The sequence below is a fragment of the Micromonospora zingiberis genome, from assembly GCF_004331455.1.
GTDB classification, from domain to species: domain Bacteria; phylum Actinomycetota; class Actinomycetes; order Mycobacteriales; family Micromonosporaceae; genus Micromonospora; species Micromonospora zingiberis.
This window is the reverse complement of sequence record NZ_SJJR01000001.1, coordinates 1-115,343: the sequence shown is the minus strand read 5'-3', so window position 1 is coordinate 115,343 and position 115,343 is coordinate 1. Positions and strand designations below refer to the sequence as shown.

The window sequence follows — 115,343 nt, the reverse complement described above, 5'->3', positions numbered from 1 at the left end:
AGTGGGCGGAGACCACCAGGATCGCCCGGGGCCGTGGCACCGAACGCCCGAACGCCCGCCAGGCGGCGGTGTACCGGTTGACCTCCAGGGCGTTCATCGGGCTGCCGTGGCCGAAGAACACGGCCGGCATCGTGGACACCGTTTCGTCGCTCATCGCGCGCCTCCTGATCCGGCGGTCGCCCGAGCGTATCCGCACCGCCCGGCCGCCCGCAGGGCGGCGTCGAACCCAGGACGCCGCAAGGCTCCGGGCAGTTCGGCCCGCGCCGCCGCCGTCGTCAGGCGGTCTCGCCGGGAGCGAGGTAGCGGTAGCCGGGGACGTTCGCACCGAACCAGCCGTTGACGCTGCTCAGGCCACGCTCGTTGAGCTGGGCGTCGTGGATCGGGAAGACCTCGGCGGCGCCGACCGTGGTGGCGAAGTCGATCGCCTCGGTGAGCTTGAGCCAGGACGCCTGCGCCGGTACCAGCAGGGTCCGCACCGGCTGACCGGGCGGGTGCAGCGAGTCGCCCGGGTGGTAGACCGAGTCGTCGACGAGGTAGCCGAGGTTCACGCAGTCGGGCTGCCCGCCGTGGATGGTGGCGTGCCGTCCGCCGACCGCGGTGACGTCGATACCGGCGGCGGTGAACCGTTGCCCGGGCCGGACCCGGGTCACCGGCAGCGGGGCCAGGTCCGGCAGCACCGCACCCTCCGGTACGAAGACCGGTACGCCCAGGCCGGCCAGCCGCAACACGTCGATGTGGTCGGCGTGTTCGTGGCTGACCAGTACGGCGTCCGCTCCGGCCAGCGCTCGCGGCTCGCTCCATGTGCCCGGGTCGACGACGAGCACTCGGCCGTGCTGTTCGAGGCGTACGCAGGAATGGGTGTACTTGGTTATCCGCACCTCGGGCAGGTTACGGCTGGGCCGGGCGACGGGTGGCCCCGGTACGCGGCGCGGGCCGGGGCAGCGGGCGGCGACGGGGCGGTGGCCGGTCCGTCGCCTCCTCGGCCACCGCGCACAGGTCGGTCATCGGATCGCGCGCCTGCGCGGCGCAGGCCGCCCGCCGCAGCAGGGCCCTCAGGCTGCTGGCCTCCTCAACGGTCAGCGCCGACATCAGGCGCGACTCGACGTGCCGCAGCGCCTCCCGTCGGTGCCGGGCCGCCTCCCGGCCGGCGTCGGTGAGCACGACCAGCCGGCTGCGCCGGTCGGCCGGGTCGGCGCGGCGGGAGACCAGACCGTCACGTTCCAGGTCGTCGATGAGGTACGTCAGCACGGTGCGGTCGATGCCCAACTCCTCGGCGATCGCGCCCTGGTTGCGGGCCGGCTCCCGGTCGGCGGCGACGAGCACCTGGTAGCCCCGTGGCCCACCGGGCAGGTCACCGATGGTGTGCTCGGCGCCACGCAGGTGGGCCCGGAAGAGGACGCCGAGCATCCACCCGAGGTCATCGTTGATCGGATCGGTGTGGGCGTCCTCGTTCATGCCCCCAGGTTAGCGCAGATCACAGATTTTATTGGGCAAAGATGTTCTGCTCGGCATAACATCTCGGGGTGTGGTGGCGGACGCCGCGCCACCGGGAAGGAAGACCGCGATGAGCGACTACGGACACGACCTGACCTTCGGGTCGTTCCTGACCCCCGGCAACGCCGACCCGGCCCAGCCGGTCAGTCTCGCCATGCTCTCCGAGCAGGTCGGGTTGGACCTGGTCACCTTCCAGGACCATCCCTACCAGCCCGCGTTCCTGGACACCTGGACGCTGATGAGTTTCGTCGCCGCCCGGACCACCCGGGTACACCTGGCCGCGAACGTGACGAACCTGCCGCTGCGCCCGCCGGCCGTACTGGCCCGCAGCGTCGCCAGCCTCGACCTGCTCAGCGGCGGCCGGATCGAACTCGGCCTGGGCGCGGGCGCGTTCTGGGACGCCATCGAGGCGATGGGCGGGCAACGCCTCTCCCCCGGCCAGGGCGTACGGGCGTTGGAGGAGGCCATCGAGATCATCCGCCAGCTCTGGGACGCCGAAGCCCGCGGCGGCGTCCGGGTCGACGGCGAGTTCCACCGCGCCGTCGGCGCCAAACGTGGCCCGGCGCCCGCCCACGACGTGCCCATCTGGCTCGGCGCCTACAAGCCGCGGATGCTGGCACTGACCGGACGCCGGGCCGACGGGTGGCTACCGTCGCTGCCCTACCTGCAACCCGGCGACCTGGCCAAGGGCAACGCCCTCATCGACGAGGCCGCCACCGAGGCCGGCCGGTCCCCCGCCGAGGTGCGCCGGCTGCTCAACATCAACGGACGGTTCACGACGACCGGGCGTGGCCAGCTGCACGGCCCGGCCGAGCAGTGGGCCGAGGAACTGGCCGACCTCGCCCTGACCGAGGGCGTCAGCACCTTCATCCTGGGCAGCGACGACCCCGACGACCTGCGCCGGTTCGCCGCCGAGGTGGCACCGGCCACCCGGGAACTGGTCGCCGCCGAACGCCGCCGCCGCTCCGGCCAGGGCGACACCGCCGGCTCCCTGGCCGGCACCGCCAGCCGCCCCGACCAGCCGGCCGCCCGGCCGACCGGCGTCGCCGCCGGGTCGTTCGCGGTGGTGCCGACCCCGGACGACGGCGCCCGACGCAGCGACGTACGGGTCTGGGACGAGTCGGCCCGGCCGACCGGCCCGGCACCGGATCCCGACCGCAGCTACACGGCGCACGAGCAGGCCGGCGCCCAGCACCTGATCGACGTGCACGACGCGCTGCGGGCCGAGTTGGCGCAGATCCACGACCTGATCGAGCAGGTCGCCGCCGGCCTGATCGACGTGGGTACCGCCCGGTCGCACATCAACACGATGACCATGCGGCAGAACAAGTGGACGCTGGGCACCTACTGCGAGTCGTACTGCCGGCTGGTGACCACCCACCACACCCTCGAGGACCGGTCACTCTTCCCACACCTGCGCCGGGCCGACCCCCGACTCAAGCCGGTCATCGACCGGCTCGAGGAGGAACACCACGCCATCCACGACGTGCTGGAGGGGGTGGACCGGGCGCTGGTCGCCTTCGTCGCCACCCCGGACGGCATGGCCGAGCTACGCGCCGCGGTCGACCTGCTCAGCGACACGCTGCTGTCGCACCTGTCCTACGAGGAACGTGAGCTGGTGGAGCCGATCGCCCGACTCGGCGCGCACTGAACACCGGCTGGCTGACGTGCACCCCGGGCGCGTCGAGTCGGCGAAGCGCAGACGATCAAGCCCGGCGGGGCGGCATCATTCGGGTCGTGGGGACAGCGCGGGGGCATCGGTTGGTGCCGCACACCGCCGACGTACGGATCGAGGCGTGGGCGCCGGACCGGGCGGGGTGCCTGGCCGAGGCGGTCCGGGCGATGGTCGAGTCCTTCGCCGACCTCGCCCGGGCCCGGCCCCGTGCCGACCGGGAGTTCCATCCGGCGCCGGCCACCGACGAGGACCTGCTGGTCACCGTCCTCGACGAGGTGATCTTCCGGATGGAGACGGCGGACGAGCTGCCGGTCACCACCGAGGTGGCGCAGGACGTCGGCGGGCTGCGGGTGCACTGGGCCGTCACCCGGACCGGCGAGGTGGAGCTGATCGGCGCGGTACCGAAGGCGGTCTCCCTGCACGAGCTGCGCTTCGGCGGCGGCCACGCGGGCTGGTCCTGCGCGGTGACCCTGGACGTGTGAGCCGCAGCCGCCGGTGCGGCCACTCAGCCCTTGACCACGCCGAGCGGCACCAGCCGGGCCACCTTCCGGCACAGTCCGGCCCCCTCGGCCGCCTCGACCACGGCCGAGATGTCCTTGTACGCCGCCGGCATCTCCTCGGCCAGCCCGCGCCGGGACGCGCCGCGTACCGCGATGTCCCGGGCCTGGAGCTGGGCGCGCGGGTCCCCGCCCCGGCCGACCGCGACGGCCTGCTTGCGACTGCGCACCCGCCCGGCCCCGTGGCACGCGGAGGCGAAGGCGGGCGACCCGACCACCCCGGTCAGCACGTACGAGGCGGTGCCCATCGAGCCCGGGATGAGCACCGGCTGCCCGACGCCACGCAACTCCGCCGGCAGGTCGGGATGGCCGGGCGGCAGGGCCCGGGTGGCACCCTTGCGGTGTACGCACAACAGCCGCACGCCACCGTCCAGCGTATGGTCTTCGATCTTGGCCAGGTTGTGCGAGACGTCGTAGACCAGGTCGAGCCGCCGGCCCGTCTGCCGCTCGAAGATCCGGCCGACCGCGTGGGCGAGCAGCTGCCGGTTGGCCCGCGCGTAGTTCGCCGCGGCGGCCATCGCACCCAGGTACGCCCGACCGGCCGCGGAGTCGACCGGAGCGCAGGCCAACTGCCGGTCCGGCACGTGGATGCCGTACCGGCCCATCACCTTCTCCATGGCCCGCACGTGATCGGTGCAGATCTGGTGGCCGAGCCCGCGCGAACCGCAGTGGATCATCACGCAGACCTGGTCGGGGCGCAACCCGAACGCCTCGGCCACCGGCTCGTCGTACACCTGCTCGACGGCCTGCACCTCCAGAAAGTGGTTGCCGGAGCCGAGGCTGCCGACCTGGTGGGCGCCGCGCTCGATCGCCCGGTCACTGACCTGCGCCGGATCCGCGTCCTGCACCGCGCCGTAGTCCTCGCACCGGTGCAGGTCCCGCTCGACGCCGAAGCCGCGCCGCACGGCGTACCCGGAGCCGCCGCGCAGCACCGCCTCCAGTTCGTCGCGGCTGGTAAGTTGCCAGACCGCGCCGCTGCCCATGCCGCGCGGAGTGGCCGCGCTCAGCGCGTCCATCACCGCCTCCAGGCGCGGGCGCAGCTCGGCACGGTCAAGGTCGGCGGCGAGCAGTCGGACCCCGCAGGAGATGTCGAAACCGACCCCGCCGGGCGAGACCACCCCACCGGCGGCGATGTCGGTGGCGGCCACCCCGCCGATCGGGAAGCCGTAGCCCCAGTGCACGTCGGGCATGGCGTACGAGGCGCCGACGATACCGGGCAGGGTGGCGACGTTGGCCACCTGCTCCAGCGACCGGTCGCCCGCCGGGTCGGGCAGCAGCGCCCGGGACGCGAAGACCACCCCCGGCACCCGCATCGGATCACGCCGGTCGATCCGGAAACGGTACGGCGACTCCTCGACCAGCTCCACGCGCGGCGGCTACCCACCCGCGCGCCGACTACACCTGGGCATCCGCCGCCGCCCGCTCGCCACCGCCGTTTCGGCGGTATGGCGGCATCCGCTCGCGCCGGATGCCGCCATACCGCCGAAACGGAGTCGATCAACACCGGGCCGGGACGGGTCGCTACGACAGGTAGCGCCCGCGGTAGCGGCGGATGAGCCGCCACTGCACCAGGACCGCGGCGAGGGTCAGCACCATCATCACCAGGGTCGCCGCCGCCGCGTAGCCGTAGCGCAGATACTCGAAGCCGGTCTGGTAGACGAACAACGACAGGTAGGTGGTGGAGTACGGCGGCGGGCCGCCGTCGGTCACCACGAACGCCGGTACGAAGGTGAAGTGCAGACTGGCGATGGCGTCCCGGACCGCCAACAACGCCAGCACCGGGGCCATCAACGGCAGGGTGACCCGGCGGAACACGTCCCAGCCGGTGGCGTCCTCGATCGCGGCCAACTCGTACACGTCGCGGGGCAGCGCCCGCCGGGCCGCCAGCAACACCACGAAGGTCTCCCCCATGGTGAACAGGCTCATCAGGATGATGCCGGCGCGGGCGCTGGTCGGATCGGTCAACCACTGCGGCGGCGTACGCCCCAGCACCGTCAACCCGTGCTCGCCACCGATGCGCAACAGCTGGTTGATCGGCCCGTACAACGGGTTGAATAGCCACAGCCAGAGCAGGCCGTAGGCGATCTCGGGAACCGCGGTGGGCAGCAGCACGGTGGTGCGGGCGGTGCCGACACCGACCGCCCGGCGGTGCAGCAGCAGCGCCAGGCCGAGCGCCAGCAACACCCGCAGCGGTACGGCCACCAGCGCGAACACCACCGAGTTGAGCAACGCGACCCGGAAGATCGGGTCCTCGGTCAGGCCGACGAAGTTGTCCAACCCGGCCCAACTCGGCGGACGCAGCAGGTCGTACTCGGTGAACGCCAGCGCGAGCGTGACCAGGGCGGGCAGCAGCACCAGCCCGACCAGCCCGACCAGGTAGGGCGCCAGCATCAGCGCCAACTGCCGCCGCGACCGGGTGTCAGGCCGAGTCACTGTACGGGCCTTCGTTCGCGACTGCGGGGCTCGCAAACCCGGCTCACTCCTCGCACTCACGGGACGAACCGGTGACCGGTGGCGGGGTGGAACAGGTGGGCGTCGGCCCAGCGCACTGCTACCCGTACCGCTGCGGCCCGGTCCGGTCGGCGGGCGGCCGGCACCCGGGCGACCACCGGATGCCCGGTGGCCAGGGTGAGGTACGCGTAGGCGTCCTCGCCGATCACCTCGACCCGGTCGACGGTCGCCGGTGCGCCGTCGACGGCGTCGAGGGTGACCGCCTCGGGCCGGAACCCGAGCTCCAGTGGCTCGTCCGGCAGCGCCGGGGCGTCCCCGGTCGGCCGCAGCACGCCGTCGGCGGGCAGCAGGTTCATCGCCGGTGACCCGACGAACCGGGCGACGAAGCTGCTTGCCGGCGTACGCCAGATCTCGTCCGGGGTGCCGACCTGCTCGACCCGGCCGTCCCGCAGCACGGCGATGCGGTCGGCGAGGACCAGCGCCTCGGTCTGGTCGTGGGTGACGTGCACCATGGTCGCGCCGATCCGGTCGTGCAGGGCGCGCAGTTCGCTGCGCATCTCGGCGCGCAGCGACAGGTCCAGGTTGGACAGCGGCTCGTCGAGCAGGAACACGTCCGGTTCGCGGACCAGTGCCCGGGCCAGGGCGACCCGCTGACGCTCACCACCGGAGAGCTGCCCGGGACGGCGGTCGAGCAGCCCGGCACAGCCGACCGTCTCGGCCGCCGCGTGGGCCCGCTGCCGGGCCTCCCGGCGCGGTGTGTCCCGTACCTCCAAGCCGAAGGCGATGTTCTCGGCCACGCTCAGGTGCGGGAACAGTGCGTACGACTGGAAGACCATCGAGACGTTGCGCAGGCCCGGACGCAGGTCGGTGACGTCGCGGCCGGCGATGAGCACCCGGCCGGCGGTGACCGGTTCCAGTCCCGCCACCACCCGCAGCACCGTCGACTTGCCCGCGCCGGAGGGGCCGAGCACCACCAACAGCTCGCCCCGGGCGACGGTCAGGTCCACCTCGTGCAGGACGGTGGTGTCCCGGTAGGCGGCGCTGACGCCGTCGAGGATCAGCCCGCTCACCCGTTCTCCCCACGGGCGAACATCGGCCGGCTCTTGGTGTCCAGCTCCCGGATCACGTCGTCGAGCTTGTCGCCGCGATGCATGGCGTTCTCCAGGATTCCGTAGCTCAGATCCTCGATCTCCGGCCAGGTGGAGACGGTGGGCAGCGCCCGGACGGTGGGGATGGCGTCGAGGAAGACCTGCGAGTTGCGCGGCGGCTGGTTCGGATCCAGGAACGCCGATGAGCGGGACACCTCGATGTGCGACGGCACGGTACGCCCGGTCGCCGCGATGATCCGCTGCCCCTCGGCGTCCATCGCGTACTCCATGAACCGCCAGGCGGCGTCCTTGTTCTTCGACCCGGTGGTCATGCAGTACGCGTCGGAGTGCAGCACCCCGACCGGCTGCCGGTAGATCGGCAGCGGGGCGACGTCCCACTCGAAGTCGGTGATGGTGCGGAAGTTGGTGGTGGCCCGGCGGGAGGTCATCAGCATGGCGAGCCGGCCGTTGAGGAAACGCGACTCGTCGTCCTCCGCCTCCACCTCGGCGTCGGTCGGCACCACCCCGTACGCCAGGCGCAGGTCGACCAGGTTGCGCAGCGCCTCCCGGGCCGCCGGGCTGTCCAGGGCCAGCCGGGTGGGCCGTTGCGGGTCGTCGACGATCTCGCCGCCGTTGGACCAGACCAGCGGGGCGAGCCGGATGATCGACGGCTCCACGCCGAGGCCGTGCACGGCCGGGAGCCGGGCCGCCCCCTCCGCCTCGGTGCCCTTGATCACCAGGCCACGGTCGTCACGGGTCATCAGGGTGGCGGTGCCGACCAGGTCGTTCCAGCTCCAGCCGGCCTGCGGTTCGGGCACCCCGTACTTCGTGAACAGCGTGCGGTTGTAGTAGACGGCCAGGCTGGAGACGTTCTGCGGCAGGCACAACTGCGCGCCGTCCCACTTGAACGCCTCCATCGCCACCGGGTAGTAGTCGGCCGGGTCGAGCAGCGACGAGCCGGCGATCCGCTCGTCCAGCGACTCGACCACGCCCTTGGCGGCGAACTGGCCGTAGAAGCGGTAGTTCATCAGGAACACGTCCGGCGGGGCACCCCCGGCGACCGAGGTGGCCAGCCGGGCCAGCAGGTCCCTGCGGTCGCTGGCCTCGATCAGCTGGACCCGCTCGCCGGGCCGGGCGTCCTGGTACGCCTCGATCAGCGTGCGGTACGCGGCGAGTTCCTCCGGCGCCCCGAACACCAGCAGCTTGACCGGTGTCGAGGTGGCTGATCCGGAGCCGGAGCCACAGCCGGTGACGGCGAGCGTGGCGCAGAGCGCGAGGGCGAGCAGGGCTTTGCGTTTCATGGTCATCCCTCGGATCGGTCGTCGTAACGCAGGAAGCGCCGTTGGGCCAGGGCGAAGACCACCAGCGCGGGAACCGTGGCGATCACCGCCCCGGCCAGGAAGACGGGAAAGTTGGTCGGGTCCAGCAACGACAGTGAGCGCAACGCCAGCGGCAGGGTGAACAGGTCACGGTCGTAGACGTAGATCAGCGGGTCGAGGAAGTTGGACCAGGTGAGCACGAAGGTGAGCGCGGTGAGCGCCCCGGTGACCGGGCGCACCAGCGGCAACGCGACCCGCCACCAGGTGCGCAGCGGAGACAGGTCGGCCAGCTGGCAGGCGTCGTACAGATCGGTCGGCACGGCGCGGAAGGCCAGGTAGTAGACCAGCACGTAGAGCGGGGAGCTGCCCAGCAACGCCGGGGCGATCAGCGGTACGAGGGTGTCGGTCAGGCCGAGGAACCGGAAGATCGCGAAGCGGGGCACCAGCAGCGCGGTCGCCGGCACCATCAACGCCACCAGGGAGGCCGCCACCACCACGGCGGCGGTTCGCCGGGTCAGCCGGGCCAGCGCGAATCCGGCCAGCGAGGCGACCAGCACGCTCAGCGGCACCGCCAGCACGGCGACCAGCACCGAGTTGAACGCGGCGCGCAGCAGGCCGCCGAGGTCGAGGGCGCGCTGGTAGCCGGTGGTGGAGAGCGGGTCGGGTACCAGTTGCGGCGTCGGTGACGGCGGCAGGCCGGGTTCGGTGAGGGAACCGGCGACGAGCAGCAGCAGCGGCGGTACGAAGACCAGGACGACGAAGGCCGCGCCGAGCGTACGCCACAGTCGGGCGGCCCGCTCGGGCAGCGGCGAGGGGCCGCGGGTGCGGCCCCTCGCCAGGATTCTGCCGATGATCTGCGTCCCCTACCTCAGGCTGAGCTTCCAGGCGCCCAGCCCGTGCGAGGCGGCGTAGAGCACCCGCTCGCCCGGCACGATGGTCAGCCCGGCGACCTCGACGTTGGGCATGCCGCCCGCCGCCTTGGTCCAGGAGGTCTTGCCCTTGGGCAGCAGCAGGACGCCGAAGTCGGTGGCGGCGTACAGGTCGCCGGTGACGTCGTCGCGGACCAGGTCGGTGATCGGCTGGTCGCCGAAGTCGTACGACCGGTCGGTCCAGGTCGCCGCGTTGCCGGTGGCCTTCACCTCGTACGCGTGCCCCGGGGTGGTCGGGGTGTTGGAGCCGTAGCCGCTGTAGGAGATCCACGCCTTGGCCGGGTCGGCCGGGTCGATGTGGATGCTGGTGACGAAGCGGTTCGGCGTCGCGGCGGTGTCGACCCGGGTCCAGGTCACCGCCGATGCCGGTTCCGCGTCGGCGTTCCGGCTGACGAAGACCCGTCCGGTGCTGGTCGCCGCCCACGCGGTGGAGGTGTCGGAGTCGACCCGCTGGACCACGGAGACCGCGCCGCCGGCCCGGTCGCCCCAACCGGCGCCGGTCAGGTTGGTGGTGCCCAGCGGCTCCCAGTCACCGCAGACCGCCTCGTAGGTGCCGTTCCACGAGTTGCAGATCCGGTCGGCCTCGGCCAGGCTGCGGCCCCCCAGGCCGAAGGTCTTGGTGCGGTAGACCGACAGGCCGGTACCGGCGAACATGGTCCCGCTGACCTTCGGGTCGCTGATCACCGGCGCGTAGAACAGGTTGCCCGGCTGCCCGAAGATCGGGTCGGCGGTCCAGATCCAACTGCCGATGTCGCCGTCGGCGAAGCTCACCTCCGGGGTGACGTCGTAGTAGGTGTGGAACCGGAACTCGGGGCGGCCCACGTCCCAGCCGGAGGCGCCGCCGTCACCGATCATGGTGTTCACCCAGCGCTCACGCTTGCCCTTGTTCTCCCAGGTGCCGTTGTCCTGGGTGCCGCCCTGCAACAGGTTCACGTCGTGCGGGCTGACCGACAGGCTGATGAACTGGAGGGTGTTCATCCCCTTGTTGATCCCCTCCAGCTTGGCCGGGATCTTCGACAGCATCTGCCGGCAGCGGTCCTTCTGAGCCTGGAGGGTCAGGTTGCGGGCCGGGTTGTCACACCACGACGACCGGTCCACGAACTGGCCGTTGGAGCGCATCACCCCACCGTCGTTGGCCTCGAAGAACTGGTACGGGTTACGCGGGTGGGTGACCAGGGCGTGCTGGTCGGGGTGCAGGCCGTTGGGGTGCAGCTCGTCGGTGCCGTCGTAGGTCATGTCGGTGCCGCTGACCCCGGCGTCGGTGGAGAGCACCACAGCGCGCTTGTTGGCCACGTTCTCGCCGTAGGAGTAGCTGCCACCGGTGTAGACGATGTCCGGGTGGCCCGGCGGGGTGTGCACGAAGACGTCGTACCAGCACTGGCCGGTGCACTGGTTGTAGGTGGCGAAGCCCGGATCGGCCGGGTTGGAACTGGTCAGGTCGGCGAACGCCGGTGCGCCGGCGGCCACGTCGTCACTGCGGAACAGCCGCGAGTACGGGGTGCCGGTGTTGCCCTCGTAGACGTACATCCGGGTCTTGCCGCCGGGCAGCGCGGTCACGTCGATCGCCGGGCGGGTGGTCGGCAACGCCGCGTTGAGCGACGGCTTGATCTGCGTCCAGGTGCTGCCGGCGTCCGTCGAACGCCACACCCCGCGCGCGTACGACGAGGCGTAGACGATGTTGGCGTTACGCGGGTCGAGCTTGACCTGGCGTACGCCGCGCGGCGAGCAGCTGGTGGTGTTGTTGTACTCGGCGATGGTGCCGGTGCACTCGGCGGCGTTGGCCGTGCCGTTGTGCAGGAAGGTCCAGCTCTTGCCGCCGTTCGTGGACTTGTACAGGCCCCACTTCGCCGCGTCGGGCACCGGTCGGGTGACCCCACCGCAGCAGGAACTCGACATGCCGCGCAGCGCCGTGGTGGTGGCCACGTACAGCGTCTTCGGGTCGCCCGGCTTGATGGTGATCTCACCGATGCCCTTGCCGGCGAGCACGTCCTTGCCGAGCGGGCCGGACCAGGTCAGGCCGCCGTTCGTGGACTTGTACAGGCCGACCCCGGCGACACAGCCGGAGGCGCAGGTGTTCGCCTCACCGGTGCCGACGTAGATGGTCAGCCCGGTACGGTCGTTGCGGTCGATGGTCACCGCCCCGGCCGCGTTGATGCCCAGCGGACCGCCCAGGTAGAACCACTTCGGCTCGGCGGCGAGGATGTTCAGGGTGCCCCAGACACCGCCGCCGGCCGGCGTGACGTACGCCCGGCAGAGCAGCTGGTTGCAGTCCGGGCTGATGTCGATCGAGGTGACCCGGCCACCCGCGACATACTCGTTGGGCACATAGTTGAACGCGTTGCGGTACTCGGTGAACGGGTAGAGGGCCTCGCTGGGGCCGATGTTGGTCCACTGCCGGCTGCCCTTGAACCGCTTGTCGGCGGCGGTGTACGCCGCCCTGGACCGGTCCATCTGGGCGATGGTGATCGCGTCGGCGGGATAGGCGCGCTCGAGGAACTCCTGCCCGGCGGCGCCACCGGGGCCGTCCGGGGCCATGCCACCATCGCCGGGTACGGCCTGGCGTAGCCGTTCCAGGTGAGCGCCGAGCGCGTTGGGCATCTCACCGTCGCCGACGGCGGCGGGAGACGGCACCTCGGCGCCGGCATAGTGGATTCCGACGAGACCGGTCGACACCATCAGGGTGCCGACCGCCAAGCCAACGAGCAGATGGCGACGTCTACGCTTCACCAGGGTCCCTCCGGCATGAAGGCGTCACCGCAGCGCGGCAAGCCGGATTGGCGACCGTCACTGGCAGCGTCCACGGTGGAATATCCCAGAGGGATCCACCCCAAGCAATAGCCCCGCCCACCCCACCCTCACCCCACGGCACTCCCCCACGCTCTGCGCTCCCACACGCACGGCACTCCCCCACGCGACCACCCCGCACGCGACGACAGCCCAGGCGCGGTGACCCTCGCGGCACCCCACACGCGGCGAGGCCCCCGCGCCGCGGCACTCCAGCGGCGATCATGCACTTTCGGTCTCGACAAAAGCCGCGAGCGTGCCATTTCGGCGACCAGAAGTGCAAGATCGACGGCGCGGGCAACGCGGGCGGCGGGCGGCGGGCGGCGGACGGCGGGCGGCGGGCGGCGGGCGGCGGGCGGCGGGCGGCGGGCGGCGGGCGGCGGGCGGCGGGCGGCGGGCGGCGGGCGGCGAATAGTGTTTGGGAGTTCGGTGGGGGTTGGGCGGCTAGGTCGGGGCGTGCGGGTGGGGAGGATCGGCGGGATGAGTGGGGCGGGCGTCAGGGAGCTGCGGGGAGACTGTGCCCGTTGCTTCGGTCTGTGCTGCGTCGCTCCCGCCTTCGCCGCGTCTGCCGACTTCGCGGTCGACAAACCCGCCGGACAGCCGTGCGGCAACCTGCGCACCGACTTCGGCTGCGGCATTCACGCCGAGCTACGGGCGCGTGGCTTCCCCGGTTGCACCGTCTTCGACTGCTTCGGCGCCGGCCAGCGGGTGGCGCAGGAGACCTTCGGCGGCCGGGACTGGCGTTCCGCGCCGGCGAGCGCCGGGCAGATGTTCGACGTCTTCGCGGTGATGCGTTCGCTGCACGAGCTGCTCTGGTACCTGACCGAGGCGCTCCGGTTGCACCCGCCGGCCGAGCTGGCTGAGCAACTGTCGGCCGCCCGGGCCGAGACCGACACGTTGGCCTCGGGCACCGCGCAGGAGTTGCTCACCCTCGACGTCGACGGGCACCGCGCGAAGCTGAACGTGCTGTTGTCGCGTACCGCCGAACTGGCCCGGACGCGCGGCGGCGCTGCCGGCCCCGACCACCGGGGCGGCGTGTTCGTCGGCCGCGACCTGCGCCGGGCCGGCCTACGCGGGGCGAACCTGCGCGGCGCGACGCTCATCGGGGCGGACCTGCGTGGCGTGGACCTGGCCCGAGCCGACCTGACCGGCGCCGACCTACGCGGGGCCGACCTGCGCGGCGCGGACCTGTCCGGCGCCCTGTTCCTGCACCAGTCGCAGGTCGATGCCGCCCGCGGCGACCGGCAGACCGGCCTGCCTACCGGGCTCAGCCGCCCAGCCCACTGGTCGGCGCTGCCGCTGACCCCACGCCCCACCGACCGGCGCCCGAAACGGCGCTGACTGGCGGGCCGGGCAGGGCCGGCGCCACGGCCGGGCAGGGGCGCAACGCCTGTCGCGGTGCCATTGCCCGACGCGCCCGCCGGCAAGGACCACTCCGATGCCCTCGGTGTCGTTGCCGGCAGCGATCGGCGCGCGTGGTGGGCCGGGCGTCAGACGGTGGCGGCCCGCGCCTCAGTCATCCCCTGGTTGGCCAGCGCGTCGGCCCGCTCGTTCTCCGGGTGCCCGTTGTGTCCCTTGACCCACAGCCAGGTGACCTGGTGTCGGGCGCAGGCCGCCTCCAGTTGCTGCCACAGGTCGGCGTTCTTCACCGGCTGCTTGGCGGCAGTCCGCCAACCGTTGCGCTTCCAGGACGCCAGCCAGCTGGTGATGCCGTTGCGCACGTACGTGCTGTCGGTGTGCAGCTCGACCGTGACCGGGCGGGTGAGGCTCTCCAGGGCCCTGATCGCGGCGGTCAGTTCCATCCGGTTGTTGGTGGTCGGGGTGGCCTCGCCGCCGCACAGTTCCCGCTCGTGGGTGCCGTAACGCAACACCACACCCCAGCCTCCGGGCCCCGGGTTGCCGCTGCACGCGCCGTCGGTCCAGATCTGCACGACCCGGCCGGTCGCCTCGTCCACCATGCCGCCAAACCTACCTAAGCTGCCCCCGCCCGCGCGGTGGCGGGCCCGCCGGATGGTCGGTTCCGACGACCGGCGGCGGCACCGTCCAGGCCGGTCGACGCGACGGCACGACACGATCGCGTACGCGGCTCACGGCATCGCCCACCGTGGCGGCGACCATCGGGAGCAGTCGGGTCGAGCGCATCACGGCCAGATCCTCCGCCGCCGTGGTGGCCCCGTCGAGGAAGCGCAGTACCCGTGACGCCGGATTGCGGTCGAAGAGTCGGCCGAAGAACTCCGGGCCGCCGACCAGGTCACGGTCCAGCGCCCGGAGCGCCACCGCGTCCATCCACCGGTGGCGGCGAGGGTACGCGGGCGAAGGCACCGGCGGCCTTCCGGCGGACAGTGCCTGGGCCACCTGCTCGGCCTGCCGGTACATGGCCGAGAAGGTGAACCCGGTGGACGGGCGGGTGGCACCGCCGGCCGTGCCCAGACGTACCACCCGGGGCGAGGGTCGGGCGACGAAAGGTCCGTCGGTCATCGGAATGACGCCGTTCTCGACCTCCCGAACGGTGAACCGGGCCTGGTCCAGACCGAGCAGGTCACAGTAGCCGGCCAGGGCGCGATCGTAGGCCGCCCCGGTGAGCAGGTCTGGTGAGAACTCGGTGTACTCGACCAGCGCGTACCGGCTGTTGACCGGCAGCACGTACCCGAAGGACACCCCGCGGGCCGGTTGCGGCGTGCGAAAGTCCATCAACACGGCCCGGGTCGGGTCGAACACCGGCCGGTCCGCTGCCAGCCACCAGCCGCGGAAATGCTGCAACCAGTTCGTCCGCCCGGGCCGATCCGGTGGTCGCGGCCGGGAGTCCAGCACCCAACCGGCCCGCAGCGCCGGCCCGCCCGCTCCGGTGCCCACCAGCACACCGTCGCCATGGTCGGACAAGCTGTCGGCACCGGCGGCAACGCGGATCACGCCCAGCCGCCGCTCGGCCTCGGCGACTCGGTCGTAGATCGGAGCGGAGCGGAGCATGGCGTACCGCAGCGGGGCGACGTCCAGAGTGCGCTGCGCTTCGGCGGTTACCACCTCGACCTGCGACCAGCTCGCGCTGAGCAACTCGTCCAGGTCGTTGCCCGGCTGGTCCCAGAACGCCCAGGTCCGGTCCTGGCCCCGCCGGTGCACCGGATCGACGACAGCGACGCGTAGGTCGTCCACGCCGTGGCGGGCCAGCGCAGCCAACACGAGCGAAGCAGCCCCACCCCCGCCGACCAGGGCAAGGTCGACGTCGACCGGCGCACAACCCACCCACCCACGCTCCCATACCCACCCGCCCAGGCTGAAGGAAGGGCACCTTCTTAACGTCTGAGGTAGAGGAAGGGCCCCCTTTTAACAGCCCGGGCCCAGCCGGTGCAGAGGCGCCGACGCCCGGCCGAGCCGGGTCGGGTTGGGGTGGGCCGGGTCGGGGTGGGCCGGGCCGGGGTGGGCCGGGCCGGGGTGGGCCGGGGTGGGCCGGGCCGGGGTGGGCCGGGGTGGGCCGGGCCGGGGAAGGCAGGGCGAGCACCTCGCCCACCAGGGCGTCGTGCACCGGGCCAGGCGGGCCGGGCCAGGCGGGGCTGTGCCGGATCGGGGGTGGTGGGGAGCCGGATCGGGGGTGGTGGAGACGGCGTTGGCCGGCACCCGGGTTCGGGTGCCGGCCAACGGTTTATTGCTCCCCCTGTGAAGGAATGTCAGCTGTTCCAGTGCTGGGTGACCAGGTCGGCGGCCTGCTGCTCCCACTGGGCGTAGTGATCCGGGTACGCCGACACCTGCACCGTCTGGGCGGCCTTGGTCAGCGGCATGTCCTGCCACCCGTCGACCTGCTTGAGGCCCTTGAGGAACGCGGTGGTGGAGTACTCGGGGTCGGTGATCTGCTCGACCGTGCCCCAACCGCTGGAGGGGCGCTGCTGGAACAGGCCCTGCGAGTCGTGGTCGTTACGGTCACCGAGGTGGCCGAGGTTCTCCAGCTTCGACTCCTGCAGGGAGGTGGCGATCGCGACCACGGCGGCACGCTCGTCCATACCGGCCTTCTTCGTCGCCGAGATGATCGCCTTCACACTCGCGACCTGCTCACCGTCGAGGTCGATACGGGACTGGGCACCCTGCACACCATGCGGAATCAACTTGCTCGTGTCCGGCTTGTCGGCCTGCACCCCCACCGGGGCCGTCTTCACCGGCGCGATATCGGCGTGGGCGGCGACCGGGCCGGCGAACACCCCACCGGCGAACGCGACACCAGCGATACCCAGAACAGTCTTACGCAGCAACGAAGTCATGACCAAAGCTCCATTCGGGGGTAGACGCCACCCGCCACAAGGGGACGGCAAGCAACGCAAACGCCGTCAGGCGCTAAAAGACAAAAGAGGGAAAGAGGTCCGGCTGACTCGCGGGGTGGGGGGCCTCGCGGCGCCGGGACCATGTGTAACGACCGGCCGGGCCAGGTCATTCCGAAATCCGCCCGCCGACCACACCGACCAGCACCGCCACCGAAGCGGGCGGTGGTCGTGACCAGGAGCCTCTGGGGGTGGGGTCTCTTGCTCGGTCGGTCGGAGGGTATAACGCCCCGGCCCCGGGACCGATTCCCGTCGCCGCGGCCGATCGACCCTCCAGAACCGGACATCCCACCGATCAACCCCCAGCCCGGCGGTGAACACCCACCGCCCGCCCAGGACCTACCGGGGGCATCCGCCCGGTCGCCGCCACGGTTACGCCGGAACGGCGGCATCCGGGGCAGCGAGAAACCGCCATTCCGGCGCAACGGAGTCGATCACCGCGAGGCGGCCCGGGCGGGACGCAAGCATGTCGCCAGCGTCTCCGACGGTGGACACGGGACGGCAACAAGGATTTCTCATTTTCACCGGATCGGGTCCCAAGCCCACCTAGTGTTGGGCACACCGGTGCTAGTCGCGGAGTTGGCCACCCGAACGACGTCCTACGCAGTCAGCGGACGAAAAGTGAGGGAAGACGCGTATGAAGGCAACCCAAGTTCTCGTACCAGTGGCGAGCGGTATCGCCCTCGGGGCGCTGCTGCTGCCGGGCACCGCGCTCGCCGACACCACAGTGTCACCGTCGACCACTCCGGTCGGGGGCACGGTCGTGCTCACCGCGACCAACTGCAACCCGAACTCCGGTGACGCGATCTTCCACGTCACCGGTCCCGATCGTGACCAGAATGTCCGGTCCACCACTGCTGCGGCCAGTGGCGGGTTGAGCGCGGAACTGTTCACCGCCGGCTTCACCCTGGGTACGTACACCGTGGCAGCCACCTGCGGCGACGGCACCCCCGACGGCAGCGCGACCTTCACGGTCACCCCGATCGGCGGTGCGCAGGCCGGCGGACGGGACGGCACCGGCGGCGGCGGAACCCTGGCGGTCGGGGCGACGCTGCTCGTCACCTCTCTCGGCGGCGCCGTCATCCTGGCCCGGCGCCGTCGCCACGCGGCCCAGGCCGCGACGCTCTGACCGACTCACACTCCATCCGGCCACGGGTGCCCGCGCCGCGCCACGGCACGGGCACCCGAGTCACGGCCCGGTGCCGGGTGCCCGCCCGGCAACGGCAACGGCAACGGCAACGGCAACGGGCATCTGAGCACCCCCTCACGAAGGCAAGCCGCCGGACGCGGGAACGGGAGGTACGTGGTGCGAGGGCTGGGTCGCCTCCTGGTCACGCTGCTGGCGGTGGCCGGGCTCGCGCTGGTCGGCGTCGGCCTGGCGAGGCTGCCAGCCCGGCCGCCACAGCCCGACGGCACCGGTCCGCCGCCGCAGTTGGTCACCGCGCCGAGCTTGCCGCCGCTGCTCCGCGCCGACCCCGTCGAGGTCCGGATTCCCCGCATCGGCGTACGCGCGCCGCTGGTCCCGGTCGCCGCTGATCGGGCGGGGGCGCTGGAGGTGCCACCGTTGGATCGGCCCGGGGTGGCTGGTTGGTACCGGCCAGGGGTCAGCCCGGGTGAATCCGGCAACGCGGTGCTCGTGGGCCACGTCGACGCTCCGGATGGGCCGGCGGTCTTCTTCGAGCTGGGACGGCTGCGTCCCGGCGACACCGTCCACATCGCTCGGGCCGACGCCACCGTGGTCCGGTTCGCCGTCGATGCTGTCGAGGCGTACCCCAAGGAGAGCTTCCCCACCGACCTGGTCTACGGTCCCGGCACGGCCGCCGGGTTGCGCCTGATCACCTGCGGTGGCCGGTTCGACCAGGGCAGCGGCGAGTATGTCGACAACGTGATCGTGTTCGCTACCCGTACGGCGTGAGGCCCTACGGCCGGTCGCGGGCGTTTGACCGTCGCAGTGCCGGGAAGACCGTGCGTCCACGGCAGATCCCGAGGAGCGACGGATGGCGGACGCAGGACGAGCCAGGAAGCACACCGGAGCACGCAAGGCTCCGGCGCCGCGCAAGGTGGCGGCGAAGAAGGTGGCCACGGCGTCGAAACGGGCCACCGGGGCCACGGCCGCGAAGTCGCCGGGCGGTAGGCCCACAGCGACGTCCCCGCGCGCCGCCCGCAAGAAGGCCGTCTCCGCCACGGCCACGCCGACCCGTCGGCCCACCGCGAAGGCGACGGCGGCGAAGAAGACCACCACCCCGAAGACGGGAAACGCCGCGAAGACGGCGCCGGCGGTCAAGAAGGCGGCGGCGGTGGCGAAGGCGTCCGGAGCGACGCGTACAGCCGCGAGGAAGGCGCCCGGAGCGACGCGTACGGCCGCGAAGAAGGCGCCCGGAGCCACGAAGACGGCGGCCAAGAAGACTCCCGGAACCACGCGTACGGCGGCGAAGCGGGCCCCGGTCGGTAAGGCCGCCGGCTCGACGGCGCCGGCGCAGAAGACGACCACGAGGAAGACGGCGACGCGCAAGACGACGGCCTCGCAGGCAGCGGCGTCACGGTCCCGGGCGGCCAGCACCACACCGGCGAAGAAGGCGACGACGATGGAGTCGTTCGGCAGCCGGCGGGGTGCGCGTACCGGATCGCGGTGAGCGCCCCGGCGTTCGTCGGGGAGGCGCGGGCCCGGTCCGGGGCGTGATCGGTGGTTCTGCCGTCCTACTCGCGGGACAGTCGCGTGAGGAATTCCCGCACCCGTTCCCGGGCCCGGTCGGTGATCTCCGGGCCGTGGGTGAAGGCGGCCACGTCGTACTCCAGTTCACCGAGCACGTGGGCGGTGAGTTGGGTCATCTCGAAGTCGGTGCAGAACAGCTTCACCGGCCACCGGACGCCGGACACGTTGAACAACGCGTCGCCGGTGATCAGCACCCGGGTCGGTTCGTGCAGCAGCGAGACGTGCCCCGGTGAGTGACCCGGGGTGTGCAGTACGCGCAGCCCGCCGCCGACGTCGTCGAGCAGGTCCCCGTCGGCCAGCGGCTGGGCCACCTCGAAGGCGGGGAAACGCCCCGAGGCCAGCCGGGTAAACAACCGGGCACCACGGATCGTCGGGTCGCGCGGCGGCGACTCGCCCGCCTCGGCGTACGGCACGTCGGCGGCGTGCAGGGCGAGCGTGGCGCCGGTACGGCGGGCCACCTCGGCCGCCCCACCGACATGATCGGGGTGGGCATGGGTGAGCACGATCCGGGTGACGTCGGCGGGGCGTTTGCCGATCGCGGCGAGCCCTCGCACGATCCGGGCCGGTGCCCGCTTCACCCCGCAGTCCACCAGGGTGACGCTGCCGTCGTCACTTTCCAGGGCGTACGAGTTGATGAAGGCCCGGCCGACGGTGGGGATGCGCCAGACGCCGGGAGCGAGGGCGATTACGGGTGACCGCGCCATCGGCGCAACTTACCATCCATCGCTCCCGATGCCCTGGGTGACGGGGTACCCCGGCGTGTCCGGCCCAGATGCGCGCGGCGAGGATGGCGGGATGGCCAGACAAGACAGCAGAGGGTCGGCGCGGGTCGACCCGATCGGGGCCTGCCCGTGCGGGCGGGGCCTGCCGTACCCGGACTGTTGCGGGCGGCTGCACAGCGGTGCGGCGCAGGCGCCGACGGCCGAGGCGCTGATGCGTTCCCGGTACGCCGCCTTCGCCGTCGGTGACTCGGACTACCTGCTGCGCACTTGGCACACCAGCACCCGGCCGGCGCGGCTGCCGCTCGATCCGGGCCAGCGGTGGACCGGGCTTGAGGTCGTCGCCACCGAGCAGGGTGGGCTGTTCGACAGCACGGGCACCGTCGAGTTCCGCGCCCACTACCGCGAGGGCACCCAGACCGGCACGATGACCGAGCGCAGCCGCTTCGTCCGCGCCGACGGCCGATGGGTCTACCTGGACGTCGACCAGCCCTGACGACCGCCCGCCTGCTACCCGCACGCCGGTCAGACCGCAGCACGCCACGCCACCACCCAAGCCGGCACGCCGGTCACGGCCCAGACCGCTGACGGTCACCACGCCCGGGCCGGACGCCGGTCACCGCCCAGGGCGCCACGCTCGTCACGCCGCCCTCCGGCCACGCGACGCTTCGGGCCGGCACGCCGGTGGCGGCGCCCAGGCCGCCACGCTCGTCACGCCGGCCCCCGGCGGCCGAGCGGGGATCACGCGACGCTCCGGGCGGGTGGCACGGGGTCGGTCACCGCTCGCGTCGGATGCGGTCGGCCCCCGCCCAGCATCAGCACCGCGATCAGCAGGTACGGCAGGGCGGCGACGGCGAAGGCCACCTCGTTGCCGGTAGCGGTGGCCACCACGCCGTACCCGATGTAGACGGCGATGGTGATCAGCTCGGTCGACATTCCGGCCAGCGAGGTGACGGTGGCCCGTTCCGTGCCGGTGATCCTGGCCTGCAACCGTGCGTCGGCCAGGACCGAGGCGAGTTGGAAACCGCAGAACGCCCCGGCGAGCAGCAGGAAGCCGGCCGGATGCCGCAACAACGCGCCACCGGCCAGGGCCAGTGCCGAACCGACCAGCAGGAGGGCGTACCCCCGGGTGTGCAGCCGCTCGCCGACCGGTGCGAGCAGGCCACCGGCCACCTGCCCGATCGCGAGGAGCAGGAGCAGCAGCGGCACCGTGGTCAGGGCGACGCCGGTGTCCCGGGCCAGCAGGGGGGTGTACTCCTCCAGTGCGCCCCAGGTCGCGGTCACCACCGCGACCAGCAGCACGCCGGCGCGTACCCGGCGGTCCCGCCGGGCCTCGGCGACCCCACTGCGCAGGCCCTGCCACCAGTTGGGCTCGTCGGCGGCCGGGTCCGGTGCTTCGCTGACCGTGCCGGCGGGCCGGCGGTGTTCGGGGAAGCGGGCGGCGACGGCGGCGGCGAGCAGGCACGCCGCGACACTGGCCAGGCCGATCGCGGGATAACCGCCGAGCCCGAGTACCGGCCCGGCCAGCAGGATCGACCCGAGTACGCCGATGGTGCCGGCGGTGCGGGCCCGGCCGATGGTGCGGGCGTAGCGGTGGGCGACGCCGAGATGGTCGAGTTCGTCGAAGACCAGTGCTTCGAGCGCACCAGAGGCGAGTGCACCGCCGGCTCCCCAGAGCACGAACCCGATGGCGAACGCCGGATAGGTCGGCACGAGCGTCCAGAGGGCAAAGCCGGCGGCGGTGCACAGCGGCGCGAGGCAGAGCATCAGGCGCCGCGAGGTGGCGTCGGCCCAGGCGCCGGAGGGCACCTCCAGGGCGATGCTGGCCACCGACCAGATCACGAACAGCGAGGAGATCTGCCCGACCGACAGGCCACTGTCGGCGAACAGCAGGGCGTACACCGGGTAGAGCAGGACCAGGTCGGTGAGGAACGCGTACGCGTAGAGGGTGGACGCCAGGCGGCGGCCACCTGCGGGGGTGGGAATCATGAGGCCTTCCGGGTGGGACGGGTTGACGGACGCCGGTGCTACGGCGACCGCAGGCGGCCCACGGCCTCGGGTGGGGCATCAATGTCGCCAGTTCATGGCGGCGATGGTAGCGGGCGGCGGGGCGCGACGCTGCCCGCATTTCGCGCGGTGACGGGACCGCCCGGACCCCGTCACCGCGCGGGTGTCAGCGGCGGGGTTCGTCGGTCCTCGGCAGGATCATCGTCGAGTCGCTGTCGTCGGAGCCGCGCTGCGCCGGCACCTCGGGTGCCGGTGCGGTGATCTGGGTGGCCTCCGGGTCGTCCTGGCGCGGCAGCGGGGTCGTCGGGTCGCTGTCGATGCCGGGGGCGTTGACCACCTGGGTGGCCTCCGGATCGTCGTACCCGGAGACGCCTGCCGGCCCGGTGTGCAGCGGCGCGGCCGAGGTGGTCGCGGCGGGGGCCGCCGCGCTGAAGCTCGGCTCGGCGGGGGCCGGTGCGGCAAAGCTCGGCTCGGTGCCGGCCGGTGCGGCAAAGCTCGGCTCGGTGGTGGCAGCGGGGCCGGCCGGCTCGGCGAAGCGCTGCTCGGCGCGGCGCTGCTCGGCGCGGCGCTGCTCGGCGCGGCGCTGCTCGGCGCGGCGCTGCTCGGCGTCGCGGCGGCCGGCGGAGTAGGCCCGGGCGTGCTCGGTGATGGTCCGCGACTCCTGCTCGGCGCGGGACAGCCAGGACTCCCAACGGCTCTGCATGGGCCGGACCAGTCCGCCACCGACACCGACGACCAGGATGCCGCCGACGGTGGCCAGCACGGCGATCAGCACCGGAGTGGTCACCGCGGTGGCGACCCCCACCTGGTTGAGCGCGGCGATGATGCCGAGACCGAGGATGAACGCCGAGGCGATGGTGGCCAGCAGCCGGCCGTACGACAGGCCGCCGAGTGCCCCGGAGATGATGTCCTTCACCGCGCTGGCGATCGCCGCCGCGACGACCACGATGACGATCGCGACGAAGGCGCGCGGCAGCCAGGCGATGACGCCGGCGATCAGGTCCGAGATCGGGTTCGGCCCCCAGATACCGAACGCCAGGTAGAGGGTGAGCAGCAGGACGCCGTAGTAGGCCAGCCGGGCGACGATGTCGCTGGCGTCGTACCGGGAGTGGGCCAGGGCCCGACGGATGCCGCCGCGCTCGACGGCGCGGTCGAAGCCGACGCGCTCCAGCAGCCGGTCCACGATCTTCAGGACCGCCTTGGCGATCAGCCAACCGGCCACCAGGATCGCCACGAAGGCGACGGCTCTGGGCAGGAAAAGAAGTATCGAACGGAGGGTCTCCCCCACCGCGTCACCGAAATTGTCTCGCATCGGATGGTCCTCCACAGGGACGGATGGTTCGTCCGGCCCGACCTACCCGGCTGGCCCACGGAGGAAACGCCACCGGCCGAGCCGTACCGGGCCCGGCGGGCCCGAAGCTGGGCCACGGGCGGGACGACACCCGCTGACGGCACGTTTGGCCAGGCACGGCGGCGGAAAGTGTGGCGAGATGAGATGGGCCCGTCACGCCGTACCCGCCGCCGCCGTCGCCGCCGTCGCCGCACTCGCCGCCCGGGATCTGCTGCAACGCGAACACGCGCTGCTGCGCAACTTCCCGCTCCTCGGCCGGGTCCGCTACCTGCTGGAATCGGTCGGGCCGGAGCTGCGGCAGTACATCGTGGCCGGCAACGACGAGGAACGACCATTTACCCGCGACCAGCGGCGGTGGGTGTACGCCTCGGCCAAGCAGCAGAACAACTACTTCGGGTTCGGCACCGACAACGACATCGAGTTCACCCCCGGCTACCCCATCATCAAGCACCGTACGTTCGGTCGGGCGGTGCCACCGTCCGCGCCGACCGTCGGGCACGAGGTGCGGTTGCCGTGCGCGAAGGTGCTCGGCGCGCCCCGGGGACGGGCCCGTGCGTTCCGGCCGGAATCGGTGGTGACCATCTCGGGGATGAGCTTCGGCTCGCTGTCCGGGCCGGCGGTCGAGGCGTTGAACCGTGGCGCGGCGCTCGCCGGTTGCCTGCACAACACCGGCGAGGGTGGGCTGTCGCCGTACCACCGGCACGGCGGTGAGTTGGTCTTCCAGCTCGGCACCGCGTACTTCGGTTGCCGCGACGATCGGGGCCGTTTCGACCTGGCCCGCCTGAAGGACCTGGTGGCCGAGGCGCCGGTGCGGGCGCTGGAGATCAAACTCAGCCAGGGCGCCAAGCCCAGCCTCGGCGGCCTGCTACCGGCGGCGAAGGTGTCGGCGGAGATCGCCGCGACCCGGGGCATCCCGGTCGGCCGGGACTGCGTGAGCCCGTCGCGGCACGCCGAGTTCTCCGACTGCGACAGCCTGCTCGACTGGGTGGAACTGCTGGCCGCCGAGACCGGCCTGCCGGTCGGCATCAAGTCCGCCGTCGGTGATCTCGACTTCTGGACCGAACTGACCGACCTGATGCGCGACACCGGTCGCGGCGTCGACTTCGTCACCGTCGACGGCGGCGAGGGTGGCACCGGCGCCGCGCCACTGATCTTCAGCGACTCGGTGTCGCTGCCGTTCCAACAGGGCTTCAGCCGGGTCTACTCGACCTTCGCCGAACGTGATCTGCACGAGCAGGTGGTCTTCGTCGGCTCCGGCAAGCTGGGCCTGCCCGACAACGCGACGGTCGCCTTCGCGCTCGGCTGCGACCTGGTGGCCGTCGGCCGGGAGGCGATGCTGGCGATCGGGTGCATCCAGGCTCAGAAGTGCCACGCCGACACCTGCCCGACCGGTGTGGCCACCCAGAACGCCTGGCTGGCCCGTGGCCTCGACCCGAGGTCGAAGGCGGTCCGGGCCGCGCACTACGTGAAGACCCTGCGGCGGGACCTGATGAAGGTCGCCGAGGCGTGCGGCGTCGAACATCCAGGGCTGATCGACGCCGACGCCGTCGAGATCCTCGGCGGCCGAACCACCTCCACCCCACTTCGCGAGGTGTACGGCTACCGCCCGGGGTGGGGACTGCCGTCGGCGGCCGACCGGGCGGCCATCGTGGACCTGATGTCCCTTGAGGCACCGCAGGGTGGCAGCGCCACCCCGTCGCCGACCGCTCGGCGCTGACCTCGCACCCCAGCGGGCCGGCCGTGGGGTGCCATGCTGGCGGGGTGACACCCACTCGCCTTGGTCGTCGTCGACACCGCCGCCCTCAGCGGCCCGGTCGCCCCGGCGGGCTCGCCCGGTCGGGCAGCGGCGGCGGCATCCGATGGCGCTGAGCGACGCGGAGTTGGCCGTCACCGCCGCCCAGCGCGGCGCGGCGGTGGTCCTTGCCCGCTACGGGACGACACTGGCCCGTACGGCGAAGGCGGCCGGTGACTTCGCCACCGTCGCCGACATCGAGGCGGAACAGGCCATCCTCAGGGTGCTCCGGGAGGTCCGCCCCGGCGACCAGGTGCTGGCCGAGGAGAGCGGGCGTACCGGTGCCGGCGACAACGGCCGTACCTGGCTGGTCGATCCGCTGTGCGGGACGCTGAACTACGCCGCACGTACGATGCTCGCCTCGGTGAACGTCGCCCTGCGCGTGGACGGGACGCCGACCGTCGCCGCCTGCGCGGACCCGTTCGCGGCCGAGGTGTTCTGGACCGACGGCAACCAGGCCCGGGTACGCCGCGACGGACGCGACGAGCCGATGGAGCCGTCGGCCGCCTCCGGGCTGGTCGAGGTCAACCTCGATCCGCCCCATCCCAACGCGCCGGTGTTCCGGGCGGTCCGGCTGCTCGCCGAGCCGGACTTCGTGGCGCGTTTCCGGCCCCGGGTGGTGTCGACCACGCTGGCCGTGGCCTGGGTGGCCGCCGGCCGGCGCGCCGGGTACGTCACCGACGGCCCGGTGGGCGACAGCGTCCACTTCGCCGCCGGCCTGGCCCTGTGCCGGGCCGCCGGCTGCGTGGTCACCGGGCTGGCCGGGCAACCGCCGCGCACCGGCGTGGGCGGCCTGCTCGTGGCGGCCGACGAGGAGACCCACGAGGCCCTGTCCGGTCTCGTCGCGCGACAGTTCGCGGCAGGTCACACCCGCTTTTAGTACACCTGTGCGAGGATGGCCGGGTGTTGGGCGAGGCCACCATCCTGCATGCCGACCTGGACGCGTTCTACGCCTCGGTCGAGCAACGTGACGACCCACGGCTGCGGGGCCGTGCGGTGATCGTCGGCGGTGGCGTGGTGCTGGCCGCCAGTTACCAGGCCAAGGCCCGGGGCGTACGCAGTGGCATGGGAGGCGGGCAGGCGCGCCGGCTGTGCCCGGAGGCGGTCGTCGTACCGCCCCGGATGGCGGCCTACAATGCGGCCAGCCGGGCGGTCTTCGAGATCTTCCGGCAGACCACACCCCTGGTCGAAGGACTCTCCATCGACGAGGCGTTCCTCGACGTCGGCGGCCTGCGCCGCCTGGTCGGGCCACCGGCCGACATCGCCGCCGAGTTACGCCAGGCCATCCGGCACCAGGTCGGACTGCCGATCACGGTCGGGGTGGCCCGGACGAAGTTCCTCGCCAAGGTGGCCAGTGGAGTGGCCAAGCCGGACGGCCTGCTGGTCGTGCCGCCGGCCGGGGAACTGGCTTTCCTGCACCCGCTGCCGGTCGAGCGACTGTGGGGAGTCGGGCCGGTCACCGCCGGGAAGCTCCGCCAGCATCGGATCCGTACCGTCGGTGAGGTGGCCCGCCTCGGCGAGGCGACGCTGGTCTCCCTGCTCGGTGGCGGCGCCGGGCGGCACCTGCACGCGCTGGCGCACAACCATGACCCGCGCCCGGTGCAGATGGGTCGACGCCGGGGCTCGATGGGCGCGCAACACGCTCTGGGGCGATCGGGGCAGTCCTCGGCCGAGTTGGAGGCGATCCTCGCGGGCCTGGTCGACCGGGTCACCCGGCGACTACGGTCAGCCGCCCGAACCGGGCGGACCATCACCCTGCGACTGCGCTTCGCCGACTACACCCGGGCCACCCGCTCCCGCACGCTGGCCAAGGCGACCGCCGACACCGGCACCGTGCTCGGCGCCGCCCGCGCACTGCTGCGGACGGCGCAGCCCGAGATCGAGCGGCGCGGCGTCACGCTGATCGGTGTCGCGGTCGGCAATCTGGGCGACGGGCACGTCCAACTCACGCTGCCCTGGCACCCCGACCCCTCCGCCGACCTGGACGCCGCCGTCGACGCGGTCCGCGAGCGCTTCGGCTCCACCGCCCTGACCCGTGCGGTGCTGCTCGGCCACGACACCGGCCCGGAGATGCCCCTGTTGCCCGACTGAGCCGGCCCTCGGTGACGAACACCTCAGGTGGTGCGGGTGGACCGCTCAGAGCCCACCCGCACCGGAGAGGTCCGCTGCTCACCAGCGGCCCGGTGAGCTTGGCCCGGTCAGCTCAGCGACCGGACGACGTGTCGGCGCTCCGATCCGCCACCAGAGCCAGCCGGTCTCCGCCACCTCGGGCGGTGCGCCGGGCCGCTGGTTGCGGGTACGCGACGGTGCGGACGCCCAACGACGGCGCAGGTCGCCAGAGGACGTCGAGGAGCGCACCGTCCGGCCGTGACACCCGGTGTCGCTCCCGATAGCCGAGGCGACGGTAGAGGCGACGGTCGGCGTCGTTGTGTGTCTCGGCGTACATCGGCAGGCCGAGGGTGTCCATCAGCCGGTGGCTGCCGGTGAGCACCGCTGCGGCCTGGGCGGCCCGGTCGGCGTCCGGCGGTGCCGCGAGGATCGCCAGGTGGTTGTGGGCCTCCTGCGGTCGTCGCGCGGCGAGGACCTGCTCCAGCCGGCGGAAGCGTACGACGTGCTCGCCGCAGGCGTCCTCGATGCGCTCCTCGTAGCGGGGCGGTGGTGGGGTCGGACGGTAGCGGTGGAACCAGACGGTCGCCGCCGCCCCGTCCTTGAGCAGGAACGCGTCGCCGAACAGTAGCGCGTGTTCGATCCAGATGCGGGCGGCGGCGGCCAGCACGGCGGGACGCCGCCGCTGGTCGGGCACGAGCCAGGCCCCGAGTGTGGTGGGGGCGACGGTGGCGGTCACGAGGTCGACGATCCAGTCGATGTCGCGCCATCGGGCGCGGTTGACCGGCGGGGAAAGGTGCATGGGAACTCCTGGTGAGGCGAAAGTCCGAGTGGCGCGGGGGCGCTGGTCCGGCGTCGCGCGCACGTACGCGGGCGGCGGGCGGACCGGTGACGCACGGCCGCGATCGCAGCCGTCAGGTGGTGCGCTGGCCGACCGTCACGGTTGCGGCGGCACGGCGCGTCGCGTCGACTCCGCCGGTCAGGCCGGCCTGCTCCGGGGACGTGGCGATCGGGACAGCCGCCGTCGGGCCCGCGCGGGACGGGTCAACTGGCTGCGCGCCGGTGGCGGCGCCCACGCCGTCGGACCCGACTCGGCGGCGCTGTGGTGCGAGGTCGGCGTCGGGTCGACCCGGCTCGTCGCCGGCCCCGGAGACACTGGTGCCTGCGTCACGGCGTACTCGGAGCGCTGGTCTGAGGAATCTCCACGGGCGGCCTTCGCCCCACCGGCGAGCCAACGCGCCGCAACCTGGTGAACAAACCGGACCCCGACGTGGTCGGTGAACTCCGGAGCGGCCTCGGCAAGGTCAGCGGGCCCGTCGGGCGCGTCCGGCTCGGCGGACGGCGGCGGACAGCATGGCGGCGTCTCGCCCGGCGGCGTCGGTGCCTCCGGCGGCAGCACCGGATTCGGTGCCGGGTCGGGCTCGGGCACGGCCGGACCGGGCGCGGGTGGCCGTGGCAGGGCGACGATCGGATCCAGGATGTCGAGCACCGGTTCGAGCGGGCCGAGGATCGGAGCGAGGTCCCGAAGGAGCGGGTCGAGCCCAGCCAGGATCGGGTCGAGCCCGGTCAGAACTGGGTCGAGCCCGGCCACGATGGAGTCGAGTCCGGTCACGATCGGGGCGAGCAGTGCCGGCAGCGCTCCGACCGGATCCGACCGGGTGCCCTTGCCGACGGCGGGCGGCGGGGTCGGCTCGACCGGCCGCGCGCCGTCGCGGCGCGATGGCGTCCCCGTCTCCTGCGCCGGCCGCTCATCCGGCGTCTGCGCCTCGGGCTCGCGCGGCGGCGTCTGCCCTGGCGGCTGCTGCGGCGGCAGTTGCGGCTGCTGCGGCGGCACGTGCGGCTCAGACCGGTGCGGCGGAGCCGCCGCCGGTGGCTGGGCCGGCGGATCAGGCTGGTGCGGCGGTGCCGGTGGCTGGTGCGGCGGCGGTGTCTGCGCCTCGGGCTCGCGTGGCGGCACCGGGGCTGGCGGATCGTGTGGCGGGTGTGTGGCCGCCGGTGGGCGGAGGGCGTCGCCGCTGCGGTCTCCGAGGGGTGCCACGCGGGCCAGCGGGACGACGATGTCACGGACCAGGTCGGCCAACTGGTCGATCGGTGTGTCCGACGTGGTCGCCTTCGGCGACTCGGCGGCGTGGGCGACGTCGACCGCCGCGATCTCGTGCGCCCCCCAGGCGCAGCCGGCCAGGACGGCCAGGAATCCGAGCCGCAGCAGGGTACGGCTCGGCCACCCTCGCCGTCGACGCGTCACCGAATTCTCCATGCCACGAGTCACCAGATGCGAACGCACCTTAACGTGCCGCAACGGTTCGACCGCAGAGCGTTCGGCGTGTCGGGGCGGGAAGCTCCCAGCTCAGTGCCCGCGGAACAGGACGGCCACGTCGTCGGCGAAGTGGTCCTGCACCGCCTCCCGTTTGATTTTGAGGGTGGGGGTGAGTTCCCCGTCGGCCTCGGTGAGGTCGCGGGGCAGGATCCGGAACGTCTTCACCTGCTCGGCGTGCGACACGGTCCGGTTGGCCTGGTCGACCGCGTCCTGGATCTCGGCCCGCAGCTGTGGGTCGTCGCGGAGCTTGGCCAGCGAGGCGCCGGGATGCCCGTGCTGGTTGCGCCACCGCTGCCAGGCCTGCGGATCGACGGTGACCAGCGCGGCGGCGTACGGGCGCCCGTCGGCGACGAGCATCACCTGACTGACCAGGGGATGTGCTCGGATGCGTTCCTCGATCGGCGCCGGTGCCAGGTTCTTGCCCGCCGCGGTGACCATGATCTCCTTCGTCCGGCCGGTGATCCGCAGGTAACCGTCGTCGTCGAGCCGACCAAGATCGCCGGTGCGGAACCAGCCGTCGTCGGTCAGCGCCTCGCGGGTGGCGTCCGGGTTGTTCCAGTAGCCGGGGAAGACCACCTGTCCACGAGCGAGGACCTCCCCGTTGTCGGCGATGCGGATCCGCACGCCGGGCAGGGGACGGCCGACCGTACCGATCCGCATCGCCGTGGGCAGGTTCGCCGTCAACGCCGGGGAGGTCTCGGTCAAGCCGTACCCCTCCAGCACCGTGATGCCCACGCCCCGGAAGAAATGGGCGAGCCGCTCCCCCAGCGGCGCCCCACCCACGATGGCCATCCGGCACCGGCCGCCGAGCGCGGCGCGCAGCCGGCGGTACACGGCCAGGTCGAACAGCAGGTGCGCCAGGCGCAGCAACGGGCCCGGTCCGCCCGGCCGGTCCAGGGCCTGGCTGTACCGCAGTGCCGTCCGCTCGCCGAGGGCGAACAGCACGCCCCGGTGGGTGTCCTCGGCGGTGCGCCGCGCCTGGTCGTGCATCTTCTCGAACATCCGCGGTACGGCCAGAATGAACGTGGGCCGGAACCGGCGCAGTTGGTCGAGCACCCCGGAGACGTCGGCGCTGTGCACCAGCGTGGCCCGGTTGCACACCATGCCGACCTGGATCAGCCGGGCGAAGGCGTGCGCCAGCGGCAGGAACAGCACCGTCGACGCCCCGGGATGCAGCAGCTGCGGCAGCACCACGGTCGCGTTGCCGATGTCGGCGGAGATGTTGCGATGGGTCAGCATGCAGCCTTTCGGCGGGCCGGTGGTGCCGCTGGTGTAGACGATGGTGGCCAGGTCGTCGCCGGTCACCGCGTAACGGCGGGTGTCGACCGCACCGGCGTCGACGGTCCGCCCCCGGGCGGCCAGCTCGATGAGGCTGCCGTTGTCGACGCGCCAGCTCTCCCGCAACGCGGGCAGTTCCGGCCGCAGTCCGTCGACCGTGGCGGCGTGGTCGGCCGTCTCCACCACGCAACCGACCGCGCCGGAGTCGGCGAGGATCCACCGGATCTGGTCGGTGCTGGAGGTGTCGTAGATCGGTACGGTGACCACGCCGATCGACCAGAGCGCGTAGTCGACGAGCGTCCACTCGTAGCGGGTGCGGCAGAGCAACCCGACCCGGTCGCCGTTGGCCAGCCCGGCGGCGAGGAAACCACGGGCCAACGCGAGCACGTCGTCGCGGAACTGTCGGCAGGTCACCGGCAGGGCGCCACCGCGGCCGGACCGCCGCACCGGCCAGGACCGGGGGTCCGGGTCCGGGCGGATGAACTGCACCGCGTCCGGATCTTCCGCCGCGTTGCGCCACACCTGCTCGGCCAGACTGCCGTCCTCGCCACGGACAACCGGCTCAACCGCTGTCTCCCGCACACCCGCCACCCACCATCGCGTCCCCGTCCCCACTTGACCCCAATAATCCCTCCCCAACTGCCCGCAAACCCCCGAAACCCCGCAACCTCGACCAAGCCGAGCGGCGGGGTTGGGCGGGGGTTCGGGGGGAAGGGTCAGGGGGTGGGGGTCAGGGCGGGGGCCTTGGTGGGAGGTTGGGTGGGGGCGCTCACGGTGGTGGTGGGGCTGCCGGGGGTGAGCGAGACGCGGACGTCGGAGTCGACCTCGATGCCCAGGGCGAGGAACTCGTTACGGGTGAGCGTCACCGTCACCGGCTGACCGCCGGTCGTGGCGACGTCCACCCGGATCTCGAAGCCGATCCGGGTCACCCGGGTGACCCGCGCGGCAGCGCCGGTGGTGCCGGTCAGGTCGGTGGAGAGTCGCAGGTCGTGCGGGCGCACCAGCTGGTCACCGAGCTGGGTGACAGGGCCGAGGAAGCGCATGACGAACTCGTTGGCCGGCTGGTCGTACAGGTCGTCGGGCGAGCCGATCTGCTCCACTCGACCCTCGTTGATCACCACGATCTCGTCGGCCACCTCCAGCGCCTCCTCCTGGTCGTGGGTGACGAAGACGGTGGTGACGTGCACCTCGTCGTGCAGCCGGCGCAGCCAGTCCCGCAACTCCTTGCGGACCTTGGCGTCCAGGGCGCCGAACGGCTCGTCCAGCAGCAGTACGGTCGGCTCGACGGCCAGCGCCCGGGCCAACGCCATCCGCTGGCGCTGCCCACCGGACAGCTGCGCGGGCAGCCGCTCGGCGAACTGTTCCAGGTGCACCAGCGCGAGCAGTTCGTCGACCCGGCTTCGGACCTCGTCCTTGGGGCGCTTGCGGATCTCCAGACCGAACGCGACGTTACGGCGTACGGTCAGGTGTTTGAAGGCGGCGTAGTGCTGGAACACGAAACCGACGTTGCGCTTCTGCGGTGGCAGGCGGGTGGCGTCCACCCCCTCGATCTCCACCTTCCCGGTGTCGGCGCGCTCCAGGCCCGCGATGATCCGCAGCAGCGTGGACTTGCCGCCGCCGGAGGGACCGAGCAGGGCCGTGAGCCGGCCGGACGGGATACTCACCGACACGTCGTCCAGCGCGACGAAGTCGCCGAAACGCTTGCCGACGTTGACAATTTCGATGCTCAACGGTCTTCCTTCGGCCTGAGGACGGACACGACGATGATGCAGGCGACGGCGACGAGGGCCAGCAGGAACGCGGTCGCGTACGAGCCGCCCTTATCGAAGTTCAGGTACTTCTCCTCGACGACGAGGGTGGCCGTACGGGTCTCGCCGAGCACGTTGCCGGAGACCACCTTGACCGCGCCGAACTCGCCGAGGGAGCGGGCCAGGCTGAGCACGACGCCGTAGATGACGCCCCACTTGATCGCCGGAAGGGTGATCCGGCGGAACGTCTGCACGGCGTTGGCGCCGAGGCTGCGGGCGGCCTGCTCCTGCTCGTCGCCGACCTCCTGAAGGACCGGTACGACCTCCCGGATGACCAGCGGCAACGCCACGAACACGGTGGCCAGCACCATGCCCGGCACCGCGAAGATGATCTGTAGGCCGGCCGATTCGAGCGTCGGACCGAACCAGCCCTCCCGACCGCCGTAGACCAGGACCAGGGCGAGGCCGACGACGATGGGCGAGACCGACAGCGGCATGTCGAGCAGGGCGTTGAGGGTCCGCTTGCCGGGGAAGTCGTAGCGGACCAGCAGGATCGAGATGCCGACGCCGAACACCGTGTTGATCACGACAGCGGCCACCGCGATCACCACGGACAGCCGCAGCGCGTGGGTCACGTCGGGATCGGTGAGGATGTCGTTCAGACTGGTCAGGCCGTCGGCGAAGGCGTTCCGGCCGACGAGGTACAGCGGCCACGCCACCAGGAAGAACAGGTACGCGGTGACCACGATCCGCAGCACGTACCGCCCGGGACGACGGCCGACCTGGGTGCGGGCGGCGATCAGATGTTCAGCCACGGCGCATCACCCTCCGCTGGATGACGTCGAGTACGACGATGACGGCCAACGAGATGGCCAGCAGCACCACCGCGACGGCCGCCGCGCTGTCGAGGTTGTCGTTCTCGATGCTGCTGAGGATGCGTACGGAGGCCACCTCGGTACGCATCGGCAGGTTGCCGGTGAGCAGGACCAGGGAGCCGTACTCGCCGACCGCGCGGGCGAACGACAACGCGGCGCCGGCCGCGATGGCCGGGGTGAGGCTCGGCAGGACGATCCGCCGGAAGGTGGTGTACCGGCTGGCCCCCAACGACGCGGCGGCCTCCTCCACCTCCGGGTCGAGTTCGGCCAGCACCGGCTGCACGGTCCGCACGATGAACGGCAGCGTGACGAAGAGGAAGGCGAGGAACACCGCGATCCGGGTGTTGGCGATGTTCACCCCGAGCGGGCTGCCCGGCCCGTACAGCGACAGCAGCACCAGGCCGGCGACGATCGTCGGCAACGCGAACGGTACGTCGATGAGGATCTCCAACGCCCGCTTGCCGAAGAAGTTGTCGCGCACCAGGACCCAGGCGATCAGGGTGCCCATCACGATGTTGACCAGGGTGACGAGCAGCGCGGTGCCCACGGTCAGCCGGATGGTGGCGGCGGTCTGCTCGTTGGTCACCGTCCGCCAGAAGCCGTCCCATCCGCCGCCGGCGGCCGTCACCGCGACGGCGGCCAGCGGGATCAGCACGAGCAGGCTGAACCACACCATCGCCACACCGAGGCCCAGCCCGGACACCCGGGTCAGCGGCAGGCCGCCCCGCACCGACCGGCGGTTGCCCGCCGGCCGGTCCGGAGCAAGGGTGGCCGAGGTCACTTCGCCTTCCCAGAGGCCCCGATGACCTTGGTGACGATGCCCTCGTTCTCATCGAAGAACTTCTTCGACAGCGCCGACCAGCTCTCGAAGTCCTGGTCGACGGTGAGCAGCTTCTGCGGCGCCGGGAACGGGTTGCTCGGGTCGAGCGCGCCCTCGATGCCGCTGGTGTCGACCCCGTCGATGATCGGACGGAAGCCGGTCAGGGCGAACTGCCGCTGCCCCTGCGGGCCGAGCACGAAGTCCAGCCACTGCTTCGCCTTCGGGTCGGCGTCCTTGAGGATCGCGCCCGGGTTCTGGATCAGGATGGTGGTGGCGGGCAGGACCCAGTCGAGTTCCTCGCCGTTCTGCCGGGCCAGGATGGTCTCGTTCTCGTAGGCGAGCAGCACGTCGCCGGTGCCACCGAGGAAGGTGGTGGTGGCGTCCCGGCCGCTGTTGGGCAGCGACACCACGTTGGCGAAGAGCTTGGTGAGGTACTCCTCGGCCTGGGCGTCGGTGCCGCCGTTGGCGGAGATGTGTCCCCAGGCGGCGAGGGCGTTCCAGCGGGCGGCACCCGAGGAGGCGGGGTTGGGGGTGACGATGCCGATGCCGGGCTTGATCAGGTCGTCCCAACCCTGGATGTTCTTGGGGTTGCCCTTGCGTACCGCCAGGACCACCACCGAGGACGACACGATCCCCTTGTTCGAGCCGTCGTCCCAGCCCTCGTCGACCAGGCCGGCGTCGACCAGGCGGGTCACGTCGCTGCTCACGGAGAAGTGCACGTAGTCGGCCTTCAGGCCGGAGACCACCGCGCGGCTCTGGTCGCCGGAGGCGCCGTACGAGGTCTTGAAGCGCACCCCCTTGCCCGCCTCGGTCTTGGTCCACTCCGCGGCGATGGCCTTGTTCGCCGCCTCGGGCACCGCGAAACCGACGATGTTCAACGTGCTGGAGTCGCTCGCGGCGGTGCCGCCGCCGCAGCCAGACAGGGCCAGGCCGGTGACCATGGCGAGAGCGATGGCCGTTCTGATCCGGTGCCTCATCGCAGTCGTGTCCTCCATCCAGTGCGCGCCCGCACTATATAAATCCGACCGATTAGATAGGGAATTTGCCCGATTTGAGTTGCCAGCGAAGAAACAGGGGGTGGGTCGCGGTCGCGGACCGGGCTCCGATGCCCGGCAGGCCGCACCTCGACGGCGACGATCCGCCGTCACGCTCGGCCCGTGCCGGCGCGGCAGCGTCGATCAGTCGCCCCGACCGCGCACCGAATATCCCACTAACTCGACAGGTTTTCAAGCCTTAATGCGCGCGGTCCCACGCGATGGCCCGATCGGTTGTCGACGGCACACCGTCAGGCCACGCGCGGCGGACGACCGGCGGCGCCGCGACCGGCCGGGCCACCCGGCGCGAGCAGGTCGGCCAGGCTGGCCTGGTCGACCACCCCCTCGATCGCCCGGTGCACCGACAGCCACACCTCCCCCAGCCCGGCGGCCACGCCGTGGTACGTCGCCACCTCGGCCGGCGCCCCACGGACCGTGGTCAGCGCCCCGCCGGTGGCCCGCAGCACGTCCCCCACGGTGATCTGCTCGGGTGCCCGGGTCAGCGCGTACCCCCCGTCGGCACCACGCAGGCTGTGCAGCAGGCCGGCACGCCGCAGGTCCAGCAGGATGCCCTGAAGGAAGGAGTACGGGATGTCCTGGCTCGCCGCCAGCGCCGCCGCCTTCACCACCTCCGGATGACGTTGCGCCACCGCCAGCATGGCCCGCACCGCGTAGTCAGATCGCGCGGAGACGTACACGAGCACACCCCGATGCTCCACATACTCCATCAAACATATAGGGATAATGGGCAAACTCGGATCGTACGTCAAGACATGCCGGCGAATCGGCGGCGGCCCGGGCCCGGCGCTGACGCCGTCAGGACGCCCGCATCGCCCGCACCGCATCCCCGGCGAACAGGCACGCCGCCCGGTGTCCGGCGGCCACCTCGGCGAGGACCGGATCGGTGGCGGCACACTCGGGCCGGGCCTGGGGGCAGCGGGTCCGGAACCGGCAACCCGTCGGCGGATCCACCGGGCTCGGTATGTCACCACTGAGGATGATCCGGCGGCGCTGCCGCTCCACCTGCGGATCCGCCACCGGAATCGCCGACAACAGCGCCGCCGTGTACGGATGCGCGGGCTGCCGCCAGACCTGCGCCGGCGTGCCACTCTCGACGATCCGGCCCAGATACATCACCGCCATCCGGTCACTCATGTGCTCGACGGCGGCGAGATCGTGGGCGATGAACACATAGGTCAACCGCAGGTCCCGTTGCAGACCCCGGAGCAGGTTCATGATCTGCGCCTGCACACTGAGGTCGAGCGAGGCGATCGGCTCGTCGAGGACGATCAGATCCGGCTCGCCGGCCAGCGCACGAGCGATACCCACCCGCTGCCGCTGGCCGCCGGACAACTCGTGCGGATGCCGGTCGGCGAGATCACGACGCAGACCGACCATGTCGAGCAACTCCTCGACGCGTCGACGGCGCGCGGCCGTACCGCCGGTGAGCCGGTGCACGATCAACGGCTCGGCGATGCTGGACCCGACGGTGAGACGCGGATCCAGCGACGCCTGCGGATCCTGGAACACCATGGCGACCCGGCGACGCAGGGCACGCAGCCGACGCCGCGACCAGCCGGTCACCTCCTGCCCGGCCACCCGAACCGTGCCGGAGGTGGGATCGACCAGTCGGAGCAGCGCCAGACCGGTGGTGGACTTGCCGCTGCCCGACTCCCCCACCAGCCCCAACGTCTCCCCCCGCCGCACCCGCAACGACACACCGTCCACCGCCCGGACCACCCCGGCCGGCGTCGGAAACCACACGCACAACTCGTCAAGCTCGGCCACCACCTCGCCGGCGGGCGGGGAGTCACCTGGCTGACGGTCCGGTCGCTCATGCTCACTCATGCCGGCCCTCCGCGCCGAGCCGGGGATTCGCTCGCTGCCGTTCACTCATGCCCGGCCCTCCCGTCGGCGTGCTGGGGGTAGAAGGTGCGGACGTGGTGGCGGGTGGAGACCGGGCGCAACGGTGGCAGTTCGTGCTCACACCGGGCATCGCCCCGGACCGGGCAGCGGGGCCAGAAGGCGCAGCCGGCGGGCAGCGCCAACGGGCTCGGCGGCGCCCCCGCGATCGTGACCAGGTCGCCACCGCCGGCCGCCGGATCTGGTCGGGCGGCGAGCAGTGCCGTCGTGTACGGGTGCGCCGGCTGGCCGAACACCGCGTCGACCGGCCCCTGTTCGAGGATTCGTCCCGCGTACATCACCGCCACCGTGTCCGCGATGCCGGCGACCACGCCCAGATCGTGGGTGATCCAGACGACCGCGGTGCCGAGTCGGCGTTGCAGGTCGGCGACCAACTCCACGATCTGCGCCTGGGTGGTGACGTCGAGCGCGGTCGTCGGCTCGTCGGCGATCAGCAGATCGGGTTCACAGGCCAACGCCATGGCGATCACCACCCGCTGGCGCATGCCGCCGGAGAACTGGTGCGGGTAGGCGTCCACCCGTTGCGCCGCCGACGGGATGCCGACGAGGTCGAGCAGTTCGACGGCGCGGGCCCGGGCGGCACGCCGGGTCAGCCCGAGGTGCTCCTCACCCGCCTCGGCGACCTGCCGGCCCACGGTCAACACGGGATTGAGCGAGGTCATCGGGTCCTGGAAGACGAAACCGACGTGCCGGCCGCGCATCCGCCGCCGCCGATCCGGCGACGACGCGGTGAAATCGGTGCCCAGCAGTCGTACCTGACCGGTCACCCGGGCGGCGCGGGGTGCCAGGCCGGTGGCGGCGAGCACGCTCATGCTCTTGCCGCTGCCCGACTCGCCGACCAGGGCGAGGGTCTCCCCCGCCCGGACCGACCAGTCGACCCCGGCCACCGCCCGAGCCGGGCCCCGCCGGGTGCCGATGGTGACGGTGAGGTCCGTTACGGCCAGTACGGCAGCATCGCTCATCCGGTGCTCCTCCTGGCCTCGTTGACGGTGAGTTGGCGGGGGTCGAGCACGTCCCGCAGCGCGTCGCCGACCAGGTTGAACGCCAGGACGGTGAGGAAGATCGCGGCGCCGGGGAACACACCCAGCCACCACGCGTCGGTGACGAAGCCACGACCGTCGAACAGCATCCGCCCCCAGGCCGGCGCCGGTGGCTGCACGCCGAGCCCGAGGAAGGACAGGGCCGCCTCGGACAGGATGGCGAAGGCCAGCGACAGCGAGGTCTGCACGATCAGCGGCGCCGCGATGTTCGGCAACACGTGCCGGCGCATGATCCGCAGGTCGGAGGCGCCGATGGAGACCGCCGCCCGGACGAAGACCTGCTCGCGTACCGAGAGCACGCCGGCTCGGGTGACCCGGGCGAAGATCGGCGTGTAGACCACCCCGATCGCGATCATCGCGGTGAGCAGGCCCGGCCCGAGCACCGCCACGATCGCCACCGCGAGCAGCAGCACCGGGAACGCGAACAACACGTCCATGCAGCGCATGAGCACGTTGTCGAGCCAGCCCCGGTAGTAGCCGGCGAACAGTCCGAGGGTCACGCCGACGACCAGGGCGATGCCGACGCTGACCAGGCCGACCTGGAGGGAGACCCGGGCCGCGACCATGACCCGGCTGAGCACGTCGCGGCCGAGTTCGTCGGTCCCGAAGGGATGCGCCCCGCTGGGTGGCTGGAGCATCCGGTCGACGTCCACGTCGTTTACGCCGTACGGCGCCAGCCACGACCCGGCCACACCCACCACGACCAGCAGCACCAGGACCGCACTGCCGGTCAGGGCCAGCGGGTCGTGGCGCAGCGCCGACAGGGCACGCCGCAGCGACCCCTCGCTCCTGCCGACGGTCTGCTCGCTCATCTGACCGTGATCCGTGGGTCGAGGCGGGCGTAGAGGATGTCCACCAGGAGGTTGACCAGCAGGAACAGGGCGGCGACCAGCAGCACCGCGCCCTGCAGCACCGGGTAGTCACGGGCCTGGACCGCGTCGTAGGTAAGCCGGCCGATGCCGGGCCAGGCGAACAGCACCTCGATCACGATCACCCCGCCGAGCAGGCTGGCCACCTGCACCGCGACCACGGTGACGACCGGGATCAGCGCGTTGCGCAGCACGTGCCGCAGCACCACCACGCGGGTACGCAGCCCCTTGGCCTCGGCGGTGCGGACGTAGTCCTCCGACAGCACCTCCAACATCGACGAGCGGATGAACCGGGTCAGGATCGAGGCGGTGACCAGGCCCACGGTCGCCGCCGGCAGGGCGACGTGGGACGCCCATCGGGCCGGGTCCTCGGTGAGCGCCACGTAACCCGACGGCGGCAGCCAGCCGAGCACCCCGGCGAAGAGCAGGATACCCATGATGCCCATCCAGAAGTCGGGCACCGAGACACCGAACTGGCTGAACACCCGCGCCGCGTGGTCGACGAACGACCCGCTGCGCATGGCCGAGAGGATGCCCAACGGCAGGGCGATCAGCAGCGCGAACAACACCGCGGTGAGCGCCAGCGACAGCGTCGCGGGCAGCCGCTCCAACACGATGGAGGTGACCGGCCGTCCGCTGCGGAAGCTCACCCCGAGGTCGCCGGTCAGCGCCCGCCGCAGATAGTCGAAGTACTGCACCACCAGCGGCTGGTCCAGCCCGGCACGGGCGCGCAGCGCCTCGTAGGTCTGCGGGTCGAACCGGGTGCCGAGGGCGACCCGGACCGGATCACCCGGGACCAGTTGGAGCAGCAGGAACACCACGAGGGTCACGCCGAGCAACACGATGCCGGACTGGAGCAGCCGACGAATGACGAAGCGGGCCACCTGCGGTCCCCTGCCGACTCACCGGGCCAGCGCCACGTCGCGGAAGCGGATCGCCCGGTCGGGGCGTACCTGGTAGCCGGTGACCTGCTTCGACCAGCCCTGTGCCACGTCCGGGTTGTAGAGGTAGATGTAACTGGCGTCGTCGACGATCTGCTTGGCCACCTGCTCGTACTGCTGCTTGCGCGCCGCCTGGTCGGTCTCGGTGCGGGCCCGGTCGAGCAGTTGGTCGACGGTGGGGTTGTGGTACTTGTGGAAGTTGAACGTCCCGCCGCTGTGGTGCTGGGCGTAGTAGAACTCGTCCGGGTCGATGTTGCCCAGCCAGCCGAGCATGAACGAGTCGAAGTTGCCGTTGCCCTGCTCGTCGAGCCACTGCGCGAAGTCCAACGTACGGATGTTGACGTTGACGCCGATGCCCGCGAGCTGCGACGCGATGACCTGCGCGGCGGTGACCGTCTCCGGATATTCACTCGTCACCATCAGGTCCATGGTGAGGTCGCTGACCCCGGCCTGGTCGAGCAGTTGCCGAGCCTGGTTCACATCGTGCCGGTACGGGGCGTACTCGTAGTAGAAGGCGCTGTTCTGCGGGATGGCGGTCTGGTTGACGGTGGCCAGCCCGAACTTGGCGGCCTTGGTGATCGCCTCCCGGTCCAACGCGAACGCGATTGCCCGGCGTACGTTGACGTCGTCGTACGGCTTGCGGGCCTGGTTGAGGGCCACGTACCAGTAGTCGGTCGACGGGAGCGACTCGACCGTGGGATCGTCGCCGTCGCGCAGGGCGGCGACCTGCTGGGGTGGCAGGTTGTCGGTCCACTGCACCTCGCCACCGCGCAGGTTCTGCAACGCCACGGTGGGGTCGCTGACGAAGCTGAACCGCACCCCGTCGAGCTTGGGCCGTTCACCCCAGTAGTTGTCGTTGCGCACCAGTTGGATGTTGTCGCCGGAGGTGTAGCTGCCCAGCGCGAAGGGGCCGCTGCCGATCGGCTTGGTGGTGATCTCGCCCGATTCGACGTTGGCCTTCTGCACGATCGCCACGCCCTTGAAGCCGCCGAGGTTGGCCAGCAGGTTCGGGGTGGGTGCGTTGAGGGTGATGACCACGGTGGTCGGGTCGGCCGCGGCAACCGACTTGACGGTGCCGAACTTGTACGCCGTGTTCAGCTTCTCGTCGATGATCCGTTGGTAGGAGTAGACGACGTCCTCGGCGGTCAGCGCCGACCCGTCGGAGAACTTGACCCCCTCGCGGAGGGTGAACGTCCAGGTCAGTTGGTCGTCGCTGGTGGTCCAGCCGGTGGCCAGCGACGGCTGCGGCGCCAGGTTCGCGTCCGGCTCGACGAGGGTGTCGAAGACGTTCTCCAGCACCTGGAAGCTGTGGTAGGCCGAGGTCTTGTGCGGGTCGAGCTGATCGGGCTCGCCGCCGATGGCGGCGTTGAGGACACCGCCCGCGCTCGCCCCGTCGGCCCCGTCGACGTCCACGCCCTCGCCGGTGGTGCATCCGGCGACGGCGACGAGCATCAGGGCGCAGGTGGCGCCGGCCAACCGGAATCTGGTGCTGGACAATGGTCCTCCCCTGGATTCTTCGGCTCCTCGCCCCACGCTAGCCGTAAACCGCCCAGCCGGCAGGGCACGGTGCTGTCCGTCGGCGCTACAGACAGCACCAGCAGTAGAGGCTTTCGCCCGCGTCGCGGGCCCGTCGGGCGAGGGCGGCGACCGCCTCGACCACCGGTTGCATCTGGTCGGCGGGCAGCGGACCGTCCCAGGCGAGTTCCTCCGTCCGCCCCCAACCGGCCGACAGCTCGGGCAGTTGGGCAGGGGTGATCGAGGCCAGCGTGTCCCTTGTGGTGTCATCGAGGGAGGTCAACCAGGGGCCCTCCTCGCCGGCGTTCCAGAGCAGCCGCTCGCCGACCAGGTCGTCCTGCCAGGGCACGCCACGCGCGAGCGCCACCAGTTGACCCAACGTCACGGCCGGGTCGATGCCCTTGAGGTCGATCGCGTCGATCCCGGGGCGTCCGTCGACGGTGACGACCGGGCCACCATCGAGATCCGCCATCAGTTGCACCGCCGTGGCGTCGTCCACGGCCCGGAAGTAGTCGTACAGCACACCCATGCCCGACATCCCAACAAAGGGGTACGACATCGCCCGCCCACCGCCAGCCGGCCGGCGTTCCGATCGTCTGGGCCGACGGCGGCTACGACTGCGCGCCAGCGCAGTTGTTGCTGGTCAACCGCATGGTGTACTCGGCATCGTCGTGGGTGATGCCGGACGGCTGCCCGTCGAACCAGGTCTCCACCTTCCGCCAGCCCACCCGCTGCTCGTAGTGCAGGTGCGGGGCGCCGGAGTTGCCGGTGCTGCCGATCCGGCCGATCTGCTCGCCCTGGACGACCTGGTCGCCGACGGCGACCATCGGCGGTTCGAGCAGGTGCAGGTACTGCGTCTCCCACCGCCCGCCGTGGTCGATCTTCACCCAGTAGCCGCCACCCCGACCCCGGGGCCCCTCGGGGTTGTCCGGCGTACGACCACCCAACGACCCGTTGATCCCGGCCACCGTGACCGTGCCCGCGTACGAGGCGAGCACCGGCTGCCCCCACTGGTCGCCCTTCAGTGGGAAGAAGTCCACGTCGTAGTCGCCGTGACCGGGGTAGGTGCCCACCTGCCAGGTTTCGCCGCATCCGACGGGCATCTGGAACAGCGGTCGTGGCCCGGGCGGCAACAACTGCGGCACCACCACGTAGGCGACGGCGGCGAGCACCCCCACCACGCCGATGGCGAGCAGCAGACGGGGTAGCCGGCGGCGGTTGCGCCGGTGGGATCGGGGGTGGCCGGTCGTCACGCCCCGAAGCATGTCAGATGTCGACGACGCCGACGCTCGGACGGTCAGTGGGCGCGGCCGACCGTCGGTCCCGCCTTGCTGACCGATCGGCGTACCACCCGCCCGGGTCACCTGGCCGACCCGCTCTCCGTACTCGGCGCCGCCGGGAATAGCCGCGGATCTTGGTACGGAACGGCCTCCGTGGGGGCCATTTCGTACCAAGATCCGGGAGACAGCGGCCGTCAGGTGATGAGGAGTTTGCGGCCGATGCCGGCGCGGAACTGGGTCATCGCGTCGGCGTACTTGTCGAGGGGGAATCTGTCGCTGATGAAGACTGCCGGGTCCAGGACGCCGGCGGCGAAGAGCTCGGCGGCGCGCTCGAAGCTGTGCAGGACGGCCATCGAGCCGGTGACCGTGATCTCCTTGTTGTAGATGCGGTACGGCTCGACCGGGACGCGGGTGGCGTACTCGGAGACGCCGAACTGGAGGAACGTGCCGGCGGCAGCGACCCGGGTCAGGCCGTCGGAGATGGCGGCCTGCACGCCGGTGCAGTCGATCACGACGTCCCAGCCGCGTGGGCGGTCCAACTCGTCGGCGTTGGCGGCGCTCGCCGAGCAGCCCAGTCGTACTGCGGTGGCGAGACGGTCGGGGTTCGGGTCGACCACGCTGACGGTTGCCGCGCCGCAGCGTTTGGCGAGTTCCAGCATCATCAGGCCCATGGTGCCGGCGCCGTAGATCAGGTAGTGGTCGGCCAGCCGGCGGGGCAGCACGTCGAAGCCGCGTACCGCGCAGGAGAGCGGTTCGATCAGCGCGGCGTCGGCCGGCGCGACGCCCTCGGGCAGCACCACGCAGTTGCGGACCGGGGCGAGCGCGTACTCGGCCGCCCCACCGGCAACGGTGACGCCGATGGCGTTCCACCGTTCGCAGAGGTTGCCTCGGGCCCGGCGGCACTGGTAGCACTCGCCGCAGTGCAGCGACGGGTCGACGGCGACCGGATCGCCGACGCGCAGCTCGGTGACGTCCCGCCCGAGCGCGACCACCGTGCCGGCGAACTCGTGCCCCGGCACGATCGGGTACGCGGGGGCGAACTCGCCGTCCATGATGTGCAGGTCGGTGCCGCAGATGCCGCAGCCGGCCACCTCGACGACCACGTCCCGGGGGCCGGGCGTCGGGTCGGGCGTCGACTCGACGCTGACCTGGCCTGGCGTGACGATGACTGCTGCCTTCACTTGACCGCCCCCATGGAGAGTCCTCGGACGAGTTGTTTCTGGGCGATCCAGCCGGCCAGTACGACCGGCAACGACACGATCGTCGCCGCCGCGCAGAGCCGGGCCAGGAACAGCCCTTCGGAGGTGATGAAACCGACCAGGAAGATCGGTGAGGTGCCGGCCCGGGTGGCGGTCAGGTTGACCGCCAGGAAGAACTCGTTCCAGCTGAAGATGAAGCAGATGAGTGCGGTCGCGGCCAGGCCGGGTGCGACGATCGGCAGCAGGATCCGCCGGATGGTGACCGGCAGGCTGGCGCCGTCCATCGCCGCCGCCTCGATCAGCGCGGTCGGCACCTCCAGCAGGAACGACCGCATCATCCAGACCGCGATCGGCAGGTTCATCGCCGTGTAGAGCACGATCAGGGTCCAGACGTTGTCCAGCATGCCGAGGTTCTGCACCAGCAGGTAGACCGGCAGCAGGGCGGCGACCACCGGCAGCATCTTGGTGCTGATGAAGAAGAACAGCACGTCGCGCCAGCGGGCCACCGGCCGGATGGACAGCGCGTACGCCGCCGGGGTGGCCAGCACGAGGACCAGCAGGGTGGAGATCACGCTGGCCATCAGCGAGTTGAGCAGGTACGGCATCAGGTCCCGGTCGAAGACCTGCCGGTAGCCGTCCAGGACCGGGGTGAAGAACCAGGACGGCGGGTTGCTGGCGGCGTCGACCTCCCGCTTGAAGCCGGTCAGCACCATCCACAGCACCGGCAGGAAGAACAGCAGGCCGGCGAGCCAGGCCAGCACGGTCCAGACGGCCCCGGTCAGGCCCGCGCCACGGCGGGCCGGATTGGCGGTACGGGTCATCGCGCGTCCTCCATCCGGAACAGGCTGGAGATCACCCGCAGCGCGAAGGTGGCGACCAGGATGGTGCCGATCACCACCACGACGCCGGCGGCGGCTGCCTCGCCGTACTCGAACTTGCGGAAGGTGGTCAGGTAGATCTCGTACGGCAGGTTGGTGGTGGCCCGGCCGGGGCCGCCCTGGGTGATGGTGAAGACCGCGTCGAAGGTCTGCACCAGGTAGATCGAGCCGAGCAGGGCGCCCAGTTCGAGGTAGGGACGCAGGTAGGGCAGGGTGATCCGGGTGAAGGTCTGCCACGGCCCGGCGCCGTCGACCCGGGCGGCTTCCAGGGTTTCCAGGGACTGGCCCTGCAACCCGGCCAGGATGATCAGCATCATGAACGGGGTCCACTGCCAGACCAGGGCGGCGACCACGGAGACCATCGGGTACTGCGACACCCAGTCGGTGTTGCCGCCGAAGATGCCGTTGATCAGGCCGTACGACGGGTTGTAGATGGCGTGCTTCCAGAGCAGCGCCACCGCCATCGGCATCACCAGGAACGGGGTGATCAGCAGTGTGCGCACGATGCCTCGGCCGGGGAACTTGCGGTCGAGCAGGAGCGCCAGGCCGAGGCCGAGCAGCACCGAGACGAGCACCGAGGAGGCGGTGAGCACCACCGTGTTGACCAGCGCGGCGCGGAGCCGGTCGTCGCTGAGCACGGTGGCGTAGTTGGCCAGGCCGGTGAACTCCCGGCTACCCGGCCGCAGCGCGTTCCAACTCTGCGTGGACAGGTAGACGGTGAACAGGAACGGCACCTGGGTCACCACGATGGCGAAGACCAGCGCGGGCAGCAGCGGCGCGCGGCGGGACCAGCGCTGTTTGCGGTCGGGGCGGGTGGGGCGGGCGGCGGGGCGCGGTGTCGCGTCCGCACCGGTGGTGATGGTCGTACTCATCGATCCACCTCGGGGCAGGGCCGGGGCCGGACGGGCCGGCCCCGGCTGGCGACTACCGGTGTTTACTGGCGACTTCCTCGGCCAACCGCTGGCCGTCGGCGAGCGCCTTGTCGACGCTGACCTGGCCGGCGATCGCGGCCGAGACCTCCTGGGAGACCTTGGTGCCGAGGTCGGCGAACTCGGGGATGCCGACGAACTGCACCCCGAGCGCGGGTCGCGGCTGCACGCCGGGGTTGACCGGGTCGGCCTCCTGGATGGACTTGAGGGTGATGTCGGCGAACGCGGCGGCGGACTCGCGGTACTCGGCGATCTCGTACGTCGACTGGCGTTTACCGGCCGGCACCCGGGACCAGCCCAGCGAGGAGCCGACCAGCTTCTCGTACTCCTTGCCGGTGGCCCAGGAGATGAACTGCCAGGCGGCGTCGGCGTTCTTGGTGGTCTTCGGCATGGCCAGGGCCCACACCCAGAGCCAGCCCGACGAGTCGGTCTTGTGGACCGGCGCGTACGCGTAGCCGACCTTGCCGGCCACGGTGCTGGAGTTGGCGTCCTCCAGCGTGCCGGCCGCGGAGGTGGCGTCGTACCACATGGCGGCCTTGCCCTGGCCGAAGGTGTTGAGGCACTCGGTGAAGCCGGACTGCGGGGCGCCCGGTTGGCCGTGTGCCCGCAGCAGGTCGACGTAGAACTTCGTCGCCTCGGTGAACTCGGGAGCGTTGACCTTCGGCGTCCAGTCCTGCTCGAACCAGGTGCCGCCGAAGGTGTTGACGACCGTGGTCAGCGGGGCGAACAGTTCACCCCAGCCGGGTAGTCCGCGCAGGCAGATGCCGGCGATGCCGGCCTGCTTGTCGTCGAGACGGGCGGCGAACTGGGCGACCTGCTGCCAGGTCGGGCGCTCCGGCATGGTCAGGCCGGCGGCGGCGAAGAGTTCCTTGTTGTACATCAGGAACGACGACTCGCCGTAGAACGGGGCGGCGTAGAGTTTGCCGTCCGCGCCGGAGAGCGAGGCGACCGCCGGGTCGAGCAGGTCACCCTTGTCGTATCCGGTGTCCGCGTCGGCGTACGAGCTGAGTTCGTGCAGCCAGTCGTTCTGCGCCCAGATGGGCGCCTCGTACGCGCCGATGGTGGCCACGTCGTACTGGCCGCCCTGGGTGGCGACGTCCTGGGTGACCCGGTCACGCAGTTCGTTCTCGGGCAGGATGGTGAACCGGACGGTGATGCCGGTTTCCTTGGTGAAGTTGTCGGCGGTGATCCGGGCCAGGTCCTCCATCTGCGGGTTGCCGACCATGAGCACGGTGATGGCGGTCCCGTCGCCGGACGAGCCGCCGCCGGCTCCGGAGCAGGCGGTCGAGGTCAGTACGACCGTGAGGGCCACGGCGAGTGCGCCGCGCCATCGCTGCGGAGATCGTGTTTTGGGCACAGCGAACCTCCATGGTGGTGTGGTGGTGGGAAATGAGGGCTCGGGCGGTGGCGCTCAGACGCGCAGCACCATCGGTCCGAGCAGTGAGTAACGGTGCGCCTCGGACGCCGGTAGCGCGCTGTCCGTGACGATGGTGTCGAGGTCCGCCACGTCGGCGAAGCGGCAGAAGCTGTGGCTGCCGAACTTGGTGTGCACGCCGGCGAAGACCACCCGCCGGGACACCGCCAGCACCTTGGCCTTGACCGCCGCGACGGCGGGGTCGGGCGTGGTCAGGCCGTGTTTGCGGGAGATGCCGTTGGCCCCGATGTAGGCCAGGTCGATGACGAAGCCGGCGAGCATGCCGGTGGCCCAGTGGTCGACGGTGGCCAGGGTCCGTCCGCGGACCCGGCCACCGAGCAGCAGCACGGTGATGCTGGGGTACGCGGCCAGCGCCGCCGCGGTGTGCAGGGAGGCGGTCACCATGGTCAGCGGCCGGTGGGTGGGCAACGCCTCGGCGATCAGTTGCGGGGTGTAGCCCTCGTCGATGAAGACCGACTCGGCGTCGCCGAGGTGTTCGACCGCGGCGGCGGCGATCCGCCGCTTCTCCACGACCATCCGGGTGGCCCGGGTTTCCAGGGTCGTCTCGAACCGGGCGGTCTCCACCGGGTAGGCGCCGCCGTGGGTGCGGCGGACCAGACCCTGCTGGGCCAGCAAAGCCAGGTCACGTCGGATGGTCTCCGGCGCGACCGCCAGCTCGGCGGCGAGTTTGCGCACGTCGACGTCGCCCTGGCGGCGGGCCGACGCGAGGATGTGGTGTCGGCGCTGGTTCGCGTCCACTGTGCACCTCCCGTCGGCCTGTGTGTCTTTTTGTAACACTGTTCACCGGCCGGTGACCCCGGTCACATGTCGGTCAATCCGGTGGTTTTGCTGCCCGCTTGCCGGCACCGAACGGGCGGGAGATAACGGGCATCAGGCACATGAGCCGCAATCTGTCTGCCCGAATCGGGCCCGACGCCGCCCGCTTTCCACCCGCCGCGCCCGGTCGGGCACCGTCACTCGGGCGCGGGACCGTTGTCGACCAGCCGGAACCAGGTGGTCGCCGGCGCGTCGCCGGCCTCCTCGAGGATCAGTCCCCAGGTCCGCGATTCCTGCAGGTACGCCGAGTGGCTGCTGATCGCGTACGTCGCCTCACCGTCGCGGACCACGGTGAACTGCTGGCGTGGTTCGTCCTGCGCGCAGGGGGCCGCCTCGACCCGCAGCGGCTGGCTGCCCGACGACCGGACCTCCCAACAGGTGTCGGTCAGGTCGGTGCCGGGCTCGGCGGTACGGATCTGGTACGTGTCGGGCCCGGACGGCGTGAACACGAACAGCTGGCGCCCCTCGTCCCCGTCGACCTCGGCCAGCCGGCCGTCGTCGAGCAGCGACAGCCCCGCCTCGAACGCCCCCGTACGCACGATGGTGACCTGCCGCTTGCCGGACAGCAGCCGATCGTTGTTCGGGGGGACCACGGGCGGGGAACTGGGCGGGACCGAGGGGCCGGCGGACGGATCGACCGACGGATCGGTGACGACGGGTGACTCGATGACCGGGCCGGGCGGGCCGACGGGGGTAGGCTGCGCGGGCTCGCCGAGGCGGGCCAGCGCGACACCCGTACCGAGCGCGACGACGGCGACGGCGGCGAGCGCGACCGAGCCCGTCCGCCGACGTCGGCGGCGGGTGTCGCCGCGTCGCCGGATGTCGGTGACGGCCGGGATCGGGCCGCCCTGCCCGCCCTGCCGTGCCAGCGCCCGCAGGGCGTCGTCGAGCTGGTGGTCAGAGCTCACGGCTGCGCCCTCCGTCCATGCTGACATGCTCCTGTTCGGTCAGGTGGGTGGCGAGCGCCCGGCGGCCCCGGGCCAGCCGCGTCTTGACCGTGTTCTCGTTGCTGCCGACCTCCGCCGCGATCTCGGTCACGCTGAGCCCGACCAGGTGGTGCAGCACCACGACCCGGCGTTGCTCGCTGGAGATGCGCCGCAGTGCCGCCACGACCGCGACATGGTCGACCGAGGTGGCCTCGACCGGCTGGTCGGATGCCTCCCGCCGATGGGCGCGCAGCCGGTTGACGGTCTTGCGCCACGCGCTGACCGCCACCCGGTAGGCGACCCGACGTACCCACGCCTCCGGGCTGTCGCACTCCCGCACCACGGCCCAGCGGTCCCAGGCCCGGGCGTACGCCTCCGCCACCGCGTCCTCGGCCTCGGCCCGGTTGCCGATCATCGCGTACAACTGACCCAGCACCCGCTGCACGGACGCGGAGTAGAAGGCGTCGAACTCCGCTGCGTCACGCATCGGTCAAAGTCTCCACCCGACCTGGTTGATCTGAGAAACCGGCCACGGCGGTGCGGCCCGACCAGGCGAGTTCGCCCGGTCGGGCCGCACCGGGGTCACTGCTGGCGCGGAGCCGGGCCAGTGTCGTTGAACCGGAAGCTGCTGAACGGTGCGGCGTCGCCCAGTTCCTCCAGGATCAGACCGGATCGGGCGGAATCGCGCAGGTACGCCCACCGGTTGCTGATCACGTACTCGCGGGGACCTCCGGCCGGGGCGGCGGCGATGACGAACCGTTGCGCCGGGTCGTCCGCCCGACAGGCGGCGCCCCGGACGAACAGCGGCTGGCCGTTGTTCGGGTTACGCACCTGCCAGCAGATCGGCGTGCCGGTGCCCCCGCCGTAGTACGCCTTGATCAGAAACTCCCCCGAGCCGAGCGGCGTGGGCACGAACACCTGCCGGCCCTGGTTGTCGTCCACCTCGGCCAGCCGCCCGCCGTCGAGCAGCGCCAGTCCCGACTCGAACGCACCGACCCGGACGATCGTGATCCGCCGCTTGCCGGAGAGCACCGGATCCGCGCTCGGCTTCGACGGCGGTGCGGCCGCGGCCGACCCACCGGACGCCCTCGCCTGGGCCTTCGCGGGCGGCACCACCGCTGACACCGGCTCAGGCCCGGCCGCAATCACCGGCCCCGGTTCGACCGCCGGTCCCGCCTCGATCTTCGTCGCATCGCCGTCGGACAGCGACGTCGGGCCGCAGGCCGTCACGGCGACGCCGGTCAGCACCAGGCCCACACCAGCGAGCCACCTACTCACCAACACAGTTCCTCCCGGCTGCTCGACTATGCGGCCAGCAGCCTTGCCGGCTGGTGGTCCCCGGTCGATCCAGCTTGATGACGCGGGAGGATGGCGCCGGGTTTCACTGGTCCGCCGGATTTTCGCGTGGACGGGCGCGCCACGGCCTGGCGGTTACCAGGCGCACCGTTGCGGTTACGGCGAGCAGCGCTGCCGTCCTGGGTCAACAACTGCGATCACTGCGCTCGAAGACCGGTTGCCGGATCGTCCGGTAGCCGAAGCTCCTCGCTGGGCGTCTCCACCACGCTGGTCGGGTCGTAGAGCGCATCGGCATGCCACATCAGGACGTCGATGGTGTGCCTGTCCAGCCTGCCCCCGGTCACGGAGGCTGCGGCACCCGTGCTCAACCAGGTCTTCGCCGCATAGAGCCCGTCCAGACCCGATGTCGACGGATCGGGGAACACCAGCGCATCGGCCAACAGCACCGCGTCCCGCGTCGGGATCAGGTAGGTACCCAGGTCGTTGGCCTCGCACGGCTGACTGGTCAACTTCGCGGACGCGTCGAGCGTGCAGGCACGCCGGTCCTTCCCCGGCTCGGGATGCTGTTCCCGGCCGAGGCACTCGAACGCCGCCCCCGGGCGCAGGCCCAGCCGGTCGCGCGCCTCCTCGACCTGTCCGCGGAGCAGCTCGTACGTCGATCGGGGCAGGCTCATGCAGCCGGGACCGCTGACGTAGAAGTTGACCGGCCAGTCCGCGTTGCTGACCGCGCGTAGCTGATGGTTGGCCATGAAGCGGCTGACCGAGACATCGGCGATCACCAACTGGGGCTGCGAGTGACCGCAGACCTCGTTGACCCGCCGGACAAAGTCGGCGAACCGGGTCCACCGGTCCGCGAAGTACAGCGCCGTCGGTGGCCCCTGCCGGCTACTGCCTGTGCAGGCGGTCTCGTCGATCCGGTCCAGGCTGGCGAGATGCCTCGCGCTGGCGCCGGATGCCGTCCTCACCGCCGTGAGCAGGTCGTTGACCAGCGATGTCGTGTACTGGTCGGTGGCCTCCACGTGTTGGTAGATGTCCAGCCGGAACCCGTCCCGATAACGCTCCTGAAGCCGGGCCACCGTGTCCTTGGCGTACTCCAGGTTGGGCGGGGCGAGTTGCAGGTATCCGTCTCGGTCCACGAACGGCTTGCCGGGCGCGCCCAGATCGGCCAGCAGATTCGGGGCGATGAAGGGTATGCCCGCGTCGAGCAACCGGTTGATGGCGCGCTGCGTGACGTCGCGGCTGTCACCGCCGCCAATGACGACCCGGCGTGGACCCAGTTCCCGCTCCCGCTCGACAATGATCTTGGCTACCTCGTCGGCATGCCTGACATCCTGCGTGGCATCGGCGATGACCACGTGCAGCGCGCCGCCCTCGTTCTCATCCTTGGGAGCCATCTGTTCCTGCATGAGCAGCAGCGCGCGGAGTTGGTCACGCTCGGACGGATAGTCGCGGCCGTCCGCGCACCGGGTCTTGTCGGTCGGCAGCGGGTCACAGGAGAGGGAACCCAGCCAGACCACAGTGAGGTCGTCGTCGCGCTGCGGCCGGTTCTTGGCCAGGATCTGACGTTGCAGTTCGACGGTGACCGGGTCTCCGCCGAAGGCAGCCGTGGCGAACACCCCGGGGTCGGCGGTGTCGAGCAGTCCGTAACAGCGGCCGTCCTCGGCGGACGCGCGCAGGAACGTGATCCCGTTCGATGTCGGCAGCGTGTAGCAGCGTTGCATGACGCCGGGCAGCCAGTCCTCGCGGGTCCACCCCAGGAAGCTCAGCGTGAGGGTGAGCGAAGCGAGCACGATGTGGTGCGTGACGGTGAGCGCCGGCCGCTTGATGGCCTGGCCGATCTTGCTGGAGACCAGCACGGGGAGGACCACACCGGCGACGGAGACGGCCAGGGCCCGAGCCTCGGTGCTGCCACTGAACGCACTGGCGAGAAAGACGGTGGCGGCGGCGAACACCACGGCCGTGCCGCCGAGCAGTGCGACCAGCCGCAGGTCGGGGCTGAGCACCGTGGCGATGGCGGCCAGGGCGATCGCCACCAGGATCGTCCACACGCTCACGTAGCCGGTGATCCCCGCATGGACGACCAGGATCAGCAGGGCCAGCACGGCGGCGAGCCGGGAGCGGGAGCGGGTGGTCAGGAACGAGGCGACCCGGGACGTCGACAACCAGTCCCCCGGCTCGGGCGGCGTGCGGGTGAGCAACGAACGCAACTTCCCGGAGAGCCAGACCAGACCCCAGAGCAGGACGGACGCCGCCAGGACCAGGACGATCGAGAGGAACCCGTCGGCCCCGGCGAACAACACCCGGACGACGATGAGTCCCGCCAGCACCACCGCCGCCAGGCGCACCACGATGTCGGTGGTGAGCAGCGACAACAGGAACCTGACCGGGCGCTCACGATATGACATCGACGCCTCGCAGAGGGTAGCGACGTGGACTGCCCTCGATGGTAAGGACCAGCGCCAACCAGAGCGCGCCCTGATCGACAGCCGGTTCGGCGCGGGCCGTACCGGCTATCGGATGAAGGGGTACCCGTCGTAGCCGGCGGCGTCTCGCAGGACCGGCACGTCCGGGGCGAAGACCGGTTCCGGTAGCCGGTCGAGAGCGAACCAGCCCAGTTCCGAGGCCTCGCCGTCCGGCTCGCCGACCCGGTGCCGTGGGTCGGCGAGGAACACCACCCCGAAGAAGTGCGTGAGCAGGCCGCTCGGGTACCGGTGCAGTTGGGTGGCCGGGTCGCTGTAGACGCCGAGCAGTCCGCGCAGGTTGACCTGCCAGCCGGTCTCCTCCTGACACTCCCGCAGGGTGGCCTGCTCCCAGGTCTCGCCGGGCTCCACTCCCCCGCCGGGCAGGCCCCAGGTGCCTTCCCCGTTGCGCCGCATCAGCAGGACGCGACCCGCCGTGTCCTGGATCACCGCCCCACACACGGCCCGTACGACGGCATTCTCCATGCCGTCGATTCTCTCGGCGGAGCGGTGTTCCGGTGGGCCCGCGACCGGTGCGGGCTGCGCCACCATCCGTAAAGCATCCTAGGCAGATAGGTCGTGCGATGGCGGAACGTGGCGGCGGTGCACGGGGTTGTGACCTGCGTTACCAATGACCGGACCGGGAATCAGTTCGCCGGGCACGGGTTGCAGCCAGGTGTGATCGTCGTACCGCAGCCTGCCCCGAATCCGCGCCACCCGGAGCCCATCCGATGACCGCCGTCGACCCCGCCGTGGCGCCACCGCAGCGGGTGATGCCGGGTGACCTGATGAGCCCTCGGCAGCGCCTGCGCCTCATTCTCGTGCTCGGCTCGCTGATCGCGGTGGGTCCGCTGACCATCGACATGTACCTGCCGGCGCTGCCGGCGATCGTCGACGACTTCGCCACCAGTTCGGCGGCGGTGCAGCTGACCCTGACCGGCACGCTGGTCGGCCTCGCCCTGGGCCAGCTGCTGATCGGCCCGCTCTCCGACGCCGTCGGCCGCCGGACACCGCTGATCGCGGGCACCGCGCTGCACGTGGTGGCCTCGGTCGGCTGCGCCCTCGCCCCGAGCATCGCGGTGCTCGGGGCGTTGCGGGTCGTCCAGGGACTGGGCGCGGCGGCCGCCGCCGTGATCGCGATGGCGGTGGTACGGGACCTGTTCAGCGGCTCGTCCTTCGCCCGGTTGCTCTCCCGGCTGCTGCTGGTGATGGGCGCCGCGCCGGTGCTGGCGCCGACGATCGGCAGCGAACTGCTGCGCTGGACGCAGTGGCGGGGGGTCTTCGTGGCGCTGGTGGTCTTCGGGGTGCTGCTGATGCTCGTCGCCATCTTCGGGCTGCGGGAGACCCTGCCACCCGAGCGCCGTCAGCGCGGCGGCGTGGTGCCCACCGTCCGGCTCTACGGCACGCTGCTGCGGGACCGCCCCTTCGTCGGGCTGGTGCTGGTCGCCGCCCTGGCCATGGCGGCGATCTTCGCGTACGTCGGCGGCTCCTCCTTCGTCCTGCAGGGGCAGTACGGGCTCGACGAGCAGCGGTTCGGGTTCGCGTTCGGCGCCGGTGCGATCGGCCTGATCGCCGCGACCCAGGCCAACGTACGGCTGCTGCGCCGCTATACACCGCAGCGGATCCTGACGGCCGCGTTGTTCGTGGGATCCGCCGCCGCCCTGGTGCTGCTCGGCGTCGCGGCCACCGGGCTGGGTGGCCTGCCGGCCCTGCTCGCATCCCTGTGGGTGGTGCTCGCCGCCACCGGCCTGGCCATGCCGAATGCTCCGGCGGTGGCGCTGAGCCGGCACGGAGAGGCCGCCGGCACGGCCTCCGCCCTGCTCGGCGCGGTGCAGTTCGGCATCGGCGCGGTGGCCGCGCCCCTGGTCGGCGTGCTGGGCACCGGCGCGGTGGCGATGGCCGTGGTGATCGCCGGTGGCCTGGTCGCGGCACTGGTCGTACTGCTGGTCGTGGTGCGTCCCACCCGGCTGTCCACCGTCGAGGTGGAACCAGACGCGGTAGCCGTCGCCACCCATTAGGTTCCATCTCGCGGATCTTGGTACGAAGCGGCCCCCGTGAAGGCCGTTCCGTACCAAGATCTCGGCTAGGACCGGGACCAGCCGAGGCGACACCGCCGACGTTCCTGGACACCGCTCCGACGGAATAATTGTCGGAGTCCTGCTCTACCGTCCGGCGGCGTGAACGCAGTCCAGACGTACCGCTATCTCGCCTCCTCGACGCTCGGTCAGGGCTCGCTCGCCCTGCAGACCAGCGGCGGGCCCGCGCCGAATCCCCGCTTCTTCACCGGCTTCCTCACCACCCCACAGGCGGCGGCGGTCGGCCTGCTGGCCGTGGCCGAGGTCGCCCGCACCCGTTACCACCGGCCGGTCAGCCCGGCCAGCCTCGACCCGGTGGTCACCGGCAGCCGGGACCGGCTGCGCTTCGAGTCCTTCTCCGGCTGCTGCGGGGTGTACGCGCGGCTCGACGCGCTGCCGGACGGGCTCGACGGTGACGTGGTCGAGCACGGCACCACCAACGTCGACGTCAACACCCCGCTACGCGAGGCGCTGTCTCGGGTCGGCGGCCTGGACCCGCTGCACCTGTCGGTCGGCCCCGACGACCTGACAGTGTCCACAATGGATGGCGAGGTGGTGGAGAAGAAGGTGCCGCTGCCGGTGCGGTGGCTGCGTGGCTTCGCCGAGGTGCAGGTGCTGGCCGCGCGCTTCGAGCCGCGGGCGCAGGTGCCGGCGGCCGAGGCGGCGGCGTTCCTGCGCCGGCTGCCCACCGGCAACGACCGGTCGGTGCTCTGGGTGGTGCCGGCGGGCCGGTCGCTGCGGTTGACCTCGCGGCCGGTTCCGGGTGCGGTCTGCCTGGCCGGGGCGGGCCGACTGGCCGCGCTGCGCCCGATGCTGCGCTTCGCGAAGACCCTGCGGGTGTACGGGCCGACGGTCACCGCCGGTACCGCCGCCGTGCCGAGCGTGTGGGAGCTCGACACCGGCGCACTGCGGCTGTCGCTCACCCTCTCCCCCGAGCCGTACCGGGGCTTCTCCGGTGAGGGCGCCGCGCTCACCGCGCTGGCCGGCGACGACGTGGTCGACGACGCCGACCTGATCTCGGCGTTGTTGTCCTGGGACCCGACGGTCGACGTGGACCGGTTGGCCACCCAGGCGGGCGTCGACGCGGGTCGGGTCCGGGGTGCCCTGGCACAGCTGGGCACCGCGGGTCGGGTCGGCTACGACGTGGCCGAGGCGGCGTACTTCCACCGGGTCATGCCGTACGACGCGGGCCGGGCCGAGCGGGACAACCCCCGACTGGTCGGGGCGCGGGCGTTGATCGAGGCCGGGGCGGTGCAGCACGACGGCAGTGCGGTGACGGTACGCAGCGACGGCCAGGTGTACCGGGTGCGCGAACTCGCCGACGGGGCGCTCACCTGCACCTGCCACTGGTGGGCCAAGCATCGCGGGCAGCGGGGGCCGTGCCGGCACGCCCTGGCCGCCCGGATGTTGACCAGCAACCAGGTCGAGGAGCGGGTGTGACGCGCGTCGAATTCCTGCCGGGCACCGCGCGCCGGCAGCAGGAACTGGCCGTCGGCGGCACCAGCGACCTGTTCGATCTGGTGTCGAAGGGCCACGCCGACGTGATCGCGGCGGCCCTGGTCGGCCTGTCGGAGCAGCGTCGGCGGGAGATCGCCGGGGAGCTGACCGTCTGGTTCAAGCGACGCGACCGGGACACCTGGTGGAACGACGGCACCGGCACCGCCTTGGCGGTCCTGGTCGTCGGCTGCCTACCCACCGCAGCCCAGGCGGCGGCGATCCTCGGCCGCGACTCGATCGCCCTGGCCGGCCGTCGTGCGGCGGAACTGGTCCGCGGGGTCGCCCAGGAGCGGGGGGTGGACTGGCTCGTCGACCTGGCCTACCGGATGGCGGCCCGGTTCAGCCAGCAGTCCTGGACCGACCGGTGGCAGTTCGTCGCGGCGCTGCTGCGGGCCGAAGGTGCCGCACCCCCCACCGACGACCGGTCGGTGCAGCTGTGGCTGAACGCGCTCCAGATTCCCGACCGATACCACCGGGGCCGGCCGGTGCCGGTGGTGGAGCTGCTGCGCGGCGACCCGTTCCTGCCGGTCATGCTGCCCCGGCTGTTCGAGGTGGACGGCATCGGCAGCCAGATGATGTTCGCGGTCGTCTACCGGAACTGGGAGAACCGGGAACGGCACGCGCTGCTGACCGCGCTGGTCCGGCTCACCGGAGAGCAACTGGTCGACCGGGCGTTGCTCATCGACGGCGCGATCGGTCGGCTGCTGCGCGGGGACCGGCCCGGCGCGCTGCGCGCCTTCACCACCCTGCTCGACCTGCTCCAGCCCTCCGCCGCCGAGGTCACCGCCCGCCGCGGCGACTACCTGCGGCTGCTCACCGACGCCCCGGCGCCGGTGGCCACGCTGGCCCAGAAGGCGCTGCGGGAGCTGCCCGACCTGCCGGTGGAGTCGCTCCTCGACACGTCGCGGCAGGTGCTCGGCCGCCCGGAGAAGACCCTGGTCCGGGCCCAACTGGCCTGGCTGGACCGGCTGGCCCGGCAGCATCGGGACCGGGCCGCCGAGATCGCCGAGGTGATCGCGGTGGCCGCCGAGCATCCCGCCATCGAGGTACGGGACCGGGCCGGGGTGCTGGCCGCCCGGCACGGGCTCGACCAGCCCCGACCCGCTCCGGCGGTCGTCGAGCCACGCGGTGACGACCTGCCCGCGCCCACCCCGCCCGCGCCGGCCCTGCCGCCCATCACCGACGTGGACGAGCTCACCGAGGAGGTGGCCGCGCTGCTCGGCAACCCGTCGCCGGGCGTGGGGCTGGAACGCATCCTCGACGGGGTGGTCCGGCTGGCCGCCCGCGACGGCTCCGGGGTCGCCGACGCCCTGGGGCCGGTCGTCGAACGGCGGCACTGGTCCTGGAGCGACGACGACGCTGACGACCCGCGCTGCCTGTGCGGCCTGGTGGTCGGCGTGTTCCGGACCGCCGCCGAGCGGCATCCTCGCCGGCTCAGCCGCTGGGAGGCGCTGCTGGCCACCGTACGCCGGTTCGATCCGGCCCGCCCCGGGCCGGAGCCGGTGAGCGACGATCCCCGGGTGCCGGGACCGCACCGGCTGATGCGCGCCCGGCTCGCCGAAATCGGACTGCGCCTCGGTGACCCGGGGCTACCCGGCCTGCTCGCCACGCCCACCTCGACCAACGGCTCCCTCGACCCGTTCGTCCTGGTCGACCGGGTGGCCGCGCTCGGCGACCAGCGGCCGTGGACGTGGGACCTGCACCAGGCGCTGCTGCGGCTGCCCACCGGCGGCGACGAGGCGGCCGCCGGCAAGGCCGCGGCGCTGGGCACACCGACCGGCGACCGGATCGCCGCCTGGCTGCGCGAGGGCGGGCTGCCGCAGCCGGTCATGCGGGCGAGCCTGATCGGCCGACGCTCGCGGCGGTCGGACTTCGACTGGGAGTACCTCCAGATGCCCGCACAGCGGATCCTGGTCGAGTTGCGTCCGCCCGACGGCTATCAGGACCGGTTCGGCCTGCTGACCGCCGACCCGGCACCACTGGCGGTGGACTACTGCGACTGCGCGCGGATCTGGCCCTCGCTGCTGCCCGGGCACCGGGGCGTGACGGCGGCGTACCTGTTACCGATGGTGGCCAGCACCGCGGACCGGGACGGGAGCGACGGCACGGCGGTGCTGCCGCTGCTGGCCGAGGCCACCGGCCCGGGTGGGATCGCCCTCGACCTGGCCGTCGCGTACGGCCTGGGTGCCCGGCACGCCGCCGACCGGATCGCCACCCTGGATGCCCTGCTCAGCCTCGCCGCCAGCGGACAGTTCGACCCGGCGGGCACCGGCGAGCAACTCGGGCAGCTTGCTGCCGGGCAGTTGGTGAAGCTGTCCCGGGTGGTCGAGCCGCTGCGCGACGCCGCGCAGGCCGGTGCGCCGCTGACCGTGTGGCGGCTGCTGGCCGCCGCGCTGCCGGCCCTGCTCGGCGCGCCGGCCACCTTGCGTGGGCTGCCCGACCTGCTGACCCTGGCCACCGGGACGGCCACCGCCAGCGGCGTCCGGATCGAGGTGCCCGGTCTGGCCGAGGTCGCCGGGCGCGGCGGGTCGAGTCGCCTGGTCACCGAGGCCCGCCGGCTACACGGGGCGCTGCGCACCGGGTGACACCGACGGTGGGCGTACCCGGTCGCGGCCGGGCCCGCCCACCGTTCCGGTCGCGTGGCCGGGCACCCCCGGTCCCATGGGAAGTTTCGTTGTCATGCTTACGACAGCTGCACGGTTGGCCGGGCGCCGGTGATCAGAGTGGAATGTTCAGGTCGGCGCCGGGATGTTGGGGGGCGGTCGTGGGTCAGCGCGATCCTGGGGTGCGGGTCTTCCTGTCGTACGCCCACGAAAGCCCGGAGTTCGGCGAGACCGTACGGGACCTCTGGCTCCTGTTGCGACGGTTGGGAGTGGACGCCCGGCTTGACCTGCCGGCCGCCGAGCAGCCGGTGGACTGGTCGCTGTGGATGATGGAGCAGGTCCGCGAGGCGGACTTCGTGCTGGTCATCGCGTCGCCGCAGTACCGGTTGCGGGCTGAGGGGCGGGCCGCGCCCGACGTGGGCCGGGGGGTGCAGTTCGAGGCGGCGTTGATCCGCGACGCGTTCTACGAGGATCAGGCCGCCGGCCGGCTGCGTTTCCTGCCGGTGGTGTTACCCGGAGCCTCGGTCGAGGACATTCCCGCCTTTCTCGGGCGGGCCGCGACGACCCGCTACGTCCTCCCCGAGGTTTCGGAGCAGGGTGTGGATCGACTGTTCCGGGTGCTCACCGGGCAGCCGTGGGAGGTGGAGCCGCCGCTGGGTGACCTGGCGCCGCGCGGGTCGCGGAGCACCGAGCCCAGCCGGCGGGTCGGGCTCGCCTCGGCTCACCAGCTCGTCCTGGACGTCACCCTCGCCGGGGCCGTGGTCACCTGCCGGGCCTCCCTGTCGGGCAGCGCCCTGTCAGAGGAGACCGGCGGCTTGCCGGTCGGTGTCGGGTCGGTCTGGGACGGGCTGAGCAAGGGGAATCCGCTCGCCGTCGCGGATCGGCTCGCCCAGGTGGGCAGCCAGTTGTGGACGCTGCTGCTGGGGGCGTCGGCGGCGCGGATCGAGCAACTGGTGGATCGGTGGCAGTTGGGCTCGACCCTGGACGTCGTCGTGGTGGTGGACGAGGCGGCGTCGGCGCTGCCGTACGAGTTGCTGCGGTTCGCCGACGGCCGACTGCTGGGCACACTCGCGGGCGTACGAATGCGCCGCCGGTTGCGTGGTTGCGACCACGACGCGGTCGCGCCGCAGGCCGGCCCGTTGAAGCTGCTGGTCGCGGTGGCGGCGCCGGACGAGTCGCGTACGCCGGCGCCGGCGCTGGCCGTCGAGGCGGAGATGCAGGCCGTGCTGGACGCGGTGTCCCCGGTGTCGGAGACCGAAGCGGGCCAGGTCAGGGTGCTGGAGGTGGCCGGCGCACGGCAGATCGGCGAGGCGTTGCGCGACGACCAGTACCACGTGCTGCACCTGTCCGCGCACGGCTCGGCGACCGGGGTGATGTTGGAGGACGAGGACGGCGCCCCGGTCGAGGTCGGCGCGGCCGACCTGGTGCAGGCGTTGCGGACCGGGCAGCGACCGCTGCCGTTGATCGTGTTGTCGTCGTGCCGCAGCGGCGCGGGTGGTTCGGCGAACCTGGCCAGCATGCTGGTACGGGCCGGCGCCGACCGGGTGCTGGCCATGCAGGCGTCGGTCACCGACCGGTACGCCACCGAACTGGCCCGGCTGTTCTACCAGGCGCTCGCCGCCGGAGCGACGGTGACGCCGGGCCAGGCGCTGGCCGATGCCCGACGCCAGTTGGAGGAACAGCGCCGGGCCGCCCGGCAGCCGGGCCCACCGGAGTACGGGGTTCCGATGCTCCTCGGCGTCGGGGACGACACGGCGCTGCGGGATGCGGACCGGCCGGCGCTGCCGTTGACCCGGCGGACCGTGATGCCGGCCGGTGGCACCGTGCGGCAGCTGCGGATCGGCGAGTTGATCGGCCGGCGCGCGGTGATGCGCGAGGCCATCGGGGTGCTGGGCGGCGACGCGAAGTGGGTGAGCCGGACCGGGGCGGTGTCCGGCGTGGTGTTGACCGGCATCGGCGGCATCGGCAAGACCGCGGCGGCCGGGCGGATCCAGTCCCGGTTGGCGGCCGAGCGCTGGGTGCCCGTCGTGCACGTCGGCGCGTGGAGCCCCCAGGCGCTGGCCAGCGCCGTCGGGCAGGCCCTGCCTGCGCTGCGCGGGGCGTTGGCGGCGGCCGGCGACGACGTCGGGATGCTGGGGGTGATCGGCGAGCTGCTGCGCCAGTGGCCGGTGCTGCTGCTCTTCGACGACTTCGAGCAGAACCTGACCGAGGACGGGCAGCAGTTCACCGACGCCAGCTTCGCCGACGTGTTCCCTGCCCTGTGCGCGGCAGCGCAACGCGGCCGGATCCTGGTGACCTGCCGGTACCCCGTCCCCGGCGGGGCGGCGCTGCTGCATCACATCGCGATCCCGCCGCTTACCGCCTCGGAACTGCGACGCATGATGCTGCGCTTCGACGGGTTCACCGAACTGGACCCGGACGAACGTCGTACGCTCGCCGCCACCATCGGCGGCCATCCCCGGCTGGTCGAGTTCGTCGACGCGCTACGGCGCCGCCACGGACGGGCGGTGTTGCAGACCGCCACCCTCAAGCTGCACGCTCTGGCCAGGGCGGAGGGCGTCGACGTCACCCGCCCCCGCCCACTGGACGACGCGGTCGCCCAAGCGATCGTGCTGGGCAGTCGGGACATCCTGCTGGACACCCTGCTGGCCGGCCTGACCGAACTCGAACGAGACCTGTTGCTGCAAGCCGCCGTCTCGCGTACCGAGATGACCGTCGCCGACCTGCTCACCGCCTACCGCCACGACGGCGCCAACAGCCCGGTCCGCGACGCCGACGGCGAGGCGGCCGTCGAACGGTTGATCGACAGTACGCTGCTGAGCCGCACCGCCGACGGTGACCTGATCGTGCTCGCCTGGGTCGCCGAGGCCCTCGCCCGTCACCAGGGACCGACCGGCCCGAACCGCCACCGCCGCGCGATCGCGATGCGTTTCCGTCGACTGGAGGCCAACCGGGGCGCGTTCACCGACCTCGTCGAGATAGCCCGCCATTATGCCGAGCTCAACGAGAACACCGAGATGATCAGCTTCGCGTTGGCCGCCGCAGAAATGATCGCCCGTCAGCTTGGTGAGCTGTCGGTCGCGACGTTCCTCGGCGACGTCATCGGATGGGCGCCAACCGACGACCGCAGATTCTTACCCCTGGCCGACCGGGAAGCCGCAGCGCTGATGGCAACGGGGAGCCTCGACGCCGCCTACCACCGCACCCTCAAGCTGCTGGCCGTCACGCAAAAGTTCGCTGACGCCGACCCCAGCAACGCTCAAGCCCAACGCGACCTCAGTATCACCCACAACAGGCTCGGTGACCTCGCCCAAGCACGCGGCGACCTCACCACCGCAGCAACCGCCTACCAAGCGGATCTCACCATCGCCCAGCGCCTCGCCGACGCCGACCCCACCAACGCCCAAGCCCAACGCGACCTCAGCATCTCCCACAACAGGCTCGGCGACCTCGCCCACGCACGCGGCGACCTCACCACCGCAGCAACCGCCTACCACGCCAGCCTCACCATCGCCCAACGCCTCGCCGACGCCGACCCCACCAACGCCCAAGCCCAACGCGACCTCAGCATCTCCCACAACAAAACCGGCGACCTCGCCCAAACACGCGGCGACCTCACCACCGCAGCAACCGCCTACCACACCGCCCTCACCATCCGCCAACGCCTCGCCGACGCCGACCCCACCAACGCCCAAGCCCAACGCGACCTCAGCATCTCCCACGGCAGGCTTGGCGACCTCGCCCAAGCACGCGGCGACCTCACCACCGCAGCAAACGCCTACCAAGCGGACCTCACCATCGCCCAGCGCCTCGCCGACGCTGACCTCACCAACGCAGAGGCCCAACGCGACCTCAGCATCTCCCACAACAGGCTCGGCGACCTCGCCCGCGCACGCGGCGACCTCACCACCGCAGCAACCGCCTACCACGCCAGCCTCACCATCGCCCAACGCCTCGCCGACGCCGACCCCACCAACGCCCAAGCCCAACGCGACCTCAGCATCTCCCACAACAGGCTCGGCGACCTCGCCCGCGCACGCGGCGACCTCACCACCGCAGCAACCGCCTACCACACCGCCCTCACCATCGCCCAACGCCTCGCCGACGCCGACCCCACCAACGCCCAAGCCCAACGCGACCTCAGCATCTCCCACAACAGGCTCGGCGACCTCGCCCACGCACGCGGCGACCTCACCACCGCAGCAAACGCCTACCACACCGCCCTCACCATCGCCCAACGCCTCGCCGACGCCGACCCCACCAACGCCCAAGCCCAACGCGACCTCAGCATCTCCCACAACAAAACCGGCGACCTCGCCCACGCACGCGGCGACCTCACCACCGCAGCAAACGCCTACCACGCCAGCCTCACCATCGCCCAACGCCTCGCCGACGCCGACCCCACCAACGCCCAAGCCCAACGCGACCTCAGCATCTCCCACAACAAAACCGGCGACCTCGCCCAAACACGCGGCGACCTCACCACCGCAGCAACCGCCTACCACACCGCCCTCACCATCACCCAACACCTCGCCGACAACGACCCCACCAACGCCCAAGCCCAACGCGACCTGGCGTTCGTTCAAGAAAGACTTCGGAGCCTTGGCGGCGATGAGCAGTGACAGCGGTCCGCGCCGGTTGGCGGATCGGCTTGAATGGGAGGCATGTACGTGACCAGGGACGGGCGGAGTTGGCGGATCGGTACGGCCGGCGACGTGGCGTGGCTCGCTGGGCAGACCAGCCAGGGCTTCTCGGTCACCACGGCGATTCCGCCCTTGTTCGACGCCTATGCCACCTTCCACCCGGCCGGCGACGCCGACCTCAGGGCCCAGGAACACGCCGTGGTCGAGGAACTCGTCCGGCACACCCCTGATCAGCCGTGGTGGCTGGGCTATCTCGACACGGGCGCCCACGACATCGTCTTCCCCGACGCCGCGCGGGTGTCCCTCTACTGGGAGTGGTCGTACGTGCTGGTGGAGGCGGGTCCGCAAGCGGCGCTCACCTGGCGGACGGGTCACATGCGGGGCGAGGGTACGCTGCCGGACCTGTTCTTTCCCGCCGATCGCTCGTGGCTCGTCTCCGCCCTCTGGGACGACACCTGGTCCTGCGTCGGCGGCAGCAGCGGCCTGATCGGCGCGCTGGAGCATGATCCGCTCGTCGCCGCCCGACGGGTCGGACCCGACGAGGACGCCCTGCCGCCCGGCCTCACCCGCGACTGAGGATCGATAATCCTTCGCCCGCAGGGCGGTGCTGTGTCAGCATCGCGCGCATGTCTGAGCTGACTGTGCGGGCCATGACCGAAGCCGAGTTCGATCGGTGGCAGGTAGGTGTGGTGCGGGCCTTTGCCGACGAGCAGGTGGCGGCCAACAACTGGGCCGCCGAGACGGCCCTGGAACTGGCTCGGCAGGGTAACGAGGCCCTGTTGCCGGCCGGCTTCACCACGGCGGGCATGCTGTTCCTGAAGGGTGAACTGCGGGACGGAACCCCGGTCGGGGTGTTGTGGATCGGGCTCACCCATCCGCGTGGCGCCCCGGACTGTGCGTTCCTCTACGACATCGAGATCGAACCGGCCCACCGGGGGGCGGGGTACGGGCGGGCGCTGCTGGCCGCCGGGGAGGATGTCGTTCGCCGGCACGGTGTGGCGGCCATCGAACTGAACGTCTTCGGCGACAACGCCCGCGCCGTCGGGCTCTACGCGAGGTCTGGTTACCGGGTGGTCACCCAGCAGATGCGCAAGTCCCTGGCGGGTGCGCAACGGTGAGCCGTTGGCCGCGCGTGTCGCGGCGGCACCATTCTGCCTCGGCGGTGGTGGTTTGACTGCGGTCGCAGTGGGCAGGACCAGCCCCATGCTGGTTGACCTGGTGGGACGTCTGGACGACACGCTGACGCTCGCGATCCAGGGCTACGGGTGGTTGCCCAACCGCCTGCGCCGTAGCCCGACGGACGTGGTGCGTACCCGTCTTCTTGGTCAGACCGCCGTGGCGTTGCGGGGGCCCGACGCGGTGCGGTTCTTCTACGACGAGCGCCACATTCGGCGGCACGGTGCCATTCCCGAACCGCTGCGCGGGACGCTGTTCGGCAAGGGTGCCGTGCACAGCCTCGACGGCGAGCAGCACCGGGTGCGCAAGGCGATGTTCACCGCGCTGCTGATGGGCGGCGGCTTCGACGGCCTGGTGACGCGGGCCGAGGCGGCGTGGGACGCGGCGGCCCGATCCTGGTCAGGGCGACCGGTCGTGTTGTTCGACGAGACCGCGCCGGTGTTAACCAGCGCCGTCTGCGACTGGGCCGGTGTGCCGGTGGAGCCGCAGGACACTTCGGCGCTCGCGGCCGACCTGATCGCGATGGTGGACGGCTTCGCCACGGCGGGGCCTCGGCACTGGCACGCCCGGCGGGCCCGGGGACGCCGGGAGCGGTGGCTCGCCGGGCTCGTCGACCAGGTCCGGCAGGGCGAGCTCACCGTGTCGCCGGGCTCGGCGCTGGCGGCGGTGGTCGAGCATCGGGACAGCGACGGTGAACTGCTGGATCCGCGGACCGCCGCCGTGGAGCTGCTCAACATCATCCGGCCGACGGTCGCGGTGACCTGGTTCGTGACCTTCGCCGGCCACGCCCTGCACCGCTGGCCCGAGCACCGGGACCGGCTCCGCGCGGGCGACGCCGCGTTCGCCGAGGCGTTCGCCAACGAGGTGCGTCGGTTCTACCCGTTCGCACCTTTCGTCGGTGGGCGGGCCGCCACCGATCTGACGTGGCAGGGCACCGCGATCCCCGCCGGGGCGATCGTCCTGCTCGATCTGTACGGCCAGAACCACGACTCCCGGCTCTGGGCCGACCCGTACCGGTTCGACCCGGATCGCTTCGTCGGGCGGGACATCGGCCCCTTCGACCTCGTACCGCAGGGCGGTGGTGATCCGCGCACCGGGCACCGCTGCCCCGGTGAACAGATCACCGTCGCGCTGCTGAGGGCCCTGGCGGTACGGCTCGCCCGTCTCGACTACGCGGTGCCGGCACAGGACATGGACATCCCGCTGCACCGCATTCCGACCCGCCCCACCAGCGGCCTCCTGATCGCCGTGCCGTCCGCCAGCCGCAGCACCGCCCAGCTCAGCACCCGCTGACCAGTCGGCGGGAACCATCCGGCCCGCCCGGACGACCAACCCTCCGGCTGGACGGTGCTCGCGAGCCGCCACCCCGGGGGCAGGGCCCGGCCGCACCGGCTCGCGTCACCGTCCAGCACCGACCACCTCCCGGCCGCTGCGCCACCAGCGGCGGGGCGGGATCAGCCGACCGAGGCGGGGAACCTCTCCCAGACCCGGTGGTGGGTCATCAGTTGTTGCAGGTCGGCGAAGACATCGCCGCCGGTGTCACCGGTGACGACGCCGGGTGTTCCGTCGACTCCCGCCTGTTCCAGCGCGGTGATGCCGGGGCCCCAGGCACCGATCGCCTTGGCGTGCCGCCAACATTCCTCGATCAGCAACTCCACCCGGGGGTCGACGGTGGCGGCGGTCGCCGCGCCGGCCTTGGCGTCACGGGCGGGCAGCGCGTCGGGGGCGGGTGGCGCGTCGGGGGCGGGTGGCGGCGCCGCGGCGAGCAGGAGCGCGTCGAGTTCGACCGACCGGCCGGTGGCGAAGGTGCGCTGCACCGGCAGGTCTGCGATCTTGCCGCCGTGCGGGGCGATCAGCAGCGGCACCATGTCGGCGGCGAAGACGGCCCGGCGCACCTGGTGGACGGTGTCGAGGTCGCTGTCGGAGGCCACCACGATGCCGACCAGCCGGCCGTCGACCGGCCACCGCCGACCGACCTGCGACAACGCGGGACTGGGTGTGACCTCGGCCAGCGGGATGGTCGGCTCCGGCGCGGGCAACCCCAGACCGGTGGCGACCTGGGCGCAGAGCACCGGGTCGATGTTGGCCAGGCACCGGAGCTGACGTTCCTTGATCGCCTGGTGGTAGCACCGGCCCAACTCGAAGGTGTAGGCGCGGATGATGTGTTCCTGCTCGACCGGCGACATGCTCAGCCAGAACAGCCGGGCCTGGCTGAAGTGGTCGTCGAAGGACGCCGGGCTCTGCCGGACCTTGGGTGCCGAAGCCACCTGGACCGGCACGTCGACGAAGGGGTGGTCGTCGTCGCCGGCCGGGAAGGGATTGCCGCCGTCGAGGGAGTTCGGTCGGTAGGGCGCCACGCCGGCATGGACGGCGTGCTGGTGGAAGCCGTCGCGCAACATGTCGTTGACCGCCGCGTGCGGCCGGTTGATCGGGATCTGCGGGTAGTTCGGTCCGCCGAGCCGGGTCAACTGCGTGTCGACGTACGAGAAGAGTCGGCCCTGCAACAGCGGGTCGTTGGTCACGTCGATGCCGGGCGGCAGGTGACCGAGGTGGAAGGCGACCTGTTCGGTCTCGGCGAAGAAGTTCGTCGGGGTGCGGTGGAGGACCAGCCTGCCGACGGGCTGTACCGGGGCCAGTTCCTCCGGCACGATCTTCGTCGGGTCGAGCAGGTCGATGCCGGCGAACGTCTCCTCCGGGGTGTCCGGAAAGACCTGGAGGCCGAGTTCCCACTCGGGGAACGCGCCGGCCTCGATGGCGTCGTAGAGGTCGCGGCGGTGGAAGTCCGGGTCGATGCCGTTGAGCAGTTGCGCCTCCTCCCAGACCAGGGAGTGCACGCCCAGTTTCGGCTTCCAGTGGAACTTCGCCAGCACCGTCTCCCCGGCCGTGTTGACCAGGCGGAAGGTGTGTACGCCGAAGCCCTCCATGGTCCGGTACGAACGCGGGATGCCCCGGTCGGACATGTTCCACATGGTGTGGTGTTGCGCCTCGGTGTGCAGCGAGACGAAGTCCCAGAAGGTGTCGTGGGCGCTCTGCGCCTGCGGGATCTCCCGGTCGGGGTGCGGCTTGGCCGCGTGGATGATGTCCGGGAACTTGATGGCGTCCTGGATGAAGAACACCGGCATGTTGTTGGCGACCAGGTCGAAGGTGCCCTCGTCGGTGTAGAACTTGGTGGCGAAGCCGCGGGTGTCGCGTACCGTGTCGGCCGAACCGCGCGAGCCGAGCACGGTGGAGAACCGGACGAAGACCTCGGTTTCGCGGCCCTTGCCCAGGAACGCGGCCCGGGTGATGTTCTCGGCGGCGCCGTACCCGGTGAACACCCCGTGCGCGCCGGCACCCCGGGCGTGCACGACCCGCTCGGGGATCCGCTCGTGGTCGAAGTGGGTGATCTTCTCGCGCAGGTGGTGATCCTGGAGCAGGACCGGTCCGCGCGGCCCGGCCTTGAGCGAGTGGTCGGTGTCGCGCAGCCGGGCCCCCTGGGAGGTGGTCAGGTAGGCGCCCTGCTGACCCTTCGCGGTGGCCGGCGCGCCGGTACGGGCACCGGTCGGGGTACGGGTCTGCGGGGAACCCTGCTCGGGCTTCGGCGGCAGCGGACCGTGTGGGGTGGTCGGCTCCTCGACCGTCGGCGAGGCGCTGCCCGGCGCGCCGGGCACGTCGGGGCTCAGCACGTCGGCCACCTTCTCCGCCGCCGACTCCACGACGTCCTTGACCGCCTTGGCGGGATTACGGGATTCCATCTCTACCGGTACCTTCCTGGAGCACAACGAGCAGACTCCAAGGGCGGTACCCGGGTCAGGGAGCGCAAAACGGGCCGAACTACGCTCGAAGCCGCCTCCTCGGTCACATCTGGATGACCGGCCGCTTCCGGGCGCGGAAGATCAGCGAGACGGGCTCAACTGATCAAAGTAGGTCTTCATCGCCGGGTAGTAGTCGTCGAACGAGGGCATCGCCGTGTCCTGGTGGGCGGCCACCAGCCGATCCAGGTAGTACTCCCAGCCGGGCCCGATCTCGCCGATGCCCTCGACCGTGTCCAAGTGCTGGACGAAGCGCAGTTCCGTGCGGGCACCCCGCTGGGTGAGCAGCAACTCCAACCGCCAGGCGCCAGACTCGTCCAGGGCGGAGAGAGCGAGCCGACGGGGTGGTTCGCACGCGTCGATCCGCATCTCGGACCACGGCTCCCCCTCCTCGAAGGCCAACTGCACCCGGACGCGCTGACCGGGCGCGGCCCGGCCCGTCCAGCGGCCGTACCACCGGGCGGTGCGATCCGGTTCGGTCAGGCTGGCCCATACGTCGTCGATCGGGGCACGGAATTCACGGGTGACGACCAGGTCCGGCCCGCTGTCGGTGCCGAAGAGGCGCCCGGATGGTGTGGGTATCAAGCTGTCCGCTCCTGAGAGGAGTTCGGCGAGCCACCGGTGCGGCGCTCGCGGCGGGTACGGTGAACCTCGGTTTCCAGCGCGTCGAACCGGCGCTCCCACAGCTCGGCCCGGCTGAACTGCGACAGCCACCGGAGCAGGTCACGGAACCGGGCCGGCGCCAGTTCATAGCGGCGCTCGCGACCGACCACGGCGTCGCGCACCAGCCCGCTCTCGCGGAGTACGCGCAGGTGGCGACTGACCGCGGGCCGGCTGATCTCGAAGTGCTCGGCGATCCGGCCGGCCGGGAGCGGGCGCTCCCGCAGCAGCTCCAGGATGCGCCGACGCACCGGATCCGCGATGGCTGCGGCTACCTCGTCCACCGCCAAAGCGTAACCGATGAGTTACATGTCTTCAAGAATCCGCTCTCCCCTGGACCCCCACGGCCACGCCGACGACGATCCCGTCCGGCGACGGGATGGCTCAGGTGGTGATGACGACCTTCGCCCGCGCGTGCTCGCCTTCGAGGTACCCGATGGCCTGGGGCACCTCGTGCAGCGGGTAGGTCCGGTCGATGACCGGGGTGAGGCGGCCGGCTTCGGCGTGCGCGCGGAGGGTGTCGAGGTGCCGGCGACTGGGTGCGGTGGTGAGGATGACGATGCGGTGCCGGACGAAGGGCGCCAGCGACCGGCCGCGGGCGAGGAGCCGCACCGGGCCGACGAGGCTGCCGCCGCGGTAGACACCACCGCCGGAGAGCACCAGCGTCCCGGTCGGGGTCAGCGCCCGCCGCAGCGCGGTGAGTGAGCGGTTGCCGACCAGGTCGAACACCAGGTCGTGGCGGCGCCCGTCGCGGGTGAAGTCGTCCCGGGTGTAGTCGACGACGTGGTCGGCGCCGAGAGAGCGGACCAGGTCGACGTTGCGGGTGCGGCACACCCCGGTCACGGTCGCGCCGAGGGCCTTGGCGAGTTGGACGGCCAGGGTGCCGACTCCCCCGGACGCGCCGTTGATGAGGACCCGCTGGCCGGGCTCGACCTGACCGGCGTCGGACAGCCCCATCAGCGCGGTGACCCCGGCCAGCGGCAGGGCGGCGGCCTGCTGTGGCGTGAGGTTCGCCGGGGCGGGCGCGACCAGGGTCTCGGGTACGCACACGTACTCGGCGAAGGCGCCGTTGGCGTCACCGAGGTCGCCGAAGACGGCGTCGCCGGGACGGACCTGGCGGACTCCGGCGCCGACGGCGGTCACCCGGCCGGCGAAGTCACGGCCGCGGATGCGGGCCCGGGGCCGTGACCACCCCAGGCTCAGCCGCGCCAGTCGCGGGTCGCCGCGCATGACGTGCCAGTCGTACGCGTTGAGCGCGGCCGCCTCGACCCGCACGAGCACCTCGTCGGCGGCGGGTACCGGCACGTCGACGTCGGCGAGGTCGAGCGTCTCCGGCGAGCCGTAGCGGTCCTGGACGATGGCTTTCATCTGCCCTCCCCTCACGGGTGTACGGCGTACACCTCGGTTATGAACGACGGTAGGTGTACGCCGTACACCTGTCAAGACGGATATGGTTTCAACCGCCACCGACGGACGAGGATCAAGATGGCTGAGCAGGCTGAGACGTTGCGCCGGGCGCCGCTGAGCAGGGATCGGATCCTGCGCGCGGCCGTCGCGCTCGCCGACGCGGCCGGGATCGAGTCGCTCAGCATGCGCAACCTCGCCCAGGAGTTGGGCGTGGTGCCGATGGCCCTCTACAAGCACGTGGCCAACAAGGACGAACTGCTCGACGCCATGATCGACCTGGTGGTCGGCGAGATCGACCCACCGACACCCGGCGCCGACTGGAAGCAGGACCTCCGGAGACGGGTTCTGTCGGCACGACAGGCACTGCGACGCCACCCCTGGGCGCCGCTCGCGATCGAGACGCGGAACATGGCGACCCCGGCGCTGCTCGCCTACCTCGACTCGGTGGTCGGGACGCTGCGGGCCGGCGGGTTCTCCGCCAACCTGGCCCACCACGTGATGCACGCTATGGGCAGCCGGATCCTCGGCTTCAGCCAGGAACTGTTCGACACCGCCCGGGACGCCGGCCGGTCCGGCAGGACCACGCCGGCCCCACCGACCGCCGCCCTGCCGCCGGAGGTCGCGGCCCGGTTTCCGCACCTCGCCGAGATCGCCACGGCCGCGTCCCACGACGACGCGTCGGTCGTGGGGCAGGGCTGCGACGACCAGTTCGAGTTCGAGTTCGCGCTGGACCTGCTGCTCGACGGCATCGAACGGTTGCAGCAGCAGGCGTGGACCTCGGCGCGGCGCACCCGGTAGCCGGTCCGGAACAAGGCGTCACGCGGGCGCCACCGGGGCACCTCAGCTATTGGCGCGCCGGGGGTCGAGGCGCATACTGAGGTCGCTTCGACGTGGGGTTCGGAATTGCGCCGTCACACCACTGGCGAAACATCCTCGACGGATTATTGCGCATACGCGCCAGTCAATTCGGTGCCGTTGCGCGAATGCTACAAATATGAGTCTTCGGCTGCCTGCTCAGGTATGAAGAGGGTCGTCATGCTCGTTCTTGACACGGATTCGCTGTCACCCCGGGAGCGCGCCGAAGCGTTCCAGGCCACGGTCAGCGGCAACTGTTCGGCAAGCATGGCGTCCTTCGAGGACCCGGCCTCGATCCGGGCCCGGATGACGACGTACGGGTTCGGGCGCGCGAAGGTGTTCAACATCGAGGCGTCCGGCACCACGCTGCGGCGTACCCCGCGCATCGCCCGAGCCAGCGACGAGTCCTCCATCGTCCTGGCGTTGCCGATGCGTACCGACAACCACCTGAGCTGGGCCCGGGAGGACCGGATGTTCGGGCCCCGCGACCTCATGCTGGTCGACCTGTCCGTCCCCTACGTCTACGGCTGGACCGGCACCGGGGCCTCGTACGCCCTGCACGTCGAGGTGGACCACCTGGGCCTTCCTCGCGACACCATCCACCGCGCGGCCCGGGAGTTGCGCGCCAGCCCGCTCTACGACCTGGTCCGTGACCATGTCGCCCGGGTGACCAGCCAGGCGGGACAGTTGGTCGACAGTGGTGCCGCGCCGGAGATCGGCGCCGCCTCCGCCGAGTTGATGCGGGCGCTGGTGACCTCCGCCGCCGCCGACGGCAGCCGCCTGCGCGAGGCCATGCACTCCTCGACCCAGGCCCGGGTGCAGGCCTACATCCGTCAGCACCTGCGCGACCCGGAGCTGACACCGGCCCGCATCGCGGCGGCCAACGCCATGTCACTGCGTGCCCTGTACAAGCTCTACGAGACGCTGGGCCAGAGCCTGGAACAGTCGATCATCGAGCAGCGGCTACAGGGTGCCCGGGCCGACCTGACGGCCGCCCGGCCGCGCTACACCTCGATCGCCGCGACGGCCCGCGCCTGGGGATTTTCCAACCCGAGCTTCTTCTCCAGCAAGTTCCGGGAACTCTTCGGCGTCACACCACGACAGATGGCGTCCACGCGGCCCCTGACCACGCTCGCCGAACCCCACCGCTGACCGGTGCCGGGCCGGCCCCCGCGCCCATCGGTTCGCGCCTGCGGAGCGGGCGTCGCCAACACTGCACGCTGGCGTCAGAACGGTGCGCTCTCAGCACACTTTCGCCGGTTCCTGGATGCGAGATTTTTCCTGGCTTCGGCGGGCAACCCGGCCCGACGCCGCAGCCGCCGTCATCCAGGTACCCGTACGGCAGGAGCAGCCAATGCCACACGTCACCGTTTTCGACGGCACCGACATCTTCTACAAGGACTGGGGTGCCGGCCGGCCGGTCGTCCTCAGCCACGGTTGGCCCCTCAACTCCGACAGCTGGGAGGCCCAGGCGTTGTTCCTGGCCAACAACGGCTACCGGGTCGTCGCCCACGACCGGCGTGGCCACGGTCGTTCCAGCCAGACCTGGCAGGGCAACGAGATGGACACCTACGCCGACGACCTGGCCGCCGTCCTGGACCACCTCGACCTGCGGGAGGCCACCCTGGTCGGATTCTCCACCGGCGGCGGCGAGGTGGCCCGCTACGTGGGCCGGCACGGCAGCGGCCGGGTCGCCCAGGTCGTCCTGGTCAGCGCGGTGCCGCCGTTCATGCTCAGGACCGACGACAATCCCGACGGCGTACCGATCGAGGTGTTCGACGGGATCCGCGCCGGCTCGCTCGCCGACCGGTCGCAGACCTACCGGGACCTCGCGGACGGCCCGTTCTTCGGCCACAACCGTCCCGGTTCGACCGTCTCGGCAGGCATCCGGGACACGTTCTGGCTCCAGGGCATGGCCGCCGGCCACCGCAACGCCTACGAGTGCATCGCCGCCTTCTCCGCCACCGACTTCCGCCCCGACCTGGACGCCATCGACGTACCGACCCTCGTTATCCACGGCGACGACGACCAGGTGGTGCCGTTCGAGGTCGGCGGTAAGGCGTCCGCCGCCCGGATCAAGGGCGCCCGGCTGATCGTCTACCCGGGTGCCCCGCACGGCATCACCGATACCCACAAGCAGCAGCTCGGTGACGACCTGCTCGCCTTCCTGGAGGAGTACCAGCCATGAAACCGATCGTCCTGGTGCACGGCTTCTGGGTCACGCCCCGCAGCTGGGAACACTGGATCACCCACTACGAGAGCAAGGGCCACCAGGTGGTGGCGCCCGCCTACCCGGGCTTCGAGGTCGAGGTGGAGGCGCTCAACGCCGACCCCACGCCGATCGCCACGTCGACCGTACCCACGATCATCTCGCACCTGGAGGACGTGATCCGGGCCCTACCGGAACCCCCGATCATCATGGGGCACTCGGCCGGCGGTGCGTTCACCCAGATCCTGCTCGACCGGGGCTACGGCGCGGCCGGCGTGGCGCTGAACTCGGCGCCGACCGAGGGCGTACGGGTCGTGCCGCTGTCCCAGGTGAAGTCGACGTTCCCGGTGCTCAAGAGCCCCGCCAACCGGCACAAGGCGGTCGGTCTCACCTTCGAGCAGTGGCGGTACGCCTTCACCAACACCTTCACCGAGGACGAGGCCCGCGCGCTCTACGAGCGCTACCACATCCCCGCCCCCGGCGGGATCGTGTGGGGCGGCGTGCTGGCCAACTTCCAGCCCGGCCACCAGGACACCTGGGTCGACTACCACAACGACGACCGGGCCCCGCTGCTGTTCGTCTCCGGCGGCGAGGACCACATCATGCCCCCGGCCGTGCAGGAGTCGAACGCCAAGCACTACAAGTCCAACACGGTCACCGAACGCCGTGAGTACCCGGGTTACGCCCACCTGCTGCCCGCCCAGAAGGGCTGGGAGCAGATCGCGGACGAGGTGCTCGACTGGGCCGTACAGCACGCCCGATGACAGCTGTCCAGATCACCCACGTCGGCGGCCCGACCACCCTGATCGAGGTGGAGGGCTGGCGGATCCTCACCGATCCGACGTTCGACGCCCCCGGCCGGACCTACGGGTTCGGCTGGGGCACCACCTCGCGCAAGCTCGCCGGCCCGGCCCTGCCGGCAGCCGCCCTGGGCACCATCGACGCGGTGTTGCTCACCCACGACCACCACGCCGACAACCTCGACGACGCCGGTCGCGGCCTGCTGCCGACCGTGGGCCGGGTGGTCACCACGATGGCCGGCGCCCGGCGGCTCGGCGCGGGCGCCACCGGCCTGGCGCGGTGGCAGCGTACCGAACTCAGCGCGCCGGACCGGCCGACGATCGAGATCACCGCGACCCCGTGCCGGCACGGACCACCGCTGAGCCGGCCGGTCGCCGGGGAGGTCACCGGCTTCGCGCTGCGCTGGGCCGGGCAGCGGTACGGAGCACTGTGGATCACCGGCGACACGGTGCTGTACGACGGCGTCCGGCAGGTCGCCGACCGGTTCGACGTCGGCACGATGGTGCTGCACCTGGGCGCGGTGCAGTTCGGCCAGACCGGTCCGCTGCGCTACACGATGACCGCCGCCGACGGTGCCGAACTGTGCCGGCTGATCGACGCCCGCACCGTCGTGCCCGTGCACTACGAGGGCTGGAGCCACTTCACCGAGGGTCGACGGGAGGTCGAGACGGCCTTCGCCACCGCGCCGCGCACGGTCCAGCAGAGCCTGCACTGGCTCACCCCCGGCACGGCCACGCCGGTCACGGTATGACAGGTCGACGCCGAGCCCGGTGTACCACCGGACTCGGCGTCGACCGCGACGACTCAGCGCTTGGCCTGCTGCTTGGCCATCTGGGCCGGCTCACCCTTGCCGACCCGGCGCAGCGCGTCACGCAGCTGGTCCTCGGTCATCTTCGAGTTGCCCTCGATGCCCGCATTGTGGGCCTGCTGCCGCAGCTCGTGCAGCATCTCTCGGTCACCCATGTCGACCTCCCCGTACCGTCGGTGGCGGCGATTTGCCCGCCCCGCAGCTGTCGCATTCCCGGCCGGGCCGGGCGCAAACGGCCCGCCGGTCGAGGTTCGCCGCGTGAGCGACCCCGCGATCGACTAGGCTGCGCCGCCCGGCTCCGGTGTGGGTACGGTCGGCCGGCGGTGCCGATGAAGTTGCCACAGCAACCATCCGAGCGAGACCAGTGCGATGACCGCGTACGCCAGTGGCGAGCCGGCGGCGTCCCAGCTGGCGTGTAGGGCGACCACGGCGAGCAGCGTCACGGCGAACGCCAGCCACCGGCCGGCACTGGGCCCGGCGGCCAGGGCGAACAGGGCTCCGGCGGCCACCCCGGTCCAGCTGGGGTGCACGACGGCCGCGGTCAGGCCCCGGGCCAGCAGGATCTGCTCGACCGTGCCGAGGTTGCCGGACGAGGCGAGCAGGGCCGTGAAGGCGTAGCCCATGGTTTCCAGCGCCGCGAAGCCGGCGCCGGAGGCTACCCCGATCACCAGGCCGTCGCCCGGCGATCGGGGCCGCCGCCGCCACAGCAGCAGGATCAACGCAGGTACGACCAGCTTCGCCGTTTCCTCGGTCAGGCCGATGAGCACCGCCGGTAGCGCGCCGAGCCGACGCAGCGTGTCGTACTCGATCGCCGCGGCGGCGATCACGCCGATCAGCCCGCCGAGCAGGGCCGCCACGGTCACCACCGAGCCGGGCACCTGCCACTGGCCGGATCGGCCCTGCACGAAGGTGAGGAAGGCGGCCGGCACGACGGCGGCGCCGAGCACGATCAGCACCGGCACGAGGAGGACGTTGCGGGTGCCGATCAGCGCCACGAGCACCAGCAGGACGAGGGCGACGCCGACGAGCAGCACCGCCAGCCACGCCCACCGCCGTCCCCCGACCGCCACCTGAGCGAGTATCCCAACGAGGCCCGGACCATGAGGCCGTTTCTGCGCTGTCGAGCGTGCCCTGGCCGGCGCGCTTGCGCCCTCCGGTCGACTCGACGGGCGGGCCGCGCCGCCGCGACACGCGCGTGGTGCGGGCGTTGACAGTGCCGATCGTGACGTGGTGTGCTCGGTCCGTAAGCGGTAATGAAAACGATGGTCGTTATCTGTTGAGGAGAAGCATGTCTCTCACCGTGTCGCCGAGCCTGCTGCGCGCCGCCGAGTCCGGGTCCGTCGATGACGAGGCGTTCGCGGCCTGCGTACGCGAATCCCTGCCGTACGCCTGGCAGACCGTCAGCCGGGTGACGGCCGAGCTGGCCGCCACCGGCGCCGAGTTCGCCGACAACGAGATCCCGCCGCCGAGCGAGGCGGAGCGGGGCCAGTTGCTGCGTGCGCTGGCCAGCGATGCGATCCGGTCCAGCCTGGAACGCCACTTCGGGGTGAAGCTGGCCTTCCAGAACTGTCACCGGGTGGCGGCGTTCCGGCCGTCCGCCGTCGATTCCGACACGTACCGCCGGTTCGTCTCCGTCCGGGGGCAGTTGCTCAACCAGTCCCCCGAGTTGCGGGACTGCTGAGCCGGGCCGGGCCGGGCGGGACAGTCGCTCCCGCCCGGCCCGCGCGGCGGCCCGGTTCGGGCGGGTTGCGCCACGCGACAGCCGGGCGGCGGCTAGCATCGGCTACATGGAAACGATAATCGTTAGCGTCAAGGCGAGGTGGGTGCGATGAAGGTGGCCTTCGTCGGCAAGGGCGGCAGCGGCAAGACCACCCTCGCCGCGCTGTTCGTCCGCCACCTCGCGGCCTCCGGCCGACCCGTGTTGGCCATCGACGCCGACATCAACCAGCACCTCGCGGTCGCCCTCGGCGGACCGGCGCACACCACGATCACCCCGCTGAGCGAGCAGCTACCCGCGATCAAGGAGTACCTGCGCGGCGACAATCCGCGGATCGGTTCCGCCGCCGAGATGGTCAAGACGACCCCACCCGGGCGGGGCTCCCGACTGCTGCGGGTGGCCGAGAACAACCCGGTGTACGCGGCCTGCGTGCGCGACATCGCCGGGATCCGGCTGGCGGTGACCGGTGAATTCAGCACGGAGGACCTCGGCGTGGCCTGTTACCACGCCAAGGTCGGCGCGGTCGAGCTGCTGCTCAACCACATGCTCGACGGGCCGGGCGAGTACGTGGTGGTGGACATGACCGCCGGGGCCGACTCGTTCGCCTCGGGGCTGTTCACCCGCTTCGACCGCACCTTCCTGGTCTGCGAACCGACCACCCGCAGCGTCGGGGTCTACCACCAGTACGCCGGCTACGCCCGCGACTACGACGTGGCCCTCTCGGTGGTCGGCAACAAGGTCGAGGACCCCACCGACGTGGAGTTCCTGCGCGAGCACGTCGGCGCGGACCTGTTGACCTGGTTCGGCCGCTCGACCTACGTACGCCGGGCCGAGCGCGGCACGGTCGGTCCGCTGTCCGAACTGGAGGAGAGCAACCGGGCCGTGCTGGGCCGGCTGACCGAGGCCGTCGACGGCACCGACCAGGACCGGGCGGCGTTCACCCGGTTGGCGCACGAGTTCCACCGACGCAACGCCGAGGCCTGGGCCAACGCGCGCACCGGGATCGACCTCACCACCCAGATCGACCCGGAATTCCAGCTCGACACCGACGCCGTGCCGATCGCGGCGACCGCCTGAGAGCCGCGTCGGCGATGGGCTGACCCATCGCCGACGCCGGGGCGGTCAGCCCTGCTGTGCCACGATCTGGAGGAGGTTGCCGCAGGTGTCGTCGAAGACGGCGGTCGTCACGCCCCCCATCTCCAGCGGTTCCTGGGTGAAGGTCACTCCCCGCCCGGTGAGCCGCTCGTACTCGGCGGGCACGTCCGGCACGGTGAACATGGTGAACGGGATCCCGTCCGCGACGAGCGCCTTCTTGAAGGCCGCCGCCGCCGGGTGCTGGTCGGGTTCGAGGACCAGTTCCACGCCCTCCGGGTCCTCCGGCGACACCACGGTCAGCCACCTGTGCTCACCGAGCGGTATCTCGGTTTTCTTGATGAAGCCGAGCACGCCGGTGTAGAAGGCCAGGGCCTTGTCCTGGTCGTCGACGAGGATGCTCATGTGTCCGATTCGCACGGTCCCACCCGCCATCTCTGGTAGATCTGCTGGAGCGGAGACGTGTCAAGGTCGATGAAGGTGTACCGGCCCTCGCGCCGCAGCACCACCAGCCCGGCCCCGGCCAACACGGTGAGGTGCTGGGAGATGGCCTGCCGCGTCGAGGTGAATCCCTGGTGCGTCAGGCGGACGCACAGCTCGAACAGTGTCTGGCCGGTGCGGTCCTGCAACTCGTCGAGGATGGCCCGTCGAGTGGGATCCGCCAGCGCCTTGTACACGTCGCCCACCACCGAACAATAGGCAAGCAGATGCTTGCACGTCAAGCTCGTCCGGGGCACCACCGGCGCCGGCAACGTTCCGGGTAGGTAAACCCTTGTCCCAGGCGGGCGGCAGGTCTGGCGCCGGCCAGCACATCTTGCGACGCTTACGCTCGTGTACGACTACGACGTGTTGGTGCTGGGCTCCGGACCCAGCGGTCAGAAGGCCGCCATCGCCGCCGCCAAGCTCGGCCGCCGGGTCGGCCTCGTGGAACGGCCCGACATGATCGGCGGGGTGTGCATCAACACCGGCACCGTCCCGTCCAAGACGCTCCGCGAGGCCGTGCTCTACCTCACCGGGCTGAGCCAACGGGACCTCTACGGCAGCAGCTACCGGGTCAAGGACGAGATCACCGTCAGCGACCTGGCCGCCCGCACCCAACACGTGATCAACCGGCAGACCGACGTGATCCGCAACCAGCTCGCCCGCAACCGGATCGCGATGATCACCGGCACCGGGCGGTTCGCCGACGCCCACTCGGTCTGGGTCGACGGCGGATCCGGCCGCGAGTCAAAGGTCACCTTCGCGAAGGCCATCATCGCCGCCGGCACCCGCCCGGCCCGCCCGGACAGCGTCGACTTCGACGACCGGACCATCGTGGACTCCGACGGAGTGATCAACCTACAGGCCGTGCCGCGCAGCATGGTGGTGGTCGGCGCCGGGGTGATCGGCATGGAGTACGCCTCCATGTTCGCCGCGCTCGGCACGAAGGTGACGGTGGTCGAGCGCCGCGAGAAGATGCTCGACTTCTGCGACGAGGAGATCATCGAGTCGCTCCGGTACCACCTGCGCGACCTGTCGGTCACGTTCCGCTTCGGCGAGGAGGTCGCCGCGGTGGAGAAGCACCAGACCGCCGCGCTGTGCATCCTCAAGAGCGGCAAGAAGATCGTCGCGGACACGGTCATGTACTCCGCCGGACGGCAGGGCCAGACCGACGACCTGGCGCTGGAGGCGGCCGGGTTGACCGCCGACCGGCGGGGCCGGATCGAGGTCGACGCGAACTACCGCACCAGCGTGGAGAACATCTACGCCGTCGGTGACGTGATCGGCTTCCCGGCGCTGGCGTCGACGTCGATGGAGCAGGGCCGGCTGGCCGCGCAGCACGCCTGCGGCGAGCCGGTGCGCGCGATGCACGGGCTGCAGCCGATCGGGATCTACACGATTCCGGAGATCAGCTTCGTCGGCAAGACCGAGGAGGAGTTGACCGACAGCGCCACCCCGTTCGAGGTGGGCATCGCACGCTACCGCGAGCTGGCCCGGGGTCAGATCGTCGGCGACTCGTACGGGATGTTGAAGCTGCTCGTCTCGCCGGACGACGGGCGCCTGCTCGGCGTACACGTCTTCGGCACCGGCGCCACCGAGATCGTCCACATCGGGCAGGCGGTGATGGGCTGCGGCGGCACGGTCGACTACCTGGTCGACGCGGTCTTCAACTACCCGACACTGGCCGAGGCGTACAAGGTGGCCGCGCTGGACGCCGCCAACAAGATCCGCAACATCACCCGCATCGACGGTTGAGGCGGTGACGTCGGGGCCGGGCAGGGCGGCCCCGACGTCACCGCCGTTGGTCAGCCGGCCGCCGCGACGGACCGACGACGCGGGCCCAGGTGCCGGGCGTACGCGCCGGTGGTGAAGAAGGCCGGCAGGTCCTCACCCAACGCGGTCTCCTCGACGATGCGCGCCGCCTGTTCGGCGCGTTGCCGCTCGGCGTCCCCACGCCCCTCGGTCAACGCCGCCAGTTCCTCGGCGAGCATGGCCCGCACCCGGTCCGAGGTGACGCTGCCCCCGTCAGCCAGCGGCGTGCCGTGGTGCAGCCACTGCCACACCTGGCAGCGGGCGATCTCGGCGGTCGCGGCGTCCTCCATCAGGTTCCACAGCGCCACCGCGCCGGCACCGCCGAGCCAGGCGTCGATGTAGTGCAGCGCCACCGCGATGTTGGACCGTACGCCGGCCTCGGTGACCTGGCCCGGCGTCTTGTCCACCGAGAGCAGGTCGGCGGCGGTCACCTCCACCTCGTCGCGTCGACGGTCGAGCTGGTTCGGGCGCTCACCGAGCACCGCGTCGAACACCTCCCGACAGGTCGGCACCAGGCCGGGGTGGGCCACCCAGGAGCCGTCGAACCCGTCGCCGGCCTCCCGCTGCTTGTCCGCCCGCACCCGGGCCAGCGCGGTCTCGTTGACCTCCGGGTCCCGGCTGGGCACGAGGGCGGCCATCCCGCCGATGGCGTGCGCGCCGCGCCGGTGACAGGTCCGCACCAGCAGCTCGGTGTACGCGCGCATGAACGGCACGGTCATGGTGACCGCGGCCCGGTCCGGCAGGACGAAGTCCGGCCACTGCCCGAAGTTCTTGATGATGCTGAAGATGTAGTCCCACCGGCCGGCGTTCAACCCGGCCGAGTGTTCCCGTAGCTCGTAGAGGATCTCCTCCATCTCGAAGGCGGCGGTGATCGTCTCGATCAGCGTGGTCGCCCGGATGGTGCCCTGCGGCAGCCGCAGGTAGTGCTGGGCGAAGACGAAGATGTCGTTCCACAGCCGCGCCTCGCGGTGGCACTCCAGTTTCGGCAGGTAGAAGTACGGTCCGGCACCGGCGGCGAGTTGCCGGCGGGCACAGTGGAACAGGTAGAGCCCGAAGTCGACCAGGCTGGCCGAGATCGGCCGCCCGTCCACCACGATGCCCTTCTCCACCAGGTGCCAGCCGCGCGGGCGGACCACGATGGTGGCCAACTCCTCGCCGAGGGCGTACCGCTTGCCACGCGGGTCGGTGAAGTCGATCCGCCGGTCCAGGGCGTCCATCAGGTTGAGCTGACCGCCGATGACGTTGTCCCAGGTCGGGGCGGTGGCGTCCTCGAAGTCGGCGAGCCACACCTGGGCGCCGGAGTTCAGCGCGTTGATGGTCATCTTGCGGTCCGGCGGGCCGGTGATCTCGACCCGCCGGTCGGTCAGCCCGGGTGCCGGCGGCGCCACCTGCCAGGTGGGGTCGGCGCGCACGCCGACGGTCTCGGGCAGGAAGTCGGGCAGCTGGCCGGTGGCGAACCGGTCCCGCCGCGCCCGGCGGGTGTCCAGCAGGGCCACCCGCCGGGCGGCGAACTCGCTGTCCAGGGTGACCAGGAACTCCAGCGCCTCGGGGGTGAGCACCTCGTCGAAGCGCTCGGCCAGCGGGCCGATGATCTCGTACCTCATGAGAACTGCTCCTCCTCGGTGGAGCCGCGCAGCGCGGTGGTCTCGGCGGCGGGGTTGAGCACGGTGCTGATCAGGTCGAAGTAGCCGGTGCCCACCTCCCGCTGGTGCTTGACCGCGGTGTAGCCGGCCGCCTCGGCGGCGAACTCCCGCTCCTGGAGCGAGACGTAGGCCGGCATGCCGTCGGTGGCGTAGCCCCGGGCCAGGTCGAACATCGAGTAGTTCAGGGCGTGGAAGCCGGCCAGGGTGATGAACTGGAACTTGTAGCCCATGTGGCCGAGTTCCCGCTGGAACTTGGCGATGGTGGCGTCGTCGAGGTGCTTTCGCCAGTTGAACGACGGCGAGCAGTTGTAGGCCAGCCGTTGGTCCGGGTACTCGTCCTTGATCGCCTCGGCGAAGCGGCGGGCCACCTCCAGGTCGGGGGTGCTGGTCTCCATCCAGAGCAGGTCGGCGTGCGGGGCGTACGCCAGCCCTCGGGCGATGCACGGCTCGACGCCGTTGCGCACCCGGTAGAAGCCCTCGGCGGTGCGCTCACCGGTGACGAAGGGGCGGTCGCGCTCGTCCACGTCGGTGGTGAGCAGCGTGGCGGCCTGGGCGTCGGTGCGGGCCACCACCACCGTCGGCACCCCGGCCACGTCGGCGGCCAGCCGGGCCGCCTCCAGGGTGCGGATGTGCTGGCCGGTCGGGATGAGCACCTTTCCGCCCAGGTGGCCGCACTTCTTCTCGGCGGCGAGTTGGTCCTCCCAGTGCACCCCGGCGGCGCCGGCCGCGATCATTCCGCTCATCAGCTCGTACGCGTTGAGCACGCCACCGAAGCCGGCCTCGGCGTCGGCGACGATCGGGGCCAGCCAGTCGATTCCCGAGGTGTCCCCCTCGGCGGTGGTGATCTGGGCGGCGCGCAGCAGCGCGTTGTTGATCCGGCGGACCACGGCCGGCACCGAGTTGGCCGGGTAGAGGCTCTGGTCCGGGTAGGTGTGCCCGGCCAGGTTGGCGTCGGCGGCCACCTGCCAGCCGGACAGGTAGATCGCCTTGAGGCCGGCCCGGACCATCTGCACGGCCTGGTTGCCGGTGAGGGCACCGAGGGCGTGGATGTAGTCCTCGCTGTTCAACAGCCGCCACAGCCGGTTCGCCCCGTGCCGGGCCAGGGTGTGCTCCTCCTGGATCGCGCCGCGCAACCGCACCACGTCCTCGGCGCGGTAGCTCCGGCGCACTCCCCGCCAGCGGGGGTTGGTGTCCCATTCGTGCTGCAACTGCTCGACCGGAGTAGGCATCGTTTCTCATCCCTTCACAATTCGTGGCCACACCGTGGCCGCTGCGCGCCGCTGCCGGGCCGCCGGTGTGTAGCCCACGGTCACACGGTGCGCCGATCGGGTCGAGAGACGGAAAATGCCAATTCTTGAAAACCTGACGAGCCATTTTGCGAAGTTGTTAAAGCCCTTATTGGCAGCAGTGCTAATGTGGTTCGACAAAACCGCCGGGACGGGAGGTGGGAGCGATTACCAAGACGTTCGCCGGGGCGCGGCTGCGCCGGCTGCGCGAGGAACGCGCGCTCAGCCAGACCGAACTCGCCCGGCACCTGAACATCTCCGCGAGCTACCTCAACCAGATCGAGCACGACACCCGACCGCTGACCGTGCCGGTGCTGCTGCGCATCACCGAACTCTTCGGCGTCGACCCCACGGTGTTCGCCGCCCACGACACCCCGCGCCTGGTCACCGGGCTACGCGAGGCGCTGCCCCACCGGGCCGGCCTCGCCGAGCTGACCGAGTTGGCCACCCGGCTGCCCGAGGTGGCCGCCGCCGTCATCGACCTGCACCGCCGCTACCAGCAGGCCGACGAGCAACTCGCCGAGTTGGTCGGCGACCGGGAACGGCTCGGCCGCAGCCCGCACGACCAGGTCACCGAATTCTTCTACCGGCGGCAGAACTACGTACCGGAGATGGACGAGGAGGCCGAACGGCTGGCCGCCGCCATGGGGCTACGACGCGGTGAGGTCCGTGGCCGGCTGCGCGACCGGCTGGCGCAGCGACACGGGGTACGCATCCTGCGCGAGGACGACGGGGCGCTCGGCGGCGACCTGCACCGCTACCGGCCACAGACCCGCACCCTGCACCTGTCCACCTCGCTGCGCGGCGGGCAGGAGGCGATGCGGATGGCCGCGCAGATCGCCCTGCTGGAGTTCGCCGACGTCATCGACGAGATCGTGGAGTCGGAGAGCTTCGACGACGTGCAGACCCAGATCCTGACCCGGGTCGGGCTGGCCAACTACTTCGCCGCCGCGCTGATCCTGCCGTACGAACAGTTCCTGACCGCCGCCGAGCAGCGCCGCTACGACATCGAACTGCTCACCCAGCACTACGCGATCGGCTGGGAGACGGTCTGTCACCGGCTCAGCACGTTGCAGCGGCCCCGGGCGCGCGGGGTGCCGTTCTCCTTCGTCCGGGTCGACCGGGCCGGCAACATGTCGAAACGGCAGTCCGCCACCGGCTTCCCGTTCTCCCGCACCGGCGGCACCTGCCCGCTGTGGAACGTGTACGAGGCGTTCAGCTCCCCCGGTCGGGTGGTCACCCAGGTCGCGGCGATGCCGGACGGGCAACGCTATCTGTGGATCGCCCGCACCATCACCCGACACCACGGCGGATACGGCCAGCCCGGCAAGGTGTACGCGATCGGGTTGGGCTGCGAGACCCGGCACGCCAGCCGGCTGGTCTACTCCACCGGGGTCGACCTGCACGCCGCCGAGGCCGCCACGCCGATCGGGCCGGGCTGCAAGACCTGCGAGCGGATGACCTGCCCACAACGCGCCGCCCCACCGATCAGCCGGCAGTTGGACCTCGACGAGAACCGCAGCACCTTCATCCCCTATCCGCTGCGCGGCTGACCCCGTCACCCGGCGAGGAACGTGTTCACCGCGTCGAGGTACGCCTCCGGCGCGGTGACGTGCACCAGATGACCGGCGGTGATGGTGACGAGTCGGGCGTCGGCCAACCGGTCGGCGGGCCAGGGAATTCCGCTACCGGCAGAGCGGCGGCTGATCACCCCGTGCGGCCACCTGATCGCGGAGGGCGATGACGCCGGCTGGCCGGACCGGAGGTGCCGATAGGCTTGCCACCCCTTTACGCGCAGGGCGGGTGCATGGCTGTTCGTCCGTACCAGATTCGCCGGTCACTGCGGGCCGTCGTCGGCCCGCTCCTCGTCGCCGCGCTGCTGGCCGGCTGCTCGGTGGCCCGTCCCGCCGAGAGCATCCGGCTTGGGGTGCTCCAGATGAACCTGTGCAACAGCGGCATGGCGAAGGGTTGCTTCACCGGCCGGGCGGTCGACCGGGCCGCCGAGGTGATCCGCGCCGAACGGCCCGACATCGTGACCCTCAACGAGATCTGCGCCGGCGACATCGACGTGCTGGAACGGGCGATGACGCGGGTGCACGACGGCATCGTGGTGGCGGCCTTCCAGCCGGCCCGGAACGGCCGCACCGGCGAGCCGTACCGCTGTGTCAACGGCGAGCAGTACGGCGTCGGGGTGGTGGCGCACGTCCCCGCGCCGTACCGGGGTCACACCGTGCACAACGGCTTCTACCCGGCGCAGGACCCGGCCGATCCGGAGCAGCGGGCCTGGCTCTGCGTCGAGGCTCTCGGTGTCTCCTTCACCTGCACCACGCACCTGGCGTACACCAGCGCCGACCTCGCCCTGGCCCAGTGCGCGCACCTGCTCGACGCGGCCATCCCGGCGTTGCACTCCCGGTCCCGCTACCAGCCCACCCTGGTCAGCGGCGACCTCAACCTGCGCCACGGCGGCTCACCCGACGTGCGCTCCTGCGTGCCCGCGGGCTACCGGCACCGGCACGACGGCGGCGTGCAGCAGCTGATCGCCACGCCCGACGTCACCATCGAGTCCACCCGGTCGATCGGGATGAACCAGACCACCGACCACGCCGCGTTCCTCGTCACCCTGGTCACCGAACGGCAGCCGGACCCGGCGGCCTGACCAGGCTCCTCAGTCCCACCAGAACGCCCAGGTGGGGGCGTCGACGAGCCGGTCGGCGTAGGCGGCCAGGGTGCACGGGCGCTGCCCCTGCCAGATGTTGTCCGGACAGAGGGCGAAGTGTTCGGCGGCGACCGGCAGCGCCTCGGCGACGTCGGCGGGTGGCGCGGCGACGCTGAGATACAACTCGGCGAAGCCGACCCCGATCACCCGGGCACCGAACCGCTCCTCCCAGCTACCCAGCACCGCGCACAACTCGGCGGGGCCGGTGTAGTTGATCGCGCCCTGCCAGCCGATGGCGGCCAACGCGTCACTGCCCCGCCGCGCCGGCACCAGACCGAGCCGCATGCCGGGCTGGGCCTGGGACAGTTGCTCGGCCCAGTGGTCGGCATGCTGCGGCGCCGCGACCCGGGTCGGCACCGTCGGGGCCAGTCCCGGCCAGACCCGGCCGTACGGGGCGGTGACCGCCTCCCGCTGGGCCGGCTCCAGCATGTCGTCGTCGTCCGTGCCGGTGTAGCGGGCCCACCCGCCGGCGAGCAGCCGCTCGGCGTCGTGCGGGGCGGGTGGGGCCGGCATCGGCCAGAACTCGCCGGTGTCCCAGGGGCGGGCGGCGTCCCCGTCGAGGCCGTCCAGAAGCAGCGGCCACAGCCCGGACTGCGGATGCGCCGCGTGCAGCCGGGTCCACAGCCCGGCCGGTGCCGGGTCGTCGCTGACCCACAACACCGGCCGCTCGCCGGCACCCTCGTCACCGCGCACCGTCCGCCCGGCCGGCAGCGGCACGCCCAGCGTCCGCGCCCCCTCGCCCCCGAACAGTTCCAGCAGTTCCGCAGGCATCTCATCCAACCGCGACGTCACAAACACGAGCATATCGACCCACCCCCACCCTCCCCCGCATCCGGGGTTGATCAAGAGGTTTGCGTCACGGGGGCAGGGGTTTGGTGACGAAAACTTCTTGATCAACGGCGCTCGGCGCGACGGGGAGTCCTGCCTGTTGGTCGCTGGGGTCGTCTACAGTGTCGGGCCAGCATGCCGGCGATCCGGGGGGAGGGGGGACGGTGCGTCGGGTACGGGGGTTGGAGTATCACGACTGGTTGCTGCTTCCGCTCGTCGTGGTCTGCTTCGGTGGCGCGATCTGGATGTCCGTCATCGCGGTCGACTCGTACCGGGCGGAGCACGGCGGTCTGGCCGGCGACGTGACCATCGAGGACTGCGTCTTCGCCGACACCGACGACGGTCCGGAATGGACCTGCTCGGGCCCGTTCGTCTCGGCCGATGGCGCCGTCCGCATCGACGCGGTGACGCTGCACGACCGCTTCCGGGCACCCCTCGAAGACGGTACGACCGTGGCGGGCACGGTCAGCGGTCCCTCGGCGGACACCCTGTACACCGACGACCAACTCTGGTGGTGGTTGGCCGGGGTCGCCGTCGCCTTCCTCGGCATCGGGATTCACTTTCTCCGACCCATCCTGCGCGGTGGGACCGACGTGGTGACGCCGCCCACGGTTGATCCCGCCCACGCCGCGGTCGCCGACCAGTCCCGCAGCCTCCCTGCGGAGTGGGACGACGTACCCCCGCCGTCCGCCCGGGAGGTGACCGCCGCCGGGGCGCCGACGGCAGCCGGACCCAAGCGGGCGAACCTCGTCATCTGGAAGGTCCTGGCCGGCTGGCTGCTGCTCGGGTCGACCATCGCCGGCACGCTGTGGTACCTGGCGGAGTGGGAACGGCAGCAGGACGCCCCGCTGACCGCCAGCGCGTTGGGCACGGTCACCGCGACGCGGCTCGGCGCGGACGACCGGATCGAGGTCGCCTACCACGACGACGCGGGGGACGAATGGCGAGTGCGGTGGAGGCCACGAGACGCCGACAGCTATCGCGAGGGCGGCCAGGTGCCGCTGCGCTACGACCCGACCCGGCCGGACGAGGTCATGCCGGAGTACCCCGAGTTCTTCGAGTTCGAGCCACCACAGCGGATCGTGTTTGCCCACATCGCGCTGCTGCCCGGCTTCGTGCTGGCGTGGGCGTGGACGTGGCGGCTCGGTCGCTGGACGCTCGGCACGTTGCGCCGGGGCCGGCCCGCACAGGCCAGCGTCAGGGTGGCGGAGTTGCACTGGGGCACCGAGCCGACGTCATACTGGCTTGAGCTACGCAGCGAGGACCGGACCTGGTACCAGCGGGTCGTCTGGGATAGCCGACTGGTGCACTGGCTGCACCGCAACCCGTGGAGTGCCGAGCGGCTGCCGTCATCCGTCGAACTGCGCCGGTGCCCAGGATTTCGGCGGATGTATCTGGTCGACGTGGCCGGGGTGGGACGCCTCTGGCCGGCGAGCACCGCCCGCAGCCGGCCGCCCATCAACTACGAGCTGAGTCCGGTCGAGCTCAGCTCGCTGGGCTTCACCGAGCCGGCGAGCCGGCACCTGAAGATGCTGCTGGCGCTGGCCGCCCTGGCCGGGGGCGGCTGGCTGCTGGCCGGCCCGCCTGGTGCGGCCTACCTGCTGGCGCTCATCGGCGGCTACCAGCTGTGGGGTGGCGGCGCGCCGTGGCGGGGTTTCTACGCCGTACGACCGTGACCCGACCGGAGCACCGCCGACGGCAACGTCCAACGCCGGTCGCCGGGGTGGCCAACACGTACACGCTGGTCAACCAGCAGACCGGCAAGTGCCTGGACGTCACCAGACCTGGCGGCTCTGGGGCCGCTGACCGGTATCCGCGCCCGCACACCGGGCGGCCTCGACCATCGCGCTGGTCGAGGCCGCCCGGCCAGGCCCGGCCCGGTAGACAGGGCCAGGCCGGTACGAAGGCCGGGCCGGTAGGCGAGGTCAGGCCCGGAAGGTGGGGTCAGGCGGGTAGGCGCCAGACCTGGTTGGCGCCACCGAAGCAGTCCCAGATCTGGAGTCGGGTGCCGTCGGCGGAGCTGTTGCCGGTGGCGTCGAGGCACCGGTTCGACGCGGGGTTGCGCAGCGTGCCGTTGGATTGGGCCTGCCAGACCTGGGCACCGGTGCCGTTGCAGTCCCAGAGTTGGATCGGGGTGCCGTTGGCGGTGCCGGCGCTGGTGACGTCCAGGCACTTGCCGAGGGCACGCAGCGTGCCGTCGCTGGCGACCGTCCACCGCTGTGCGTTGGTGCCGTTGCAGGTGTAGAGCTGGATGGCGGTGCCGTTGGCGGTGCTCGCGGCGGCGACGTCCACGCACTTGCCGGCGATGCCGGTGATCTGGCCGGTGCGGCCGGTCGGCGGCGGGGTGCCACCCATGACGGTGTCGTAGATCGCGCTGACCAGCGAGGTGGCGCCGCTGGTGTCCTGGGTGAGTTCCCAGTTCATCATCCCGCCGGCGTTGGCCATCGCCCACTGGGTCTTGCGCTTGACCGTGGGGATGCCGTTGTAGCACTGCTGGGCGCCACCGGCGGTGGTGCAGTCCCGGTTGGCGTTCGCCGGGTCCATGCCGACCAACTGGGAATAGGTGTAGTAGCCGGGCCGACTGTAGAAGGGCACGCCGAGGATCGCCTTGCTGGCCGGTAGGCCACGGGCCTTCCAGCCGTTGACCGCGTTGATCGACCAGTCGTAGTTGGCGTGTGGGCTGCCGCCGTCGTACGCCATGATGTTGAGGAAGTCGACGTAGTTGAAGACCGCGGTCGGTACGCCGTCGCGGTAGTAGCCCTCGGCCACCACGGCGGCGGTGAGCAGCTTGCCCTGCGGGCGCAGTGCGTTGCTGAGCTGTTGCATGAGCAGGCTGAAGTTGTTGGCCGAGGCGCCCGGGTCCGGGTACTCCCAGTCCATGTCGACGCCGTCGAGGCCGTACTGGTTGACGAAGCTGACCACGCTGTTGACGAAGGTGGTGCGGGTGCTGGCGTTCGCGGCCAGGGCCTCGAAGGCGGAGTCGTCGCCGTCGTTCCAGCCGCCGATGGCGATGGAGACCTTCACGTTGTTGGCCCGGCCGAGTGACACCAGCGAGGAGAGTTTGCTCGGGTTCTCCACCGCGCGCAGGGTGCCGTTGCTGTTGGGCAGCACGAAGGCGTAGTTGATGTGGGTGAGCTTGTTGTACTGGACCGAGTTGACGTTGCCGGTCCAGGAGGGCATGTAGCCGACGCTCTTGAAGTTGTTCGGCAGGACCACGGCTTGCGCCGCGGTCGGGGTGACGGCGAGGGTGGCGCCGGCGGTGACCAGGGCGAGCAGGCCGGCGGCCAGGGCCGAGCGGGGCCGGGGACGTGGTGAGGACATCGAGGGCCTTCCCGTTGGGAGGTGGCGACAGCCGTGCCGTCCGGGCCGGCGCCGATGACAGCGCCGAGCCGGACGTACGGATGGACAGGGTCGGTTTCCTCGAGGCAGCCAAATCTTAAAGAGTGTTAACGGTAGCGGTCAATGATGCTTCTCGATGCCGGTCAGCCGATGGTGACCGAGTAGTTACCGGTCTGCACCTGGCCGCTGCCGGTGAAGATCTCCGGTCCGGCCTGGACGCTGGTGAGGTACTTCGAACTGCTCATCCAGCCACGGGAGACCACGTCGTTGGTGAAGTCGCGGATGTTGAGCGTGGCGTTGGTGGTGTTGCTGGTCCGCACGTACGAGTAGACGTTCCAGGTGCCCACGTAGCCGCGCCACACCTCCCAGGTGGTGCCGGCGATGGTGACGGTGCCCTGGCGGCTGCCGGCCGGGGAGGCGTTGGACCGGTACAACCAGATCATCAGTTCGTCGGTGGGTTGGTCCCCGGAGCCCGGGTTGGCCATCGGGTGGAACCACATGTCGTACGCGACGTTCATGTTGCCGCTGCCGGTGACGCTGAACTGCCACGAGGTGTTGACGTTGCGGTTCGCCGACACCTGCACCGGCAGGCCGGTGTTCGGCCGCCGCCAGCCCCAGTGCCAGCCGAGGATCGCCGCCGCGAAGGACTTCACGCTGCTGGGGTCGCCACTCCAGGTGTAGCTGGTCCCCCACCGGATCTGGTCGCCGGAACCACCATTGGTCCAGATGCACTGGCTGCCGGTGGCGCCGGTCGCGCCCCACTGGTTGTTGGGAATCCAGTACTTGCCGATGTCGATCAGGTCGCTGCTGTTGCACAGCCGTGCGCTCGGCGGATAGTCGCCGATCGGCGGCGGGGTGGTCGGCGTGGGCGAGGGATTGGCCGAGCCGGTGCAGCTCACCCCGTTGACCGTGAACGAGGTCGGCGCCGGGTTGCTGCCGCTCCACGACCCGCTGAAGCCGAAGCTCACCGTGCCGTTGGTGCCGATCGCGCCGTTGTACGCCACATTGGTCGCGGTCACCTGGGCGGCGGCCTGGGTCACGGTGGCGTTCCAGGCCTGCGTCACCCGCTGGCCCGAGCCGTACGACCAGGTCAGCCGCCAGGACGACACCGGGTCGCCGAGGTTGGTGATGGTCACGTCGGCGTTGAAGCCGCCCTGCCACTGGGCGGAGACCGCGTACCGCACGGCGCAGCCGACCGCGGCGGCATGGGCGACGGCCACCCCGACGGTGGCGGTGACGACGGCGACGGCCGCGGTGGCGGCCAGTAGCGCGAGGCGATGACGTTTCGCCATGGATCTCTCCTTCGGTAGCGGACCGCCGACCGAAGCAACTCGGCATGTTTGCGTTCACATCGACCCGGTGACCGTCCCACCTGGAATGGCCCCGTACCGATTGCGGCAGCCGGCGGCGGCGTGTGCGACGGTCGGACCGACGCCGAAGCGCAGGTCAGTGACGGTCGCGGCCCATCTCGCCCGGCGACTGTGCCCGAGGCCGCCCGGCGGACAAGGCGCCGGCTCAGCCACCATGCCCATAATCGATGGATGTCATTGTGAAGGTACGACAGCCCTGAACCGCAGTCAACGACGGCGCTCAGGACGCGCCTCCCCGCAGGTCATCGTGATCGAGTACACCGAGAACGGCTTCGCCAAGGCGTGCCGGTCGCACGGCAGTCGACTGTCGATCGTCCTGCGTGACCTCGGTGTCACGGCTCCGGGTTCCCGCTCGTACGTCCGCAGGGCCTGCTGACCGCCGGTCAACGCCTAGCATCGATACGCATGACCGATGCCGCCACCTTCCGCAATCCCGTCGTCGCCGGCTTTCACCCCGATCCGAGTGTGTGCCGGGTCGGCGAGGACTACTACCTGGTCTGTTCCAGCTTCGAGTACTTCCCCGGCGTACCCATCTTCCACAGCCGTGACCTGGTCAACTGGCGGCAGATCGGCAACGTGCTCGACCGGACCAGCCAGCTCGAACTGCCGGCGGACACGGACGCCTCCGGTGGCATCTACGCGCCGACCATCCGTCACCACGACGGTCGGTTCTGGATGATCACCACCAACGTCACCATCGGCCGCCACCTGCTCGTCACCGCCACCGACCCGGCTGGCCCGTGGTCCGATCCGGTCTACTTCGACCTGCCGCACATCGACCCGTCGCTGACCTGGGACGACAACGGGGACTGCTGGCTGACCCTCTCGGGGGTCGAGTCGTACCGGATCGATCCGGACGCCGGCACGGTGCTGGAGGGGCCGGTGCCGATGTGGTCGGGCACCGGCGGGCAGTACCCGGAGGCCCCGCACCTGTACCGGATCGGCGACTGGTGGTACCTGCTGGTCTCCGAGGGCGGTACGCACACGGGGCACGCCGTCTCCGTCGCCCGCTCCCGCAGCATCCGGGGCCCGTTCGAACCTGGCCCGGTCAACCCGTTCCTCACCCACCGCAGCACCAATCGGCCGGTGCAGGCCACCGGTCACGCCGACCTGGTGCAGGCCACCGACGGCAGTTGGTGGCTGGTGCTGCTCGGCATCCGGGCCAAGGGCCAGTGGCCGCCGTACCACGTGCTCGGCCGGGAGACGTTCCTGGTACCGGTGCGCTGGGTGGACGGCTGGCCGGTGGTCGACCCGGTCGAGGAGGTGATGGCGGCGCCCGCCGGCAGCCCGCCCGCCCTGGCCGCGCCGTCTGCCGATGCCGGGCCGTCCGCCGGGGCCGCACCCTCCGCCGGGGCCGTGCCGGCCGGTTTGGCCGCGCCGTCCCCCGGGGTTGGGCCGGCCGGGCCGGGTGGGTACCGGGACGACTTCGACGCCGCCGGGCTCGCGCCGGAATGGATGTCGCTGCGGGACCGGCCGCCGGCCAGCTGGTCGCTGACCGACCGGCCGGGTTGGCTCACCCTGCACGCCGCCGGGAGCACCCTCGACCGGGCCGGCGCGACAATGGTCGTCCGGCGGCAGCAGCACCACGACTGCCGGGCCAGCGTCCACGTCGACCCCGGTGCCGGCCGGGCCGGTCTGACGGTACGCATCGACGAGGCCCACCACTACGACATCGAGGTCTGTGGCGGCACTGTGCAGGTCGTCGGCCGGGTGGGACCGTTCCGCCAGGTCTTCGGCGAGCTGACCGTACCGACCGGCCCGGTCACCCTGGCCATCGCCACCCGTACCGTCGACCTGCTCCCACCGACGGTGACCGCCGCCGACCAGGTCACGGCCCCCGGAGCCCCCTTCGGCGTACGCCCCGCCGCCTGCGACACGGTCAGCCTTGAGGTGCTGGCCGACACCGGCCCGGTCGTACTCGCCGAACTCGACGGCCGGTACCTGTCCACCGAAGTCGCCGCCGGGTTCACCGGCCGGGTGTTCGGGCTCTACGTCACCGAGGGCAGCGCGTCCTTCGACTGGTTCGACTACCGCCCGACGCCGCGCTGACCCTCCACCCGCGAGCGCCCGCCCCTTGGCGGGGCCGGGTGCTCGCGGTGCATGCAGCAGGTCAGGGCCGCAACGCGGGTCGGGCGACGAACGCCCGCCACGCCGGCGGGGTGAAGGCCAGCACCGGCCCCGGCCGGATCCTTCGAATCCCGTACGCCGACGACGCCGGACAGGTTGTCGGCCACCTCGACGCAGTCGCCGCCGTTGCCGCCGCTCCTGCTGCTCTTGCGCCACCGCGCCCCGGTCAGGTCCATGATGCCGCGGCTTCTCTGACGAACGCCCGCCAAGCCTGCGGAGTGAAGGCCAGCACCGGCCCGGCCGGATCCTTCGAATCCCGTACGCCGACGACGCCGGACAGGTTGTCGGCCACCTCGACGCAGTTCCCGCCGTTGCCGCCGCTCCTGCTGCTCTTGCGCCACCGCGCCCCGGTCAGGTCCATGATGCCGCCGCTTCTCTCAGGAGATCCAGACTCCGGCCCCGGGGAAGCGCCTCGCCACGGATGCGTTCCCACCGTCGCTCAAGGTTAACAAGGTCAGACGGCTGGTCGAGGATCTGCGCGGGAGCCGGACCGTCCACATGCGCCGCCCTCGCACCACCGGGCAGGTCGGCGATGACGAACGGCCCGTCCAGCCCCGGATAGCTTGGCGCGGCCCCCGCCGGACGGATCTTCTCGTCTATCTGGCGACGCTCTGGGCCGAGGCGGTCGTGCAACTCGCCGCACGCGACGGTGACATCCGTCCGTCCCACGCCCCGGCTCCCCTGCTGGACAGATTCGTCAACTGGGTTCCTCGGCACCCCATGGAGTGAGCACGCCGGACCACGACCTCGACGCGCTGGCGGTGGTGCGGCGCGTTGGTCAACTCCGTTCCGGCGAAGTGGCGGGGTTGGAGCGATCGGGTTACCGCCATACCGCCGTAACCGCGCGGCGCCACGCCGGGCCAGGCCGGATACGACGTCGGCCGTGCGGGGAACCCGCACGGCCGACGAGCGTGTGAGGTCAGCCGACGGTGCAGGACCTGATCTGCGGGCGGGCGCTGGAGTTGCCGTTCATCATCGTGGTGAAGCCGAACGTGTTGCCGCTGCCGTTGGAGCGCATCGTCATCACGTTGCCACTGCTGTCCCAGGTGGGGTTGCCACTCCAGGTGGCGGAGATGCGCTGCGGCGAGGTGATGACGACGACCACCGACCACGTGCTGGCGCCGCTGACGGTCACCGAGGTGTTGTAGCGGTCACCCCAGACCTGGCCGGGCGTGATCGCGGCGGTGCAGCCGCCGGGCGCCGGGGTCGTGGGCGTCGGAGTGGGGTCACCGCCACCCGGGTTGCCGCTGTTCAAGGCGGTGAGTACGGCGTTGTAGGCGGCCTTCTTGTTGCCGTTGCCGTCGAAGAGCAGCGGGCTCTCGTTGGAGCGCCACGAGTCGGAGTCGCGGATGCCCCACACGGTGATGCCCTTGCAGCGCGATACGGCGAGGCAGTCGTTGACCACGTTGCGGTAGGCGTCGCTCGGCGCGTTGCGGATGTCCAGCTCGGTGATGTGCACGTCGACGCCGAGCGCCGCGAAGCTGGACAGCGTGGTGCGGTAGTTGGACGGGTAGTTCGAGCCGCCGGTGAAGTGCGACTGCAAACCCACACAGTCGATCGGCACACCACGGTTCTTGAAGTCCTGGACCATCCGGTAGACGGCCTGGGTCTTGGCGTCGGTCCAGTTGTCGATGTTGTAGTCGTTGTAGCACAGCTGGGCGTTCGGGTCCGCCTGGCGGGCGGCCCGGAACGCGGCCTCGATCCAGTCGTTGCCGGTGCGCTGGAGGTTGGAGTCGCGGCGGGCACCGCTGGAGCCGTCCTGGAACGCCTCGTTGACCACGTCCCACCACGCGATCTGACCCCGGTAGTGGGTGGCGACCTGGGTCACGTGGTTGAGCATCGCGTTGCGCAGGGTGGTGCCGGACATGTTCTGCATCCAGCCGGGCTGCTGCGAATGCCAGGCCAGGGTGTGGCCCCGGACCTGCATGCCGCGGCTGCGCGCGTGCTGGACGAGCCGGTCGCCGTTGCCGAAGTTGAACTGGCCCTGGTTCGGCTGGAGCGCGTCGATCTTCATTTCGTTCTCGGCGGTGACCTGGTTGAACTCGCGGTTCAGGATGGTCGTGTACGCCGAGTCGTTGAGCCGGTTCACCGCGACGGCGGTGCCGAAGTACCGTCCGCCCTGCTCAGCCGCGGAAGCACCGAGGGTGCTCGCGGCGCTGGCGTTGCCGGGCAGCACCACCGCACCGGCCACTGCCAGCAGGCCGACGGCCGACAGGACCAGAGCGGCCCGAAGTCGTCTCGGCCGTCCGGCTGCTCGGGAAGGATCCTTGGTCATCTGATGCTCCTTCCGGGTCCGGTCCCCCAATTTCGGGCAGCATGAATCCGGACGCGCGGGATAGGGATGATGCCCACGACTCCCTGACAAAGGGATCGCATCGGCCTTACTGGCCCCGAAGTATTTCAGCGTTGTTTCATGAGCGTCAATGACTTCCGGAAGTTTATCGGAACTTCCGGCCGCCACATCGCCGGACCAGAGCGGCACCGCAGCCGGATCAGATCGGGACAGCAGCACGCGGCGACGGCAGCGTCAGCCGATTGGGGCAGGGGCGGGTCAGCCCGGCGCCTGGGGAGCCGGAATCCGTCGCCGCGTCAGCGGCGATCGGAGCCGGCGGAAGATCAGTCGTTGTGCCCTTCGGGCGTGCCGTCCGGGGCGAAGGCGCCGTCGGCTCCCCCGGTGTCGAGGTGCACGTGCTGGTGACCCTGCCCGGCATCGATGTTGATCTGATCGAGTTGGGTGGCGGCCACCGACCACATGGTCACGGCGAGGGCCGCCTGTCGGGCGACCAGCGCCAACTGCTCACCGGTTCCCGTGGCCGCAGCGGGCAGGGCAAGGGCGTCGACGGCGAGGGCGGCCTGGGCCACCGCGCTGCGCAGACCGCCTCGGGCGACGTTCGTCGCGGTCGTACCGGAGGGCGGATCGGCGAACTGCTCGGTCAACTTCCGCATGGTCTGCTGCCACTGACGGACCTGCGCCGCCTCGGGTGGACGTCCCGCGTCCGACGCCTGCCGGATAGCCGCGAGAATCGGCGAAAGCTCGCCCCCGGTCCGATGTGCCAGGTCGGTGAGTTCGATGATCTGCTGCACGTCGCGCTCGGCTTCGGCCTCCTGCAACTGCGCGATGCCCGCCTCGGCCTGGCTCGGCCGTCCCACGGAGTATCCGATCAGCCCGCCGAGCAGACCCGCGCTCAGCGCTACCGCAGCGGCACCGAGGAGCAGCCGGGTGGTGGGACGCGATGTCCGTGCCGGCGGAGCGAGCAGATAGGAGGGCCTTCCGGTCTTTCGGGACATGGCACTCCTCACCTCAATGGCCGCCTGGCTGGGAGACTAACGCTTTCCGCCACAACCGTCGATACTTACGACGCACGGTGGGGCGCTTTCGTCCACTTAGACGAAAGCGCCCCACCGTCGGGCCTGCGGCTCGGCGTACCCGCGGATCAGCCCTGGGCCGCTGGCGAATCTTCCGACCGGGCGGCGACCAGCAACGCCACCAGGTCGTCGAGGCTGTCCAGGGTACGGCCGCCGTCGTTCAGCTCGACCTCGACGCCGTACTCCAGCTCGATCGCGTCGACCAGGCGCAGCAACCCGAGTGAGTCGACGCCGAGGGAGATCATGGAGCCGCCGGCCAGCACGTCGGACGCCGACACCTCCCCCGCCGTGGCCTCGCTCACCAGGGCCGCGACCCGGGTACGCAGTTCGGTGCCATCCACTGTCAGGACTCCTTCTCGGACTGTCGGATGATCTCGGCGATCTCGGCGATGGTCGGGGTCTCGAAGAAGGCGTCGAGCGGCACCTCGACCCCGAGTCGCTGCTGGATGCGGCCGCTGATCCGGGTGATGGTCAACGAGTGCCCGCCCAGGTCGAACAGGTCCTCGTGCACACCGACGTCGGGGATCCGCAGCACCTCCTGCCAGATCAGCCGCAGTTGCGCCAGCAGCGGGTCGTCGTCGGCCGGTGCGGTGTCGGCGGTGTCTGCCACCGCCGCGTCGGCGGGGCCGGTCGTCCGGGGAGCCGGGGCGGGCAGCGCGTTCCGGTCGACCTTGCCGTTCGGGCTCAGCGGCAACCGGTCGAGCGGCACGTAGTCGGCGGGCAGGGCCGCCTGCGGCAGGCTCGCCGCCAGATGCCGGCGCAGGTCGGCCGGCTCCACGGCGGTGTCCGGCCGGGGCACCAGGTAGGCGACGAGGCGCGGCTCGTCGCCGTCCGACCAGAGCACGGTGACCGCCTCGGCCACCCCCGGATGGTCGAGCAGCCGGGCGTCGATCTCCCCCAGCTCGATCCGGTGTCCCCGGATCTTCACCTGGTGGTCGGTGCGGCCGAGGAACTCGATCCGCCCGTCCGGCAGCCAGCGGCAGCGGTCGCCGGTGCGGTACAGCCGCCCGCCGACCAACCCGGACGGGTCCGGCACGAACCGCTGCGCGGTGAGATCGTCCCGCCGCAGATAGCCGACGGCCAGTCCGGCGCCGGCCAGGTGGAGTTCACCGGGCAGCCCGATCGGTGCCGGATGTCCCGCCTCGTCCAGGACGTACGCGCGCACGTTCGGCAACGGCCGGCCGATGGTGACCTCGGCCGGGTCGGCGGGGAGGTCCGCCATCGTGGCGTACACGGTGGCTTCGGTCGGCCCGTACCCGTTGATCAGCCGGGCGGTGCGGGCCCGCAGCTCCCGGGCCAGGGTGACCGGCAGCGCCTCGCCGCCGGCGACCGCTACCAGCGGTGGCGCGGCGGCCTCGCCCGACCCGCCGAGGCCGGCCTCCAGCAGCACCCGCCAGCCGGACGGGGTGGCCTGGGCGTGGGTCACGCCGGCGGCGCCGACCAGCGCCAGCACACCCGCGCCGTCCAGGGCGCTGACCGTCGAGGCGACCACCACCCGGCCCCCGGTGACCAGCGGCAGGAAGACCTCCACCGTGGAGATGTCGAACGACAGCGAGGTCAGGTGCAGCCACCGGTGCGTCGGGTCGCTGCCCAACAGGTCCCGTACGCCGAACAGCATGTTGGCCAGGGCCGCGTGGCGCACCGCCACGCCCTTGGGACGGCCGGTGGAGCCGGAGGTGTACAGCACGTAGGCCAGCGCGTCGGCGTCCGCTGCCTCGGCCGGCGCCGCCGGCACCGGGCCGTCGAGCAGGACGACGGTGTCGAGGGCGAGGGTGGGCCGGTCCGATGCGGTCGCGGTGCCGGTCACCACCAGCGCCGGGGCGGCGTCGGCGAGCACCGTCTCCTGCCGGGCGGGCGGGTGAGCCGGGTCGATCGGCAGGTAGGCGGCGCCGCTGCGCAGCACCGCCAGCAGGGTCACCACCGCCTGCCAGGAGCGGTCGAGGGTGACCGCCACGAGCGCACCGGGGCCGATGTCGCGCTGCCGCAACGACGCGGCGAGCCGCCGGGTGGCCTCGTCCAGTTGGCGGTAGCTCAACGTCAGGTCACCGTCGACCACGGCCGGCGCGTCCGGGTCCGCGGCGACCCGGGCGGCGAACAGCGCCGGCACCGTGGCCTCGGCGGGGTAGCTGCGGGCGGTGTCGTTGAAGGCGCGGGTGACCTGGTCGAGTTCGTCGTCGGGCAGCAGCGGCAGTTGGGCCACCAGCCGATCGGGATCGGTGAGCGCGGCGGCGAGCAGGGTACGCAGGTGGGCGCCGATGCGTCGTACCGCGTCGGTGTCGATGGCCGTGGGGCTGTGCTGAAGGCTGACCGTGATGCCGGTGGGCGCGTCCACGATCTGTACGTGCAGCGCGTTACGGGCGGCACCGCTGAACAGGGTCCACTCCACCTGACTGGTCACCCCGGGGAAGACCGGCTCGGCGCCGCGTCGCCGGTAGCCGATGCTGACCGGGGTCAGTGCCGGTGCGGGCCGCAGGCCGGTCACGGCGTGGGCCAGCGGCACGGCCCGGTGCCGGTACATCTCGCGCAGCCGGGCCCGCAGGGCGAGGGCGTGCTCGCGGAAGGTTCCCTCGGTCGCGTCGGCGGCGACCGGCAGCTCGTTGACGAAGAGTCCGACCTGGTCGGCCTCGTCGGGGGTACGGGTGGACAGCGCCACCCCGACCGGGATGCCCCGGTTGCCGTAGCGGGCGAGCAGGGCGTGCAGCGCCGCGAAGAGCAGCTCGAAGCGGCTCACCCCAAGCGATCCGGCCACCCGGTCGACGTCGTCGACCAGGTCGGCGGGCAGGTCGGCGGCGACCGCGACGCCGGGCTCCGCGCTGCTGGGCAACCGGCGCAGTCCGGGCAGGACCACGTCACCCGGGCCGGACCAGTGCCGGGCCCAGTAGGCGCGGGCGGCGGGCAGGTCGACCGCGACCCGCTGCTGTTCGGCCGCGGCGAGGCCGGCGTAACCGTCGGCGCGGGGCGGCGGGTCGGTCGGTGCGCCCTGCCGGGCGGCGTCGTACGCGGTGGCCAGGTCCCGGGCGAGCACGTCCTTGGAGGTGCCGTCGAAGGCCAGGTGGTGTGCGGTGACCAGCAGCAGATGACCGCCGTCGGCGCCGGTGAGCAGGGTGAACCGGGCCAGCGGTCCGGTGCCGAGGTCGAACGGGCGGGCGATCTCCTCGGCGATCCGGGCGTCGGTCAGTTCCCCGAAGCCGACCGAGGTGCGGGTGTCCGCTGGCGCCAGGCGCGGGGTGCCGTCGTGGTCACCGGCGATCCGGGCGGTCAGGATCGGATGCCGTTCGGTCAGCGCCGCGCAGGCCGCGACGAGGGCCCGCCGGTCGAGTTCGGCGCCGAACCGTACGCCCAGCGCCATGTGATACGCCGTGCCGGCGGCCCCGGCCTGCTCGGTGAACCAGACCGCGTGCTGTGCGTACGTCGCCTCGGCGGTGCCCACATCTGCTCCCAAGGTTTTGTGCTGGTGGTGGTCAGTTGTCGAACAGGTCGGTGAGTTGCCGCTTGAGCACCTTGCCGCCCTCGTTGTGCGGCAGGTGGTCGAGCACCAGGAGCCGGGCGGGAAGTTGGTAGTCGGCCAGCCGGTCGGCGAGGAAGCCGCGCAGCACGGGCAGGGACAGGTCGTCCGGGCCGGCCGGCGGGCGGGGTACCACGGCGGCGGCCACCGCCGACCCGAGCACCGGATGCGGTACGCCGAGCACGGCGGCCTCGGCGACCAGGGGGTGCTCGTACAGGGCGGCCTCCACCTCCAGGGTGGAGACCTTGAACGCGCCGGTCTTGATCACGTCCTGGTGCCGGTCGGTGAGGTACAGGTAGCCGTCGGCGTCCAACCGGCCGACGTCGCCCATCCGGACCCACCCGTCACGGAAGGTGGCCCGGTTGGCGGCCTCGTCCCGGTAGTAGGCGCGGGGGAAGGGGGCGCGCAGCCACACGTCACCGGTCGTCCCGGCGGGCAGCGGGTTACCGTCGGCGTCGGCGACCATCAGTTGCCCGCCGACCGGCCGGCCGACCGCGTCCCGACGCGCCGGATCGTAGATCATCGTGGTCTGCGCGGGAGCCGCCTCGGTGGAGGTGTAGTAGTTGACGATTGTCGCCTCCGGAAAGGCTTCGGCCAGCCGAGCCGCGACCGCCGGGGCCAGCGCCGCGGCGGTGGACCCGATCAGCTGTACGCCGCTGGTGTCGCGCCCGCGCAGCGCGCCGGAGTCGAGCAGTTCGACGGCGATCGACGGGACCACGAAGACGGTGCCGGTGCCCGGGGCCTCGACCAGCCGGGCGAACCGGACCGGGGTGAAGCGGGGCAGGGTCAGCGCGCCGGCCTTCGCGGTCAGCGCGTTGAGCAGCATGGTCTGCCCGGCGTTGGTGCCGATGGCGAAGGCGTGCAGGAACCGCTGCGAGTGGGCCAGGGCCAGCCGGCGGGGATGGCTCGGTGCCCCGGCGGTGAGGTTGGCGTGGCTGGCCGCCACCCCCTTGGGACGCCCGGTGGTGCCAGAGGTGTAGAGGATCTGCGCGAGGTCACCGGGGCGGGCCGCCGACCCACCGCCGCCCGTGTGGTCGGCCTCGACGGGAACGTGGTCGGCGGCGGGTGCCTCGGTGAGCAGGTCCGCGCAGGTCCAGACCGGCAGGCCGGGCGGCACGGGCGGGGTGGGGGTGTCGTCGCCGTACACGACGGCGGTGGCCGCGCAGTGGGTCAGCGCGTACTCCAGTTGACCGGCGGCGAGCCGGTCGGACAGCGGCACGGCCACACACCCGGCCCGCAGCACGCCGCAGTAGGCCACCGCGAAGCGGGTCCAGTCGCGGGCCCCGAACAGCAGGCCGACCCGATCCCCCCGGCGCAGGCCACGCGCCCGCAGCGCGGCGGCGACCGCGTGCGCACCGGCGGACCATTCGGCGAAGGTCAGGGTGGCCACCCCGTGCACCTCGACCGCCACCTGGTCCGGATGCAGGCCGGTACGCCACTCCAGCAGGTCGGGCACCGTCCGGGGCGCCGGCAGGGCCCGCTCGGGCGTCGTCGGGGCCCGCTCGGGCGTCGTCGGGGGCACCTCAGGCCGCCTCTCGGCCGGAGGTTGCCGGGCTCGGGGCGACGGCCGCGACCCGGGCCCGACGTTCCTCGATGCCGACCAGGTCGTCCGGTGGCGCGTCGGGCACCTGGTCGTCGAAGCGGGCCAGCACCGGCGCGGCCAGCGCCACCACCGCCGTCACCGCGATGCAGAGCCCGAACAGCACGTAGAGCAGGCCGTGGCCGCGCCCCGGGCCGACGCCGAGGACCACGCCGACCGTGCTGGCCAGCGCGCCGTCGGCCAGCAGCATCGGCTCGGCGATCCGGGCGGCGGCGGGGGCGACGAGGCCCCAGCCCAGCGGGAGGGTGGACTGCGCGACCATCTGGTTGAGCGCGAAGACCCGGCCGTGCACGCGGGGCGGCACCTTGGTCTGGATGATCGTGTTGTAGACGCCGTTGACGATGGCCAGCGACGCGTACATGCCGAAGGCGCCGGCGGCGATCAGCAGCAGGTTCGGTCGTAGGCCGGTCAGCATGGCGGCCACCGCGATGCCGACGGTGCCCAGCAGCACCGCGCGCATCCGGCGGTGCCGGGGTCCGCCCCAAACCAGCATCACCAGGCCGCCGGTGGCGGCGCCGACCCCACCGGTGAGCGCGACCTGCGCGACCTGATCGAGGTCGGCGAAGCCGAGCACCAGCGGGGAGAGCAGGAACAGGACCGGGAAGAGGAAGAAGTTCAGCGCCGCGAAGAAGGTCAGCATGGCCCGGAACTCCCGGCGCCGCAGTGCGTACCGCAGGCCGGCGACGATCTCCGCGCCGATGCTCTCGCGCCGTTGCAGGGCCAGGGTGCGGGGGAACTTCACCACCGCCAGCACCGTGATGGCGAAGGCGTAGAAGGCCACGTCGACGAGGAGGATGCCGCGCAGCCCGACGGCCTGGAGCAGGGCCACGGCAGCCAGCGGCACGACGAACTGGGTGAGGCCGACGGCGGTCTGGGCGAGGCCGTTGGCGTGACCGAGGAACCGCTTGGGCACCAGCTGCGGCACCGCCGAGACGAACGCGAGGCGTTGGAAGGCCAGCGCCACGGACAGCCAGGCGGTGAACGGGTAGAAGTGCCACACCTCGGCCAGGTCGAACAGCACCAGCACGGCCAACGCCGCGTTGCCGCCGCCCGCCGCGACACAGGCGGTCAGCAGCACGGCCCGCCGGCTGAACCGGTCGATCAGCGCACCGGCCAGCGGCGAGATCAGCAGGCCGGGCATCAGGGCCAGCACGGCGAACAGCGCGAACCGGGCGAGCGACCCGGTCTGCGTGTAGATCCACAGTGGGACGGCGAAGGTGGTCAGCGCGCTGCCCATGCCGGAGAGGATCTGACCGGCGGCGACGAGGCCGAAGCGGCGCAGGCTCGGCGGCGGTGCGCTGTCCGTCCTGGTCCGGGTGGTCGGCGGCTGGTCGGGACCACGGTGGGAGACGGCGGCGAGCTGCCAGGCCGGCTCGGTGGCATCCGGCTCCGCCGGGGCGGCCGGGGCGGCCGGGGCGGCCGGGGCGGCCGGGGCGGCCGGGGCGGCCGGGGCGAGCTTCACCGGGGCGGCCGGGGCGGGCGCGTCGACCCGCCGGTGTACGCCGGTGACGATCTCGGCCAGTTCGGCGGCCCGGTACTTGAGGAAGTAGTGGCCGCCCTCGTCGATCACGGCGAGCGCGGTGCGGTCGCTGAGGAAGTGCCACTCCTGGTAGCGCTCCTCGTAGAAGTCGGTGCCCCGGTCGCGCTCGCCGACCACGGAGATGATCGGCGCCCGCAGCGGGGTGACCCGCTGGCGCATCAGGTCGGTGAAGTACTCCTCGGACACCTCGGCGTCGTGGCGCATCGCCCGGATCAGGAACCGGACCTCGTCGGGCGCGAGCTGCCCGATGTTGGTGCCCTGCGCCTGTAGCCAGGTGCGGTAGATCCGGTCGCTGCGCAGCCGTTCGGCCAGCCGCAGACGCAGCAGGGGGCCGAGCAGTCCGCCGGCGGGCCGGCCGAACGGGAAGACCGCGCCGAGGTACACCGCCTGCAACTCCCGGCCGCTGGCCTCCAGCCGGCGGGCCACCTCCACCGCGAGGGCCCCACCCGGTCCGCAGTGGCCGTAGAGGATCAGTGGCCCGCTCACCCGGTCCAGGATCTCGGCGACCACGTCGGCGGCGACCTCGGCGATGGGCGCGGGGTCGTCGGCGACGCCGATGTCGTGTCCGGGTACGGCCACCGACAGCAGCCGGTGGCCGGGCGGCAGCGCGTCGGCCAGCGGTTGGTACACCACGGCGCTGCCACCGCCGTACGGCACGCAGACCAGGGTGGCGATCCGCTCGGCGGCGGGCACCGGCGGGGTCAGTTCGTGCAGCAGGCCCGCACTGCCGGCGCCGTCGCCGCAGACCAACTCGGCCAGCTCGCGTACGGTGCGGTGGCGGAACAGGTCCATCACGCTGACCGTCGGTGCGCTCGCACCGAGGACCTCGGGCAGTTCCCGGCGCAGCCGGGCCACCACCTGCGTGGCCAGCAGCGAGTGCCCGCCCAGGTCGAAGAAGTCGTCGGTGGCGCCCACCTCCGCGACCCCGAGCACCGCCTGCCAGATCCCGGCCACCAGGGTCTCGACCGGGCCGTCCGGCGCGACCCGCTCGGCGCTGGTCGCCGGCTCGTCGGTCGGGTCGGGCAGGGCCCGCCGGTCCACCTTGCCGTGTTCCTGCAACGGCAGCCGGTCCAGCAGCACCCAGCGGCTGGGCAGCATGTGTTCGGGCAGCCGGTCGGCGAGCCGGCGCCGCAGCCGCGCGGGCTCCGGTGGGTCCGTGTCGGCGGCCGGTTCCAGGTAGGCGACCAGCCGGTCGTCCCGCAGCAGCACCGCCGCCTGCCGGACTTCGGGGCAGTCCCGCAGCGCGGCCTCGATCTCACCCAGCTCGACCCGGTAGCCACGGATCTTCACCTGGTGGTCGCGGCGGCCGAGGAACATCAGCTGCCCGTCACCGCGCCAGCGGGCCAGGTCGCCGGTGCGGTAGAGGCGGGCGCCGGGCGGGCCGTACGGGTCGGGCAGGAAACGCTCGGCGGTCAGCTCCGGCTGGTGCAGGTAACCACGGGCGAGCCGGTCGCCGCCGAGGTACAGCTCGCCGGGCACGCCGACCGGCACCGGGCGCATCCGCTCGTCGAGCACGTAGACCCGGGCGTGCGGCAGGGGTCGGCCGATCGGCACCGGACCGGTACCCGCCTCGGTGGCGGTCACCTCGTAGGTGGCGACGCCGACGGTGGCCTCGGTGGGGCCGTAGTGGTTGAAGACCCGGGCCGGGCCGGCGGCCGCGAGCGGCACGACGCGGTCCAGGTCGGACGCCTCGCCGCCGAGGATCAGCGCGCGGGCGGGCAGCAGGTCGCCCGGTTCGGCGTCGGCGGTGAGTGCCGTCAGGTGCGACGGGGTGATCTTCAGGTAGTCGATCTGCCGGGCCCGCAGCCGCTCGGCGAGTTCGGCGCCGGTGCACCGGCGCGGCAGCAGGTGCACCGCACCGCCGGTGGCCAGCGCCAGGTAGAAGACGGTGACGCTGAAGTCGAACGACATCGACTGCATCAGCCCGTACCGGGCGGCCGGGACGACCTCGAACCGGTCGGCCACCCCGTCGAGGTAACGCAGTACCTGCCGATGGGCCACGGCCACCCCCTTCGGGGTGCCGGTGGAGCCGGAGGTGTAGATGACATAGGCGAGGTTGTCGCCGGTGGCCCCGGTGCCGGGTGCGGTGTCCGGCCCGGTGGCCACGTCGGCGGCGATGGCGTCGAGGCAGACCGTGGTCACCTCGGCCGGCAGCAGGTCACGCAGCTCCGGGCTGGTCAGCACGATCCTCGGGCGGGCGTCGGCGAGCATCAGGCCCAGCCGGGCGGCCGGCTGCTCCGGGTCCAGCGGCAGGTAGGCGCCGCCGGCCCGGAGCACCCCGAGCAGGGTCACGGCCAGCTCGACCGACTGTTCCAACAGCACCCCGACGAGATCGTCCGGTCCGACGCCACGGCCGCGGAGCCAGGCGGCGAGTTGGTTGGCCCGGCGGTCCAGTTCCCGGTAGCTGATCGCCTCCGACTCACCGACCACCGCCGGGGCGTCGGGGGTGGCGGCGACGTGCCGGTCGATCAGGTCGGCCAGGGTGCTCGCGGTGTCGGTGACGCCGGTGGTGTCGTCGCTGTCGGGCCGGCCGAGCGCCAGCGTGCGTTCCTGCTCGGCGGGATCGAGCAGGTCCAGGTCGACCACCGGCCGGTCCGGTTGGGCGACCGCGCCGCGCAGCAGCGTCTCGAAGCTGGCGGCCAGTCGCCGTACGGTGGCGGCGTCGAACAGGTCGCTGTTGTAGACGAACATGCCGCGCAGGCCGTCGGCGCTCTCGCCGACGTACAGCGACAGGTCGAAGCGGGCGGTCGAGGCGTCGGTGCCGACGCCCTCGGCGCGCAGCCCGGCCGGCCACCCGTTCCCACCCTGGTCGTAGTTCTGCAGGGTGAACAGCACCTGGAAGACAGGCGTACGGCTGACGTCCCGCACCACGTTGAGTTCGGCCACCAGGCGCTCGAACGGGATCTCCTGGTGGGCCAGGGCCCGTACGACGGTGGTGCGGGTACGCCGCAGCAGGGCCGCGAAGCTCGGTTCGGTGGCGGGGGCGTCGGCGCTCGCGCCGACCGGGGACAGGTCGGCACGCAGGGCGAGGGTGTTGACGAACAGGCCGACGAGGTTCTCCAGTTCCGGCACGACCCGGCCGGCCACCGGGGAGCCGATGGCGAAGTCCCGCTGGCCGCTGTAGCGGAACAGGACGGCCTGTAGGCCGGTGAGCAGCGTCATGTAGAGCGTGCTGCGATGGGCCCGGCTGAGTCGGCGCAGCCCGTCGGTCAGGTCGGCGTCGAAGGCGAAGCGGTGGGTGCCCCCGGCGTACGACAGCACGGCCGGGCGGGGCCGGTCGGTGGGCAACTCCAACGGTGGTACGCCGGCCAGCGCCTTGCTCCAGTACGCGAAACCGTCGCCGGTCGCCGGTCCGTCCAGCCGGGCCCGTTGCCAGGCGGCGTAGTCGAGGTAGCCGGTCGTCGGGGCCGACGGTGCGGTGCCGCCGTCGCGCAGCGCGCCGTAGGTGGCGGCCACCTCGCCGAGGAGGATGTCCAGCGACCAGCCGTCGCTGACGATGTGGTGCATCGCCAGATGCAGCAGGTGCCGTTCGTCGTCGATCCGGACGACGAGCGCCCGCAGCAGCGGGGCGGCGGCCAGGTCGAACGGGGTGTTCACGGCCGTGGTGACCAGTTCCCGGGCGGCGTCCTCGGACGTGGCGGTGGTGACCGTGACCGGTACCCGTACCTCGGGGACCACCTGCACGACGGGTTCGCCGTCGGCGTTCTCGGTGAAGCGCATGCGCAGGCTGTCGTGCCGGGCGGCGGTGGCGTCGAGGGCGGCGCGCAGCAGGTCGACGTCCAGCGGCCCACGCAGCCGCACCGTCGAGTAGACGACATACGCGGCGGTGCCGGGGGTCAACTGTTCGGTGAACCAGATCCGCTCCTGGCCGAACGACAGGCGAGGGGGATCGACAGAACGGTATATCTCCGGCGAGCCGGCACGAATCACTGCCGGCACGTCAACGTTGGTCACGCAGCGCCTCACTCCGATGACGGATGGGAGCCAGTAGTGTGCATGCCGCATCCAACAGGTTGGATCGGCTGATCGGTCCACTGTGTAACACTCGATCGATCGATCCGGCAGCCGGACGGCCCGTTCTACGGTCGGGAATGCGATTCGCAGACGTCGTCATCCCCGTCGAGTGGGCCTCGGAGCCGCTGCTGCACGCCGAGTTCTCGGGCACCGGAGCCGGTACGGCCCCGCTGACCTGGGCCCAGCAGGTGCTCTGGCGCTCGATCAGCCGGTTCGGCTCCAACCACCAGTTCCTCAACCTGCGGCGTACCGTGGCGATCTCGGCGCGGGCCGGGATCGACGTGGCCACCGCCACCCGGGCGGTGGGAGCGCTGGTCAGCCGGCATGCCGCGCTGCGCACCCGGCTGCCACTGCGCGACGGCGAGCCACATCAGGAGGCGGTGCCGGCCGGGGTGCTGCCGCTGCTGGTCTGCGTCGGGACGGGTGATGGCGCGCAGGCGGCCCGAGCGGCCGCCGGCCGGCTCGGCGACGTCGCGTTCGACCATGCCGCCGAGTGGCCACTGCGCATGGCGCTGGTGACGGTGGACGAGCGGGTCCGGCAGGTCGTGCTCGTGTTCAGCCACACCACGGTGGACGCCCACGCCGCCGAGGTGGTGTTGCGTGATCTCCGGCTACTGCTCCTACGTGGCAGCCTGCCCACCCCGCCCGGCCCGCAGTCGACCGAGGTGGCCCGGCTCCAGCACGGCGCGGACCGGCGGCGCTCCGAGCGGTCGGTGGCGTACTGGCTGCGCGAGTACCAGCGACTGCCGCAGGAGCCGATGGAGCCGACCGGGCCGGGGCTCGACCCGCCGTTTCGCCGGGGCGTGCTGGTCTCGTCCGCCGTGGACACCGCCGCCCGCCTGATCGCCGCCCGACACCGGGTCAGCGTTCCCGCGGTGCTGGCGGCCGGCTACTACGCGATGGCCGCCCGCAACTCCGGCCGTACGATGTCCGGTCTGTTCCCGATGGCGCACAACCGGTTCCGCACCGAGTACGCCAACGCGGTGGCCAACCTCGGCCAGATCGGCTTCTGCGTCGTGGATCTGGCCGGCCGGCCCGACTTCGGTGAGGTGCTGTCCCGGGTCTGGGCCGCCTCGCTCAACGGGCTGCGGCACGCGTACTACGAGCCACCGGCGCTGCGCCAGACGTTCGAGGAGCAGGGCATCGAGTTCGACCCGGCGTTCCGCGCGCACTACTACTTCAACGACGTCCGCCTCTCGGTCGGCGGCGGCGAGTCGGCACCCGAGGCCACCGCCGACGACCTGCGGGCCGCCATGGCCAGCAGCACGTTCTCCTGGACCGCCGGGTTGCACCAGGCGTCCTGGCACCTGCTGACCCACGTGGTCGACGAGCCGGGCGGGGTGGGCATCACCCTGACCGCGGACACCCGGCTCATCGCGATGGACGCCATCGAGCCGTTCCTGCGCGACATGGAGGAGCTGCTGGTCAGGGCGGCGCACACCGACGTACCGTGGCCCTGGTCGACGACCACCGCCACTGCCGCCTCCGGGTCGACCAGGGTCGCCACCGAGCCGGTCGCGGTCGACGGCGAAGAGATCGTGTCGGTGCCGTTCGACGGCGGACGCGACGCGAGCGCGCCGCTGACCTGGGGGCAGCGGGCCATGTGGCGGAGCATGGACGAGTTCGACTCCCCCGCCGGATACCGGGTGCTGAGTCTGCCCCGCAAGCTGCCCGTCCCCGCACGGTCCGAGGTGACCGTCGCGCGAGCGCTTCAGGCGGTCGGTGCGCTGGTCGCCCGGCACGAGTCGCTCCGCACCCGGTTCCGCCGCCGCGACGACGAGCTGCACCAGGAGGCGACCGGGGCCGGGCGGCTGCCCGTGCTCGTGCACGCGGTGCCCCGGCCGCAGGACGATCCCGACGGCCGCGACGCGGCCGCCGCGCTGACCGCCCGGCTGCGGGCGCCCCGCTTCGACCACGTCGCCGAGTGGCCGCTGCGGATCGCGTTGGTCACCGTCGCCGACCGGGTACGGCAGGTCGTGGCGGTCTTCAGCCATGCCACCGTCGACTTCCACGCCAGCGACCTCGTGTTGCGCGACCTGCGGGCGTTGCTGCTGTCCGCAACGGCGCACCGCGCACCCGGACTCCAGTCACTGGATCTCGCCGAGCGGGAACGCGACGTCGAGCAGCGGCGCTCGCAGCGGGCGGTGGCGTACTGGGTCCGTGAACTGGACGGTCTCGCCCCCAGCCTGTCCGAGCCGGTCGGGTCGGCGCCGTCGCCCCGCTACCGCCGTGGTTCGCTGGTCTCCGCGGCGGTACACCACGCGGTGCGGCTGGTCGCCGCCCGGTACCGGACCAGCACCGCCAACGCGATCCTGGCGGCCACCGCCGCCGGGCTGAGCGGCGACGGTGGACAGCCGACGTGCGGGATCGTCGTGATGGCCAACAACCGTTTCCAGCCCGGCCACGAACAGGCCATCGGCACGCTCAACCAGATCGGACTGTGTCGGCTGGACCTGGCCGGTCGGCCCGACTTCGCCGAACTGCTGTCCCGGGCGGGACGGGCGGCGTTGAACGCCTACCGGCACGCCTACTACGACCCGGCCGTGTGGGAGAGCACCTTCACCGACCTGGGCCACGATCACCGGACCTTCCTGGCGCACTACTGCTATCTCAACGACGCCCGGCTGTCCCGTGAGGTCGACCCGGCACAGCCGGGCCCGGACGAGGCCGACCTGCGGGCGATGACGTCGGGCAGCGACTTCCGCTGGTTGACCGAGCTGGAACAGTTCCCGTGGCGCTGCCGGGTACAGGTGCTCGACGCGCCCGGTGCGGTCGAGTTGGTCGTCACGGCCGACACCCGGTACTTCCCGGCGCAGCGGGTCGAGCCGTTCCTGCGCGGCATCGAGGCGCTGCTGGTCGAGGCGGCTGTCCAGGACGTGCCCTGGCCGTGGTCGCCGGCACCCGCCGCGCGGTGAGGCGCGCGTGCCGACCGATAACCGCTCGACCGGGAGCCCGGCGGATGTGAGGATCCGGCGATGTCCACCTCACGTCGTGACCTGCTGCGTTGGCAGTTCGAGCTGACCTGGTCGTTGTTCGACTACCACCTGCAACGGTTGGCACCGGTCCATTTCCGGTGGGAGCCGGTCGCGCACTGCTGGACGGTCCGCCCGGACGCGGCGGGCCGGTGGGTACCGGATTGGGCCGACACCGAACCCGATCCGGTACCGGTGCCCACGATCGCCTGGCTCACCTGGCACATCGGCTGGTGGTGGGGCGTCACCCTGGACCACCTGCAGGGCCGGCCGCCGCGCGAGCGCACCACGGTCCACTGGCCAGGCGACGGTACGGCCACCATCGCCTGGCTGGGTGACCTGCGGACGGAGTGGCTCGACGTCCTGGGCCGGCTGACCGACGCGGACCTCGACGAGATCGCGCCGTTCCCGTGGCCGCACGACCCGGAGCACACCGTCGCGCACCTGCTCGCCTGGGTCAACGCCGAGTTGATGAAGAACGTCGCCGAGATCGGCCAACTCCGGCTGTTGCACCAGGCGGGTGCGGCCTGACCCACGCCTGCGTCGGCCAGCGTCCGGGCGGACAGTCCTACGTCGCCATGCGGCGGGTCAGCTCGGCCGCCCGGTACGCCGCGACCTGCCGCGCCTGGCTGGACACGAAGCGCCGCAGTAGTGCCGGGGCGGTGGCCGTGACCTGCTCGTGTACCCGGGTGCCGGCCGCCTCGGCGGTCAGGTCCACCACTGCCCGCAACCGTACCCGGCCGGGGCTGCGCACGTCGCTGACCAGTTGACCGTTCGGCCGGGTGGCGACCATGCGTACCCGGATCGGGTTGTCCCACCGCAGCAGTCGCAGGAACCGGAACCGCTCGACGGCGACGTAGTCGGTCACCGTACGTCCCTCGGCGTCCCGGCTGGTGCGTACGTCCCGCACGGCCACCACCAACGGCGACAGCCCGATGTAGCTGTGCGGGTCGCTCAGGTGGCGGTACACCTCGTCCACAGTGGCGGCGACCACGCAGGTGGTGGCGAAGGCGATGACGGGTCCGGATGGCTCGGGCACACCTCATCCTGCCACGGCCACGGCGGCCCGACATCTGTAGAAGTGAATCATCGAAATGTTTGGTCACCCGTCGGATGACCGGCCGTGAGCTGCGCCGTAGCGTCAACGCGATTCACCTCGCACGGGCTCGATCACTGAACGTGGTCACCGTGCGAGCGTCGTGGGACTCCGCGACGGACCGCTCCGGCGGTGGTGGATCGGAGCCCCGTGCTGTCCTTTCAACCCCCAAAAGGAGCAGAGGTGCCCCTACAGCCCCATCGATCACGTGGTCGACGTACCGCGGCGGTGTTGCTTTCCACCACCCTCGCCGCGTCCCTGACCACAATCGCCGCCAATCCCGCATCGGCCGCACCTGAGGACGCTGACACCCGGTCGAACCCGGTCTTCCTCACCGGCCCCAACGAAGGCACGCCCGAAGACATCGCGATCCGCTACCTGCGTGGCAATCCCGCTCCGCACGGGGTGACCGCCGCCGACCTGAGTGATCTGAGCATCCTGTCCAGCTTCACCAGTCGGCACAACGGTGTCACCCACGTCAACCTGGCCCAACGGCACCAGAACCTGGAAGTCTTCGGCGCCACCGCCACGGTGAACATCGCCAAGGACGGCAGCGTCATCCTGGTCGGCGACACCCTCGTCGCCGACCTCGCCAAGAGCACCTCCGGTGCGGCCTCCCTCAACGCCATCGACGCGGTCGAAGCCGCCGCCGACGGCCTGGACCTCGCCACCCCGAAGAGCCCCAAGGTACTCAGCCGCACCGGCGGCGCCGCACAAAAGACCGTCGTCTCCGAAAGCGGCATCTCCGACGAACCCATCCCCGCCAAACTCGGCTGGCAACCCACCGAAGACGTCCTCCGCCTCGCCTGGCAACTCGTCATCGACGACGCCACCGACGCCCACCTCTGGAACGCCACCGTCGACGCCGAAACCGGCGAACTGCTCGACACCGACGACTGGACCGTGCACCACGACGAAGACGAGCTGCACTCGACGCTGGGCGGCCACGTTTCCGGCCGTCAGTTGGCGTCCGGTAGCTCCGGCCTCGGCACGCCCGACCCGGTGCAGGACGGCTCCAGCTACCACGTCTACGGCTACCCGACCGAGAGCCCGAACGACGGCCCGCGCAGCGTGGTGACCAACCCGGCCGACGCGCTCGCCTCGCCGTACGGCTGGCACGACACCAACGGGGTGCCCGGCCCGGAGTTCACCACCACCCAGGGCAACAACGCCCACGCCTACCAGGACCAGGACAACAACAACCAGCCGGACTTCGGTAGCAGCCCCGACGGCGGCCCGGGTCTGACCTTCAACTTCCCGCTCGACCTCGACGAGCACGCCCAGAACTACCGGGACGCCGCGACGGCGAACCTGTTCTACTGGAACAACATCATCCACGACGTCGCGTACCGCTACGGCTTTGACGAGGCGTCGGGCAACTTCCAGATGAACAACTACGGCCGTGGCGGTGTGGGCGGCGACTACGTCCGCGCCGAGGCCGCCGACGGTGGCGGCAGCAACAACGCCAACTTCTCCACCCCCGCCGCCGACGGCGGCACCCCCCGCATGCAGATGTACCTGTGGCCCGGCAACCAGTTCGGCGCCCAGAACCAGATCGTCGTCGACGGCGTCGGCTCCTTCGACGCCACCTGGTCGCGGTTCAGCCCGGCGCCGACGGTCGCCGGTCTGCCGGGGCACCAGTTCGTGTACGCCGGCAACGGCTGCGCCACTTCCGCGTACCCGGCGACCCTGCCGGGTGGCAACTGGATCGCGGTGGTCGACGGCGGCACCACCGCCTGCACCTACCTGCTGCGTACCCAGGTCGCCCAGTCGCTGGGCGCCAAGGCGGTCGTGGTGGCGCACAACGCCACCGGCGCCGCGCCGGTGCTGACCGGTGCGATGACCACCGCGCCGGTCGCCATCCCGGCGGTCGCGGTCAGCCAGGCCGACGGCAACACCATCAAGGCCGCCATCGCCGATGGTCCCACCGCTGGTTCGGTCCGCAAGCACCCGAGCCACCCGGGCATCCGCGACGGTGACCTCGACGCCGGAATCGTCATCCACGAGTACGGTCACGGCATCTCGCTGCGGCTGACCGGCGGTCCGGGCATCAACTGCCTGACCGGCAACGAGCAGATGGGCGAGGGCTGGAGCGACTACTTCGCCATCACCACGCTGCTCGACCCGAAGCTCGACACCGCGGAGGGTACGCGCGGCCTGGTGCCGTACGTGCTGTTCCAGGAGGACCGGAGCGGCAACGGGCTGCGGCCGCGGCCGTACTCGCGCAACATGGATCTTCAGCCGTTCACCTACGACAGCATCAAGACCGGTGGCTGGCTCAACGGCACCTCGCTGGCCGCGCCGCACGGCATCGGTCACGGCTGGGCCGCCGTGTTGTGGGACATGACCTGGGACCTGATCGACAAGCACGGTCTGAACCCCAACGTCTACGACGCCTGGAACACCGGCGGGAACAACCTGGCCATGCAGTTGGTGATGGACGGGTTGAAGATGCAGGGCTGTGGCCCCGGCTTCGTCACCGGCCGCAACGCCATCATCGCCGCCGACGCGGCGCTGACCGGCGGCGAGAACTCCTGCACCCTGTGGTCGTCGTTCGCCCGTCGTGGTCTCGGCTACAGCGCCGTCCAGGGCACCACCAACCGGGACGACAACACCGAGGCGTTCGACACCCACCCGTCCTGCCGCGCCGACTTCATCGGCCGTAGCGCCCAACCCGGCCTGAACACCCTTCCCGCCGGTGACGCCGCACCGATGAAGTTCAAGCTCGCCACCAACCGGGGCCTGGACATCCTGGCCAGCAACTCGCCGTACTCGCGGCTGGTCGACTGCGACACCCTGCGGACCGTCAACCCGGACGGGCCGACGACCCCCCGACCGAGCCCCGTCAAGGCCGTCAACCCCGGCAACTCGACCATGTCGGTCAGCGCCAACGGCCAGTACAACTACGTCTGGAAGACCGACCCCGCCTGGGCCGGCACCTGCCGCGAATTCGTCCTGACCCTCGACAACGGATTCCAGTACCGCAGCTACTTCAAGTTCATCGCCTGACCGGCAATCCAGCTAGAGCGAAGGAGGGAGCGTTCCACACCACGGAGCGCTCCCTCCCGTCCTCCCCACGAAGGGAGCACCTGTGAACCTTTATCCCCGATCGAACCGTGGCCGGCGCACTGCCGCGCTGCTGCTGTCCACGAGCCTCGTGGTTTCTCTGACGTCGCTGTCCACGCCGGCCTCGGCCGCACCGGAGGAAGGGGCGGGCAAGTCGAACCCGCTCTTCCTCACCGCTCCGAACGAGGGCGTCCCGGACAACATCGCCATCAACTACCTGCGGGCCAACCCGGTCCAGTACGGCGTGACCGCCGGCGACCTGAGTGATCTGAGCATCCTGTCCAGCTTCACCAGTCGGCACAACGGTGTCACCCACGTCAACCTGGCCCAACGGCACCAGAACCTGGAAGTCTTCGGCGCCACCGCCACGGTGAACATCGCC

Annotated in this window: 95 protein-coding genes and 3 pseudogenes (1 of these 98 running past the window's edge); 34 read left to right on the top strand and 64 right to left on the bottom strand. The window is 71.6% G+C overall.

Features of this window, described 5'->3' with window-relative positions:
• The 3 genes from ygiD to E0H26_RS00475 all read right to left on the bottom strand — a co-directional run.
• Nucleotides 1-154, bottom strand: the 5' portion of a protein-coding gene (gene ygiD, locus E0H26_RS00485; RefSeq protein ID WP_240741944.1) for a 4,5-DOPA-extradiol-dioxygenase. The gene continues 713 nt to the left of window position 1, outside the view; only the first 154 of its 867 coding nucleotides appear in the window; it begins with the start codon at nucleotides 152-154; its stop codon lies beyond the left edge, outside the window.
• Nucleotides 155-275: 121 nt separating this feature from the next.
• Nucleotides 276-878: an MBL fold metallo-hydrolase gene (locus E0H26_RS00480; RefSeq protein WP_131299377.1), complete on the bottom strand. Its 603-nt coding sequence runs from the start codon at nucleotides 876-878 to the stop codon at nucleotides 276-278.
• A 10-nt stretch (nucleotides 879-888) separates the two neighbouring features.
• Complete coding sequence (locus E0H26_RS00475) at nucleotides 889-1,455, bottom strand: MarR family winged helix-turn-helix transcriptional regulator (RefSeq protein ID WP_131299374.1); 567 nt, start codon at nucleotides 1,453-1,455, stop codon at nucleotides 889-891.
• 109 nt (nucleotides 1,456-1,564) lie between these two features.
• Here E0H26_RS00475 and E0H26_RS00470 point away from each other — a divergent pair, with 109 nt between their 5' ends.
• Nucleotides 1,565-3,145 carry an LLM class flavin-dependent oxidoreductase gene (locus E0H26_RS00470; protein WP_131299371.1) on the top strand — a complete coding sequence of 527 codons (1,581 nt, stop codon included), beginning with the start codon at nucleotides 1,565-1,567 and terminating at the stop codon, nucleotides 3,143-3,145.
• Between the two features lie 86 nt (nucleotides 3,146-3,231).
• The gene (locus E0H26_RS00465; protein WP_131299367.1) at nucleotides 3,232-3,651 is read left to right on the top strand and encodes an archease; all 420 of its coding nucleotides are present in this window, start codon (nucleotides 3,232-3,234) and stop codon (nucleotides 3,649-3,651) included.
• Nucleotides 3,652-3,674: 23 nt separating this feature from the next.
• Here E0H26_RS00465 and E0H26_RS00460 read toward each other — a convergent pair whose 3' ends face one another.
• The 6 genes from E0H26_RS00460 to E0H26_RS00435 all read right to left on the bottom strand — a co-directional run bounded on the left by E0H26_RS00460 (nucleotide 3,675) and on the right by E0H26_RS00435 (nucleotide 12,240).
• Nucleotides 3,675-5,093: an RtcB family protein gene (locus tag E0H26_RS00460; RefSeq protein WP_131299364.1), complete on the bottom strand. Its 1,419-nt coding sequence runs from the start codon at nucleotides 5,091-5,093 to the stop codon at nucleotides 3,675-3,677.
• 154 nt (nucleotides 5,094-5,247) lie between these two features.
• Nucleotides 5,248-6,117 carry a carbohydrate ABC transporter permease gene (locus E0H26_RS00455; RefSeq protein WP_131300443.1) on the bottom strand — a complete coding sequence of 290 codons (870 nt, stop codon included), beginning with the start codon at nucleotides 6,115-6,117 and terminating at the stop codon, nucleotides 5,248-5,250.
• A 98-nt stretch (nucleotides 6,118-6,215) separates the two neighbouring features.
• Complete coding sequence (locus E0H26_RS00450) at nucleotides 6,216-7,247, bottom strand: ABC transporter ATP-binding protein (protein ID WP_131299361.1); 1,032 nt, start codon at nucleotides 7,245-7,247, stop codon at nucleotides 6,216-6,218.
• The gene (locus tag E0H26_RS00445) at nucleotides 7,244-8,566 is read right to left on the bottom strand and encodes an ABC transporter substrate-binding protein (protein WP_131299359.1); all 1,323 of its coding nucleotides are present in this window, start codon (nucleotides 8,564-8,566) and stop codon (nucleotides 7,244-7,246) included. The genes E0H26_RS00450 and E0H26_RS00445 overlap by 4 nt, the downstream gene beginning before the upstream one ends.
• A 2-nt stretch (nucleotides 8,567-8,568) precedes the next feature.
• A complete protein-coding gene (locus E0H26_RS00440; protein WP_206024820.1) occupies nucleotides 8,569-9,423 on the bottom strand; it encodes a carbohydrate ABC transporter permease in 855 nt (284 codons plus the stop codon).
• Between the two features lie 24 nt (nucleotides 9,424-9,447).
• The gene (locus E0H26_RS00435) at nucleotides 9,448-12,240 is read right to left on the bottom strand and encodes a beta propeller repeat protein (protein WP_131299353.1); all 2,793 of its coding nucleotides are present in this window, start codon (nucleotides 12,238-12,240) and stop codon (nucleotides 9,448-9,450) included.
• A 537-nt stretch (nucleotides 12,241-12,777) separates the two neighbouring features.
• Between E0H26_RS00435 and E0H26_RS00430 the strand changes: the two genes are divergently transcribed.
• Nucleotides 12,778-13,638, top strand: coding sequence for a pentapeptide repeat-containing protein (locus tag E0H26_RS00430; protein ID WP_131299350.1), 861 nt, complete (start codon nucleotides 12,778-12,780; stop codon nucleotides 13,636-13,638).
• 149 nt (nucleotides 13,639-13,787) lie between these two features.
• Here E0H26_RS00430 and rnhA read toward each other — a convergent pair whose 3' ends face one another.
• The 3 genes from rnhA to E0H26_RS00415 form a co-directional block, all read right to left on the bottom strand.
• Nucleotides 13,788-14,255: a ribonuclease HI gene (gene rnhA / locus E0H26_RS00425; protein ID WP_131299347.1), complete on the bottom strand. Its 468-nt coding sequence runs from the start codon at nucleotides 14,253-14,255 to the stop codon at nucleotides 13,788-13,790.
• A 10-nt stretch (nucleotides 14,256-14,265) separates the two neighbouring features.
• Complete coding sequence (locus tag E0H26_RS00420) at nucleotides 14,266-15,537, bottom strand: lycopene cyclase family protein (RefSeq protein ID WP_131299344.1); 1,272 nt, start codon at nucleotides 15,535-15,537, stop codon at nucleotides 14,266-14,268.
• A gap of 422 nt (nucleotides 15,538-15,959) precedes the next feature.
• The gene (locus E0H26_RS00415) at nucleotides 15,960-16,544 is read right to left on the bottom strand and encodes a hypothetical protein (RefSeq protein ID WP_131299341.1); all 585 of its coding nucleotides are present in this window, start codon (nucleotides 16,542-16,544) and stop codon (nucleotides 15,960-15,962) included.
• Between the two features lie 694 nt (nucleotides 16,545-17,238).
• Between E0H26_RS00415 and E0H26_RS00410 the strand changes: the two genes are divergently transcribed.
• The 3 genes from E0H26_RS00410 (at nucleotide 17,239) to E0H26_RS00400 (ending at nucleotide 19,234) form a co-directional block, all read left to right on the top strand.
• Nucleotides 17,239-17,730 carry a hypothetical protein gene (locus E0H26_RS00410; RefSeq protein WP_131299339.1) on the top strand — a complete coding sequence of 164 codons (492 nt, stop codon included), beginning with the start codon at nucleotides 17,239-17,241 and terminating at the stop codon, nucleotides 17,728-17,730.
• Between the two features lie 177 nt (nucleotides 17,731-17,907).
• Entirely contained in the window at nucleotides 17,908-18,516 is a 609-nt protein-coding gene (locus E0H26_RS00405) for a class F sortase (protein WP_131299336.1), read from the top strand.
• Nucleotides 18,517-18,598: 82 nt separating this feature from the next.
• Nucleotides 18,599-19,234: a histone H1 gene (locus tag E0H26_RS00400; protein ID WP_131299333.1), complete on the top strand. Its 636-nt coding sequence runs from the start codon at nucleotides 18,599-18,601 to the stop codon at nucleotides 19,232-19,234.
• 64 nt (nucleotides 19,235-19,298) lie between these two features.
• Here the strand turns inward: E0H26_RS00400 and E0H26_RS00395 are convergent, their stop codons facing one another.
• Nucleotides 19,299-20,018 (bottom strand): MBL fold metallo-hydrolase, encoded by a 720-nt coding sequence (locus E0H26_RS00395; protein ID WP_131299330.1) that lies wholly within the window; start codon nucleotides 20,016-20,018, stop codon nucleotides 19,299-19,301.
• A 91-nt stretch (nucleotides 20,019-20,109) separates the two neighbouring features.
• Between E0H26_RS00395 and E0H26_RS00390 the strand changes: the two genes are divergently transcribed.
• The gene (locus tag E0H26_RS00390; RefSeq protein ID WP_131299327.1) at nucleotides 20,110-20,529 is read left to right on the top strand and encodes a YchJ family protein; all 420 of its coding nucleotides are present in this window, start codon (nucleotides 20,110-20,112) and stop codon (nucleotides 20,527-20,529) included.
• Nucleotides 20,530-20,774: 245 nt separating this feature from the next.
• Here E0H26_RS00390 and E0H26_RS00385 read toward each other — a convergent pair whose 3' ends face one another.
• Together E0H26_RS00385 and E0H26_RS29695 are read right to left on the bottom strand one after the other, a co-directional pair.
• Complete coding sequence (locus E0H26_RS00385; protein ID WP_131299324.1) at nucleotides 20,775-22,022, bottom strand: MFS transporter; 1,248 nt, start codon at nucleotides 22,020-22,022, stop codon at nucleotides 20,775-20,777.
• Between the two features lie 618 nt (nucleotides 22,023-22,640).
• A pseudogene (locus tag E0H26_RS29695) lies at nucleotides 22,641-23,352 on the bottom strand (membrane protein); the annotation flags it as partial.
• A gap of 178 nt (nucleotides 23,353-23,530) precedes the next feature.
• On the opposite strand from E0H26_RS29695, the gene E0H26_RS00375 reads away from it, so the two are divergent.
• From E0H26_RS00375 to dinB, 3 genes are all read left to right on the top strand, one after another.
• Nucleotides 23,531-25,108, top strand: a complete 1,578-nt coding sequence (locus E0H26_RS00375) for an FMN-binding glutamate synthase family protein (protein WP_131299318.1) — start codon at nucleotides 23,531-23,533, stop codon at nucleotides 25,106-25,108.
• Between the two features lie 142 nt (nucleotides 25,109-25,250).
• Nucleotides 25,251-26,063, top strand: coding sequence for an inositol monophosphatase family protein (locus E0H26_RS00370; RefSeq protein ID WP_131299315.1), 813 nt, complete (start codon nucleotides 25,251-25,253; stop codon nucleotides 26,061-26,063).
• A 23-nt stretch (nucleotides 26,064-26,086) separates the two neighbouring features.
• On the top strand, nucleotides 26,087-27,274 hold the full coding sequence (gene dinB / locus E0H26_RS00365) for a DNA polymerase IV (protein WP_131299311.1): 1,188 nt from the start codon (nucleotides 26,087-26,089) through the stop codon (nucleotides 27,272-27,274).
• Between the two features lie 112 nt (nucleotides 27,275-27,386).
• On the opposite strand, the gene E0H26_RS00360 is transcribed toward dinB, so the two are convergent.
• The 25 genes from E0H26_RS00360 to E0H26_RS00240 form a co-directional block, all read right to left on the bottom strand.
• Complete coding sequence (locus tag E0H26_RS00360; protein WP_131299308.1) at nucleotides 27,387-28,091, bottom strand: hypothetical protein; 705 nt, start codon at nucleotides 28,089-28,091, stop codon at nucleotides 27,387-27,389.
• A gap of 177 nt (nucleotides 28,092-28,268) precedes the next feature.
• The gene (locus E0H26_RS00355) at nucleotides 28,269-29,534 is read right to left on the bottom strand and encodes a hypothetical protein (RefSeq protein WP_131299305.1); all 1,266 of its coding nucleotides are present in this window, start codon (nucleotides 29,532-29,534) and stop codon (nucleotides 28,269-28,271) included.
• Between the two features lie 102 nt (nucleotides 29,535-29,636).
• Nucleotides 29,637-31,466 (bottom strand): AMP-dependent synthetase/ligase, encoded by a 1,830-nt coding sequence (locus E0H26_RS00350; RefSeq protein ID WP_165521723.1) that lies wholly within the window; start codon nucleotides 31,464-31,466, stop codon nucleotides 29,637-29,639.
• 134 nt (nucleotides 31,467-31,600) lie between these two features.
• Nucleotides 31,601-32,614, bottom strand: coding sequence for a sulfate/molybdate ABC transporter ATP-binding protein (locus tag E0H26_RS00345; protein WP_131299299.1), 1,014 nt, complete (start codon nucleotides 32,612-32,614; stop codon nucleotides 31,601-31,603).
• Complete coding sequence (locus tag E0H26_RS00340) at nucleotides 32,611-33,447, bottom strand: sulfate ABC transporter permease (protein WP_131299297.1); 837 nt, start codon at nucleotides 33,445-33,447, stop codon at nucleotides 32,611-32,613. Before E0H26_RS00340 ends, E0H26_RS00345 begins: the two co-directional genes overlap by 4 nt.
• Nucleotides 33,440-34,288: a sulfate ABC transporter permease subunit CysT gene (gene cysT, locus E0H26_RS00335; protein ID WP_131299294.1), complete on the bottom strand. Its 849-nt coding sequence runs from the start codon at nucleotides 34,286-34,288 to the stop codon at nucleotides 33,440-33,442. Before cysT ends, E0H26_RS00340 begins: the two co-directional genes overlap by 8 nt.
• Nucleotides 34,285-35,304 carry a sulfate ABC transporter substrate-binding protein gene (locus tag E0H26_RS00330; RefSeq protein ID WP_131299291.1) on the bottom strand — a complete coding sequence of 340 codons (1,020 nt, stop codon included), beginning with the start codon at nucleotides 35,302-35,304 and terminating at the stop codon, nucleotides 34,285-34,287. Before E0H26_RS00330 ends, cysT begins: the two co-directional genes overlap by 4 nt.
• A gap of 308 nt (nucleotides 35,305-35,612) precedes the next feature.
• Complete coding sequence (locus E0H26_RS00325) at nucleotides 35,613-36,059, bottom strand: RrF2 family transcriptional regulator (RefSeq protein WP_131300441.1); 447 nt, start codon at nucleotides 36,057-36,059, stop codon at nucleotides 35,613-35,615.
• Nucleotides 36,060-36,177: 118 nt separating this feature from the next.
• On the bottom strand, nucleotides 36,178-37,209 hold the full coding sequence (locus E0H26_RS00320; protein WP_131299288.1) for an ABC transporter ATP-binding protein: 1,032 nt from the start codon (nucleotides 37,207-37,209) through the stop codon (nucleotides 36,178-36,180).
• A 41-nt stretch (nucleotides 37,210-37,250) separates the two neighbouring features.
• Entirely contained in the window at nucleotides 37,251-38,246 is a 996-nt protein-coding gene (locus tag E0H26_RS00315; protein ID WP_131299285.1) for an ABC transporter ATP-binding protein, read from the bottom strand.
• A complete protein-coding gene (locus E0H26_RS00310; protein WP_131299283.1) occupies nucleotides 38,243-39,136 on the bottom strand; it encodes an ABC transporter permease in 894 nt (297 codons plus the stop codon). Before E0H26_RS00310 ends, E0H26_RS00315 begins: the two co-directional genes overlap by 4 nt.
• The gene (locus E0H26_RS00305; protein ID WP_131299280.1) at nucleotides 39,133-40,077 is read right to left on the bottom strand and encodes an ABC transporter permease; all 945 of its coding nucleotides are present in this window, start codon (nucleotides 40,075-40,077) and stop codon (nucleotides 39,133-39,135) included. The genes E0H26_RS00310 and E0H26_RS00305 overlap by 4 nt, the downstream gene beginning before the upstream one ends.
• A gap of 18 nt (nucleotides 40,078-40,095) precedes the next feature.
• Nucleotides 40,096-41,631 carry an ABC transporter substrate-binding protein gene (locus tag E0H26_RS00300; RefSeq protein ID WP_131299278.1) on the bottom strand — a complete coding sequence of 512 codons (1,536 nt, stop codon included), beginning with the start codon at nucleotides 41,629-41,631 and terminating at the stop codon, nucleotides 40,096-40,098.
• Nucleotides 41,632-41,716: 85 nt separating this feature from the next.
• The gene (locus tag E0H26_RS00295; protein WP_131299275.1) at nucleotides 41,717-42,178 is read right to left on the bottom strand and encodes a hypothetical protein; all 462 of its coding nucleotides are present in this window, start codon (nucleotides 42,176-42,178) and stop codon (nucleotides 41,717-41,719) included.
• A gap of 82 nt (nucleotides 42,179-42,260) precedes the next feature.
• On the bottom strand, nucleotides 42,261-42,902 hold the full coding sequence (locus E0H26_RS00290) for a M23 family metallopeptidase (protein WP_240741943.1): 642 nt from the start codon (nucleotides 42,900-42,902) through the stop codon (nucleotides 42,261-42,263).
• Nucleotides 42,903-43,123: 221 nt separating this feature from the next.
• Entirely contained in the window at nucleotides 43,124-44,110 is a 987-nt protein-coding gene (locus E0H26_RS00285; RefSeq protein WP_131299270.1) for a zinc-dependent alcohol dehydrogenase family protein, read from the bottom strand.
• Nucleotides 44,107-44,949, bottom strand: coding sequence for a carbohydrate ABC transporter permease (locus tag E0H26_RS00280; RefSeq protein WP_131299268.1), 843 nt, complete (start codon nucleotides 44,947-44,949; stop codon nucleotides 44,107-44,109). The genes E0H26_RS00285 and E0H26_RS00280 overlap by 4 nt, the downstream gene beginning before the upstream one ends.
• Nucleotides 44,946-45,878 carry a carbohydrate ABC transporter permease gene (locus E0H26_RS00275; RefSeq protein WP_131299265.1) on the bottom strand — a complete coding sequence of 311 codons (933 nt, stop codon included), beginning with the start codon at nucleotides 45,876-45,878 and terminating at the stop codon, nucleotides 44,946-44,948. Before E0H26_RS00275 ends, E0H26_RS00280 begins: the two co-directional genes overlap by 4 nt.
• Nucleotides 45,879-45,930: 52 nt before the next feature.
• On the bottom strand, nucleotides 45,931-47,292 hold the full coding sequence (locus E0H26_RS00270; protein ID WP_131299262.1) for an ABC transporter substrate-binding protein: 1,362 nt from the start codon (nucleotides 47,290-47,292) through the stop codon (nucleotides 45,931-45,933).
• Between the two features lie 54 nt (nucleotides 47,293-47,346).
• On the bottom strand, nucleotides 47,347-48,108 hold the full coding sequence (locus E0H26_RS00265; RefSeq protein WP_131299259.1) for a DeoR/GlpR family DNA-binding transcription regulator: 762 nt from the start codon (nucleotides 48,106-48,108) through the stop codon (nucleotides 47,347-47,349).
• Nucleotides 48,109-48,323: 215 nt separating this feature from the next.
• Nucleotides 48,324-49,094: an RICIN domain-containing protein gene (locus tag E0H26_RS00260; protein WP_131299257.1), complete on the bottom strand. Its 771-nt coding sequence runs from the start codon at nucleotides 49,092-49,094 to the stop codon at nucleotides 48,324-48,326.
• The gene (locus E0H26_RS00255) at nucleotides 49,084-49,599 is read right to left on the bottom strand and encodes a sigma-70 family RNA polymerase sigma factor (RefSeq protein WP_131299254.1); all 516 of its coding nucleotides are present in this window, start codon (nucleotides 49,597-49,599) and stop codon (nucleotides 49,084-49,086) included. Before E0H26_RS00255 ends, E0H26_RS00260 begins: the two co-directional genes overlap by 11 nt.
• Nucleotides 49,600-49,694: 95 nt before the next feature.
• Nucleotides 49,695-50,390, bottom strand: a complete 696-nt coding sequence (locus tag E0H26_RS00250) for a hypothetical protein (protein WP_240741942.1) — start codon at nucleotides 50,388-50,390, stop codon at nucleotides 49,695-49,697.
• Between the two features lie 215 nt (nucleotides 50,391-50,605).
• Nucleotides 50,606-52,813, bottom strand: a complete 2,208-nt coding sequence (locus E0H26_RS00245) for a hypothetical protein (RefSeq protein ID WP_131299248.1) — start codon at nucleotides 52,811-52,813, stop codon at nucleotides 50,606-50,608.
• Between the two features lie 105 nt (nucleotides 52,814-52,918).
• Nucleotides 52,919-53,419, bottom strand: coding sequence for an NUDIX hydrolase (locus E0H26_RS00240; RefSeq protein ID WP_131299245.1), 501 nt, complete (start codon nucleotides 53,417-53,419; stop codon nucleotides 52,919-52,921).
• A 179-nt stretch (nucleotides 53,420-53,598) separates the two neighbouring features.
• On the opposite strand from E0H26_RS00240, the gene E0H26_RS00235 reads away from it, so the two are divergent.
• From E0H26_RS00235 to E0H26_RS00205, 7 genes are all read left to right on the top strand, one after another.
• Nucleotides 53,599-54,885, top strand: a complete 1,287-nt coding sequence (locus E0H26_RS00235) for a multidrug effflux MFS transporter (RefSeq protein ID WP_240741941.1) — start codon at nucleotides 53,599-53,601, stop codon at nucleotides 54,883-54,885.
• 159 nt (nucleotides 54,886-55,044) lie between these two features.
• Nucleotides 55,045-56,382 carry an SWIM zinc finger family protein gene (locus E0H26_RS00230; RefSeq protein ID WP_131299242.1) on the top strand — a complete coding sequence of 446 codons (1,338 nt, stop codon included), beginning with the start codon at nucleotides 55,045-55,047 and terminating at the stop codon, nucleotides 56,380-56,382.
• Nucleotides 56,379-59,024, top strand: coding sequence for a DUF6493 family protein (locus E0H26_RS00225; RefSeq protein WP_240741940.1), 2,646 nt, complete (start codon nucleotides 56,379-56,381; stop codon nucleotides 59,022-59,024). The genes E0H26_RS00230 and E0H26_RS00225 overlap by 4 nt, the downstream gene beginning before the upstream one ends.
• A gap of 179 nt (nucleotides 59,025-59,203) precedes the next feature.
• A complete protein-coding gene (locus tag E0H26_RS00220) occupies nucleotides 59,204-63,664 on the top strand; it encodes a CHAT domain-containing protein (RefSeq protein ID WP_165521722.1) in 4,461 nt (1,486 codons plus the stop codon).
• A 42-nt stretch (nucleotides 63,665-63,706) separates the two neighbouring features.
• Complete coding sequence (locus E0H26_RS29510; protein WP_206024779.1) at nucleotides 63,707-64,261, top strand: hypothetical protein; 555 nt, start codon at nucleotides 63,707-63,709, stop codon at nucleotides 64,259-64,261.
• A gap of 50 nt (nucleotides 64,262-64,311) precedes the next feature.
• Nucleotides 64,312-64,803, top strand: coding sequence for a GNAT family N-acetyltransferase (locus E0H26_RS00210; protein ID WP_131299235.1), 492 nt, complete (start codon nucleotides 64,312-64,314; stop codon nucleotides 64,801-64,803).
• Nucleotides 64,804-64,888: 85 nt separating this feature from the next.
• The gene (locus tag E0H26_RS00205) at nucleotides 64,889-66,154 is read left to right on the top strand and encodes a cytochrome P450 (RefSeq protein ID WP_131299233.1); all 1,266 of its coding nucleotides are present in this window, start codon (nucleotides 64,889-64,891) and stop codon (nucleotides 66,152-66,154) included.
• Between the two features lie 161 nt (nucleotides 66,155-66,315).
• Here E0H26_RS00205 and E0H26_RS00200 read toward each other — a convergent pair whose 3' ends face one another.
• The 4 genes from E0H26_RS00200 to E0H26_RS00185 form a co-directional block, all read right to left on the bottom strand.
• Complete coding sequence (locus E0H26_RS00200) at nucleotides 66,316-68,595, bottom strand: catalase (RefSeq protein ID WP_131299230.1); 2,280 nt, start codon at nucleotides 68,593-68,595, stop codon at nucleotides 66,316-66,318.
• 141 nt (nucleotides 68,596-68,736) lie between these two features.
• On the bottom strand, nucleotides 68,737-69,237 hold the full coding sequence (locus E0H26_RS00195) for an SRPBCC family protein (RefSeq protein ID WP_131299227.1): 501 nt from the start codon (nucleotides 69,235-69,237) through the stop codon (nucleotides 68,737-68,739).
• Nucleotides 69,234-69,596 (bottom strand): metalloregulator ArsR/SmtB family transcription factor, encoded by a 363-nt coding sequence (locus tag E0H26_RS00190; RefSeq protein ID WP_131299224.1) that lies wholly within the window; start codon nucleotides 69,594-69,596, stop codon nucleotides 69,234-69,236. Before E0H26_RS00190 ends, E0H26_RS00195 begins: the two co-directional genes overlap by 4 nt.
• A 100-nt stretch (nucleotides 69,597-69,696) precedes the next feature.
• Entirely contained in the window at nucleotides 69,697-70,680 is a 984-nt protein-coding gene (locus tag E0H26_RS00185; protein WP_131299221.1) for an NAD(P)-dependent alcohol dehydrogenase, read from the bottom strand.
• A 117-nt stretch (nucleotides 70,681-70,797) separates the two neighbouring features.
• Here E0H26_RS00185 and E0H26_RS00180 point away from each other — a divergent pair, with 117 nt between their 5' ends.
• From E0H26_RS00180 to E0H26_RS00160, 5 genes are all read left to right on the top strand, one after another.
• On the top strand, nucleotides 70,798-71,517 hold the full coding sequence (locus E0H26_RS00180; protein WP_131299218.1) for a TetR/AcrR family transcriptional regulator: 720 nt from the start codon (nucleotides 70,798-70,800) through the stop codon (nucleotides 71,515-71,517).
• Nucleotides 71,518-71,754: 237 nt separating this feature from the next.
• Nucleotides 71,755-72,726, top strand: coding sequence for a helix-turn-helix domain-containing protein (locus E0H26_RS00175; protein WP_165521721.1), 972 nt, complete (start codon nucleotides 71,755-71,757; stop codon nucleotides 72,724-72,726).
• 202 nt (nucleotides 72,727-72,928) lie between these two features.
• Nucleotides 72,929-73,762, top strand: coding sequence for an alpha/beta fold hydrolase (locus E0H26_RS00170; protein WP_131299212.1), 834 nt, complete (start codon nucleotides 72,929-72,931; stop codon nucleotides 73,760-73,762).
• Nucleotides 73,759-74,547, top strand: coding sequence for an alpha/beta hydrolase (locus E0H26_RS00165; RefSeq protein WP_131299210.1), 789 nt, complete (start codon nucleotides 73,759-73,761; stop codon nucleotides 74,545-74,547). Before E0H26_RS00170 ends, E0H26_RS00165 begins: the two co-directional genes overlap by 4 nt.
• A complete protein-coding gene (locus E0H26_RS00160; RefSeq protein WP_131299208.1) occupies nucleotides 74,544-75,335 on the top strand; it encodes an MBL fold metallo-hydrolase in 792 nt (263 codons plus the stop codon). The genes E0H26_RS00165 and E0H26_RS00160 overlap by 4 nt, the downstream gene beginning before the upstream one ends.
• A gap of 53 nt (nucleotides 75,336-75,388) precedes the next feature.
• On the opposite strand, the gene E0H26_RS29075 is transcribed toward E0H26_RS00160, so the two are convergent.
• Complete coding sequence (locus E0H26_RS29075) at nucleotides 75,389-75,547, bottom strand: hypothetical protein (protein ID WP_165521720.1); 159 nt, start codon at nucleotides 75,545-75,547, stop codon at nucleotides 75,389-75,391.
• Nucleotides 75,548-75,670: 123 nt separating this feature from the next.
• Nucleotides 75,671-76,462 carry a PrsW family intramembrane metalloprotease gene (locus E0H26_RS00155; RefSeq protein ID WP_131299206.1) on the bottom strand — a complete coding sequence of 264 codons (792 nt, stop codon included), beginning with the start codon at nucleotides 76,460-76,462 and terminating at the stop codon, nucleotides 75,671-75,673.
• 218 nt (nucleotides 76,463-76,680) lie between these two features.
• Between E0H26_RS00155 and E0H26_RS00150 the strand changes: the two genes are divergently transcribed.
• Nucleotides 76,681-77,073 carry an SCO5389 family protein gene (locus E0H26_RS00150; RefSeq protein WP_131299203.1) on the top strand — a complete coding sequence of 131 codons (393 nt, stop codon included), beginning with the start codon at nucleotides 76,681-76,683 and terminating at the stop codon, nucleotides 77,071-77,073.
• A 147-nt stretch (nucleotides 77,074-77,220) separates the two neighbouring features.
• A complete protein-coding gene (locus tag E0H26_RS00145; protein WP_131299201.1) occupies nucleotides 77,221-78,186 on the top strand; it encodes an ATP-binding protein in 966 nt (321 codons plus the stop codon).
• Nucleotides 78,187-78,231: 45 nt separating this feature from the next.
• Here the strand turns inward: E0H26_RS00145 and E0H26_RS00140 are convergent, their stop codons facing one another.
• Nucleotides 78,232-78,621, bottom strand: coding sequence for a VOC family protein (locus E0H26_RS00140; RefSeq protein ID WP_131299198.1), 390 nt, complete (start codon nucleotides 78,619-78,621; stop codon nucleotides 78,232-78,234).
• Entirely contained in the window at nucleotides 78,603-78,887 is a 285-nt protein-coding gene (locus tag E0H26_RS00135; RefSeq protein WP_206024777.1) for an ArsR/SmtB family transcription factor, read from the bottom strand. The genes E0H26_RS00140 and E0H26_RS00135 overlap by 19 nt, the downstream gene beginning before the upstream one ends.
• A 145-nt stretch (nucleotides 78,888-79,032) precedes the next feature.
• Between E0H26_RS00135 and sthA the strand changes: the two genes are divergently transcribed.
• Nucleotides 79,033-80,436, top strand: a complete 1,404-nt coding sequence (gene sthA, locus E0H26_RS00130) for a Si-specific NAD(P)(+) transhydrogenase (protein ID WP_131299193.1) — start codon at nucleotides 79,033-79,035, stop codon at nucleotides 80,434-80,436.
• A 50-nt stretch (nucleotides 80,437-80,486) separates the two neighbouring features.
• Here sthA and aceB read toward each other — a convergent pair whose 3' ends face one another.
• Entirely contained in the window at nucleotides 80,487-82,097 is a 1,611-nt protein-coding gene (gene aceB, locus E0H26_RS00125; RefSeq protein WP_131299190.1) for a malate synthase A, read from the bottom strand.
• Nucleotides 82,094-83,365, bottom strand: a complete 1,272-nt coding sequence (gene aceA, locus E0H26_RS00120; protein WP_131299187.1) for an isocitrate lyase — start codon at nucleotides 83,363-83,365, stop codon at nucleotides 82,094-82,096. The genes aceB and aceA overlap by 4 nt, the downstream gene beginning before the upstream one ends.
• A 215-nt stretch (nucleotides 83,366-83,580) precedes the next feature.
• On the opposite strand from aceA, the gene E0H26_RS00115 reads away from it, so the two are divergent.
• A complete protein-coding gene (locus E0H26_RS00115) occupies nucleotides 83,581-84,975 on the top strand; it encodes a short-chain fatty acyl-CoA regulator family protein (protein WP_206024775.1) in 1,395 nt (464 codons plus the stop codon).
• A gap of 5 nt (nucleotides 84,976-84,980) precedes the next feature.
• Here E0H26_RS00115 and E0H26_RS00110 read toward each other — a convergent pair whose 3' ends face one another.
• A complete protein-coding gene (locus tag E0H26_RS00110) occupies nucleotides 84,981-85,133 on the bottom strand; it encodes a hypothetical protein (protein ID WP_206024773.1) in 153 nt (50 codons plus the stop codon).
• 96 nt (nucleotides 85,134-85,229) lie between these two features.
• On the opposite strand from E0H26_RS00110, the gene E0H26_RS00105 reads away from it, so the two are divergent.
• Entirely contained in the window at nucleotides 85,230-86,078 is an 849-nt protein-coding gene (locus E0H26_RS00105; protein ID WP_131299185.1) for an endonuclease/exonuclease/phosphatase family protein, read from the top strand.
• 9 nt (nucleotides 86,079-86,087) lie between these two features.
• On the opposite strand, the gene E0H26_RS00100 is transcribed toward E0H26_RS00105, so the two are convergent.
• Nucleotides 86,088-86,909, bottom strand: a complete 822-nt coding sequence (locus tag E0H26_RS00100) for a DUF4253 domain-containing protein (RefSeq protein WP_131300431.1) — start codon at nucleotides 86,907-86,909, stop codon at nucleotides 86,088-86,090.
• Nucleotides 86,910-87,130: 221 nt separating this feature from the next.
• Here E0H26_RS00100 and E0H26_RS00095 point away from each other — a divergent pair, with 221 nt between their 5' ends.
• Nucleotides 87,131-88,642, top strand: coding sequence for a DUF3592 domain-containing protein (locus E0H26_RS00095; RefSeq protein ID WP_131299182.1), 1,512 nt, complete (start codon nucleotides 87,131-87,133; stop codon nucleotides 88,640-88,642).
• Between the two features lie 268 nt (nucleotides 88,643-88,910).
• Here the strand turns inward: E0H26_RS00095 and E0H26_RS00090 are convergent, their stop codons facing one another.
• Entirely contained in the window at nucleotides 88,911-90,287 is a 1,377-nt protein-coding gene (locus E0H26_RS00090; RefSeq protein WP_131299180.1) for a glycosyl hydrolase family 18 protein, read from the bottom strand.
• 161 nt (nucleotides 90,288-90,448) lie between these two features.
• Nucleotides 90,449-91,597: a glycoside hydrolase family 12 protein gene (locus tag E0H26_RS00085; RefSeq protein ID WP_131299177.1), complete on the bottom strand. Its 1,149-nt coding sequence runs from the start codon at nucleotides 91,595-91,597 to the stop codon at nucleotides 90,449-90,451.
• A gap of 325 nt (nucleotides 91,598-91,922) precedes the next feature.
• Between E0H26_RS00085 and E0H26_RS30255 the strand changes: the two genes are divergently transcribed.
• Together E0H26_RS30255 and E0H26_RS00075 are read left to right on the top strand one after the other, a co-directional pair.
• Entirely contained in the window at nucleotides 91,923-92,051 is a 129-nt protein-coding gene (locus E0H26_RS30255) for a hypothetical protein (RefSeq protein WP_276320369.1), read from the top strand.
• A gap of 29 nt (nucleotides 92,052-92,080) precedes the next feature.
• Nucleotides 92,081-93,724, top strand: a complete 1,644-nt coding sequence (locus E0H26_RS00075) for a glycoside hydrolase family 43 protein (RefSeq protein ID WP_131299172.1) — start codon at nucleotides 92,081-92,083, stop codon at nucleotides 93,722-93,724.
• Here the strand turns inward: E0H26_RS00075 and E0H26_RS00070 are convergent.
• The 9 genes and pseudogenes from E0H26_RS00070 to E0H26_RS00030 all read right to left on the bottom strand — a co-directional run bounded on the left by E0H26_RS00070 (nucleotide 93,703) and on the right by E0H26_RS00030 (nucleotide 107,767).
• Nucleotides 93,703-93,978, bottom strand: a complete 276-nt coding sequence (locus tag E0H26_RS00070) for a DUF397 domain-containing protein (RefSeq protein WP_420812756.1) — start codon at nucleotides 93,976-93,978, stop codon at nucleotides 93,703-93,705. The two genes, E0H26_RS00075 and E0H26_RS00070, sit on opposite strands and share 22 nt — an antisense overlap.
• On the bottom strand, nucleotides 93,969-94,163 hold the full coding sequence (locus E0H26_RS00065; protein WP_131299170.1) for a DUF397 domain-containing protein: 195 nt from the start codon (nucleotides 94,161-94,163) through the stop codon (nucleotides 93,969-93,971). The genes E0H26_RS00070 and E0H26_RS00065 overlap by 10 nt, the downstream gene beginning before the upstream one ends.
• Nucleotides 94,154-94,372: pseudogene (locus E0H26_RS00060) on the bottom strand (Scr1 family TA system antitoxin-like transcriptional regulator); the annotation flags it as partial. The gene E0H26_RS00065 and the pseudogene E0H26_RS00060, both read right to left, overlap by 10 nt.
• 349 nt (nucleotides 94,373-94,721) lie before the next feature.
• Nucleotides 94,722-96,077, bottom strand: a complete 1,356-nt coding sequence (locus E0H26_RS00055) for a glycoside hydrolase family 10 protein (RefSeq protein ID WP_131299167.1) — start codon at nucleotides 96,075-96,077, stop codon at nucleotides 94,722-94,724.
• Between the two features lie 341 nt (nucleotides 96,078-96,418).
• Nucleotides 96,419-97,090, bottom strand: a complete 672-nt coding sequence (locus E0H26_RS00050; protein ID WP_131299165.1) for a hypothetical protein — start codon at nucleotides 97,088-97,090, stop codon at nucleotides 96,419-96,421.
• Nucleotides 97,091-97,236: 146 nt separating this feature from the next.
• A complete protein-coding gene (locus E0H26_RS00045; RefSeq protein ID WP_206024771.1) occupies nucleotides 97,237-97,509 on the bottom strand; it encodes an acyl carrier protein in 273 nt (90 codons plus the stop codon).
• Between the two features lie 2 nt (nucleotides 97,510-97,511).
• Nucleotides 97,512-100,610, bottom strand: a complete 3,099-nt coding sequence (locus tag E0H26_RS00040) for a non-ribosomal peptide synthetase (protein ID WP_206024769.1) — start codon at nucleotides 100,608-100,610, stop codon at nucleotides 97,512-97,514.
• A gap of 19 nt (nucleotides 100,611-100,629) precedes the next feature.
• Entirely contained in the window at nucleotides 100,630-102,195 is a 1,566-nt protein-coding gene (locus tag E0H26_RS00035; protein WP_240741939.1) for a class I adenylate-forming enzyme family protein, read from the bottom strand.
• A 1-nt stretch (nucleotide 102,196) separates the two neighbouring features.
• Entirely contained in the window at nucleotides 102,197-107,767 is a 5,571-nt protein-coding gene (locus E0H26_RS00030; RefSeq protein WP_131299160.1) for a non-ribosomal peptide synthetase/MFS transporter, read from the bottom strand.
• A gap of 137 nt (nucleotides 107,768-107,904) precedes the next feature.
• On the opposite strand from E0H26_RS00030, the gene E0H26_RS00025 reads away from it, so the two are divergent.
• Nucleotides 107,905-110,742 (top strand): condensation domain-containing protein, encoded by a 2,838-nt coding sequence (locus E0H26_RS00025; protein WP_165521719.1) that lies wholly within the window; start codon nucleotides 107,905-107,907, stop codon nucleotides 110,740-110,742.
• A 60-nt stretch (nucleotides 110,743-110,802) separates the two neighbouring features.
• Nucleotides 110,803-111,330 (top strand): DinB family protein, encoded by a 528-nt coding sequence (locus E0H26_RS00020; RefSeq protein ID WP_131299154.1) that lies wholly within the window; start codon nucleotides 110,803-110,805, stop codon nucleotides 111,328-111,330.
• 37 nt (nucleotides 111,331-111,367) lie between these two features.
• Here E0H26_RS00020 and E0H26_RS00015 read toward each other — a convergent pair whose 3' ends face one another.
• Nucleotides 111,368-111,838, bottom strand: coding sequence for an SRPBCC family protein (locus E0H26_RS00015; RefSeq protein WP_240741938.1), 471 nt, complete (start codon nucleotides 111,836-111,838; stop codon nucleotides 111,368-111,370).
• Nucleotides 111,839-112,123: 285 nt separating this feature from the next.
• On the opposite strand from E0H26_RS00015, the gene E0H26_RS00010 reads away from it, so the two are divergent.
• Both E0H26_RS00010 and E0H26_RS00005 read left to right on the top strand, forming a co-directional pair.
• Complete coding sequence (locus E0H26_RS00010; protein ID WP_131299151.1) at nucleotides 112,124-114,904, top strand: M36 family metallopeptidase; 2,781 nt, start codon at nucleotides 112,124-112,126, stop codon at nucleotides 114,902-114,904.
• Between the two features lie 148 nt (nucleotides 114,905-115,052).
• Nucleotides 115,053-115,343, top strand: a pseudogene (locus E0H26_RS00005) (M36 family metallopeptidase); the annotation flags it as partial.

Coding starts and splice junctions, on each gene's coding strand:
- E0H26_RS00475 (WP_131299374.1), bottom strand. CDS start 1,455: ATGAACGAGGACGCCCACACCGATCCGATCAACGATGACCTCGGGTGG.
- E0H26_RS00470 (WP_131299371.1), top strand. CDS start 1,565: ATGAGCGACTACGGACACGACCTGACCTTCGGGTCGTTCCTGACCCCC.
- E0H26_RS00455 (WP_131300443.1), bottom strand. CDS start 6,117: ATGCTGGCGCCCTACCTGGTCGGGCTGGTCGGGCTGGTGCTGCTGCCC.
- E0H26_RS00445 (WP_131299359.1), bottom strand. CDS start 8,566: ATGAAACGCAAAGCCCTGCTCGCCCTCGCGCTCTGCGCCACGCTCGCC.
- E0H26_RS00430 (WP_131299350.1), top strand. CDS start 12,778: ATGAGTGGGGCGGGCGTCAGGGAGCTGCGGGGAGACTGTGCCCGTTGC.
- rnhA (WP_131299347.1), bottom strand. CDS start 14,255: ATGGTGGACGAGGCGACCGGCCGGGTCGTGCAGATCTGGACCGACGGC.
- E0H26_RS00415 (WP_131299341.1), bottom strand. CDS start 16,544: ATGACTTCGTTGCTGCGTAAGACTGTTCTGGGTATCGCTGGTGTCGCG.
- E0H26_RS00410 (WP_131299339.1), top strand. CDS start 17,239: ATGAAGGCAACCCAAGTTCTCGTACCAGTGGCGAGCGGTATCGCCCTC.
- E0H26_RS00400 (WP_131299333.1), top strand. CDS start 18,599: ATGGCGGACGCAGGACGAGCCAGGAAGCACACCGGAGCACGCAAGGCT.
- E0H26_RS00395 (WP_131299330.1), bottom strand. CDS start 20,018: ATGGCGCGGTCACCCGTAATCGCCCTCGCTCCCGGCGTCTGGCGCATC.
- E0H26_RS00390 (WP_131299327.1), top strand. CDS start 20,110: ATGGCCAGACAAGACAGCAGAGGGTCGGCGCGGGTCGACCCGATCGGG.
- E0H26_RS00385 (WP_131299324.1), bottom strand. CDS start 22,022: ATGATTCCCACCCCCGCAGGTGGCCGCCGCCTGGCGTCCACCCTCTAC.
- E0H26_RS00375 (WP_131299318.1), top strand. CDS start 23,531: ATGAGATGGGCCCGTCACGCCGTACCCGCCGCCGCCGTCGCCGCCGTC.
- E0H26_RS00370 (WP_131299315.1), top strand. CDS start 25,251: ATGGCGCTGAGCGACGCGGAGTTGGCCGTCACCGCCGCCCAGCGCGGC.
- E0H26_RS00360 (WP_131299308.1), bottom strand. CDS start 28,091: ATGCACCTTTCCCCGCCGGTCAACCGCGCCCGATGGCGCGACATCGAC.
- E0H26_RS00330 (WP_131299291.1), bottom strand. CDS start 35,304: ATGAGGCACCGGATCAGAACGGCCATCGCTCTCGCCATGGTCACCGGC.
- E0H26_RS00320 (WP_131299288.1), bottom strand. CDS start 37,209: ATGAGTGAGCATGAGCGACCGGACCGTCAGCCAGGTGACTCCCCGCCC.
- E0H26_RS00315 (WP_131299285.1), bottom strand. CDS start 38,246: ATGAGCGATGCTGCCGTACTGGCCGTAACGGACCTCACCGTCACCATC.
- E0H26_RS00310 (WP_131299283.1), bottom strand. CDS start 39,136: ATGAGCGAGCAGACCGTCGGCAGGAGCGAGGGGTCGCTGCGGCGTGCC.
- E0H26_RS00295 (WP_131299275.1), bottom strand. CDS start 42,178: ATGGGTGTGCTGTACGACTACTTCCGGGCCGTGGACGACGCCACGGCG.
- E0H26_RS00280 (WP_131299268.1), bottom strand. CDS start 44,949: ATGACCCGTACCGCCAATCCGGCCCGCCGTGGCGCGGGCCTGACCGGG.
- E0H26_RS00275 (WP_131299265.1), bottom strand. CDS start 45,878: ATGAGTACGACCATCACCACCGGTGCGGACGCGACACCGCGCCCCGCC.
- E0H26_RS00255 (WP_131299254.1), bottom strand. CDS start 49,599: ATGCGTGACGCAGCGGAGTTCGACGCCTTCTACTCCGCGTCCGTGCAG.
- E0H26_RS00245 (WP_131299248.1), bottom strand. CDS start 52,813: ATGTCATATCGTGAGCGCCCGGTCAGGTTCCTGTTGTCGCTGCTCACC.
- E0H26_RS00240 (WP_131299245.1), bottom strand. CDS start 53,419: ATGGTGGCGCAGCCCGCACCGGTCGCGGGCCCACCGGAACACCGCTCC.
- E0H26_RS00235 (WP_240741941.1), top strand. CDS start 53,599: ATGACCGCCGTCGACCCCGCCGTGGCGCCACCGCAGCGGGTGATGCCG.
- E0H26_RS29510 (WP_206024779.1), top strand. CDS start 63,707: ATGTACGTGACCAGGGACGGGCGGAGTTGGCGGATCGGTACGGCCGGC.
- E0H26_RS00210 (WP_131299235.1), top strand. CDS start 64,312: ATGTCTGAGCTGACTGTGCGGGCCATGACCGAAGCCGAGTTCGATCGG.
- E0H26_RS00205 (WP_131299233.1), top strand. CDS start 64,889: ATGCTGGTTGACCTGGTGGGACGTCTGGACGACACGCTGACGCTCGCG.
- E0H26_RS00200 (WP_131299230.1), bottom strand. CDS start 68,595: ATGGAATCCCGTAATCCCGCCAAGGCGGTCAAGGACGTCGTGGAGTCG.
- E0H26_RS00185 (WP_131299221.1), bottom strand. CDS start 70,680: ATGAAAGCCATCGTCCAGGACCGCTACGGCTCGCCGGAGACGCTCGAC.
- E0H26_RS00180 (WP_131299218.1), top strand. CDS start 70,798: ATGGCTGAGCAGGCTGAGACGTTGCGCCGGGCGCCGCTGAGCAGGGAT.
- E0H26_RS00175 (WP_165521721.1), top strand. CDS start 71,755: ATGCTCGTTCTTGACACGGATTCGCTGTCACCCCGGGAGCGCGCCGAA.
- E0H26_RS00170 (WP_131299212.1), top strand. CDS start 72,929: ATGCCACACGTCACCGTTTTCGACGGCACCGACATCTTCTACAAGGAC.
- E0H26_RS00165 (WP_131299210.1), top strand. CDS start 73,759: ATGAAACCGATCGTCCTGGTGCACGGCTTCTGGGTCACGCCCCGCAGC.
- E0H26_RS00160 (WP_131299208.1), top strand. CDS start 74,544: ATGACAGCTGTCCAGATCACCCACGTCGGCGGCCCGACCACCCTGATC.
- E0H26_RS29075 (WP_165521720.1), bottom strand. CDS start 75,547: ATGGGTGACCGAGAGATGCTGCACGAGCTGCGGCAGCAGGCCCACAAT.
- E0H26_RS00150 (WP_131299203.1), top strand. CDS start 76,681: ATGTCTCTCACCGTGTCGCCGAGCCTGCTGCGCGCCGCCGAGTCCGGG.
- E0H26_RS00145 (WP_131299201.1), top strand. CDS start 77,221: ATGAAGGTGGCCTTCGTCGGCAAGGGCGGCAGCGGCAAGACCACCCTC.
- aceB (WP_131299190.1), bottom strand. CDS start 82,097: ATGAGGTACGAGATCATCGGCCCGCTGGCCGAGCGCTTCGACGAGGTG.
- aceA (WP_131299187.1), bottom strand. CDS start 83,365: ATGCCTACTCCGGTCGAGCAGTTGCAGCACGAATGGGACACCAACCCC.
- E0H26_RS00105 (WP_131299185.1), top strand. CDS start 85,230: ATGGCTGTTCGTCCGTACCAGATTCGCCGGTCACTGCGGGCCGTCGTC.
- E0H26_RS00100 (WP_131300431.1), bottom strand. CDS start 86,909: ATGCCTGCGGAACTGCTGGAACTGTTCGGGGGCGAGGGGGCGCGGACG.
- E0H26_RS00090 (WP_131299180.1), bottom strand. CDS start 90,287: ATGTCCTCACCACGTCCCCGGCCCCGCTCGGCCCTGGCCGCCGGCCTG.
- E0H26_RS00085 (WP_131299177.1), bottom strand. CDS start 91,597: ATGGCGAAACGTCATCGCCTCGCGCTACTGGCCGCCACCGCGGCCGTC.
- E0H26_RS00075 (WP_131299172.1), top strand. CDS start 92,081: ATGACCGATGCCGCCACCTTCCGCAATCCCGTCGTCGCCGGCTTTCAC.
- E0H26_RS00070 (WP_420812756.1), bottom strand. CDS start 93,978: ATGGACCTGACCGGGGCGCGGTGGCGCAAGAGCAGCAGGAGCGGCGGC.
- E0H26_RS00065 (WP_131299170.1), bottom strand. CDS start 94,163: ATGGACCTGACCGGGGCGCGGTGGCGCAAGAGCAGCAGGAGCGGCGGC.
- E0H26_RS00055 (WP_131299167.1), bottom strand. CDS start 96,077: ATGACCAAGGATCCTTCCCGAGCAGCCGGACGGCCGAGACGACTTCGG.
- E0H26_RS00050 (WP_131299165.1), bottom strand. CDS start 97,090: ATGTCCCGAAAGACCGGAAGGCCCTCCTATCTGCTCGCTCCGCCGGCA.
- E0H26_RS00025 (WP_165521719.1), top strand. CDS start 107,905: ATGCGATTCGCAGACGTCGTCATCCCCGTCGAGTGGGCCTCGGAGCCG.
- E0H26_RS00020 (WP_131299154.1), top strand. CDS start 110,803: ATGTCCACCTCACGTCGTGACCTGCTGCGTTGGCAGTTCGAGCTGACC.